This window comes from Pseudomonas sp. W3I7 (assembly GCF_030816095.1).
GTDB lineage: Bacteria > Pseudomonadota > Gammaproteobacteria > Pseudomonadales > Pseudomonadaceae > Aquipseudomonas > Aquipseudomonas salomonii.
In genome coordinates this window covers 2799150-2914492 of record NZ_JAUSXP010000001.1, presented here as the reverse complement: position 1 = coordinate 2914492, position 115343 = coordinate 2799150, and the positions used below count along the sequence as shown (strand labels likewise).

Annotated in this window: 103 protein-coding genes and 2 pseudogenes (2 of these 105 cut by a window edge); 56 read left to right on the top strand and 49 right to left on the bottom strand. The window is 60.1% G+C overall.

Going from position 1 to position 115343, the window contains the following annotated elements; genetic code table 11:
- From QF043_RS13605 to QF043_RS13595, 3 genes are all read right to left on the bottom strand, one after another.
- On the bottom strand, positions 1–207 hold the 5' portion of the coding sequence (locus QF043_RS13605; RefSeq protein ID WP_307418892.1) for a co-chaperone YbbN. The gene continues 54 nt to the left of window position 1, outside the view; only the first 207 of its 261 coding nucleotides appear in the window; its start codon is at positions 205–207; its stop codon lies off the left edge, out of view.
- A 102-nt stretch (positions 208–309) separates the two neighbouring features.
- On the bottom strand, positions 310–1167 hold the full coding sequence (locus QF043_RS13600) for an NmrA family NAD(P)-binding protein (protein WP_307418891.1): 858 nt from the start codon (positions 1165–1167) through the stop codon (positions 310–312).
- Positions 1168–1268: 101 nt separating this feature from the next.
- Complete coding sequence (locus QF043_RS13595) at positions 1269–1709, bottom strand: Lrp/AsnC family transcriptional regulator (protein ID WP_305459839.1); 441 nt, start codon at positions 1707–1709, stop codon at positions 1269–1271.
- A gap of 109 nt (positions 1710–1818) precedes the next feature.
- On the opposite strand from QF043_RS13595, the gene QF043_RS13590 reads away from it, so the two are divergent.
- Both QF043_RS13590 and QF043_RS13585 read left to right on the top strand, forming a co-directional pair.
- Positions 1819–2727 carry a DMT family transporter gene (locus QF043_RS13590; protein ID WP_307418890.1) on the top strand — a complete coding sequence of 303 codons (909 nt, stop codon included), beginning with the start codon at positions 1819–1821 and terminating at the stop codon, positions 2725–2727.
- Between the two features lie 107 nt (positions 2728–2834).
- Positions 2835–5315, top strand: coding sequence for a hypothetical protein (locus QF043_RS13585; protein WP_307418888.1), 2481 nt, complete (start codon positions 2835–2837; stop codon positions 5313–5315).
- Positions 5316–5462: 147 nt separating this feature from the next.
- Here the strand turns inward: QF043_RS13585 and QF043_RS13580 are convergent, their stop codons facing one another.
- The 3 genes from QF043_RS13580 to fabF all read right to left on the bottom strand — a co-directional run bounded on the left by QF043_RS13580 (position 5463) and on the right by fabF (position 9419).
- A complete protein-coding gene (locus QF043_RS13580; RefSeq protein WP_307418887.1) occupies positions 5463–7466 on the bottom strand; it encodes a U32 family peptidase in 2004 nt (667 codons plus the stop codon).
- Positions 7467–7704: 238 nt separating this feature from the next.
- A complete protein-coding gene (locus tag QF043_RS13575) occupies positions 7705–8085 on the bottom strand; it encodes a RidA family protein (RefSeq protein ID WP_017135617.1) in 381 nt (126 codons plus the stop codon).
- A 65-nt stretch (positions 8086–8150) separates the two neighbouring features.
- Positions 8151–9419, bottom strand: coding sequence for a beta-ketoacyl-ACP synthase II (gene fabF / locus QF043_RS13570; RefSeq protein WP_307418885.1), 1269 nt, complete (start codon positions 9417–9419; stop codon positions 8151–8153).
- Between the two features lie 106 nt (positions 9420–9525).
- Here fabF and QF043_RS13565 point away from each other — a divergent pair, with 106 nt between their 5' ends.
- Complete coding sequence (locus tag QF043_RS13565) at positions 9526–10002, top strand: helix-turn-helix domain-containing protein (RefSeq protein WP_307418884.1); 477 nt, start codon at positions 9526–9528, stop codon at positions 10000–10002.
- Here QF043_RS13565 and QF043_RS13560 read toward each other — a convergent pair whose 3' ends face one another.
- Positions 10003–11325, bottom strand: a complete 1323-nt coding sequence (locus QF043_RS13560; protein WP_307418883.1) for an OprD family porin — start codon at positions 11323–11325, stop codon at positions 10003–10005.
- Positions 11326–11787: 462 nt separating this feature from the next.
- Here QF043_RS13560 and QF043_RS13555 point away from each other — a divergent pair, with 462 nt between their 5' ends.
- Positions 11788–12423, top strand: coding sequence for a hypothetical protein (locus QF043_RS13555; protein ID WP_307418882.1), 636 nt, complete (start codon positions 11788–11790; stop codon positions 12421–12423).
- A 58-nt stretch (positions 12424–12481) separates the two neighbouring features.
- Here the strand turns inward: QF043_RS13555 and QF043_RS13550 are convergent, their stop codons facing one another.
- A complete protein-coding gene (locus QF043_RS13550) occupies positions 12482–13351 on the bottom strand; it encodes an oxaloacetate decarboxylase (protein WP_307418881.1) in 870 nt (289 codons plus the stop codon).
- A gap of 280 nt (positions 13352–13631) precedes the next feature.
- Here QF043_RS13550 and QF043_RS13545 point away from each other — a divergent pair, with 280 nt between their 5' ends.
- Entirely contained in the window at positions 13632–14573 is a 942-nt protein-coding gene (locus QF043_RS13545) for a cupin (protein WP_307418880.1), read from the top strand.
- 143 nt (positions 14574–14716) lie between these two features.
- On the opposite strand, the gene QF043_RS13540 is transcribed toward QF043_RS13545, so the two are convergent.
- On the bottom strand, positions 14717–15613 hold the full coding sequence (locus tag QF043_RS13540; RefSeq protein WP_307418878.1) for a LysR family transcriptional regulator: 897 nt from the start codon (positions 15611–15613) through the stop codon (positions 14717–14719).
- Positions 15614–15918: 305 nt separating this feature from the next.
- Between QF043_RS13540 and QF043_RS13535 the strand changes: the two genes are divergently transcribed.
- From QF043_RS13535 to QF043_RS13500, 8 genes and pseudogenes are all read left to right on the top strand, one after another.
- Positions 15919–16890: an ABC transporter substrate-binding protein gene (locus QF043_RS13535; protein WP_307418877.1), complete on the top strand. Its 972-nt coding sequence runs from the start codon at positions 15919–15921 to the stop codon at positions 16888–16890.
- Positions 16887–18200 carry an LLM class flavin-dependent oxidoreductase gene (locus QF043_RS13530; protein WP_307418875.1) on the top strand — a complete coding sequence of 438 codons (1314 nt, stop codon included), beginning with the start codon at positions 16887–16889 and terminating at the stop codon, positions 18198–18200. The genes QF043_RS13535 and QF043_RS13530 overlap by 4 nt, the downstream gene beginning before the upstream one ends.
- Positions 18201–18368: 168 nt before the next feature.
- Positions 18369–18767, top strand: a complete 399-nt coding sequence (locus QF043_RS13525; protein WP_307418874.1) for a cytidine deaminase — start codon at positions 18369–18371, stop codon at positions 18765–18767.
- A 54-nt stretch (positions 18768–18821) separates the two neighbouring features.
- A pseudogene (locus tag QF043_RS13520) lies at positions 18822–20091 on the top strand (NupC/NupG family nucleoside CNT transporter).
- A 10-nt stretch (positions 20092–20101) separates the two neighbouring features.
- Entirely contained in the window at positions 20102–21409 is a 1308-nt protein-coding gene (gene deoA / locus QF043_RS13515; protein ID WP_307418873.1) for a thymidine phosphorylase, read from the top strand.
- Positions 21406–22635 (top strand): phosphopentomutase, encoded by a 1230-nt coding sequence (locus QF043_RS13510; protein ID WP_307418872.1) that lies wholly within the window; start codon positions 21406–21408, stop codon positions 22633–22635. Before deoA ends, QF043_RS13510 begins: the two co-directional genes overlap by 4 nt.
- Before the next feature lie 68 nt (positions 22636–22703).
- The gene (locus QF043_RS13505) at positions 22704–23330 is read left to right on the top strand and encodes a dTMP kinase (protein WP_307418871.1); all 627 of its coding nucleotides are present in this window, start codon (positions 22704–22706) and stop codon (positions 23328–23330) included.
- 143 nt (positions 23331–23473) lie between these two features.
- The gene (locus tag QF043_RS13500; RefSeq protein WP_307418870.1) at positions 23474–25609 is read left to right on the top strand and encodes a TonB-dependent siderophore receptor; all 2136 of its coding nucleotides are present in this window, start codon (positions 23474–23476) and stop codon (positions 25607–25609) included.
- Positions 25610–25808: 199 nt separating this feature from the next.
- On the opposite strand, the gene QF043_RS13495 is transcribed toward QF043_RS13500, so the two are convergent.
- Positions 25809–26195 carry a hypothetical protein gene (locus tag QF043_RS13495; protein ID WP_307418869.1) on the bottom strand — a complete coding sequence of 129 codons (387 nt, stop codon included), beginning with the start codon at positions 26193–26195 and terminating at the stop codon, positions 25809–25811.
- Positions 26196–26502: 307 nt separating this feature from the next.
- Positions 26503–27186, bottom strand: coding sequence for a deoxyribose-phosphate aldolase (deoC, locus tag QF043_RS13490; protein ID WP_307418868.1), 684 nt, complete (start codon positions 27184–27186; stop codon positions 26503–26505).
- Positions 27187–27313: 127 nt separating this feature from the next.
- Between deoC and deoR the strand changes: the two genes are divergently transcribed.
- Positions 27314–28072, top strand: coding sequence for a DNA-binding transcriptional repressor DeoR (gene deoR, locus QF043_RS13485; RefSeq protein WP_307418867.1), 759 nt, complete (start codon positions 27314–27316; stop codon positions 28070–28072).
- Here the strand turns inward: deoR and QF043_RS13480 are convergent.
- From QF043_RS13480 to rbsK, 3 genes are read right to left on the bottom strand one after another with little or no spacing between them, the layout of a single operon-like run.
- Positions 28069–29115, bottom strand: coding sequence for an aldose 1-epimerase family protein (locus QF043_RS13480; RefSeq protein ID WP_307418866.1), 1047 nt, complete (start codon positions 29113–29115; stop codon positions 28069–28071). The two genes, deoR and QF043_RS13480, sit on opposite strands and share 4 nt — an antisense overlap.
- A complete protein-coding gene (fucP, locus tag QF043_RS13475; RefSeq protein ID WP_307418864.1) occupies positions 29112–30440 on the bottom strand; it encodes an L-fucose:H+ symporter permease in 1329 nt (442 codons plus the stop codon). Before fucP ends, QF043_RS13480 begins: the two co-directional genes overlap by 4 nt.
- A gap of 28 nt (positions 30441–30468) precedes the next feature.
- The gene (gene rbsK, locus QF043_RS13470; protein WP_307418862.1) at positions 30469–31389 is read right to left on the bottom strand and encodes a ribokinase; all 921 of its coding nucleotides are present in this window, start codon (positions 31387–31389) and stop codon (positions 30469–30471) included.
- Positions 31390–31596: 207 nt separating this feature from the next.
- Between rbsK and QF043_RS13465 the strand changes: the two genes are divergently transcribed.
- Together QF043_RS13465 and QF043_RS13460 are read left to right on the top strand one after the other, a co-directional pair.
- The gene (locus QF043_RS13465) at positions 31597–32793 is read left to right on the top strand and encodes a multidrug effflux MFS transporter (protein ID WP_017135711.1); all 1197 of its coding nucleotides are present in this window, start codon (positions 31597–31599) and stop codon (positions 32791–32793) included.
- Between the two features lie 95 nt (positions 32794–32888).
- On the top strand, positions 32889–33746 hold the full coding sequence (locus QF043_RS13460; RefSeq protein ID WP_099489155.1) for an SDR family oxidoreductase: 858 nt from the start codon (positions 32889–32891) through the stop codon (positions 33744–33746).
- Positions 33747–33878: 132 nt separating this feature from the next.
- Here QF043_RS13460 and xerC read toward each other — a convergent pair whose 3' ends face one another.
- A complete protein-coding gene (gene xerC / locus QF043_RS13455) occupies positions 33879–34793 on the bottom strand; it encodes a tyrosine recombinase XerC (protein WP_307418861.1) in 915 nt (304 codons plus the stop codon).
- A gap of 108 nt (positions 34794–34901) precedes the next feature.
- Entirely contained in the window at positions 34902–35720 is an 819-nt protein-coding gene (locus QF043_RS13450) for a M949_RS01915 family surface polysaccharide biosynthesis protein (protein WP_307418859.1), read from the bottom strand.
- A gap of 472 nt (positions 35721–36192) precedes the next feature.
- Between QF043_RS13450 and arnC the strand changes: the two genes are divergently transcribed.
- From arnC to QF043_RS13390, 12 genes and pseudogenes are all read left to right on the top strand, one after another.
- Positions 36193–37227, top strand: coding sequence for an undecaprenyl-phosphate 4-deoxy-4-formamido-L-arabinose transferase (gene arnC / locus QF043_RS13445; RefSeq protein WP_056860018.1), 1035 nt, complete (start codon positions 36193–36195; stop codon positions 37225–37227).
- The gene (gene arnA / locus QF043_RS13440; protein WP_307418858.1) at positions 37224–39215 is read left to right on the top strand and encodes a bifunctional UDP-4-amino-4-deoxy-L-arabinose formyltransferase/UDP-glucuronic acid oxidase ArnA; all 1992 of its coding nucleotides are present in this window, start codon (positions 37224–37226) and stop codon (positions 39213–39215) included. Before arnC ends, arnA begins: the two co-directional genes overlap by 4 nt.
- Positions 39215–40099, top strand: a complete 885-nt coding sequence (arnD, locus tag QF043_RS13435) for a 4-deoxy-4-formamido-L-arabinose-phosphoundecaprenol deformylase (protein WP_307418857.1) — start codon at positions 39215–39217, stop codon at positions 40097–40099. The genes arnA and arnD overlap by 1 nt, the downstream gene beginning before the upstream one ends.
- On the top strand, positions 40096–41751 hold the full coding sequence (gene arnT, locus QF043_RS13430) for a lipid IV(A) 4-amino-4-deoxy-L-arabinosyltransferase (RefSeq protein WP_307418856.1): 1656 nt from the start codon (positions 40096–40098) through the stop codon (positions 41749–41751). The genes arnD and arnT overlap by 4 nt, the downstream gene beginning before the upstream one ends.
- A pseudogene (gene arnE / locus QF043_RS13425) lies at positions 41748–42096 on the top strand (4-amino-4-deoxy-L-arabinose-phosphoundecaprenol flippase subunit ArnE). The gene arnT and the pseudogene arnE overlap by 4 nt, the downstream one beginning before the upstream one ends.
- A complete protein-coding gene (gene arnF / locus QF043_RS13420) occupies positions 42093–42506 on the top strand; it encodes a 4-amino-4-deoxy-L-arabinose-phosphoundecaprenol flippase subunit ArnF (protein WP_307418855.1) in 414 nt (137 codons plus the stop codon). The pseudogene arnE and the gene arnF overlap by 4 nt, the downstream one beginning before the upstream one ends.
- Positions 42503–43882 (top strand): UDP-glucose/GDP-mannose dehydrogenase family protein, encoded by a 1380-nt coding sequence (locus QF043_RS13415; RefSeq protein WP_307418854.1) that lies wholly within the window; start codon positions 42503–42505, stop codon positions 43880–43882. Before arnF ends, QF043_RS13415 begins: the two co-directional genes overlap by 4 nt.
- 4 nt (positions 43883–43886) lie before the next feature.
- Positions 43887–45509, top strand: a complete 1623-nt coding sequence (locus QF043_RS13410) for a glycosyltransferase family 39 protein (protein ID WP_307418853.1) — start codon at positions 43887–43889, stop codon at positions 45507–45509.
- A 267-nt stretch (positions 45510–45776) separates the two neighbouring features.
- Positions 45777–45965: a hypothetical protein gene (locus tag QF043_RS13405; RefSeq protein WP_307421383.1), complete on the top strand. Its 189-nt coding sequence runs from the start codon at positions 45777–45779 to the stop codon at positions 45963–45965.
- A 164-nt stretch (positions 45966–46129) separates the two neighbouring features.
- A complete protein-coding gene (locus QF043_RS13400) occupies positions 46130–46843 on the top strand; it encodes an HPP family protein (protein WP_307418852.1) in 714 nt (237 codons plus the stop codon).
- Positions 46844–46960: 117 nt separating this feature from the next.
- Positions 46961–48064: an enoyl-CoA hydratase/isomerase family protein gene (locus tag QF043_RS13395; protein WP_307418851.1), complete on the top strand. Its 1104-nt coding sequence runs from the start codon at positions 46961–46963 to the stop codon at positions 48062–48064.
- Positions 48065–48067: 3 nt separating this feature from the next.
- Positions 48068–49219 (top strand): acyl-CoA dehydrogenase family protein, encoded by a 1152-nt coding sequence (locus tag QF043_RS13390; RefSeq protein ID WP_307418850.1) that lies wholly within the window; start codon positions 48068–48070, stop codon positions 49217–49219.
- A 135-nt stretch (positions 49220–49354) separates the two neighbouring features.
- On the opposite strand, the gene QF043_RS13385 is transcribed toward QF043_RS13390, so the two are convergent.
- From QF043_RS13385 to QF043_RS13365, 5 genes are read right to left on the bottom strand one after another with little or no spacing between them, the layout of a single operon-like run.
- The gene (locus QF043_RS13385) at positions 49355–50128 is read right to left on the bottom strand and encodes an enoyl-CoA hydratase (RefSeq protein ID WP_307418849.1); all 774 of its coding nucleotides are present in this window, start codon (positions 50126–50128) and stop codon (positions 49355–49357) included.
- Positions 50129–50139: 11 nt separating this feature from the next.
- Positions 50140–51267, bottom strand: a complete 1128-nt coding sequence (locus tag QF043_RS13380; protein WP_305459915.1) for an acyl-CoA dehydrogenase — start codon at positions 51265–51267, stop codon at positions 50140–50142.
- 9 nt (positions 51268–51276) lie between these two features.
- On the bottom strand, positions 51277–52461 hold the full coding sequence (locus QF043_RS13375; RefSeq protein WP_307418848.1) for an acetyl-CoA C-acyltransferase: 1185 nt from the start codon (positions 52459–52461) through the stop codon (positions 51277–51279).
- A 12-nt stretch (positions 52462–52473) separates the two neighbouring features.
- Positions 52474–53241 carry an SDR family NAD(P)-dependent oxidoreductase gene (locus QF043_RS13370; protein WP_307418847.1) on the bottom strand — a complete coding sequence of 256 codons (768 nt, stop codon included), beginning with the start codon at positions 53239–53241 and terminating at the stop codon, positions 52474–52476.
- A gap of 21 nt (positions 53242–53262) precedes the next feature.
- Positions 53263–54909: an AMP-binding protein gene (locus QF043_RS13365; RefSeq protein ID WP_307418846.1), complete on the bottom strand. Its 1647-nt coding sequence runs from the start codon at positions 54907–54909 to the stop codon at positions 53263–53265.
- Positions 54910–55135: 226 nt separating this feature from the next.
- Between QF043_RS13365 and QF043_RS13360 the strand changes: the two genes are divergently transcribed.
- The 4 genes from QF043_RS13360 to QF043_RS13345 all read left to right on the top strand — a co-directional run bounded on the left by QF043_RS13360 (position 55136) and on the right by QF043_RS13345 (position 60614).
- Positions 55136–56029 carry a bestrophin family protein gene (locus QF043_RS13360; protein WP_307418845.1) on the top strand — a complete coding sequence of 298 codons (894 nt, stop codon included), beginning with the start codon at positions 55136–55138 and terminating at the stop codon, positions 56027–56029.
- A 78-nt stretch (positions 56030–56107) separates the two neighbouring features.
- Complete coding sequence (locus QF043_RS13355) at positions 56108–57166, top strand: HEAT repeat domain-containing protein (protein WP_307418844.1); 1059 nt, start codon at positions 56108–56110, stop codon at positions 57164–57166.
- 278 nt (positions 57167–57444) lie between these two features.
- A complete protein-coding gene (locus QF043_RS13350; protein WP_307418843.1) occupies positions 57445–58947 on the top strand; it encodes an ATPase domain-containing protein in 1503 nt (500 codons plus the stop codon).
- The gene (locus tag QF043_RS13345) at positions 58944–60614 is read left to right on the top strand and encodes an ATP-binding protein (protein ID WP_307418842.1); all 1671 of its coding nucleotides are present in this window, start codon (positions 58944–58946) and stop codon (positions 60612–60614) included. Before QF043_RS13350 ends, QF043_RS13345 begins: the two co-directional genes overlap by 4 nt.
- Before the next feature lie 26 nt (positions 60615–60640).
- Here the strand turns inward: QF043_RS13345 and QF043_RS13340 are convergent, their stop codons facing one another.
- From QF043_RS13340 to QF043_RS13320, 5 genes are all read right to left on the bottom strand, one after another.
- Positions 60641–61018: a response regulator gene (locus tag QF043_RS13340; RefSeq protein WP_003217591.1), complete on the bottom strand. Its 378-nt coding sequence runs from the start codon at positions 61016–61018 to the stop codon at positions 60641–60643.
- A gap of 78 nt (positions 61019–61096) precedes the next feature.
- On the bottom strand, positions 61097–62290 hold the full coding sequence (locus QF043_RS13335; protein ID WP_017138793.1) for a hybrid sensor histidine kinase/response regulator: 1194 nt from the start codon (positions 62288–62290) through the stop codon (positions 61097–61099).
- Entirely contained in the window at positions 62284–62883 is a 600-nt protein-coding gene (locus QF043_RS13330) for a chemotaxis protein CheB (protein WP_307418841.1), read from the bottom strand. Before QF043_RS13330 ends, QF043_RS13335 begins: the two co-directional genes overlap by 7 nt.
- Positions 62880–63710 (bottom strand): protein-glutamate O-methyltransferase CheR, encoded by an 831-nt coding sequence (locus tag QF043_RS13325; protein WP_370694339.1) that lies wholly within the window; start codon positions 63708–63710, stop codon positions 62880–62882. The genes QF043_RS13330 and QF043_RS13325 overlap by 4 nt, the downstream gene beginning before the upstream one ends.
- Entirely contained in the window at positions 63711–67208 is a 3498-nt protein-coding gene (locus QF043_RS13320; protein ID WP_307418840.1) for a response regulator, read from the bottom strand.
- A 266-nt stretch (positions 67209–67474) separates the two neighbouring features.
- Here QF043_RS13320 and QF043_RS13315 point away from each other — a divergent pair, with 266 nt between their 5' ends.
- From QF043_RS13315 to QF043_RS13305, 3 genes are all read left to right on the top strand, one after another.
- Positions 67475–71059: a hypothetical protein gene (locus QF043_RS13315; protein ID WP_307418839.1), complete on the top strand. Its 3585-nt coding sequence runs from the start codon at positions 67475–67477 to the stop codon at positions 71057–71059.
- Between the two features lie 207 nt (positions 71060–71266).
- A complete protein-coding gene (locus QF043_RS13310; RefSeq protein WP_307418838.1) occupies positions 71267–71632 on the top strand; it encodes a response regulator in 366 nt (121 codons plus the stop codon).
- 318 nt (positions 71633–71950) lie between these two features.
- The gene (locus QF043_RS13305; protein ID WP_307418837.1) at positions 71951–73351 is read left to right on the top strand and encodes a DUF1254 domain-containing protein; all 1401 of its coding nucleotides are present in this window, start codon (positions 71951–71953) and stop codon (positions 73349–73351) included.
- 101 nt (positions 73352–73452) lie between these two features.
- On the opposite strand, the gene QF043_RS13300 is transcribed toward QF043_RS13305, so the two are convergent.
- Both QF043_RS13300 and QF043_RS13295 read right to left on the bottom strand, forming a co-directional pair.
- A complete protein-coding gene (locus QF043_RS13300) occupies positions 73453–74121 on the bottom strand; it encodes a DUF3313 domain-containing protein (RefSeq protein WP_307418835.1) in 669 nt (222 codons plus the stop codon).
- Positions 74122–74275: 154 nt separating this feature from the next.
- Entirely contained in the window at positions 74276–74770 is a 495-nt protein-coding gene (locus QF043_RS13295; protein ID WP_307418834.1) for a hypothetical protein, read from the bottom strand.
- A 171-nt stretch (positions 74771–74941) separates the two neighbouring features.
- Between QF043_RS13295 and QF043_RS13290 the strand changes: the two genes are divergently transcribed.
- Positions 74942–75634: an aspartate/glutamate racemase family protein gene (locus tag QF043_RS13290; RefSeq protein ID WP_307418833.1), complete on the top strand. Its 693-nt coding sequence runs from the start codon at positions 74942–74944 to the stop codon at positions 75632–75634.
- On the opposite strand, the gene QF043_RS13285 is transcribed toward QF043_RS13290, so the two are convergent.
- The 3 genes from QF043_RS13285 to QF043_RS13275 all read right to left on the bottom strand — a co-directional run bounded on the left by QF043_RS13285 (position 75631) and on the right by QF043_RS13275 (position 79683).
- Positions 75631–76143, bottom strand: a complete 513-nt coding sequence (locus QF043_RS13285) for a GNAT family N-acetyltransferase (RefSeq protein ID WP_305459947.1) — start codon at positions 76141–76143, stop codon at positions 75631–75633. The two genes, QF043_RS13290 and QF043_RS13285, sit on opposite strands and share 4 nt — an antisense overlap.
- Positions 76144–77339: 1196 nt before the next feature.
- Positions 77340–78485, bottom strand: a complete 1146-nt coding sequence (locus QF043_RS13280; RefSeq protein WP_307418832.1) for a glycerate kinase — start codon at positions 78483–78485, stop codon at positions 77340–77342.
- 91 nt (positions 78486–78576) lie between these two features.
- Complete coding sequence (locus QF043_RS13275) at positions 78577–79683, bottom strand: sugar diacid recognition domain-containing protein (RefSeq protein WP_307418830.1); 1107 nt, start codon at positions 79681–79683, stop codon at positions 78577–78579.
- A gap of 185 nt (positions 79684–79868) precedes the next feature.
- On the opposite strand from QF043_RS13275, the gene QF043_RS13270 reads away from it, so the two are divergent.
- Entirely contained in the window at positions 79869–81179 is a 1311-nt protein-coding gene (locus QF043_RS13270; RefSeq protein ID WP_138817628.1) for an MFS transporter, read from the top strand.
- Positions 81180–81338: 159 nt separating this feature from the next.
- Here the strand turns inward: QF043_RS13270 and QF043_RS13265 are convergent, their stop codons facing one another.
- Positions 81339–82043 carry an SDR family oxidoreductase gene (locus QF043_RS13265; RefSeq protein WP_307418829.1) on the bottom strand — a complete coding sequence of 235 codons (705 nt, stop codon included), beginning with the start codon at positions 82041–82043 and terminating at the stop codon, positions 81339–81341.
- 101 nt (positions 82044–82144) lie between these two features.
- Between QF043_RS13265 and QF043_RS13260 the strand changes: the two genes are divergently transcribed.
- The 3 genes from QF043_RS13260 to rarD all read left to right on the top strand — a co-directional run bounded on the left by QF043_RS13260 (position 82145) and on the right by rarD (position 85214).
- Complete coding sequence (locus tag QF043_RS13260) at positions 82145–83047, top strand: LysR family transcriptional regulator (RefSeq protein ID WP_236369949.1); 903 nt, start codon at positions 82145–82147, stop codon at positions 83045–83047.
- Between the two features lie 81 nt (positions 83048–83128).
- Positions 83129–84139: an aldo/keto reductase gene (locus QF043_RS13255; RefSeq protein WP_307418828.1), complete on the top strand. Its 1011-nt coding sequence runs from the start codon at positions 83129–83131 to the stop codon at positions 84137–84139.
- Between the two features lie 193 nt (positions 84140–84332).
- Positions 84333–85214: an EamA family transporter RarD gene (gene rarD, locus QF043_RS13250; RefSeq protein WP_307418827.1), complete on the top strand. Its 882-nt coding sequence runs from the start codon at positions 84333–84335 to the stop codon at positions 85212–85214.
- Between the two features lie 64 nt (positions 85215–85278).
- Here rarD and hppD read toward each other — a convergent pair whose 3' ends face one another.
- Positions 85279–86355 (bottom strand): 4-hydroxyphenylpyruvate dioxygenase, encoded by a 1077-nt coding sequence (hppD, locus tag QF043_RS13245; RefSeq protein ID WP_099489136.1) that lies wholly within the window; start codon positions 86353–86355, stop codon positions 85279–85281.
- 245 nt (positions 86356–86600) lie between these two features.
- A complete protein-coding gene (locus QF043_RS13240) occupies positions 86601–87524 on the bottom strand; it encodes a DMT family transporter (RefSeq protein WP_307418826.1) in 924 nt (307 codons plus the stop codon).
- Positions 87525–87601: 77 nt separating this feature from the next.
- Here QF043_RS13240 and QF043_RS13235 point away from each other — a divergent pair, with 77 nt between their 5' ends.
- Positions 87602–88501 (top strand): LysR family transcriptional regulator, encoded by a 900-nt coding sequence (locus QF043_RS13235; protein WP_307418825.1) that lies wholly within the window; start codon positions 87602–87604, stop codon positions 88499–88501.
- Here QF043_RS13235 and QF043_RS13230 read toward each other — a convergent pair.
- Genes QF043_RS13230 through QF043_RS13215 form a run of 4 tightly spaced genes read right to left on the bottom strand, consistent with a single transcriptional unit; the run spans position 88492 to position 93579 of the window.
- A complete protein-coding gene (locus QF043_RS13230; protein WP_307418824.1) occupies positions 88492–89577 on the bottom strand; it encodes a fimbrial protein in 1086 nt (361 codons plus the stop codon). The two genes, QF043_RS13235 and QF043_RS13230, sit on opposite strands and share 10 nt — an antisense overlap.
- The gene (locus QF043_RS13225; protein WP_307418823.1) at positions 89577–92183 is read right to left on the bottom strand and encodes a fimbria/pilus outer membrane usher protein; all 2607 of its coding nucleotides are present in this window, start codon (positions 92181–92183) and stop codon (positions 89577–89579) included. The genes QF043_RS13230 and QF043_RS13225 overlap by 1 nt, the downstream gene beginning before the upstream one ends.
- A 2-nt stretch (positions 92184–92185) precedes the next feature.
- Positions 92186–92959 carry a molecular chaperone gene (locus QF043_RS13220; RefSeq protein WP_307418822.1) on the bottom strand — a complete coding sequence of 258 codons (774 nt, stop codon included), beginning with the start codon at positions 92957–92959 and terminating at the stop codon, positions 92186–92188.
- Between the two features lie 59 nt (positions 92960–93018).
- Positions 93019–93579, bottom strand: a complete 561-nt coding sequence (locus QF043_RS13215) for a fimbrial protein (protein WP_307418821.1) — start codon at positions 93577–93579, stop codon at positions 93019–93021.
- A 297-nt stretch (positions 93580–93876) separates the two neighbouring features.
- Here QF043_RS13215 and QF043_RS13210 point away from each other — a divergent pair, with 297 nt between their 5' ends.
- Together QF043_RS13210 and QF043_RS13205 are read left to right on the top strand one after the other, a co-directional pair.
- Positions 93877–95418 (top strand): EAL domain-containing protein, encoded by a 1542-nt coding sequence (locus tag QF043_RS13210; RefSeq protein ID WP_307418819.1) that lies wholly within the window; start codon positions 93877–93879, stop codon positions 95416–95418.
- Positions 95419–95617: 199 nt separating this feature from the next.
- Positions 95618–95980 (top strand): histone-like nucleoid-structuring protein, MvaT/MvaU family, encoded by a 363-nt coding sequence (locus QF043_RS13205; protein WP_065929983.1) that lies wholly within the window; start codon positions 95618–95620, stop codon positions 95978–95980.
- Positions 95981–96085: 105 nt separating this feature from the next.
- On the opposite strand, the gene QF043_RS13200 is transcribed toward QF043_RS13205, so the two are convergent.
- The gene (locus tag QF043_RS13200; protein WP_307421381.1) at positions 96086–96622 is read right to left on the bottom strand and encodes a DUF4946 domain-containing protein; all 537 of its coding nucleotides are present in this window, start codon (positions 96620–96622) and stop codon (positions 96086–96088) included.
- A gap of 194 nt (positions 96623–96816) precedes the next feature.
- Here QF043_RS13200 and gloA point away from each other — a divergent pair, with 194 nt between their 5' ends.
- On the top strand, positions 96817–97338 hold the full coding sequence (gene gloA / locus QF043_RS13195; RefSeq protein ID WP_078742582.1) for a lactoylglutathione lyase: 522 nt from the start codon (positions 96817–96819) through the stop codon (positions 97336–97338).
- Positions 97339–97445: 107 nt separating this feature from the next.
- Here the strand turns inward: gloA and ahpF are convergent, their stop codons facing one another.
- The 3 genes from ahpF to QF043_RS13180 all read right to left on the bottom strand — a co-directional run bounded on the left by ahpF (position 97446) and on the right by QF043_RS13180 (position 100768).
- Positions 97446–99011 (bottom strand): alkyl hydroperoxide reductase subunit F, encoded by a 1566-nt coding sequence (ahpF, locus tag QF043_RS13190; RefSeq protein ID WP_307418817.1) that lies wholly within the window; start codon positions 99009–99011, stop codon positions 97446–97448.
- Positions 99012–99138: 127 nt separating this feature from the next.
- The gene (ahpC, locus tag QF043_RS13185; protein ID WP_003173835.1) at positions 99139–99702 is read right to left on the bottom strand and encodes an alkyl hydroperoxide reductase subunit C; all 564 of its coding nucleotides are present in this window, start codon (positions 99700–99702) and stop codon (positions 99139–99141) included.
- A 133-nt stretch (positions 99703–99835) separates the two neighbouring features.
- On the bottom strand, positions 99836–100768 hold the full coding sequence (locus tag QF043_RS13180; RefSeq protein ID WP_307418816.1) for a site-specific integrase: 933 nt from the start codon (positions 100766–100768) through the stop codon (positions 99836–99838).
- Between the two features lie 170 nt (positions 100769–100938).
- On the opposite strand from QF043_RS13180, the gene QF043_RS13175 reads away from it, so the two are divergent.
- The gene (locus QF043_RS13175) at positions 100939–101946 is read left to right on the top strand and encodes a DNA-binding protein (protein WP_307418815.1); all 1008 of its coding nucleotides are present in this window, start codon (positions 100939–100941) and stop codon (positions 101944–101946) included.
- Here the strand turns inward: QF043_RS13175 and gorA are convergent, their stop codons facing one another.
- Both gorA and galU read right to left on the bottom strand, forming a co-directional pair.
- Positions 101947–103305 carry a glutathione-disulfide reductase gene (gorA, locus tag QF043_RS13170; protein ID WP_307418813.1) on the bottom strand — a complete coding sequence of 453 codons (1359 nt, stop codon included), beginning with the start codon at positions 103303–103305 and terminating at the stop codon, positions 101947–101949.
- A 97-nt stretch (positions 103306–103402) separates the two neighbouring features.
- Positions 103403–104242: a UTP--glucose-1-phosphate uridylyltransferase GalU gene (galU, locus tag QF043_RS13165; RefSeq protein ID WP_003212579.1), complete on the bottom strand. Its 840-nt coding sequence runs from the start codon at positions 104240–104242 to the stop codon at positions 103403–103405.
- Positions 104243–104550: 308 nt separating this feature from the next.
- Here galU and QF043_RS13160 point away from each other — a divergent pair, with 308 nt between their 5' ends.
- Complete coding sequence (locus tag QF043_RS13160; RefSeq protein ID WP_017135493.1) at positions 104551–104739, top strand: hypothetical protein; 189 nt, start codon at positions 104551–104553, stop codon at positions 104737–104739.
- A gap of 144 nt (positions 104740–104883) precedes the next feature.
- On the top strand, positions 104884–105168 hold the full coding sequence (locus tag QF043_RS13155) for a hypothetical protein (protein ID WP_017135492.1): 285 nt from the start codon (positions 104884–104886) through the stop codon (positions 105166–105168).
- Positions 105169–105177: 9 nt separating this feature from the next.
- On the opposite strand, the gene QF043_RS13150 is transcribed toward QF043_RS13155, so the two are convergent.
- From QF043_RS13150 to QF043_RS13135, 4 genes are all read right to left on the bottom strand, one after another.
- Positions 105178–105408 (bottom strand): hypothetical protein, encoded by a 231-nt coding sequence (locus QF043_RS13150; RefSeq protein ID WP_056860072.1) that lies wholly within the window; start codon positions 105406–105408, stop codon positions 105178–105180.
- A gap of 89 nt (positions 105409–105497) precedes the next feature.
- On the bottom strand, positions 105498–106421 hold the full coding sequence (locus QF043_RS13145) for a c-type cytochrome (protein WP_307418811.1): 924 nt from the start codon (positions 106419–106421) through the stop codon (positions 105498–105500).
- Entirely contained in the window at positions 106418–107065 is a 648-nt protein-coding gene (locus tag QF043_RS13140) for a c-type cytochrome (RefSeq protein ID WP_307418810.1), read from the bottom strand. Before QF043_RS13140 ends, QF043_RS13145 begins: the two co-directional genes overlap by 4 nt.
- Positions 107066–107237: 172 nt before the next feature.
- Positions 107238–107588 carry a hypothetical protein gene (locus QF043_RS13135; RefSeq protein ID WP_056860075.1) on the bottom strand — a complete coding sequence of 117 codons (351 nt, stop codon included), beginning with the start codon at positions 107586–107588 and terminating at the stop codon, positions 107238–107240.
- A 213-nt stretch (positions 107589–107801) separates the two neighbouring features.
- Between QF043_RS13135 and QF043_RS13130 the strand changes: the two genes are divergently transcribed.
- From QF043_RS13130 to ada, 4 genes are all read left to right on the top strand, one after another.
- The gene (locus QF043_RS13130; RefSeq protein ID WP_003173824.1) at positions 107802–108104 is read left to right on the top strand and encodes a DUF1883 domain-containing protein; all 303 of its coding nucleotides are present in this window, start codon (positions 107802–107804) and stop codon (positions 108102–108104) included.
- Positions 108105–108140: 36 nt separating this feature from the next.
- The gene (locus tag QF043_RS13125; protein WP_307418809.1) at positions 108141–108305 is read left to right on the top strand and encodes a hypothetical protein; all 165 of its coding nucleotides are present in this window, start codon (positions 108141–108143) and stop codon (positions 108303–108305) included.
- Positions 108306–108308: 3 nt separating this feature from the next.
- Complete coding sequence (gene alkB / locus QF043_RS13120; RefSeq protein WP_305453569.1) at positions 108309–108974, top strand: DNA oxidative demethylase AlkB; 666 nt, start codon at positions 108309–108311, stop codon at positions 108972–108974.
- A gap of 75 nt (positions 108975–109049) precedes the next feature.
- Complete coding sequence (gene ada, locus QF043_RS13115; RefSeq protein WP_307418808.1) at positions 109050–110102, top strand: bifunctional DNA-binding transcriptional regulator/O6-methylguanine-DNA methyltransferase Ada; 1053 nt, start codon at positions 109050–109052, stop codon at positions 110100–110102.
- Between the two features lie 54 nt (positions 110103–110156).
- Here the strand turns inward: ada and QF043_RS13110 are convergent, their stop codons facing one another.
- Positions 110157–110750 (bottom strand): ABATE domain-containing protein, encoded by a 594-nt coding sequence (locus tag QF043_RS13110; protein ID WP_307418807.1) that lies wholly within the window; start codon positions 110748–110750, stop codon positions 110157–110159.
- Between the two features lie 175 nt (positions 110751–110925).
- Between QF043_RS13110 and QF043_RS13105 the strand changes: the two genes are divergently transcribed.
- The 5 genes from QF043_RS13105 to modC form a co-directional block, all read left to right on the top strand.
- The gene (locus QF043_RS13105; protein WP_307418806.1) at positions 110926–111804 is read left to right on the top strand and encodes an alpha/beta fold hydrolase; all 879 of its coding nucleotides are present in this window, start codon (positions 110926–110928) and stop codon (positions 111802–111804) included.
- 107 nt (positions 111805–111911) lie between these two features.
- Positions 111912–112976: a nitronate monooxygenase family protein gene (locus QF043_RS13100; RefSeq protein ID WP_307418805.1), complete on the top strand. Its 1065-nt coding sequence runs from the start codon at positions 111912–111914 to the stop codon at positions 112974–112976.
- Positions 112977–113088: 112 nt separating this feature from the next.
- Complete coding sequence (gene modA / locus QF043_RS13095) at positions 113089–113847, top strand: molybdate ABC transporter substrate-binding protein (protein WP_307418804.1); 759 nt, start codon at positions 113089–113091, stop codon at positions 113845–113847.
- Positions 113844–114530, top strand: coding sequence for a molybdate ABC transporter permease subunit (gene modB / locus QF043_RS13090; RefSeq protein ID WP_307421379.1), 687 nt, complete (start codon positions 113844–113846; stop codon positions 114528–114530). Before modA ends, modB begins: the two co-directional genes overlap by 4 nt.
- Positions 114531–114535: 5 nt before the next feature.
- On the top strand, positions 114536–115343 hold the 5' portion of the coding sequence (modC, locus tag QF043_RS13085; protein WP_307418803.1) for a molybdenum ABC transporter ATP-binding protein. 272 nt of this gene lie beyond the right edge of the window; the window shows 808 of its 1080 coding nt (coding positions 1–808); the start codon lies at positions 114536–114538; its stop codon lies off the right edge, out of view.

Sequence of the window (115343 nt, the reverse complement as noted above, 5' to 3'; positions counted from 1 at the left end):
CCCATATTTCGCTGCAACGCTGGGGTTTTCATCGATATTCAGCGTCACGATAGTCAATCTGTCGGCGTAGTATTCGACGAACTTTTCAAGGAACGCTGGTGGTTCCTCATCAGCATTTTTGTAGCACACCAGCACAGGCCCGCGGGCGTTGAGTACTTTTGCTTCAAAGCTCGCATCGGTGACTTCTTTAAACGTTGTAGTGAGCATTGGATCCTCTCCAGTGATGCACAACGTTAACCAGCAGTACGCGGGCGGGCACCTGTAAGAATTGACAGTTTTTTATATTCAAAGGCGATAAACGCCGCTGTTTCAGACAGTCATATCGGCTAACTCACGCAGCACCGTCAGCAACGACGTTTGCCCTTTAAGCACCTGCTTATGTTCAAAACAGATCCAGCCTTCGTTGAACCCATCGACCATGCGCATACGTGGCAATGGGTTCTGGGCGCCCTGGGCACGTAACAATGCCTCCCAAGTGTCACGCGCCACCGCTTCAGCGTGCACGTCGCGGTCGAGTACCTGCGACAAGCCCTGGGCGATGTCGTTGGGGCTGACCCACTGGCCTTCCAGTTCAACCACCCGATGGCCGGCCCACTCCTGTTGCAGCAGTTGCGCGGCGAGGGTGCCGATATCCGCCGTGGCGATCATGGGCACCGCCTTGTCCAGAGGTTGCAGAAAGCTGTGGATCACACCGGTTTCACGCGCGGCGATCAGGTCGTACAGCGTATTTTCCATAAACCAGGCAGGGCGCAGGAAGGTGACCGGGATGTCCAGGGCCTTAAGGGCCTGTTCCATCAGGGTGCGTTGGGTCAGCAGGTTGACCTCTGTGGCCTGGGCGCCGATGGTCGACAGGCACAGCACCTTGTTCGGCGCAGCCGCCTGTAGCGCCTGGCTGACGGCGGCAATCACCGCTCGAGCTTCGGGGAAATCAGGCTGCGGATCAAACCCGGGGGGCGGCAGGATAAACACGCCGGTTGCGTCCTTGAACGCCTCGGTTAATGCCTGCGCGTCATCCATCTGCGCAAACACCACGTCGCACCCTTGGTCGGCCCAGTAGGCCGCCTTGCCGGCATCGCGCATCACCGCGCGCACCGGTTGGCCGGCCTTGATGAGGTTGCGCGCCAGGGCGCCGCCGACTTTGCCTGTAATGCCTGTAATCACGTACATAAGCTTTATACCTGTGGGTTCCAATCAGTGGAGCCCAGCATAAAGATCGGCCAGTGATGACAGAATAGCGAATGCGTCACTGCGTTAGTGACGCAAAATCACTAATCCTCCAAGGGCGGCAAACGGCGTTTTACCGGAGTTTTCTTGACGATGGCCGTATTGGTTTCGGCATAAGCGTTGAGGCGGTCGAGCAGGCTGTCGAGCTGGTCCATGGTGCGCACATGCAAGCGCGCGATAAAGCAGTCGTCACCGGTGACCTTGTCGCACTCGGTGAACTCGGGGATCGCCTGGATCTGGCGCTCCACCTCCTGCAACTTGCCGGGCAAGGGGCGGATGCGCACGATGGCTTGCAGCAGGTAGCCAAAATGCCTGGGGTCGATATCAACCGTGTAGTGGGTCAACACGCCGCGTTCTTCAAGGCGCCGCAAGCGTTCGCCGACGCTGGGCGATGACAGCCCGGTAATGCCCGCCAAGGCCTTGAGCGACAGGCGCGAGTCGTCCATCAAGGCGCTGATGAGTTGCTGGTCGATGGTGTCAATCATGCTGTCTGCCTAATAAAAAAAGGTGAATATAGGTTTTTGCCTTTTTTAGTCGCTGGAGCCGCTGACCAGCAGATTGCCATAATTGTGCCTCACTTGAGGAGCTTTCATCGTGGACACATCTATCCGTCGCGGGTCGTGGGAAATGGTCGCCGCCATGCTGATCTCGGGCACCATTGGCTGGTTTGTATTGGTCTCTGGTGTATCGGTGATCGAGGTGGTGTTCTGGCGCTGCGTGATCGGCGCAGTGGCCTTGTTGCTGGTCTGCGCATTGCTGGGTTATCTGCGCCTGGAACTGCTCACCTGGGCCAAGTTCGGCTTGGCAATGCTCAGTGGCGTGGCCATCGTCGGCAATTGGCTGCTGTTGTTCGAATCCTATTCCCACGCCTCAATTGCTATCAGCACGGCGGTGTACAACGTGCAGCCGTTTATGTTGGTGATGCTGGCTGCGGTGTTTCTGGGGGAAAAACTCACCGTACGGAAACTCGCGTGGTTGAGTGTCGCGTTCCTCGGCATGTTGGCGATTGTCACCGCCCATGGCGAGCAGCAAAGCGGTGGCGCCGATTACCTGGCGGGAATCGCCCTGGCCCTGGGCGCGGCATTTTTATATGCGGTTGCCGCGCTGATCATCAAACGCCTGAAGGAAGTGCCGCCACATCTGATGGCGTTGATCCAGGTGACAACCGGCGCATTACTGCTGGCGCCGTTGGTGCCCTGGAACAGCCTGCCGACAGCGCCAACTGCCTGGGCCGCGCTGGTCACGCTGGGCGTGGTGCACACCGGTTTGATGTACGTGTTGTTGTACGGGGCGATCCAGAAACTGCCCACTGCCATCACCGGGGCACTGTCGTTTATCTATCCGATTGCGGCGATTTTCGTCGACTGGATCGCCTTCGGCCATCGCCTGGGCTGGCTGCAATGGCTGGGTGTGGCCGCAATCCTGCTGGCGGCAGCGGGGTTGCAGCGGGGCTGGTGGTGGCGAACCACTCGTGATACAGCGCGTTCGGGAAACGCTGCGTAAAAATAGATGGAACAAATATCTACGTCATTACCACGCAAGGAGAGTAAGCCTGAGACCATCTTTCCCTCAGCCTCAGGTAAAAAAAACCTCCACCTGCAGACGAAATGATGAACACTAATGCTTCCAGTTTTCCGGACATTCGCGCTCCAGTCACCCATTTTCAAGAGCAGAACCCCCAACAACGGGTCCCGCGTTCTGACGGTTCAACCGTGCAGCCAGCTCAACCCAACGCAAGCACTGCGCTCGAAGCTGCCGGCGGCGTCCAAAGTGCGGCTACCAGCATTACACCGGCGTCTTCTGAAACCCATACGGAGCAATCCAAAAGCTCAATGAGTTGGGTGAATTACCAACAGGGTGTCAATTTGGCAGAGGCGGTTGAGCCTGGTTCATCTAAACGGATGACCCGCAATGAGCTAATGGCTTACCCAGGCAAATTGATGTCGGAGGCGGTGACGCCCGAACAAACCCTGCTTATTGCCGGGGCAAGAGTGGGGCCGGCACTGGAGTGGGCAGTGGCCAATGACATCCTTGTGCAAAACACACAGTATTCTCAAAAGGACATAGACACCGCTTTATCAGCCCTTGATCAACAGATGGAGAAAAAGGAAAAGGCAATCAACAGCCTTGCTGCGCCACACCCAATGCGTAAAGACTATTACACCCACTCAGAGATGTATACGGCTCACGATATTGAAAGCAAAAGCGAACAATATATAAAATATCCGGTTGCCGTGTATGACGAGAAAAAATTTGACGATGACTTCAAGGCTGACCTGAAAGATAAGAAATCAGCCTATTCCAGCGTAATAGCAGAGGTACTCTCCACGCTGCCGCTGGAAGATCGCAATACCATAAATAAAGGCCAGGTTAATGTGTATGGCCTGACACCCGCAGGCCCGGAGGCAGAACCAGAGCGTGGCGTTTTTTTGTTGGCAGTAGTCAATGATGGAAAAAAAACCTGCTACGAGGTTAATACGCTGCTCGGCACTGCCAGCCGACGTGACGATTATCAGAGCGTTTTTAGCGGTACGGGCGTTATTGGCAAAAAAAGATTGGCTGATGGCACTGAAGCCAGTGAGTTTACTGCTTGGCACAGGCCCAATATACAAGAGCCAAAGTACCGACCGAAAGTTGATCTACCGAATGGTCAGCCGGTAAACAATGAGCCCTTCCATTCCTCGCTCTATGTACTGAAACCATTGGGGGTGCTTCCGAAGCCAGACGCTAATGAACATGAGCAGACTGCACCCAGCAGGTTAAACTCAAAACGCTTTAATGACATTGGCGATATCGTTGCCGATAAGTTGTTTTATGTAAATGAAGAAGCGCTGTTGGAACAGGCAAAAGACGATCCCGAGCGAGTTACCGCTCAAGAAGCAAAGGATCGGAAATACGTTAAGAAGTTTGACGAGCGCAGAAAGTTCCTGAAAGGTTTTGTGCCTTTCTGGAATGGCATAGAGGCGTTTATTGCCGGGCGCCCGCTGCAAGGCATAGCGCATTTACTGATAGATGTTCTCTCGTTCGTGGCGCCCGTAGCCAAAGTCGCTAGTGGAGTGGTGAAAGGCGTGAGTCGGATTGTTAAGTCAGTATTGCCCAAATTTGCAAAAGCCTCCAAAGAGTTTGCAAGCTATAGTTTCAACCCGGGTGCGACGGGGGTGAAATGGGAGGGAGGCGTTCAAGGCGTAAAGTGGGCGAAGAACACTTCTTCGAACACATCGAAAGCGGTCGAACAATTTAGGGCAAATGCGGCGCCGATAAGTAAAGCTAACTCACCCGTGCGCGAAATTGAATTTGAGGGTGCCAAGTACTTTGTCGCCGAAAAGCCTGATGCCGGCGACGGTGTGCACTATGTATTACGCGAAACTAAACCGGGTGACCCGACGCAGTTAGTCAGCAGCGGAAAAATTGCCAAACCTGACCCGGCAGGTCAGTGGCAGAAATTCGGTAGTGCAACCGAGGACTTGGCGAGCACATCGATTAAACAAATGGGTGGGCCAATGAATGAGCTGTCTGTTCTAGGCGGTGAACTTCATACGTTCACGGACGCTTACAAGGGTGGCACGCGACTTAATGTCGTCGCTCATGGCGTCGAGCGAAGTGCTGCGGAGGTGTCGGCGGGCGCGCCCTCCAAAGTGTTAGTTAACGGTAAAGCTTACACAGCAAAAGAACTGGTTGCGCATTTGAAGGCGCAACATATTGATCCTGCACATGCGAGATACGACAGTGTACGGCTCATGATATGTTATGCCGCAGAGGGCGGCGAAAACTCTTTCGCCAGGGAGTTCCAACGGGCCGTGGGTAAACCTGTCAAGGCCTTTGAGGGGAAAGTGACAACGTCGTATGGCTCTACCAAAATGGAGGTCATTCGAGCCTACTTGGAGCAAGATTTCCGTTCGGTGCATACCACTCTGGATCAAGCGGGTATCGACCTTTTGGTCACTGCCAAAATAGAAACACTCTATAGCGGAAAGGCTGTCTTCATAAACAAAGCCGACGGTACGCTCTTACAAGTCCAGTCGGCGCCTCAGGGAGCGACAATAGGCCAGCATATTTTCAGGATTGAATATAAGCCTGTGCATTTCAATTAGTAATGCCTTCTCATCGGTCGCGTATCATTGACACTCCGGGGAGCGATGGGATCACCCGGACCGAACGCTCCGTCCTGCACAGCCGTTGTTAGCGCTGTCACTTAAACCGCCTGCCTACTTCTAATTGTAGAAGTAGGCAGGTTCGGTTCACTGGACCGCGCGCGGTATCGTCTTAAGCAGGTCGGCCGGGCTGATATGACCCACAACCTGCTGTCGTACTTCACTGCCCGGTTGCGGCAACCCAAGGATATGCCCCTTGATCTTGCCCACCACGTGCATCTCGCACGGCTTGCAGTCGAACTTGAGGGTCAGCACTTCATCGCCGTGAATCAACTGCATCGGCGCCACCTTGGTTTTCACGCCGGTCACACCCTTGGCCTGTTTAGGGCACAGGTTGAACGAGAAACGCAGGCAGTGCTTGGTGATCATCACCGGCACTTCGCCGGTTTCTTCGTGGGCTTCGAAGGCGGCGTCGATCAGCTTGACGCCGTGACGGTGGTAGAAGTCGCGGGCCTTCTGGTTGTAGACGTTGGCCAGGAACGACAGGTGCGCTTCCGGGTACACCGGCGGCGGCGAGGTTTCAGCTTTACGCCCGCCACGCGGGTGCGCGGCAACGCGTGCGGCCGTCAATGCCTCGATCACTTCACGGCGCAAGGCCTTGAGTTGCGAGTTGGGGATGAAGAACGCCTGCGGCGCATCCAACTCGATGTGCGTGGCGTGGTATTCGGTGGTGCCGAGTTGGCCGAGCAGATCGCGCAGGGTGTCGAGCGCCTGTTCCGGCTTGTTGGCCACGCCAAACGGGCCGGGCAGGGTGACGCTGGCGCTGATGCCTTCTTCGCTGGTGGCGGTGACTTCAAGCTGGTCTTCACGCAGGCGTGCCACCCAGGCCAGGCCGATGCGGCGCTCGGCGGAGGTTTTGAGCAGCGCTTGTTGCCAGTTGTGGTCGAGGTTGCGGTTCAGCGGATGATTGGGGCGCAACTGGTGCAAGCCGGCCGGCATTTCATTTGGCTCAACGCGGTAGCGATAGCGCTTCTGGCCGTCTTCCTCAAACTCGCCCTTGGCTTCGGCGATGTTGGCACGGAAACCCACGACCTCGCGCTTGACCAGCACATTGAGGCCATCGCCATTGGACAGCGGCTCATGGGTGACCACCTGCAGGTCACGCTTGCCGGCTTTTTCCACTACACCCACCGGCAGGCCGGTAAAGGTCGGGGTATCGAAAGCGCCGATGTCGACCTTGCGGTCGGTGACGAAATAGTCGGTGCTGCCCCGGTGGAAGGTTTTTTCCGGGTCGGGCAGGAAGAAGTGCGCAGTACGGCCGCTGGAGGCGCGGGCCAGGTCAGGGCGGTCTTCAAGCACGTCGTCAAGGCGCTGGCGGTAATAGGCGGTGATGTTTTTCACATAGCCCATGTCCTTGTAGCGCCCTTCGATCTTGAACGAGCGCACGCCGGCTTCGACCAGGGCGCGGATGTTGGCGCTCTGGTTGTTGTCTTTCATCGACAGCAGGTGCTTTTCAAAGGCCACGACGCGGCCCTGGTCATCTTTCAAGGTGTAGGGCAGGCGGCAGGCCTGGGAGCAGTCGCCACGGTTGGCGCTGCGGCCATTTTGCGCGTGGGAAATATTGCACTGCCCGGAGAACGCCACGCACAGGGCACCGTGGATGAAGAACTCGATGGCGGCATCGGTCTCGTCGGCGATCGCGCGAATTTCCTGCAGGTTCAGCTCACGGGCCAATACCAACTGCGAAAAACCGGCCTGGTCGAGAAACCTGGCGCGGGCCAGGGTGCGGATATCGGTCTGGGTGCTGGCGTGCAGCTCGATGGGCGGAATATCCAGCTCCATCACGCCCAGGTCTTGCACGATCAAGGCATCGACACCGGCGTCGTAGAGCTGATGGATCAGCTTGCGCGCAGGTTCCAGCTCGTTGTCATGCAAAATGGTGTTGATGGTGGTGAACACGCGGGCGTGGTAACGGCGGGCGAATTCGACCAGTTGAGCGATATCGCTCACCTCATTACACGCATTATGGCGTGCGCCGAAGCTTGGGCCGCCGATGTAGATGGCGTCGGCGCCATGCAAGATAGCCTCGCGCGCAATGGCGACATCACGGGCAGGGCTGAGCAATTCCAGGTGGTGCTTGGGCAAGGACATAGTTTTTTTAGTCAGGCTTGTCACGGTCGAGGCGCGCATTGTAGCTGTGAAATGCCTGACCGGCATCTACCGCAGGGCTGCCTTGCTGAGGGAGGGACTATTAAAGCCTCACTGGGCCCAACCTGTGGGAGCGGGCTTGCTCGCGAATGCGGTGTGCCAGTCGCCACATGCATCAACTGACACGCCCTCTTCGCGAGCAAGCCCGCTCCCACAGTGGATGTGTGTGGTGGCTTGGAACTCAGGCTTTGGCGGCCATCGCGGTGACTTCCACACGCATGCCTTCTACCGCCAACGCAGCCACGCCAACGGCTGCACGCACAGGCCAGGGCTTGGCGAAAAAGCGCTTGTAGACTTCGTTGAAGGCCGCGCGGTCAGCCATGTCGGTGAGGTAGATGGTCAGGTGCATCACCCGGTCCATGGAGCTGCCGGCTTTCTCCAGCGCGACCTTCAGCGCTTGCAGGGTGCATTCGCTTTGCAGGGTGATATCGCCCAGTTCCAGGCTGCCGTCGGCGTGAGTAGGGATTTGGGTGGAGACCAGGATGCCATTGAAACCGATGACGTCGCTGGAGATGGAGTCGGCATCCGGGTCGGGGGTGAAGGACAGGTCGTGGTTGGCCATGGGCGCCTCTTGTTGGCGGTTGCAGAAAGGCGCCCATGGTCCCCGAAATCTACGGCAGGGGCAAACTACACCCAGCGCCGGAACAGCACGCTGGCATTCACGCCGCCAAAACCGAAGCCATTGGACAGCGCGTACTCAATCGGCATGGGCCGCGCCTCACCGCGCACCATGTCCAGGCCGTCCGCCAGGGCATCCGGGTTGTCGAGGTTGAGGGTCATCGGGGCAATCTGATCGCGCAGGGCGAGGACGGTGAAGATCGCTTCAATACCGCCGGCGGCGCCCAACAGGTGGCCGGTGGCGGATTTGGTCGAGCTGATGGCCGGGTGGCCACTGGCGCCGAACACGGTCTTGATGGCTGCCAGCTCGCCTTTGTCACCCACGGGTGTCGACGTTGCATGCGCATTCAAATACTGCACCTGGGACGCCTCGATACCGGCCTGACGCAACGCTTGCGTCATTGCCCGCCGCGCGCCATCGCCGTCTTCCGGGCCTGCGGTCATGTGATAGGCATCGGCGCTGGTGCCATAACCGACCAGTTCGGCAATGGGTTGCGCGCCGCGTGCCAGGGCGTGCTCAAGCGCTTCGATGACCAGGATCCCTGCGCCTTCGCCCATTACAAAACCATCACGCGCCTGATCGAACGGCCGCGAAGCGAGCTCCGGCGTGTCATTGAAGTCGCTGGACAACGCCCGTGCGGCAGCAAAGCCGGCAAGGCTGACCCGATGAATCGCCGCTTCCGCGCCACCGCACACCGCCACATCGATTTCCCCGGCGCGGATCATTCGCGCCGCATCACCAATCGCCTGTACACCCGCCGCGCAGGCAGTCACCGGTGCGCCTAATGGGCCTTTCAAACCATAGTTGATCGACACATGCCCGGCCGCCATGTTGCTCAGAAACGATGGAATGGTAAACGGCGACAACCGCCGTGGGCCTTTGCTGTCGGTGGTGCGCACCGCCTCGGCAATCGCCGGGAAGCCACCGACGCCGGAGGCAATGATGGTGGCCGTGCGTTCCTGCTCTTGCGGCGTTTTTGGCGCCCAACCGGCTTGCTTCAGGGCTTCATCCGCAGCGGCCAGGGCGAACAGGATAAAGCGGTCCATCTTGCGCTGTTCCTTGGCGGCCAGCAGTCGATCGGGATCAAACCCGGCTTCGGTGTCTTGCAGCACAGTTTGCACCTGGCCACCGATGCTGACGGCCAGGTCGCCGATCAATTCTTCGGGCAGGCGACGAATGCCCGATTGCCCGTTCAACAAGCGCTGCCAGGTGGATTCCACACTCGACCCCAGCGGCGTCAGCGCGCCCATGCCTGTCACGACGATACGTTTACTCATGATCAATCGACTCCTGTTGCTTGAGGGATACACAGCTGTGGACGTCACTATCATGATGAAAGTAACATGGCGTCACACACTTTTGCACCCGCACACAGGAACGGCCATGCAACGCAAATCCCTTATCAGCGACGAATGCCCCATCGCCCGCAGCCTTGAGCGGGTAGGGGAGTGGTGGAGCATGTTGATCATGCGTGACGCGCTGCACGGCTTGCGGCGTTTTGATGAGTTCTCGCGCAGCCTGGGCATCGCGCCGAACATGCTGACGCGCCGCCTGAATGGTTTGGTGGAGGCCGGCATGCTCGAACGCCGCGCCTACAGCGAGCGGCCGCCACGTTACGAATACGTGCCGACAGCCAAGGGCGAGGACTTTCGCATGGTGCTGATGGCGTTGGTGGCGTGGGGCAATCGGCATTACGCCGAAGAAGGCCGCAGCGTGGAGGTGGTGGAGCGCGAGACCGGGCAGTTGCTGGAGCCGATGATGGCAACCGCCGAAGGTTCGGTGGTGGGGTGGGAGCGCTGCGTGGTACAGGCCGGTCCAGCCGCCAGCGCAGGCATGCGCGAGCGGCTGAGCCGCGACTGATTACAACAGGGTAAACGGATAGTCGACGATCACCCGTAGCTCATTCAACTTGCCGTCGCGTTGGTCGGCGTTGGATGACACCATGGCGTCACGCACGCGAAACGACAGGTTTTTCGCCGGGCCGCTTTGCAGCACGTATTTGGCTTCCACATCGGTCTCGTGGTGGTCGCCGTCGGCGCCATAGTCGCCGGCATAGGCACTGTTGGCGGGTGTGTGCGTACCGTTGATGTCCGAGCCGTTGACGTAGCGGGTCATGAAGCTCAGGCCCGGTACGCCGTAGCTGGCCATGTTCAGGTCGTAACGAATGCCCCACGACTGTTCGCCCGGCCCGTTGAAGTCCCCCCATTGGATCGAGTTGGCGAGGAACACCGAGTCGCCGCCTTCGCCTGCGCCGTTGTTGCCGGTGCCGATGTAGTCGAACGGTGTGTCGCCATGGACTTTCTGGAACGACAGCGTCAGGGTATGCGCCGCCAGGAACGAGTAGGCCGCCGCCACCGAGTAGGTGGTGTTGTTGATGGCCCCGGCCTTGGCGCTGCCGGTGTCGAGGGTACGGTACAGGTTGCCGTCCAGCGCCAGTGACTGGTCATGCCCCAGCGCGATCACGTAGTTGAGGTTGGTGTAGTACTGGCGCCAGATGTCTTCCAGCTCGCCGGCATACAGGGTTGCGCTCAACGACGGCGTGAAGGTGTATTTGCCGCCGACAAAACTTGCGCTGTTGGCCGCCACGTTGGCGTAGGTGGCGTAGATATCGTGGTCATGGTTGCTGGTCATGCCGCTGTTGGTGCTGGTGAAGTGCCCGGCTTCCAGGTCCAGGCCTGCGATTTCGCTGCTGGTCAGGTCAAAGCCGGTGGCGGTCTGCGGCAGAATGCGCGTGCCGCCGGTGGCGAATACCGGCGCGGTGGGTTGCATGTCACCGAATTTGAGCTGGGTCTTGGAGACCTTGATCTTTACCGCAGCGCCCACCGAACCATAGCCATTTTCCGGGTCGCCATTGCGGTTGGTCGGCAATTCACCGGTGCCGGCATCGGCGTGGGTGGCGTCGAGTTTCATCGCGCCGTAGGCGTAGGCATCCACACCAAAACCGATGGTGCCCTGGGTAAAGCCCGAGGCGTAGTTGAGCATCGCGCCTTGGGTCCAGTCGCGGTTGTCGGCCTTGCCACTTTGGCGGTCGCGGTCGAAGTAATAGTTGCGCAACAACCCGGTAATGCTGCTGCCGTCGATAAAACCTTTGGAATCAGCCTGGTCGCTGACCGACTCGGCGAGGGCCGCTTGGCTGATACTGGCGCACACCGCCAGCGTTAACAGGCTCCACTGTTTGATCATGTTGTGACTTCCCCGGAATAATTAACGCGTGCACAGAAACACCGCATGCTTGGAGTGCGTTTAAGGTTGTATGGCAGATGTTTCAGGTGAGCGTAATGCTGTTTTTATTGTGCTCGACGTGGTTGTCGAAGCCGATTTTTATCATATTTTTCGAGGGCTGCAGCGGTGGCGCGGATTAAACTCGATTAATTAAACTTCACCTCTTTTAATGTTCTACGGGTGTAGCGTTGATAAGGTCTTAGCCGCTCTGCTTCGACAAAACCTTTGGTTTGCCGCCGCAGGCTCTGTGGCGGATTTTTTATCCTTATATATAAAAGTTGATACTTGAAACTCGCCATGAATAGTGGCGATATGACTGCGCGCGTCTCATTATTTGTTTGTAACAAGACTGTTGCACTTGCGGCGCAAACCCCATGCCCTATCATGACGCCCATCATCCTCTCTGAAAGGACCAGAGGCCTCATGAAAAAAGCGTCACACATCCTGCTCGCCGCTGTTTTACTGGGGCTTAGCGCCTCCGCGCTGGCAGCCGAAGGTTTTCTTGGCACCGGCATCAACACAGGCAACGGCTATGAGCCGGACGGTCGCGGCGGTCTTAGAGGCACTGGGGGAAACCTGGGCGGTGACTATGAGTTGCAAAAGGATGGTTCGCTCAGAGGCACCGGTAAAAATAGGGGCAAAGGCTATATTCCCGCCGATGACGGAGGCCTCATGGGCATCGGCTACAACAATGGCCGAGGCTTCAGCCCGGACGGCTCGGGCGGCTACAAGGGCACAGGTTTTAACGCCGGTGAGGACTACCGGTCTGACGGCAAAGGCTATTTCCGTGGTGACGACAAGGCCTCAGGCGCCAGTTGGCGCTCCGATGGCAACGGCGGGTATGAAGGCAGCGGTGAGTACCGCAAGCGTGGGTACAAGTCCGATGGTCGCGGCGGCTATATAGGCACCGGTAAGAACGAGGGCCGGGGGCTTGAATCCGATGGTCGCGGTGGTTTTATCGGCACCGGCTTGAATGCGGGCGGCGGCTGGGAGCCAGATGGAGACGGCGGCTACAAAGGCACGGGCAATAATCGCGGGGAACGCTGGAGGATTGACTGAAGCAGCCCGCACCGCGTGTATCCGGTGCTGATTGCAACAATCAGCACCGTTGCGGCTATTACTCTTTAACGTCCATGAACTCTTCAGCCCACGCCACGTAGCTCTCCGGCAACGTGTAGGTATGGGTCAGCTCCGTAGCGCTGAGGTTGGAGGTGCTGCTGGTCAGCTTGCGCTGGGCGCGCAGGCTGTCGTAAGTGGCTTTGATCGACGCAAAGTAGGCGCCGTGGCCGGCCACCACAATGCGCACGCCCAGGGACGCCAGGCGCTCGCTGTCATTGAGCTGCGGGTTGCCGTAGGTCACCAGCATCAACGGCACCGTCAGGTTGGCGGCGATCTGCTCAAGGTGGTCGAAGTCTTTGACACCAACCATGCAGATGCCGTCCGCGCCGGCTTTCTCATAGGCCTTGGTGCGTGCGATGACATCTTCGGTAGGCAACACGCCGGCATTGGTGCGCGCAATGATCGACAGTTCAGGGTCGACACGCGCTTCCAGCGCCGCCTTCACTTTGCCGATGCCTTCCTCGACGGAAATCAAATCGGTGGATTTGCGCCCGAATTGCGCCGGCAACAGCGTGTCTTCAATGGTCAACGCGGCCACACCGGCACGCTCAAGCTCTTCGACCGTGCGCATCACGTTCAGCGCATTGCCGTAACCGTGGTCGGCGTCGGCAATAAACGGCAGTTGGGCGACACGGCCGATGCGGGTGGCCTGTTCAACGAACTCACTCAGTGTGATCAACGCAAAATCGGGGGCTGCCAGTACCTGCAACGAGGCGACCGAACCACCGAGGATGCCGACTTCAAAACCCAGGTCGGCGGCGATACGCGCGGACATGGGGTCGAAGACGGAGGCGGTTTCAACGCAGATGGGTTTGGCAAGCAGTTCACGGAAGTTGCGGCGCAACGCTGAGTGAGAAATCTTTGGCATGTTCTTTCCTGGCTTTGGTCATCGTCATGTGACGATCAATGTCTATTCGTGGTGGCGCCAAGATTACCACGCAGAGGAACCGGGGATTATGACGTTTGAGCATGAGATACACGCCGAGCACATGGATCATCGGTTCACACTCAGGCGCTGGACAGGCCGATTGCACCGTCACAGGGCAGAGCCGCCCCATCCTGCACAACTGCTGTGCCGACGCAGTGCTTAATCCCCGCAGACGCACTGCCTATAGTGGATTCAAACCCGCCCAAGCCTGAGGTGATTGATGAACCGCGAATTCAAACCCGACCTGACCGATGCAGTGCCAAACGAGCAAGTGGACGCCGAGTACTTCGAATACAGCAAGGCGGCCAACCCGATCAGTGCCAACCTGATTACCCGCATTCCCTACCACAGCTTCCCGGCCTCGCTGTACGACAGCGGCGCCTCGCGGGTGGTCGCGCTGGACCTCAGCGACGCGTTGGGCTGTGAAGGCCCGGCGACCGGGCCGGGGTTGTGTGCCAACTTTATTCGCTTGAACGCCGGTGATGCCCTGGACCTGCACCCCAACGCGACCTCACAGGTGTTTTATGTCATCGCAGGCGAGGGCCGGGTGGTGCAGGGCGAGCATGATATCCCATGGTCCAGCGGTTGCTTTATCGCGCTGCCTGGCCTGCAGCCCGCGCGTTTCACTGCGTCACAAGATGCACGCTTGTACTACGTGCATGATGAACCGCTGTTGCGCTACCTGGGCGTGACGCGCAGCAGCGACCGCTTCGTGCCGACGCTGTATCCCGCCGCGCTGGCCAACCAGAAGCTGCGGGAAGCCGCGGATGACCCCCGCGCCCAGGACCGCAGCCGCATCAGCATTTTGCTCGGCAACCGCAACTTCCCCCAGACCCGAACCGTCACGCATGTGCTTTGGGCCATGTACGGCATTCTGCCGCCGGGCTCGATCCAGAAGCCGCACCGGCACCAGTCGATTGCGCTGGACTTCATCATCGACTGCCCCAAGGGCTGTTATTCACTGGTGGGCACGGAGCTGGACGCCGACGGCCAGATCCGCAACCCGGTGCGGGTTGACTGGTCGCCAGGCCTGGCGTTCGTAACGCCACCGGGTTATTGGCATGCGCATTTCAACGAATCGGACACCGAGGCATTCCTGATCCCGATCCAGGACGCCGGGCTGCAAACCTACCTGCGGGCCCTGGATATCCGCTTCAGCTGACAGCAAATGAATATCTGCTTTTCTGTGGGAGCTGGCTTGCCTGCGATTGCATCAACTCGGTATGCCTGATGTGCCGAGCTGCTTGCATCGCAGGCAAGCCAGTTCCACAGGTTTCGCTTTAGCGCCAGCCATTCAGGTCGGCCCTATTTCCAATACGGCGTTTCGCCCAGCTGTTCGACGATAAAGTCGATAAAACAGCGCACCTTGGACGACACGATGCGCTTGGGCGGGTAGACAAACCACACCGCAAACGCCTGTTCAGCCCCCAGGATGTTCCAGTGCGGGAGCCACACCTGTAGCTCGCCCGCCTCAAGGCTTTTGCTCACCAGCCAATCCGGCAGCAAGGCAAAGCCCAGGCCTTGGCGTGCAGCGAGCAGTTGCGCGTCCAGGTCGTTGATACGGATACAGTCGCCGTATACCAGCGGCAACACTTCACCACCGGCCTCGAAGGCAACATCTTGGAGGCTCAGGATGGCCGGCAGGCCGGCCAGGTCTGCCGGTGTCGCCGGGGCCGCGTGCTGCGCACAAAACCCCGGGCTGGCCACCAGCAGGTACTTTCCCGCGCAGATCTTGCGCGCCTTGAGCGTGGAGTCGGGCAGGGCGCCAATCCGAATCGCCAGGTCAACGCCTGAGTGAATCAGGTTGACCTGGGCGTTATCCAGCACCAATTCCAGCTTGATTTGCGGGTAGCGCGCCAGGAACAGGTTCAACACCGGCAGGATATGGTGACGGGCAAACGCCGGCGGCAAATTGAGTTTGAGCACCCCACGGGGTTGCTGGTTGAGCGCCGAGGTGGCGGCCTTGGCTTGCTCAAGCTCATCCAATACACGGCGGGCGTGCAGCAGAAACGTTTGGCCGCCTTCGGTCAGGTGCAGCGTGCGTGTCGAGCGGTTGAACAGGGCGATGCCCAAATCCTGCTCAAGGTCCTTCACGTAGCGCGAGACCGTGGATGCCTTGATGCCCAGTCGCTCAGCCGCCCGGGAAAAATTATTGCCTTCGGCGGCCTCGACAAAGGCGGTTAGCGCAGCGAAATAATCCAAGTGCCGCCTCGGTGGTCAGCGTGGGGGAGCGCTCAGGTTACCGGCTGTGGTCAGGCACCGCCACGGGCACGGGACCCGGTTGTTTGGCGTCGCGAGCCGGTGCATCTGGCGATGGATGGACTCAAGCCAGTGTCGGTGGTGCCGGGCACTACGCAATACCGGCCCCTGAGCTGCGGATGCAATGATGCCTATAAAATGCATATTCCGCATTCTTATAGAATTAGGATATGCATTATAAGTATTTTACACCGCGTGATCGGTCCCTCATCTTCTCCCTCCTTATAAACAGGCATTTGGAGAAAAACGTGCGTTACCTGACAACACTGGCGGCCGGCATGACGGCCGCCTTGCTATGCCTGACTGTGCACGCGCAAACGCTGGTGGTGGGCGATCAAAGCTACAACGCCCAGGCCGTGATGGAAGCGGCGGGGGGGCTCAACGACCTGCCTTACACGCTGGAATGGAAGCAATTCACCGCCGGTTCGCCCGTCGCCGAAGCGCTGAATGCCAACAGCCTGGACATCGGCCTGCTGGGGGATGCGCCGGTGTTGTTCCTGGGCGCACTCGGCGCGCCGATCAAAGTGATTGGCATCAGCCGACAGAACCTCGAGGGCGTGGCGATTCTGGTCAGAAAAGACTCCTCGATCCACAGCCTTGCGGACCTTGCCGGCAAGCGCGCGGCCGTCTGGAAAGGCTCCTGGAGCCAGCAGCTGCTGATGACGGCGCTGGACAAAGCCGGCGTGCCACGTGACTCGCTGGAACTGCGCTACCTCAGCGCGCTGGATGCTTCCCATGCGCTCGAAGGCGGCTCGGTCGATGTGATCGCCACCTGGGAACCCTACGTTACCCAGCAGGAACGCCAGGGCGCACGGGTATTGGCGACAGCTGAAGGACTGATCCCGGCCCAGAGTTTCATCGCCGCCAACGCCAAGGCTATCGAGGCCAAGCGTGCGCCAATCACTGATTTTCTCCAGCGCCTGAAAAAAGCCCGCGACTGGACCCGCCAAAACCCGGCCAATGCCGACGCGTATGCGGATGCCTGGGCCAAACGCACCCGCGCCGATGCCGACATCGCCCGCGCCTGGTTTGCCCGCGCGCGCACCACGGTCGAACCGGTCACGGCTCAGTCGCCGGTGGAAGCGCAAAAGACCGTGGACTTTTTTGCCAGCCAGGGCCTGGTCAAATCCTATTCGGCGGCCAGCCTGTTCGACGACTCATTCGCGGCCGCTTTGCAACCCGCCGTGGCCAAAACGCTTCAAGGAACACTTAATCAATGACTAAAAGACAGCTGAAACTCGGCGCCCTGACGATGGGCTGCGGCGGCCCCGGCCGCCACAACCTGTGGCTTGACCCCGAGTTACCGGCCGATGCCAGCGTCAACGTCGACTGGTACATCGACATCGCCCGCCAGGCCGAGGCCGCGTTGTTCGACTTGATGTTTATCGTCGACAGCCAGTTCATCACGCCCGGCTCGCCGTCCCATTACCTCAATCGCCTGGAACCGCTGACACTGTTGTCGGCATTGGCCGTCAGCACACGGCATATCGGTTTGGTCGGCACACTGACAACGTCCTATAACTCGCCGTACAACGTGGCACGGCGTTTGGCCTCCCTGGACCTGATCAGTAAAGGCCGCGCCGGCTGGAACGTGGTCACCAGCGGCGATGCCGGCACGGCCGGCAATTACAGCCGCGACGAGCATTACGACTACGACACCCGCTACGGTCGCGCCGCCGAACACGTCCAAGTGGTGCAGGGCTTGTGGAATTCCTACGAGGATGACGCCTTCGTGCGTGACCGTGCGACAGGCCAATTCCTCGACCCGAGTAAACTGCACAGCCTGAACCACAAGGGCGAGCACTTTTCGGTGGTCGGCCCGCTGAATATCCAACGCTCGCCCCAGGGCCAGCCGGTGATCTTCCAGGCCGGTGACTCCGAACAAGGCCGCGACCTCGGCGCCGCTACGGCGGATGTGATCTTCACCCACGCCGCCAGCATCGAACAGGGCCAGGCGTTTTACCGGGACATAAAGGGCAGGGCGCTGCAACACGGACGTGATCCGGAGCAATTGCTGGTGATGCCCGGCGCGGAAATCTATGTCGGCGACACTGACGCGCATGCGCGTGAAATCGAGCAGTACTACCACCAGGTCGATCACAGCTTTGAGCTGGCGTTGAAAGAGTTCGGGCGTAATTTTGGCTGGCATGATTTCAGCCAATACGACCTGGATGCGCCGTTTCCGCAGGAGAGCCTGGAAGCTGCACGCAGCAGCTTTTTTACCAATGCCAAGCGCATCGCTGATCAGGCGCGGGAGAAGGGCTTTACCTTGCGTCAGGCGGTTGAATTTGGCCGGCAACTGCGGCCGGGAGCGTTTGTGGGGACGGCGGATACTGTCGCGCGAAAGATGGCCGATTGGCTGGAGGCGCGGGCGGTGGATGGGTTCAATATTTATATTGGGCATCCGGGGCAGTTCACGCGGTTTACCCGGGAAGTCATACCGTTGCTGCAGGAACGCGGTGTGTATCGCGCGGCGTATGAAGGCACGACGTTGCGCGAAAGCCTTGGCCTGGAGATTCCGAGGGCTTAACACAAAGATGAGCGACGTGGACGCCCAGCATGGCGGCACCGTTTCGTGCTTTTGTGTCTGGGCAAAAATAAAGATTGAGTATTCACATCAAATGTTATTTTAATAACACCCATAAGAGCGTCACGACCGTCCTGGACGTGCTCGCAAAAAATGGGATGCACCCTGTAAATGACAATTGAACAGCGTTTGATGGAACAGGCCAAGCGGGCGGCCGAGCGTACGTATTCGCCTTATTCCAAGTTTCCGGTCGGCGCGGCGTTGCTGACCGCCGAAGGTGAGGTCGTATTGGGCTGCAACGTGGAGAACATCTCCTACGGGCTGACCAATTGTGCCGAACGCAGTGCTTTGTTCAGTGCCATCAGCCAGGGCCATGCGCCGGGCAGTTTCAGGGCCATCGCGGTTTACGCACCCAACGTTTCACTGATAAGCCCTTGCGGTGCCTGCCGCCAGGTGATGCTGGAGTTGATGGCCAAGGATGCAGTGGTGATTTGCCAGGGCAGTGACCCGGCAGCCACCCGCACCTGGACCCTGGCGCAATTGCTGCCGGGCGCCTTCGACGCTTTCTAATCCTGGGCAGGCCTGCTGGCCTGCGTCCGCTTGGTCCCTTGTTGAGACGCCTGCATGATCAGTCTTGTCGGAATAGCGACCCTTATTGTCATTGCCATTGCTTTATCCCACCAGCGACGCTCGATCAACTGGCGCACCGTTTCGGTCGCCTTTGTGATCCAGGTGTTGATCGGCGCTTTTGCGCTGTACGTGCCCTGGGGCCAGACGGTGCTCGCCGCGCTATCAGGCGCGGTGGCGTCCCTGCAGCTGTATGCCAACAAAGGCATCGAGTTTCTGTTCGGCGGGTTGAGTTCGCCGCATATGTTTGAAGTGTTCGGCAATGGCGGGTTTGTATTCGCTATCCGGGTGTTGCCGATGATTGTGTTCTTCGGCAGCTTTATCTCGGTGCTGTATTACATCGGCGTGATGGGCTGGATTATCCGGCTGGTGGGCGGCGGCTTGCGCCTGTTGCTGGGTACCAGTCGGGTCGAGTCGATGGTGGTGACGTCGGCGATTTTCATTGGCCAGTCGGAGGTGCCGTTGGTGGTGCGGCCGTTCATTGCCAAGTTGACGCGCTCTGAGTTGTTCGCGGTGATGGTCGGTGGTTTTGCCGCAGTGGCAGGCTCGGTGTTGCTCGGTTATGCCGGGCTCGGGGTGGAACTCAAGTACCTGATCGCCGCGTGTTTCATGTCGGCGCCGGGGGCGTTGCTGATGGCCAAGCTTATGGAGCCGGAAACCGAAGCGGCGCGCACCGACGAGGTGATTGAAGAGCTGGGGCAGGCCGAGAATCGGCCGACCAATATCATCGACGCGGCGGCCGAGGGCGCACAGGTCGGCTTGCGCCTGGCCTTGGCGGTGGGCGCGATGCTGCTTTCGTTTATCGCGTTGATCGCCTTGTTCAACGGGCTGCTCGGCTGGGCAGGCAACTGGTTCGGCTACCCGCAACTGACCTTGCAACTGGTGCTCGGGCACGTGTTGGCGCCCATCGCGTTTCTGCTCGGGGTGCCGTGGCATGAGGCAGTGCTGGCCGGCGGCTTTATCGGGGAAAAACTGGTGCTCAACGAGTTTGTCGCCTATGCCGACCTGGCCAATTACCTGACCGCAGACAAGGCTGCCGCAGCCGGGGTGCCACTGTTGTCGGCACACACCCAAGTGATCGTCACCTTCGCCCTGTGCGGTTTTGCCAACCTGTCCTCGATTGCTATCCAACTGGGCGGCCTTACGGGTATCGCCCCGCAACGGCGTCAAGAACTGGCGCGGCTGGCTGGGCCTGCGGGCCATGATCGGCGGCACGCTTTCCAACCTGATGAGCGCGGCGATCGTCGGCTTTTTCATTTCGCTGTAAGGAGCACAGTATGTGGTTGCCACAAGAAGTGATTCGCCGTAAACGTGACGGGCATGCCCTGGCCGCTATCGACATTCAACGGTTCGTCGCCGGCATTGCCGACGGTAGCCTCAGCGATGGGCAAGTGGCGGCATTCGCCATGGCGGTGTTCATCAAGGGCATGGACGTGAGCGAACGCATCGCCTTGACCGAGGCAATGCGCGACTCCGGCCAGACACTGAAGTGGGAACTGCCGGGGCCGATCGTCGACAAGCATTCCACTGGCGGCGTCGGCGACATGATCAGCCTGTTGCTCGCGCCCTTGCTGGCGGCCTGCGGCTGTTACGTGCCAATGATCTCCGGGCGCGGCCTGGGGCATACCGGCGGCACCCTGGACAAGCTCGAAAGCATCCCCGGCTACGACTGCCACCCCAGCACCGAACGCCTGCGTGCCGTGGTGGCTGAAGTCGGCTGCGCGATCATCGGCCAGACCGCCAACCTCGCGCCGGCGGACAAGCGCTTGTACGTGATCCGTGATGTGACGGGCTCGGTGGAGTCGATAGACCTGATCACCGCGTCGATCCTCGGCAAGAAACTCGCCGCCGGCCTCGATGTATTGATCATGGATGTGAAGACCGGCAACGGCGCCTTTATGGCTGAGCCTGAGCAGGCGCGAGCACTCGCCGCCAGCATCGTCGCAGTGGCCAACGGTGCCGGGGTCAATACCCGTGCACTTATCACCGACATGGACCAGCCGCTGGCCCGCAGTGCCGGCAATGCCCTGGAAGTGGCCGAAGCGGTAGCCCTGCTCAAGGGCGAGGTGCGCAGTGAACGCCTGTGGGCGGTGACGTTGGCGCTGGCCACCCAGGCACTGACGATGGCCGGCCTGGCGAGGGACGAGGCTCAGGCCCGTGATCAATTGCTTCAAGCCTGGCAGAGCGGCGCGGCCTTGCAGCGATTTGAACAGATGGTGGTTGCGCTGGGCGGCCCGCAGGGTTTTACCCTTACCCCCGATGAGTTTTTACCCAAGGCTGTCGTGTCGGTGCCGGTGTGGGCCGAGGAGGAGGGCTGTGTCACCGAGATCGACACCCGAGCGGTGGGGTTGGCGGTGGTGACCTTGGGCGGTGGACGCAGCCATCCGGACGACGTGCTGGACTTGTCCGTGGGTTTCAGCGAGTTGGCCTTTGTCGGCGAACACGTGAGCGCGCAACGACCGCTGGGCTGGGTTCACGCGCATACAAAAGAGCAGGCCGGGCAGGGCGCATCCGCCTTGCGCGCAGCGTATCGGCTAGGCGGTGCACGCCCGGCCGCGCGCGAATTGATCCAGGCAATCCTATGAGCAAGGCCATCGTATTAGTGCTGGACTCATTGGGCATAGGCGCGAGTGCCGACGCCGCGCTGTTTGGCGATACCGGCGCCGACACCTTGCGCCATATCGCCGAAGCCTGTGCCCGTGGTGAGGCCGATGGGCCATTGCGACGTGGACCTTTGAACCTGCCGAATCTGGGCCAGTTGGGACTGGGCGCCGCAGCGGCGGCCAGTGGCAATGGACCGTTGCCAGGCAATTGGGGCGACGCGGCACCGATCGGCGCCTTTGGCCATGCGCGCGAGCAATCATCCGGCAAGGACACGCCTTCCGGGCATTGGGAAATGATGGGCGTGCCGGTGCTGTTTGACTGGGGTTATTTCGAGCGACCGACCGAGTCCTTTCCACCGCAACTGCTGGCCGACCTGATTGAGCAGGCAGGCTTGCCGGGCATCCTGGGCAATTGCCATGCCTCTGGCACCACCGTGCTGGATGATTTGGGTGAATTGCACATCCGCAGCCGGCAGCCGATTTGCTACACCTCGGCCGACAGCGTGATGCAAATCGCCGCCCATGAAAGCCACTTCGGTCTAGAGGCACTGTACCGGGTGTGTGAAATTGCCCGTACTTTATGTGATGAATACACCGTCGGCAGGGTCATTGCCCGACCCTTCACCGGCGAACACGCAGGCCAGTTCCGCCGCACCGGCAATCGCCGCGACTACACCGTGCCGCCACCGTCAGCGACGTTGCTGGACAGCCTCTGCGACGCCGGCGGCAGCGTGCATGCGGTGGGCAAAATCGGCGATATTTTCGCTCACCGAGGCATCAGCCGCTTGTACAAGGCCGATGGCAACGACGCACTGTTCGACGCCACGCTCAAGGCCTACCGGGAAGCACCCGACAACAGCCTGGTGTTTGCCAACTTCGTCGACTTCGACATGCTCTACGGGCACCGCCGAGACCTGGCCGGCTACGCTGCCGCGCTGGAGGCGTTCGACCGCAGGCTGCCGGAGTTACTGGCGTTGATGGACCCGCAAACGTTGCTGATCATCAGCGCCGACCACGGCTGCGACCCCTCGCGTCCGGGCAGCGACCATACCCGCGAGCATGTGCCCGTACTGGCTTATGGTGCAGGCGTGGCGGCGGGCTGGTTGGGCGAGCGAGCCAGCTTTGCCGATATCGGCCAGACGCTGGCGGTGCATTTGGGGTTGGAACCGTTGGCGTGGGGGGCGTCCTTTTTGCTGCGTGAGCCATAACATCGCCAAGCGTCATCGGCTTCAAACTGAGTTAAGGTGCTCATCACTTATCCATCATTACGTGAAGCATGAATCGTCCACTATTTGTCTCCCTGGATGGCCCCAAAGGCACCGGTAAAACCACGCTGTTGGAAGCCGTCACCCAAGCACTGCGGGCAGACAACAAAAAAGTGATCCGTCTTTGCGAACGAAAAAGCGATCCCTACAGGGCTGAGACCATGGCCCTGGTCAACACACACGCCAGAAACCCCACCGATGATTCGGAGTGGAGCGTGTGTGAGCGCTTTGCGGAGAGCCGGCTGTGGATTTCCCGGCACGTGCTGACTAAACAGCCAGCCGACAGCATTATCCTGATAGACCGTTGGTACCCTTCGGACGCAGCGTTTCGCCGCACAGTCCCGTTCGCAGACATACTCCAGTTAAACCTGGGCCGACACGTGCAAGTGCCGGACCTGCATGTGGGCGTTATCACCGACCCCGAGATTTCATGGTCGAGGGCCGCGCAACGACGGCGCGGGTTGGGCAGTACGTTGATCCATACGCTGCAGGAGCATGTCGAATGTACCCAGGCGTTCGTGCGAGCGGCGCAAGAGCAGGGTTGGGTTTTGTGCCGTAATGAAGGGACGATTGAGCAGGCGACGGGGCAGGTGGTTTCCGAGATCTACGACGTGCTTAAGGCAGTCGAAGCAGGTTAGAGAAATTGCCCCTGAGGTACAAAGCCGATACTCGAAAATCTGCAAATGAGAATGAGTGGCAAATGAGATTTGTTGGTATATCATGCCTCCCGAATTCCAGGCAGGTTTACCTCCCGTCCGCTCATCCATTAGGTCCAAAATCCATGCGTCATACCCTGATTTCTCTCTGCGTACTTCAGGCGGTTGCCCCTTTTGCCTGGGCGCAGGTGGCCGGCAGCGAAAATGCCAGCCTTGAGTTGCAAGCCATCAATGTCACGGGAGACGTAGACGCCGAGACGGCTCAGGGGCCTGTCAAAGGGTATCGCGCCACACGCTCTGCCAGTGCCACGCGCACTGACACCTCAATTCATGAGACGCCACAGTCCATCACCGTCGTGCCCAAAGACGTGGTCGAGGACATTGGTGCGACTCGCCTGCAGGAGGCCCTGGACTATGCCGGCGGCGTCGGCCGAGCGAACAATTTCGGTGGCCAGGGGCTTACCAGCTTCACGGTGCGTGGCTTCACAACTGCAGAGTTCTACCGTAACGGCTTTCCGATTAACCGGGGCTACCCGAGCATGCCGGACGCCAACAGCATTGAGCGCCTTGAAGTGCTTCGCGGGCCAGCGACGATGCTCTATGGGCGCGGCGATCCCGGCGGCACTTTCAACGTGGTCTCCAAACAGCCTTTGCCTGAACGTACGGTCACATTGGGTAGCCAGGTGGATGATCAAGGTATGAAGCGCGGCACCCTCGATGCCTCCGGCCCGCTGGATGAGCAAGGGCGCCTGGCCTATCGCCTCAATGTGGTGGGAGAGGGCGGCGACACCTTCCGCGACCATGTCTCAACCGAACGCTATGGGGTCACGCCGGTATTGAGCTGGCAGGTCAGCGACGACACCAAGGTGATTTTCGAAGGCGACTTCATGCGTAACAATCATCCGCTGGATCGCGGCCTGACCCGCTTCGCCAACCAGCGTGGCACGCCGTCCCGTGAGACTTTCTGGGGTGAAAAATACGCCGGTAACCTGCACAACGATAACAACATGGCTCAGTTGCGCTTCGAGCATCTACTCAACGACAACTGGACGTTGGGCGGTGGTGTGCAGTGGTTGGACGGTACGATGAAGGGCAATGGTGTTGAGGCAAACAATGCCACCAGCCTCAACGCCGATGGGCGAACCCTCCAGCGCAACTTCAACTACCGCAAGCTGGACTGGACCGACCAAGACTATCAATTGAACCTGACCGGGCGCTTTTCCACGGGCGGCCTTGATCACACGTTGCTGACCGGCATCGAGTACGAGGACTACGACTACAAGTCGATCATCCAACGCTCCAGCGGCGCGGCGGGAGCTTTCCCAATCGATATCTTCAACCCGGTCTATGGCCAGCCACGTCCGGCGCTGACGCGTACGCCGACCCACGATAAAGAAAACCTCAAGACTTACGCCGCCTTCGTCCAGGACCAAGTGGCGCTGACCGAGCGTTTAAAGGTGCTCGCCGGTGCGCGCTTTGAGCGCTTCGAGCACCAGTACGAATCCTACGTGCCCGGCGTGAGAAGCTGGAACGCCGCCGACAACGCCGTCACGCCGCGCATCGGGGTGATGTATGACCTCACTGACACGGTTGCGATCTACGCGGACGCCGCGCGCTCGTTCAAGCCCAACACGGGTGCCAGTCGTCAAGGTGGCGGATTCGAGCCGGAGAAGGGCAAGTCCTACGAAGTGGGCGTTAAGTGGGAAGCGCTGGACCGTCAGTTGAGCGTTGACGCGGCGATCTATCAGATCGAGAAGAAAAATGTTCAGGGTGTCGACCCGGTTGACTCGGCCTTCAATGTCGCGACAGGGCAAGTGCGCAGCCGCGGCTTCGATCTTAACGTGGCCGGTAACCTGACGCCCGAATGGCGGATGATCGGTGGCTATGGCTATGTGGATGCCGCAGTGACCCGGGACACCACCGTGCGCTCCGGAACACGTCTGGCGAATATTCCGCGCAATAGCTTCAGCCTGCTCAACGTGTACGAGTTTCAGGATGGCGCACTCAAAGGCTTTGGCCTCGGCGCAGGTGGGAAGTACGTAGCCGAGCGTGCCGGGCAGACCGCCAATAACACGTTCTCGATGGGGGCTTACACCGTCGTCGACTTGCTTAGTTATTACAAGGTCAACGAAAAGGTCAGACTCAACCTCGACGTGAAGAACCTGTTTAACCGTGAGTACGAAGAAGGCTCGTTCCTGAACTTCTACGCTTATCCCGGTGAGCCGCGTACGGTGCAAGTGGGCATTTCTTATACGCTGTAACCCAATCGGAGTACGGTTCGTCGTGGGGGATTGGCGAACCGTGGGCCGGCCTTGGATCGGGCCGGGCTGCAAACTGAGGGCGTGGCGGTGCTGACTTACTATCGCCAGTGCCTGATACATAATTTAACATAATATACATTATGCGAACAGTCCTATACGGGCCTGAGGGGCTCTGGGAGGCTGCTTTTCACTCAGCAACCTAGAACCACCGCACGCCAGATTCAAAAACAGCCTCCGTCGTCGTCGCTGACCTGCCTTCGTTTGAGCTTTGGGCCATCGGACGTTTACCGCTAGTCAGCACACCGTTCACCAACATTGTGGTGAAATCGATAACGTTGCCCGTCGTAACGCAGTACTGGGAAACAAAAGCCCGGGCCGCCGACCCGACATCGGGCCAACCATTACTGCCTTTGCTAGCGAGAAACTCAGCGACACCGCTTTCTTTGAGCATGAGTTTCCATCGGCCGTCAGACTGCTGACTGACTAGATAAAATCCAGTGCCCGCTTGTCCATAACAGTCAGTGCTGCCTTCGGTAATCAACGCATCCGGCCGGCCGTCACCGTTCAGGTCCTTGACCAGCTCCATGGGCACCTGTTGTCTCGATTTCGCACTCCGACGTCTGTTGGTTAAATCCAGCAGCGCGGAATGCTTTTAACTGCTCGCTACGCGGGAGCTCATCCGCGAGCGCCGTAGCACTGGTCATGAAACATACCCCCCACAGACCTGACGTAAGCCACCCCCGCATATAGATCGTCCCTTTATGATGCCAAATGTGAAGTAACGCGCATGGACCCACACTAGCGTAAAGGGTCAACCAACTCTGCCCCAAAAATATAACCAATGAGCATAACTCAACTAAATGTATATTTAGTTGAGTTATATAAACAGTACTTCAATAACCACCCACCGCCGCCATTTCCCCACCCACAATCGCAACCCCCGAGCTGCTGCCCAAGCGCGTCGCCCCGGCCTCAATCATCTTCAGCGCCGTCGCATAATCACGTACGCCGCCGGACGCCTTGACCCCAACGCCGGCGCCTACGGTCTTGCGCATCAAGGCCACGTCTTCAACTGTGGCGCCACTGCGGCTGAACCCCGTGGACGTCTTGACGAATGCCACGCCCAAATCCCGGCAGATTTCGCAGGCCTGGACCTTCTGTTCGTCGCTGAGCAGGCAGGTTTCCAGGATCACCTTCAACGGTACGTCGCCGCAGGCTTTATGCACCAAGGCAATGTCATCGCGCACGGCCTCAAGCAGCCCTTCCTTCAGCCAACCGATATTGAGCACCATGTCGATCTCCCCTGCCCCGGCGGCTATCGCCCGTTCGGCTTCGAAGGCCTTGGTGTCGCTCAGGCCGGCGCCCAGCGGGAAGCCCACCACCGCACAGATCACCACGCGATCGTCGCTCAGGCAGGACGCGGCGTAAGGCACCTGCCCCGAGTTCAGGCACACGGAATAAAAGCCGTACGCCTGCGCTTCCTCGCACAAGGTGCGAATCTGTTCACGGGTAGCATCCGGGGCCAGCAAGGTGTGATCGATGTACTTGGCCAATGCTGCGGGTTGAAGCGTATTCATATAACGTGCCCTTGCCTGTATGTTGCCAATGGTGGTGTGCCGCGTGTTGCGGCGCTCACATTAAACGTTACAATAATCACAATTAATGTTACTTAGTTAACACAAACAATCAAGCCCTGGAATGCCCGTGGACAGTAAAAAAGCCGAGCGACTCAAGCTTATCCAGCAAGCCCTGCAGGACCAGAGCGCCATTCACCTGCGGGAAATGGCGGCGCTGCTGGATGTTTCCGAGATGACCCTGCGCCGCGACCTCAGCCACTTCAGCGAGCATTTGCGCCTGCTCGGTGGCTACATCACACGGGTCGGCAGTGAGGCCGGTGATTACCGGGTTGCCGACCAAGGCACGCGTCACGTCGAAGAAAAGCGCCGCATCGGCAAACTCGCTGCGCGGTTGATACAGCCCGGTGACACGGTATTTTTCGACTGCGGCACCACCTCGCCGTTTGTGATTGATTTCATTCCCGACGAGCTGGAATTCACGGCGGTGTGCAGCTCGTTGAACGTGTTGCTCAAGCTGCAGAACAAGCCCAACTGCCATATCGTGCTGTGCGGTGGCACCTTTCACCGCAAGAACCAGGTGTTTGAAAGCAGTGCCGAAAGCAGCATTCTCGACAGCGTGCGTCTCACGTGGGCCTTCGTGACGGCGGCGGGCGTCAGCCAGGAATTTGGTGTGACCTGCTTCAATTTCAATGAAGTCGAGGTCAAGCAAAAGGTCCTGCGCCAAGCCCAGCAGCGCGTGTTGCTGGCGGACTTCAGCAAATTCGACACGGTGCGCACGGCGCACTTCGCCGGCCTCGCAGACTTCCACTACGTGGTCAGCGACAAGAAAATCCCCCAGGCCTACAAAGACGCCATCCAGGCCAGCGGCGCGCAATTGCTGGTTTAACCCAACAACATCTGGCGCTCCCGCGCATTCAAATAGCCGGTGGTCACGCTGAACGAAGCGCTGGCCCCAGCCGCCAGCACCCGCACGTGGCCTTTGGCTTTTTCGGCGGTATAACCTTCGGGTTCACAGGTTGACGGCAGTACGAACGCCGCCACTTGCTGGTCCGGTGAGTGCAGGATCCAGCGTGCGGCGTGCTCGAACTCCTTGGGCCGATAACGGGTGTAAAACGCCGCACCATTGGGGTGGTCCAGCAGAAAATGCGCATGGCCAGTGGCATCTGCACCCACATCGTCGAAGAAAAACACGATTTCAGGGTCGTACAACGCCGGTGTGTCGAGACTCGCCAACTGCGCCGGATGCTCGGCCAGTTGCGCCATGTAGGCGCTCCAGTCCGGCGTTGGCTTGACGTGATCCGGCACGCTGGTGCGCAGGCGCAAGCGCTGCATCCCCAGCGGCTCGACAAACTGCGCGCCGGCCACATAGGCGTAGTTCATATGGGCCATATACATCAGCTCCATGGGCTTGCCGGCCAGGTTGGTGACGTCCATATCGATATCGAACAGCGCCGAATCGGCGCGTAGTGTCACGCTTGGGGTTGCCCTGTAGCGATCGCCAAAGCCCTTGGCATATTGGTAGGTGCCACCCAGGCGCACGACGCCCTCGCCTGTTTCCAGCCAGGCCGTGTCCATGGGCGCGCAGGGCATTTCGCCGTGCAAGGCATGGGTGTCATCCGGCGCCGGGCAGCCGTTGCGCAGCAAACCACTGTGAAACATAAAACAGCCGTAAGTGTCGATTATCGTCGGGCTGGGCCTTGGCTGCTCGAAGAGATGGGTCATGGTCAGGTCGCAGCCGTCGAACACGGCTGACCAGATCATCTGCCCCTGATAAGGCAACACCACCAGGCGTCCACGGCTGTTCTCCAGGCTCACGGCCAACACGCCGGACGGGTAAACCCAGGCACTGACCTTGAAGTCGTCGGATTGCAGCAGGACCTTTTCCTGCTCGCTGAACAGCTCCGGATACAGCGGGATCCGCGCGTTCATGAGGCCACCGCCGCTGCACCCGACGGCACGCTGTTCGACTGGCGCATGCACTTGAGCGCATACATCACGATCACGATAAAGCACAGCAACGGCACGCTGTAGGCCAACTGCATGTTGCCACCGCTGGCGTCGGACAACAGGCCCTGGAAGATCGGAATCACCCCGCCACCAACAATGCTCATCACCAGCAGTGAACCGCCGACACCGGTGTCTTCACCCAGGCCATCGATGGTCAGGCCGTAGATGGTCGGCCAGCACGGGCCGAGAAAAATGCTCACGCCAACCGCCGCATACACCGCGGAAATGTTCGGCACCAGGATGGTGTAGGCCAGCAGCACAATGCACAGCACGCCATAAATCGCCAATACCCGCGCCGGATGCAGGCGGCGCATCAGCAGGTTGGCGATCAGCTTGCCGACAAAGTAGGCGGCAAACGTGGTCAGCAAAAACCATGAAGCGCTGCGCTCATTCATGCCGCCCATTTGCATGGCCAGGCGAATGGTGAAACTCCATACGCCGACCTGTGCACCCACATACAGAAACTGCGCGAGTACACCAAAGGTAAAGCGCGGGTTGCGCCACAGCCGGCCCAGACTTTGACGCAGGCTGCCGGATTTATTGTCGACGGGCTTATTGCCCTTGCAGGCCGGGAACCGGGTTATGGCGATCAGGATAAACATCAGCACCAGTACGGCGATCATCCACTTGTAGGGCAACAGCGTGGACTGGATCATCTGCAACTGCTGCACCGCCGCCTCCGAGGCGCTCATTTGCGTCAGTTGCTCGGTGGTGGCATCGGTGTCCTTGAACATCACAAAGCTGCCCACGTACACCCCGGCCATGGCGCCGAACGGGTGAAAAGTTTGCGAGATGTTCAAGCGCCGCGTCCCGGTTTCCCGTGGGCCCATCAGGGTTGAATAGGTGTTGCACGCGGTTTCCAGGAACGACAGGCCCGCCGCGATCACAAACAGCGCCAGCAGGAACATGCCGTACTTGGCGGTGGACGCGGCTGGGAAGAACAGCAGGCAGCCGAGCATGTACAGCAACAGGCCGATCAGAATCGTGCTTTTGTAGCTCAAACGGCGCACCACCATCGCGGCGGGAATCGCCACGAAAAAGTAGCCCAGGTAAAACGCCGACTGCACAAAGGCGGTCTGGAAATCGCTGAGCAGAAAGGCTTTCTTGAAGTGCGCGATCAACACGTCGTTCATGCTCGCCGCTGCGGCCCACAGCGCAAAGATGCTGCACAGCAGGATAAACGCGAACCAGGGCGTGCGGTTCAGATAGAAGCCATCGGGTGTCTGTTGCAGCGCAGGTTTGTTCATTATTGTTCTCCGGGCTGGGTTGAGGGTCTTAGCGCTGTTGCTGGAAACGGGCGAACGCTTCGGCGTCGGGATAGGAGGTCTGCGTACCCAGCGCTGTAACCGAACAGGCCGAATACGCCACTGCCTGCTCCATGGCCTGGCGAATAGCGCCGCTGCGGCTCCAGTGCTGGATGAAGCAACCGATAAAGGCGTCACCGGCGCCGGTGGTGTCACGGGCAACTACCCGCTGGCCAGGCACCTGGAACTCGCCCTCCGCGCCCACGTACAGCGCGCCGTGCTCGCCGAGGGTGACGATCACGTGGCGAATGCCGCTGGCGACCAGTGAGTGTGCGGCGCTGCGGGCCGAGTCCGGCGAATCCACGACTCGACCGGTGATCAACGCCAGCTCCGATTCGTTGGGGATCAGGAAATCCAGCTGCGCCAGGTGCTCGGCGCTCAAGTCGGCCAGGGCCGGTGCCGGATTAAGCAGCACTGCAATGCCATGGCGACGGGCGAATTCGATGGCGTAGTAGACCGTGTCCAGGTTGATCTCCAGTTGCAGCACGATCAGCGTGCATTCACGCAGGTCGGCAGCCGCTGCCTCGATATCCGCCGGCAGCAAATGCGCATTGGCGCCTTTGACGATCAAAATGCTGTTATGGGAATCGGCGCGCACGAAAATCGGCGCCACGCCACTGGAAACGCCCGGTACCCGCTGCACGTAACGGGTGTCGATACCAAAACGCTGGAAGTTGGCCAGGGTGTTGTCGGCGAACATGTCGTCACCGACTTTACTCAGCATCAGCACATCCGCGCCAAGCTTGGCCGCCGCCACCGCCTGGTTGGCGCCTTTGCCGCCACACCCCAGGGCAAAGCCCGGCGCTTCCAGGGTTTCGCCCTGGTCCGGCATGCGGTCGATGTAAGTAATCAAATCCACCATGTTGCTGCCGATGACTGCGATCTTGCCCATTGCTATCTCACCTTGTTGCGGCACGACCAGGCAGGTCGTAGCGCTCTTGTTTTGTTATTTAAATAACATTAAGTGTGATTATTCAATCTTTATTTTATGAAGATCCTTCAAGCCGCAGGAAAATGTAGCGTCTGTGTAAGCATCACCTTGTGTGCCCAGGTACAGCTCACTAAGCTGGCCGATCTTTTGCTGTGACCCGGAATTCCCATGTCTCGAAGTATTGCCCACCTGGCCTTGTTGCTCGGGTTGATCACCGCCATTGGCCCTTTTGCCATCGACAGCTATCTGCCTGCGCTCCCGACCCTGGGTGCCAGCCTGCAGGCGTCGCCGGCCGCCGTGCAGATGAGCCTCACGGTGTTCTTCATGATCATTGGCGTGTGCCAGTTGTTCTACGGGCCTATCAGTGATGTGTACGGGCGCAAGCCGCCGATCTACGCGGGCCTGGCGATTTTCGCGGTGGCCAGCGTCGGCTGTGCGCTGGCGCCGACGATTGAAGTGCTGATTGGGTTTCGTGCCCTGCAAGCCTTCGGCGCCTGCGCCGGTATGGTGATCCCGCGGGCGGTGGTGCGTGACCTGTACACCGGCCACGAAGCGGCGCGCCTGATGGCCCTGCTGATGCTGGTGATGAGTGTTTCGCCGATCCTCGCGCCCTTGGCCGGCAGCGTGGTGATTTCACTCTGGAGTTGGCGTGAAGTGTTCGTGGTGCTCGCGGTGGTTTCGCTGTTGTGCCTGGTGATGACCTTTGTGCAACTGCCCGAAACCCATCCTGCCGAACGCCGCCTGGGCAAGACCCTGGGCAGTGCGATCGGCAGCTACGGCGCCTTGCTGCGCGACCCGGTATTCACCGGCCTGTCGGTGGTGTGCGGGTTTGGCCTGGCGACGTTCTTTGTGTTTATCGGCAGCGCGCCGTTCGTGTACATCGAGTATTTCGGCCTCACGCCTACGCAATTCAGTCTGTGTTTTGCAGTCAACGCCGCGTCGTTCTTCGCCATGAGCCAGCTGACCGCACGCCTGAGTGCGCGTTTTGGCCTGGCGCCGCTGATTCGCGGGTCGGTGATCGGCGTGGCGGTGGTCATGAGTGCGCTGGCGGTCACCACCTTGTGGAGCGACAACCTCGCCTTGATGATGGCGCTGCTGTTTATCGGTTTCGGTTTCCTCGGCCTGCTGCTGCCGGCCGCCGGGGTGTTGTCCATGGAGGATCACGGCGCAGTCGCGGGTTCTGCGTCGGCGCTGCTGGGGGCTATCCAGATGATCACGGCGGCCGTGTCGATGACGCTGGTTGGCGTGTTTGCCGACCACACGCCCGCGCCCATGCTGGTCGGCATTGCGCTGTGCGCGGTGGCGGCGATGCTGGTGACCTTGTGGACCCTGCGTCGTTTGCCCGCTCACTTGGCGCGTGATTGACACCATTCGTCGGGGCCGTGGCCCATCCATTACAACTATCGCCGGTGGCAAAACAACTAACTCCATAGCACCTTTGACGATCTATGGAGTTAGACATGACCGACTACCCTCGCCCACCCTTCGCGCCTCAAGCCCAATCCGTGCCAGGCACCCAGAAGAAAATGGACCCGTACCCCGACTGCGGTGAGAAGAGCTACAAAGGCTCCGGCCGGCTGGCCAACAAGATCGCCCTGATCACCGGCGCCGACAGCGGTATTGGCCGTGCGGTGGCCATCGCCTTTGCCCGTGAAGGCGCCGACGTGGCCATCGCCTATCTGGATGAGCATGAAGATGCCCGTGAAACCGCGCGCTGGGTCGAAGAAGCCGGGCGTCAATGCCTGTTGTTGCCAGGCGATATCGCGCAAAAAGCCAACTGCCAGGCGCTGGTGGACAAGACTGTCGAGCAGTTTGGTCGCATCGATGTACTGGTCAATAACGCCGCATTTCAGATGACCCACGAAACCTTCGAAGAAATCGAGGATGAAGAATGGGTCAAGACCTTCGATATCAACATCACCGCGATGTTTCGCATCTGCAAGGCAGCCCTGCCGCATATGAAAGCCGGCAGCTCGATCATCAACACCAGTTCGGTCAATTCCGATATGCCCAAGCCAACCCTGCTGGCCTACGCCGCCACCAAAGGCGCGATCGCCAACTTCACCGGTGGCCTGGCGCAGTTGCTGGGTGACAAGGGTATTCGCGTCAACAGTGTGGCGCCTGGGCCGATCTGGACGCCGCTGATTGTAGCGACCATGCCCGACAAGGATGTGCAGAGTTTTGGCAGCGAAACACCGCTCGGCCGGCCAGGCCAGCCTGTGGAGGTGGCACCGATCTATGTGCTGCTGGCCTCGGACGAAGCCAGCTATATCTCCGGTTCACGCTACGCGGTTACCGGCGGCAAACCGATTCTCTAAGCCTCGCATAGCCCTAATGTGGGAGCGGGCTGGCTCGCGAAGGCGGTGTGTCAGTTCCAGATTGACTACCTGACACTCCGCCTTCGCGAGCCAGCCCGCTCCCACATTTTTAATCAGTGTCTGGCCTGAAAACTACAAATCAAACCTGTCCACCGCCCGGCGCCGCTCGTTGTCATCGCGCACGTCATAACTGGCGGTGGTCTGGATATTGGTGTGATGCGCCAGCTTCTGCGCAATCGATAGATCGTGTTCTTCAATCACCCGCGTGATAAATGAGCGCCGAAAGTCATGGGGCATGATCTTCACGCCCACCTGCTCACCGCGTTGACGGGCGATGTAGTAAATCGCGTGCTTGGTGATGCGTTCACGGGTGATATGGCTGCCCCGGCGGATACGGTTGAACAGGAAACTATCGTCCTGCTCGCCGTCCTTGAGTTGCTCGCGACGAAACGCCAGCCAGGCCTGCAGCTTGTCAAACGCCCAGGTTGGAGCGTACTTGATCAGCTCTTTGTTGCCTTTGCCAATCACACGCAAGCTGCGTTCATCGAAATTGACCTGGGCCAGGTCCAGGTTCACCGATTCCGACTTACGCATGCCTGAACCATACAATATGCCGATCACGGCGGCATCCCGCAGGCCTTGTGGGCGTGGGTCGGCGGCACAGACTTCCATCATTTCGCGGATCAGGCTGCGGCGCAGGTTACGCCCCTGGCTGAGGCGCGTGCCGGGAGTGGCCTTGACCGAGCGCATCTTCAACAGATGGTCCTGGCTGATCAGGCTCATCCGCCAGGCCTCGTTCATCACCCCGCGTACCGCATTCACATACAGCGACGAAGTGTTCGGCGCACAACCGTCCTCGCGCAAGGCGCCGACCAGGGCAATCACCTGTTCGGGTTGCAGCAGGTGCCAGTCGATCTCTTCCAGGTTGATGTCTTCATAGCCCAGGCGGTCGGCGGCATCTTGCAGCACGTAGCGCATGGTCAGTTGGCTGGAGGGCGCCAAGCGGGTGAGGTAAAGGGTCAGTGGGTTGCGGATAGACTCAGTCAAGGTAGATCAGCCTTTGGATTAAATACCTTGTTCAAGCCATTGTTTAAACAAGGTATTTAGTGAATTGGCGAAGGCCGAGTCTAACCCAGGACCGGGCCTGGCACAAAATCACGGCACCGATTCGTCGTCCTCGGTCGGGTTTTCAGCCTGAGGCTGCGCCTGGGACTGGCTCCAGTCGGCGTCCTGTTTCTGCATCAGTGCAAACCAGTGCTGACGCATGAACGCCAGGTAGCTGTCCGGCGCCTTGGCAAAGTCGTTTTCATCGCCGTAACAGCCCGGCAGCGGCAGCTCGGTGCCCTGCTCCTTGTACTGGCTGACCAGTGCCTGCTGCGCGGCAACGCTGCAGTCGGTAGGCAGCGGCATTCCCCGCAGGGCACCGGCGTCCTCGTCCCACCAGCTTGCGCCGACGCGATCAACACCGCGCAGGCGGTACTTCTGCGACTTGCCCACATGCATGATCAGCTTGAACTCACGCGGGCTGACATCACTGGTGCAGGTGCGCGAATAGCCCACCGTGGCCTGGGTAATGCCATCGCCGGCCAGGTCAGTGACCTTGGTTGCCGCCATATCAAAGCGCAACCCCGCGTCGAATTCGCAATGCTGCACATCGTCATAAAGCATCCAGACCCGCTTGGGGCGCTCGCCGCCGAGCAAATACTGGGCCGCGTAGACAAATGCCGATTGGGTGCCGTCATCCTCACGTTCGCTGACCTGCTCGGCGAGTACCAGCAAGTTCTTGCCCTGGTGGTCATCCCAGGTATAGGCCGCGACCTGTTTGCCACGCACTTCCACGCCGTCCGGCACCTGCTCGACGCTGGTAAGCGCCACGCCATCGTCGGCTCGAACGGTGGTGACACAGGCCACCGCCATCAACACGCCCATCAATGCAGGCCGCAACTGGCCGCGCAAAATCCGCACACTATTCATCCGACTACCCTGGCAAGAGATGGCTTACTTTACCGGCACTTGAGGGCCAATGCAGAGAAGTTTGTTGAATTACCCTGCGCATCAGCGCAACGGTGCAGAATCCGTCGCGGTTTTGCCCGCAGAACCAATCCCCAGGCGCCTCAGCGGTTTAGCTGAACCCTACCTGTCTACCTGTCAAATAAACGAGTTTTTCATCCGCCTTTCATATTCGTTCAACAATTTTCCGCTTAATCTTGGCCCCAGGACTTGAGAACGAACCGCGCCTTCCCCGACTAACCTGTTGATTACGCTTTACCTTTAATAGTTTTCGTCTTTAATCTGCTAGCCCATGGAAGAAACCGTTGCCCGTCCTCAGGAAAGTCGAATGAATGCCGCAACCCCACGCTACGTTGTTTAATCTTTCGGCGTTGTTTATCGATGGATTACTGCTGTTTTCACGCTCCAATTGTTCTAGCCCCGAGGTCATGAATCTTTGAAACCCTACCCTATTCATTGCGTGTCGATCGTTATCCCGGTCTACAACGAACAAGAGAGCCTGCCTGAATTGCTGCGTCGCACCACCGCAGCTTGCAAGCAACTGGCTTACGAATACGAAATCATCCTGGTGGATGACGGTAGCCGCGACAATTCCGCCCAATTGCTGGAAGACGCCGCCGCAGAAGACGGCAGCAACGTCGTGGCGGTGATCCTCAACCGCAACTACGGCCAGCACGCGGCGATCATGGCCGGCTTCGAGCAATGCCGTGGCGAGGTGATCATTACCCTCGACGCCGACCTGCAGAACCCGCCCGAAGAAATCCCGCGCCTGGTCGAGCAAGCCGCCCTGGGCTACGACGTCGTCGCCACCGTGCGTAACAACCGCCAGGATTCGGCCTTCCGCCGCTGGCCTTCGCGCCTGATCAACCTGGCCGTGCAACGCTCCACCGGCGTGGCCATGACCGACTACGGCTGCATGCTGCGCGCTTACCGCCGCACCATCGTCGACGCGATGCTGGCCTGCCGTGAACGCAGCACCTTCATCCCGATCCTGGCCAACGGCTTCGCACGCCACACCACCGAGATCCTGGTGCACCACGCCGAGCGTGAGCATGGCGAGTCCAAGTACAGCGCCATGCGCCTGATCAGCCTGATGTTCGACCTGCTCACCTGCATGACCACCACTCCGCTGCGCCTGCTGAGCATCGTTGGCTTCAGCCTGGCGGCGCTGGGCATGCTGTTTGCCTTTGCGCTGGTGTTCCTGCGTCTGGTGTTCGGCGCCGAATGGGCCGGTTCAGGCATGTTCGTGCTGTTCGCGGTGCTGTTTGTGTTCACCGGCGGCCAATTCATCGGCATGGGCCTCTTGGGTGAATACCTGGGGCGCATGTACAGTGACGTGCGTGCCCGTCCACGGTTCTTTATTGAAAAGGTGCTGCGCAACCAACCCGCAGAACCGGCTCCGGTCGTCGTCGTCGACGGCCTGGCAACGTCCCACTCTCCTACTTCTCCTTCCGATCAGGTTTCGTCATGAATTCAAGAGCTGTTGTCTTCGCTTATCACGATATTGGCTGCGCAGGTATTGAAGCCCTGCTGACCGCCGGCTACGACATTGCTGCCGTGTTCACCCATGCCGACGACCCCAAGGAAAACAACTTCTACGGTTCCGTCGCCCAACTCTGCGCCCGTAACGGCATCCCGGTGCACGCACCGGAAGACGCCAACCACCCGCTGTGGATCGAGCGTATTGCCAAGCTGAACCCGGATTTCATCTTCTCGTTCTACTACCGCAACCTGCTGAGCGAAGCCCTGCTGGCCACCGCCAAGAAAGGCGCGTTCAACCTGCACGGTTCCTTGCTGCCTAAATACCGTGGCCGCGCTCCGGCCAACTGGGTGCTGGTCAACGGTGAAACCGAAACCGGCGTGACCCTGCACCGCATGGTCAAGCGTGCCGATGCCGGCGCGATCCTGGCCCAGCAAAAAGTCATCATCGACCGCACCGACACCGGCCTGACCCTGCACGCCAAACTGCGTGACGCGGCCACCAACCTGCTGCGTGATGCCCTGCCACAACTGGCTCAAGGCAAACTGGCCGAAACGGCCCAGAACGAAAGCCAGGCCACCTACTTCGGTCGCCGCACTGCCGCTGATGGCAAGCTGGACTGGAAAAAGCCGGCTGAAGAGCTGTTCAACCTGGTTCGTGCCGTGACCCAGCCATACCCGGGCGCATTCTGCGCTGTCGGCGAGCACAAACTCATCGTTTGGCAAGCTGACGTAGTCAAGGGCAACGAAGGCCTGGCCCCAGGCCGTGTGATCAGCGTCAACCCGCTGCGCATCGCCTGCGGTGAAGATTCCCTGGTGGTCAAGTTCGGCCAGCGCAACGAAAACGGCCTGTACCTGGCCGGTCCTTCCGTGGCTGACGAACTGGGCCTGGTCGACGGTTCCGTGCTGCGCGGCGCCGAGTCCGGCCGCAAGCCACGTCGCACCCGTGTACTGATCCTGGGTGTGAACGGCTTTATCGGTAACCACCTGTCCGAGCGCCTGCTGCGTGACGACCGTTACGAAATCTACGGCCTGGACATCGGCTCCGACGCCATCGAGCGCCTGCGCAGCCACCCGAACTTCCACTACGTGGAAGGCGACATCAGCATCCACTCCGAGTGGATCGAGTACCACATCAAGAAGTGCGACGTGGTCCTGCCGCTGGTGGCCATCGCCACGCCGATCGAATACACCCGTAACCCGCTGCGCGTGTTCGAGCTCGACTTCGAAGAAAACCTGAAACTGGTGCGCTACTGCGTCAAGTACAACAAGCGCGTGATCTTCCCGTCGACCTCCGAAGTCTATGGCATGTGCCAGGACCAGTACTTCGACGAAGACACCTCCAACCTGGTGGTCGGCCCGGTCAACAAGCAGCGCTGGATCTACTCGGTCTCCAAGCAACTGCTGGACCGCGTGATCTGGGCTTACGGCGACAAGGGCCTGAACTTCACCCTGTTCCGTCCGTTCAACTGGATGGGCCCGCGCCTCGACCGTCTGGACTCGGCGCGTATCGGCAGCTCCCGTGCCATCACCCAGTTGATCCTCAACCTGGTGGAAGGTACGCCAATCCGCCTGTTCGACGGGGGTGAGCAGAAGCGTTGCTTCACCGATATCGCCGACGGCATCGAAGCCCTGGCCCGCATCATCGATAACGACAACGATATCTGCAACGGCCAGATCATCAACATCGGCAACCCGGAAAACGAAGCCAGCATCCGTCAGCTGGGCGAAGAACTGCTGCGTCAGTTCGAAGCTCACCCGCTGCGCAGCAACTTCCCTCCGTTCGCCGGTTTCCGCGACGTAGAAAGCAAGGCGTTCTACGGCACCGGCTACCAGGACGTGGCACACCGCAAGCCAAGCATCGACAACGCCAAGCGCCTGCTGAACTGGGAGCCGACCGTTGAGATGAGCGAGACCATCGGCAACACCCTGGACTTCTTCCTCAAAGAAGCCATGCTCGAAATCGCGGACAAAAAGTAATGAAGGCAGGCTTGCGCATCGACGTCGACACCTACCGTGGCACCCGTGAAGGTGTGCCGCGGTTGCTGGAAACCCTGGATGAAGCCGGGGTTAAGGCGACGTTCTTCTTCAGTGTCGGGCCGGACAACATGGGGCGCCACTTGTGGCGCCTGATCCGCCCGCAGTTTCTGTGGAAGATGCTGCGTTCCAATGCCGTCGGTTTGTATGGCCTGGATATTCTCCTGGCCGGCACCGCTTGGCCAGGCAAGCCGATCGGCCGTGACCTGGGGCACTTGATGCGCCAGGCCAAGGCCGCCGGCCATGAAGTCGGCCTGCACGCATGGGACCATCACGGCTGGCAAGCCAACACCGGGCGCTGGAGCGACGCACAGCTGGTCGAGCAGATCCGTCGAGGCGTGGACACCCTGAGCGACATCCTGGGTGAACGCATCGACTGTTCAGCCGCCGCCGGCTGGCGTGCCGATGAGCGCGTGGTGCAAGCCAAACAAGGCTTTAACTTTCGCTATAACAGCGATTGCCGGGGCACCAGCCTGTTTCGACCGACCCTGGCCGATGGCAGCGCGGGCACCCCACAAATTCCGGTAGACCTGCCCACCTTCGACGAAGTCGTCGGGCCGGTGGTGGCTGCCAAAGATTTCAACGGCTTCATTCTTGACCGGTTCGCCGAGTCGAAGCTGAACGTCTATACGATCCACGCAGAAGTAGAAGGGATTCTGATGGCTGACGATTTTCGCCAACTGCTCGCCCAGGCCGGGCAGCGCGGCATCGACTTCAAACCCCTGGGCGACCTGTTGCCCGCGGATGTGACCACCCTGCCCCAGCAACAGCTGGTGCGCGGCGCGCTCAGCGGCCGTGAGGGTTGGCTCGGAGTGCAAAAGGCATGATCCGGCGCTGGGCATTGCCCCTGCTCCTGCTGGCGTTTGGCGTGTTCTACCTGTTGCCCCTGGCCTCCCACGGCCTGTGGATTCCCGATGAAACCCGTTACGCGCAAATCAGCCAGGAAATGCTGCTGACCGGCAAGTGGGCCTCGCCCCACTTCATGGGCATCCGCTACTTCGAGAAACCCGCTGCGGGCTACTGGATGATTGCGCTGGGCCAGGCGATTTTCGGGCAGAACCTGTTCGGCGTACGTTTTGCGTCGGCCTTGAGCACCGGACTGAGCATCCTGCTGGTGTATCTGGTTTCGCGAAGGTTGTGGAACGACCCGCAAAAAAGCCTGGTCAGCAGCGTGCTGTACATGAGTTTTGTCAGCGTGGCCTTGCTCGGCGGTTACGCCAACCTGGACCCGCAGTTCACCTTCTGGGTCAACCTGACGGGCGTGGCCTTGTGGTTTTGTTTCGACAGCACCACGCGCAACGGCCGCTTGGGATCTTGGGCCTTGCTCGGTTTTGCCTGCGGTATGGGCTTTATGACCAAAGGGTTTCTGGCCTGGCTGCTGCCGGTGCTGATCGCCCTGCCCTACGCGATCTGGCAGAAACGCTTTCGTGAGTTGCTGGGCTATGGCGTGGTCGCGGTGGTCGTCGCCATTGTCGTCAGCCTGCCCTGGGCACTGGCCGTGCACCTGCAAGAGCCGGACTACTGGAACTTCTTCTTCTGGCACGAGCATATCCAGCGCTTTGCCGGCGATGACGCCCAGCATGCCGAGCCGTTCTGGTTCTACCTGCCGCTGATGGTCGCGTTCTCGTTGCCATGGATCGCCCTGCTGCCGTCCACGGTCAAACAGGCCTGGCTGGAAAAGCGCCTGCCCAAGACCGCGTTCCTGCTGCTGTGGCTGTTGATGCCCCTGGCGTTCTTCAGCCTGGCCAAAGGCAAGCTGCCGTCCTACGTCATGCCGTGCCTGCTGCCCCTGGCGCTGTTGATGGGCTCGACGCTCAGCGACAAGCTGGCCAGGGGGCATGGCCGCGCCTTGCGCATCAATGGCTGGTTGAACCTGGCTATTGGGATCGTGGCGCTGCTGGCCATCAGTTGGTTCCAATTAAAGAAGCCGGTGTATGAGCCGGGTCAGGAAACCTTCAGCCTGGTGCTGGTGTTTACCTTCCTGTTCGGCTGGATCGTGGTCAACCTGCTGCAAGCTGCGCGCCCATTGAAACTGTGGGCTGCGCCGGTCATCGGCAGCTGGTTGCTGGTGGCCCTGGTGCCGGCCGCCCTGCCCCATTCGGTGGTTTATAACAAAACCCCGGACCAATTCATCATCGACCACTTGCCCGAACTGCAACCGACCACCGCCCTGCTCAGCAATGACCTTGGCGCTGCATCGGCGTTGTCATGGCGCCTGGGTCGCCCCGACGTTGCGCTGTACAACACGATCGGTGAGGTGAAATACGGCATTGCCTATCCGGACACCGCCTATCGCAAGGTCGGCACCGCTGACGTTCAACAGTGGATGAGCGAAGCGCGTAAAACAGGCTCGGTTGGCGTAGTCATGCGGGTCAAGGGCGACGATGAAGTGGCCGAAGTGAACCTGCTGCCCCAAGACGGCAAGCGCTATGAGCAAGGCAATATCGTCATCCTGATTTTCCCACAGGCTGCGCAATGACCACTTTGCTTCTCCTGTTGGGCGCCTGTCTGCTCACCTGCATGGGCCAGGTTTCGCAAAAGTTTGCGGTGGAAAGCTGGCGTGACCAGCCCGACGGTTGGGCGCCCAAATTGCGCTCGCCGTGGCTGTGGTCGGCACTGGTGTGCCTGGGCCTTGGCCTGCTGGTATGGCTGCTGGTGTTGCAGCGCCTGGAAGTGGGCATCGCCTACCCCATGCTCAGCCTCAATTTTGTGCTGGTCACGCTGATGGCACGGTTTGTCTTTCCATGAACACATCGATGGCCGTCACTGGCTGGGTGTCGCCCTGGTGATCGGTGGCGTAGTGCTGCTGGGGCGTCACGTATGAGCCGCGCGCAAGGGTTTGCCCTGGCTTTGGGCAGTGTCGGCCTGGTCAGCGCGGCACAGTTGGGCATGCGCTGGAGCATGACGCGCCTGCCATTGCCGGCCGAATGGTTGAATGCGTTCAACAGCAACGCCATTGATCCGGGCGCCCTGGGCGTGGTGGTGCTGGCGATCATCGCTTATGCGCTGTCGATGCTGTGCTGGCTTGGCGCGCTCAAGCACTTGCCCCTGGGCCGCGCCTATTCGCTGCTGAGCATCAGCTACGCGCTGGTGTACCTGCTGGCCGCCAGCCTGCCGGTGTTCAACGAACATTTTTCGCTTTCAAAAACCCTGGGAGTGGCCTTGGTCATTCTCGGTGTTCTGGTTATTAACTCTCGTCGTGCTAGCGTTGCAAGCCCCAGGAATGCCCCATGAAAATCAGTGTATTTGGTAGCGGTTACGTCGGTCTGGTACAGGCCACCGTATTGGCCGAAGTCGGTCACGATGTGATCTGCATGGACGTGGACAAGAGCAAAGTCGAGTCGCTGCAAAAAGGCCACGTGACCATCTTCGAGCCAGGCCTGGCGGCCATGGTCAAGGAAAACCTGGAAAGCGGGCGCCTGCACTTTACCTTTGACGAAAAACTCGCCGTAGAACACGGTGAAGTACTGTTTATTGCCGTGGGCACGCCATCGGACGAAGACGGTTCGGCTGACCTCAAGTACGTGCTCTCGGTGGGCGATGCCGTGTCGCGCCATCGCGTGGAGCCGGTGATCCTGGTGGAAAAATCCACCGTGCCGGTCGGCACTGGCGACACCCTGCGCGCCCATATCGAAAAAAACCTGCACATCGCCGGTCGCCACCTGGAGTTCGATATCGTCTCCAACCCGGAATTTCTCAAGGAAGGCTCGGCCGTTGCCGACTGCCGCCGCCCGGACCGCATCATCATCGGCTGCGAGCGCGAAGAAGTGCGTGAAATCATGCGCGACCTCTACGCGCCGTTCAACCGCAACCATGACCGCATCATCTTCATGGACCTGCGCAGCGCCGAACTGACCAAGTACGCCGCCAACTGCATGCTGGCCACCAAGATCAGTTTCATCAACCAGATCGCCGAGCTGGCCGAACACTTGGGCGCCGACATCGAAGCCGTGCGTTTGGGCATCGGCGCCGATTCACGCATCGGCTACCACTTTATCTACCCAGGCTGTGGCTACGGCGGTTCGTGCTTCCCTAAAGACATGCGCGCCCTGATCCACAGCGCCAAGGAAGCCAACTGCTCCAGCGACCTGCTCGAAGCCGTTGAAGCGATCAATCAGCGCCAGAAGAGCAAGTTGTTCGAACGCATCAACGCTTACTTCAAGGGCGAACTGCAAGGCAAAACCTTCGCCTTATGGGGTCTGGCTTTCAAGCCCAACACCGATGACATGCGCGATGCCCCAAGCCGCGTGCTGATGGAAGCCCTCTGGGCGGCCGGCGCCAATGTCCGTGCGTTCGACCCCGAAGCCATGCAGGAAACCCAGCGCATCTACGGTGACGAGTCGCGCCTGACCCTGCTGGGCACGCCGGAATCGGCCTTGAGCGGCGCCGATGCGTTGATCGTCTGCACCGAATGGCAGCAATTCAAGGCGCCGGACTTCGAACTGATCCACGCCCGCCTGAAAAACCCGGTGATCTTCGACGGTCGCAACCTGTACGACGGCGAGCGTCTGGCGCGCAAAGGCTTCAAGTATTTCCCGATGGGCCGTGGCGACTCCTGCGAGCTGCCAATTCCCCAGCAAAACTGGGTCGCGCCAGCCAAGGAAGACTAAAGACGTGAACAAAGCTCAACCGCCGCTGCTTACAGCAACGCTGCGCAACCAGTCGCTGGGGCTCGGGCTCCTGGCGCTGGTGCTGTTTATTGTTGGCAACTGGCACCAGGCAATCATCGGCTTTGACTCGCGCTTCGTGGTGTTTGCCCAGGAAATGCTGCGCCATGGGCCGAGTTTTTTCCCTACCACCTATGGCCAACCTTACGCTGACTACCTGGCGACCTCGACCCTGCTGACCTGGCTGTTGTCCTTGCCGTTTGGCGAGGTCAGCAGCCTGACGGCGTGGTTGCCCACGGCCATCGCCTCGGCGCTGATCGTGGTGCTGGTGTATCGCCTCACGGCGCCCTACTCCACGCGCTGGGGCCTGCTCAGCATCGCGATGTTGCTGCTCAGCAGCACCTTCATCAGTGAAACCCGCTCGGTGTCGCTGGACCAGATGCTCGCGGCCATCGCCTTGACGGTGTTCTACCTGGGCTATGCCCATGACCATTTCGGGGCGGCCAAACGCTTGCATTGGCTGTTCTTGCTGCTGATCCTGGGCTTTGCGGTGCGTGGGCCAATCGGCCTGGTCATCCCCACCGGCGTGCTGTGCAGCTACTACCTGATCAACCGCCAATGGCGCCAACTGTTCACCTTCGGCTTTATCGCCCTGGCCGTGCTGGCGGCGTGTGTCGGCCTGTTGTTGCTGTTAGCCAAGCTCAGTGGTGGCGAGGACTTCATGCAGGACGTGATCCGCATGCAGTTCCTGGGGCGCATGGACGGCACCGAAGGTTCCAGCGGCGTTTTGTATTACTTCACCAGTTCCATGGGCAACTACGCGCTGGCCTATCCGCTGGCGTTGCTGGTGCTGCTGGCAGTCGCCATCAGTGGTCGTCGGGCACCCGACCCGGCACTGAAACTGGTGCTGTATTGCGCCGCGGCGGGTTTGCTGGTGATGCTTGGCCTGTCGGTCCCTCAGGCCAAGAAGGCACGCTACATCCTGCCGATGCTGCCCATGGCGGCGATCATTGCGGCCTATCCGTTCCAGGTCAGCCAAGGGCGCTTGTTCGCCTGGCTGCGCGGCTTGATGCTGGGCATCTGGACGCTGCTGCCGGCGCTGCTGGTAGTCGGGCTGGTGGTGGCGCGCAAGCGTTACCCGGCACAGTTGGACAGCCTGGGGCTGGTCTTCGGCGTGCTCGGCGTACTGCAAGCCGTGGCGCTGTTGTCACTGCTCAAGTCGCGTCTACGCCCGCTGGGGTCGGCACTGGCGGCGGTACTGGCGCTGTGGTCGACCTACATTGTGGTGGTTGAGCCGTTGGAGCGCACCCTCTACGACACCCGCACATTCAGCCTTGGGGTCAAAGCGCAGATCATGCAGCAGCCGGCACCGGTGGTTCTGCATGGTTTGGGCAAAGATGCGAAAGCCATCAAGTTCATGGTCAACTTCAACTGCGATAAGGTGCCGCTGTTTACCCAGTCGGCGGCGGACCTGGCGCCGCTGCAAGGCCCGGCGTGGCTGGTAATGAGTACCCAGGACTTCGAAAAGCTGCAGGATCCGCGCTTGCGTTCGATCACGCCGACGCTCACCGGGGAATTCGACAAAGACCCGTATGTGTTGCTCCACTTGGAGAAAGTCAGCGCGCCGTAATCACGCTGACAGCAGTCTGACGGAAACAGCGCCCACTCCTTCGAGAGTGGGCGTTTTTCGTTATAACCGCCCGGAAAGCGCCTACACAGCTATGCGTAAACGCTGGCGCACTTTGCCTTCCGATGCCCGGAACCCAAATGTAGACTCCTTTGTCATGTGCGTTAACTATCTACTACCGGGCGCAGTCAGCCTTCCACGCACACCGACCTGCTTGATCATAAGGGCAATGCCGTGCCAGAAGACCTGTTGCTTATCCCTGCGCCGAGGCTGGATCGATTGATGGCGTTGCGCGACGCCTTGGTGGCACTGAAGGGGCCGCTGGCCGACGACCCTGAATTGCAGGAGAACCTGCAAAGACAGCTGTTCAATGAAGAGACGGACACTCGTGTACTCGGACGTATCTGCACACCACTGCCGCAACCGACGCAGCGCATCATCTATAACGAGGGCCATTAACTGCATTATTTTTGCATTTAACCTTCATTAATATGCATTGGCACCCTGGCAGCAAGCTCGGCACACTGCACAGGTTCCTCCCCCAACTGTTGGAACGTTCAAAGGGCTTATCCGGGCAACCAGACGAGCCTTTTTTTTCGCCTGCCGCTTTATGGATCGTGTCGATGCTCGCTCGCTGGTTACCCGCTGCAATCAATACCCGCCCCGCCGAATGGAGCCGCGCCGCCATTGGCATGGCCTTGGGCACGCTATTGAGCGTCTGGGTGTGTGCCCAGGTATTCGGTATGGAAGTCGCCTTGCACCTGCTCGGACCGCTCGGTGCATCGGCGGTTTTGTTGTTTGCCGTGTCGTCCGGTGCGCTGGCTCAGCCCTGGTCGATTATCGGCAGCTACTTGTGTGCCGCCGTCGTCGCGTTGCTGGTGGCGCGGGTACTTGGCCGCACCCTGGGCAGTGCTTGCCTGGCGGCAGGCATGACGGTGGTGCTGATTTGCTGGCTGCGCTGCCTGCACCCGCCCGCCGGTGGCCTGGCCATGACCCTGGTGCTCGCAGACCCGGCCTCCATCGCCCTGGGTTGGCAGGAAGTGGCGCCGGTGATGCTCGGCGCGGGCGCGCTGCTGGCCTGTGCGCTGGCCTATAACAACCTGACACGCACGCGTTACCCCAAGGGCGCAGTCGAGCCGCCCGCCATCGTCCTGGGCAACACCGCGCCGGTGACCGACGCGGCCATCACGGCAGCCGATCTGAAGCTGGCCCTGGCCGACATGGAGCAGTTCTTTGATGTGGAGCCGACCGAGTTGGAGCAATTGATCCACGCAGCGGAAGGCCATGCCCGGCGCCGCAGCATCGCTGAAGTGCTGGGTAGCCGCAGCGCTGCATAAATGCAAAAACGACCTGCATGATTCCGGGTTGTACTGGGCAAATTTGCACTGGTACGATCGCGAGATAGTTCGTACGCGAACATCTTGATAAAGAACAATAAAAGCAGGGAGTTAGTGATGACTGCTCAGGTTTCATCCGAAGCAAGCCAGGCCAGAATTCTTCAAGACGAGGTACTGGCGCAAGTCCGCAACCATATCGGCCACCTCACCCTTAACCGCCCCGCCGGTTTGAATGCCATCACCCTGGACATGGTCCGCAGTCTGACCACGCAGTTGCAGACCTGGGCGGATGACCCGCAGGTGTATGCCGTGGTCCTGCGCGGCGCCGGTGAGAAGGCGTTCTGCGCCGGTGGCGATATTCGCTCCCTCTATGACAGCTTCAAGCAGGGCGACAGCCTGCACCAGGATTTCTTCGTCGAGGAATACGCCCTCGACCTGGCGATTCATCATTACTGCAAACCCGTGCTGGCGCTGATGGACGGGTTTGTTCTCGGCGGCGGCATGGGCCTGGTGCAAGGCGCCGATTTGCGTGTGGTGACCGAGCGCAGCCGCCTGGCGATGCCGGAAGTGGCCATCGGTTATTTCCCGGACGTGGGCGGCAGCTATTTCCTCTCGCGTATCCCTGGCGAGCTGGGGGTTTACCTTGGCGTCACCGGCGTGCAGATCCGCGCTGCCGATGCGCTGTATTGCGGGCTGGCCGACTGGTGTATCGACAGCGCCAAACTCGCCGAACTCGACCAGAAGCTCGACCGCCTGCAATGGCAGGATTCGCCGCTCAAGGACCTGCAAGGTGTACTGGCCAAGCTTGCAGTTCAACAATTGCCCGACGCCCCACTGGCCGCGCTGCGCCCGGCGATCGACCACTTCTTCGCGTTGCCGGATGTGCCAAGCATGGTCGAGCAACTGCAGCAAGTCACCGTTGCCGACAGCCACGAATGGGCGCTCACCACCGCCAGCCTGATGCAGACCCGCTCGCCGCTGGCGATGGCCGTGACCCTGCAGATGCTGCGCCGTGGCCGCCGCCTGCCGCTGGAACAATGCTTCGCGCTGGAGCTTCATCTGGATCGCCAGTGGTTCGAACGCGGCGACCTGATCGAAGGGGTTCGCGCGTTGATTATCGACAAGGATAAAACCCCACACTGGAACCCCGCAACGGTCCATGAGCTGGACGCCAACCATGTCGAGAGCTTCTTCAGCAACTTCACGCAGAGCGAGAAATAAGCCATGCAAGATATTGAATACACTGAAGAACAAGTGATGATTCGCGACATGGCCCGCGACTTTGCCCGTGGCGAAATCGCCCCGCACGCGCAAGCCTGGGAAAAAGCCGGCTGGATCGATGACGCCCTGGTCGCGAAGATGGGCGAACTCGGCCTGCTGGGCATGGTGGTGCCTGAAGAATGGGGCGGCACCTATGTCGATTACGTGGCGTATGCCCTGGCCGTCGAGGAGATTTCCGCCGGTGATGGGGCTACCGGCGCACTCATGAGTATCCATAATTCAGTCGGTTGCGGGCCAATCCTCAACTACGGCACCGATGCGCAAAAACACACCTGGCTGGCCGAACTGGCCAGCGGCCAGGCCATTGGCTGCTTCTGCCTCACCGAGCCCCAGGCCGGTTCCGAAGCCCATAACCTGCGCACCCGCGCCGAATTGCGCGATGGCCAGTGGGTGATCACCGGCGCCAAGCAGTTTGTCAGCAACGGCAAGCGCGCCAGGTTGGCCGTTGTGTTTGCGGTGACGGACCCGGAGCTGGGCAAGAAAGGTATCTCGGCCTTCCTGGTGCCCACCGACACACCGGGCTTTGTGGTCGACCGTACCGAACACAAGATGGGCATTCGGGCTTCGGACACCTGCGCCGTCACGCTCAACCAGTGCACAGTACCCGAAGCCAACCTGTTGGGTGAACGCGGTAAAGGCCTGGCCATCGCCCTGTCCAACCTCGAAGGCGGGCGTATCGGCATCGCCGCGCAAGCGTTGGGCATCGCCCGTGCGGCGTTTGAGGCGGCGCTGGCGTATGCGCGTGATCGCGTGCAATTCAACAAGGCGATTATCGAGCACCAAAGCATTGCCAACCTGCTGGCCGACATGCAGACCCAGCTCAATGCCGCCCGCTTGCTGATCCTGCACGCCGCACGCCTGCGCAGCGCCGGCAAGCCGTGCCTGTCGGAAGCCTCCCAGGCCAAGCTGTTCGCCTCGGAGATGGCCGAAAAGGTCTGCTCCTCGGCGATGCAGATCCATGGCGGGTATGGGTATCTTGAGGATTACCCGGTGGAGCGTTATTACCGGGATGCGCGGATTACGCAGATTTACGAAGGCACCAGCGAGATTCAGCGGATGGTGATTGCCAGGGAGCTGAAGAACTACCAGCTCTAAAAGCCACACAAAACCAATGTGGGAGCGGGCTTGCTCGCGAATGCAGTTCATCAGTCACTGCATCTTTGACTGACCGGCCGCCTTCGCGAGCAAGCCCGCTCCCACATTTTGAACTTCAGTGATTTTGCGGTCGGGTTACTGGTCCTTGAACTCAGGCGCGCGCTTGGCCACAAATGCCGCCATGCCTTCCTTCTGGTCCTGGGTGGCAAACGCGGCATGGAACACTCGGCGCTCAAAGCGCACGCCTTCCGACAGGCTCACCTCAAACGCACGGTTCACGCTTTCCTTGACCATCATGCTGATCGGCACAGACTTGCCGGCAATCAAGGTCGCGGTTTTCAGCGCCTCTTCAAGCAGGTCATCGGCCGGCACGATACGCGCCACAATCCCGCAGCGCTCAGCTTCGACGGCGTCGATAAAGCGCCCGGTCAGGCACATTTCCATGGCCTTGGCCTTGCCCACGGCGCGGGTCAGGCGCTGGGTGCCGCCCATGCCCGGGAGTACGCCGAGGTTGATTTCCGGCTGGCCGAACTTGGCGCCGTCACCGGCCAGGATAAAGTCGCACATCAAGGCCAGTTCACAACCGCCGCCCAGGGCGAAACCGTTGACGGCAGCAATGATCGGCTTGCGGCGGTTGGCCACGCGGTCGCTTTCGCTGAACAGGTCGTCGAGGTAGATCTGCGGGTAGGTCAGCTCGGCCATCTCTTTGATGTCGGCGCCGGCGGCGAAGGCTTTTTTCGAGCCGGTCAGCACGATGCAGCCGATCTGCGGGTCGGCTTCCAGGCCGTCCAGCGCCTGGTTCAACTCGCTGACCAACTGGGCGTTCAAGGCGTTCAGGGCTTGCGGGCGATTGAGGGTAATCAGCCCGACACGGCCCTGGACTTCAAGCAAAAGGGTTTCGTAACTCATGTATCGGCTCCTTAAAGGTTGCGTGAGATGACCATGCGTTGAATATCGCTGGTGCCTTCGTAAATCTGGCAGACCCGCACATCGCGGTAGATCCGCTCCAGTGGAAAGTCGCTCAGGTAACCGTAACCGCCCAGGGTTTGCAAGGCGGCAGAGCAGACTTTCTCGGCCATTTCCGAAGCAAACAGCTTGGCCATCGACGCCTCGACCAAGGCTGGCTTGCCGCTGTCACGCAGGGCCGCGGCGTAATGCACCATTTGCCGGGCCACCGCGATTTGGGTAGCCATGTCGGCCAACCGGAAGGCCACGGCCTGGTGTTCGATCAACGCCTTGCCAAAACTTTCGCGCTCGCGGGCATAGTCACGGGCGGCTTCGAAGGCGGCGCGGGCCATACCCACCGATTGCGAGGCGATACCGACGCGGCCGCCTTCGAGGTTGGCCAGGGCGATCCTGTAGCCTTCACCCTCCTCGCCCAAACGGTTGGCGACCGGCACTTTTACGTCTTCGAAGAGGATCTGGCAGGTGTCGGACGCATGTTGGCCGAGTTTGTCTTCCACTCGCGCCACCGTGTAGCCCGGCGAGTCGGTGGGCACGATGAACGCGCTGATCCCGCGCTTGCCTGCGGCCGGGTCGGTGACCGCAAACACAATCACGATCCCGGCGTTCTGCCCGGAGGTGATGAACTGTTTGCAGCCATTGAGCACGTAATGGTCGCCCTCGAGGCGGGCGCGGGTTTTCAGGCTGCTGGCGTCGGAACCGGCCTGGGGTTCGGTCAACGCGAAGGCGCCGAGCATGGCGCCACTGGCCAGCGGCGTGAGGAACTGGTGTTTCTGCTGGTCGTTGCCGAATGTGAGGATCGGCACACAACCCACCGAGTTGTGCACGCTCATGATGGTCGAGCACGCGCCATCGCCGGCGGCGATTTCTTCCAGGGCCATGGCGTAGGCCAGGTAGCCGGTGTCGCAACCGCCCCACTGTTCCGGCACCAGCATGCCGAAAAAGCCCAGCTCGGCCATTTCGCCGATGGCTTCCTTGGGGAAACGGTGCTCACGGTCCCACTCGGCGGCGAAGGGTTTCAGGCGCTCCTGGGCAAATTGCCGGGCCGCTTCGCTGATTTGCAGTTGTTCGTCATTGGGCAGCATGTTGAGTCCTTAATACAGGCATTCGACGGCCATGGCCGTGGCTTCACCGCCGCCGATGCAGATGGCGGCAACCCCACGCTTGAGGCCTTTCTGGCGCAGGGCCGAAAGCAACGTCACCAGGATACGCGCACCGGAAGCACCAATCGGATGGCCCAGGGCACAGGCGCCGCCGTGAATATTGACCTTGCTGTGGGGGATTTCCAGCTTGCTCATGGTCACCAGGCTGACCACCGCAAAGGCTTCGTTGATTTCAAACAGGTCAACGTCGCCCAGGTTCCAGCCGGTCTTGCTCATCAGCTTGCGAATCGCGCCCACGGGCGCCACCGGGAACAACCCGGGTTCATCGGCAAACGCCGCGTGCCCGTGGATCACCGCCAAGGGCTTGAGGCCACGCTGTTGCGCCTCGGACTGACGCATCAGCAACAACGCCGCCGCCCCATCGGAAATCGAGCTGGAGTTGGCCGCCGTCACCGTGCCGCCCTCGCGGAACGCCGGTTTCAGGCTGGCGATCTTGTCCAGCTTGGCCTTGGGCGGTTGTTCGTCATGCAGGATGGTCTTTTGCTCTTTACCGACGGTGACCTGCACCGGAACGATTTCGGCGGCAAAGCTGCCGTGGGTGATGGCCTCTTGCGCGCGGGTCAGCGAGGCAATGGCGAAGGCGTCTTGGGCTTCACGGGTGAAGCCGTTGTGCTCGGCGCAGTCTTCGGCAAAGGTGCCCATCAGGCGGCCCTTGTCATAGGCGTCTTCGAGGCCGTCGAGGAACATGTGGTCGAGCACTTTGCCGTGGCCCATGCGGTAGCCGCTGCGCGCGCGGTCGAGCAGGTACGGCGCGTTGGACATGCTTTCCATGCCGCCGGCGACCACCACGTCGACACTGCCGGCCAGCAGCGAGTCGTGGGCGAGGATGGTCGCTTCCATGCCCGAGCCGCACATTTTGTTCAAGGTGGTGCAGCGCGTGGCCTTGTCCAGCCCGGCGCCCAAAGCTGCCTGACGCGCAGGCGCCTGGCCAAGGCCTGCGGGCAGCACGCAGCCGAACAGCACTTCGTCCACGGCATCCGGGGCAATCCCGGCCCGTTCGACGGCGGCGCGGATCGCGGCAGCGCCCAGTTGCGGCGCGGTCAGGCCTTTGAGGTCGCCCTGGAAACCGCCCATGGGCGTGCGCGCGGCGCTGACAATGACAATCGGATCGTTCATGGGGTGTTCTCCTTACTTGGCTGCCATGCGCAAGGCGCCGTCGAGACGGATCACCTCGCCGTTGAGCATGCTGTTTTCAATGATGTGGCGTACCAGCGCGGCGTATTCGGACGGTTTGCCCAAACGCGGCGGGAATGGCACGCCTGCGGCCAGGGAATCGCGCACTTCGGCGGTCATGCCGGCCATCATTGGGGTTTCGAAAATGCCCGGAGCAATGGTCATCACGCGAATGCCAAAGCGCGCCAGTTCGCGGGCGGCGGGCAAGGTCAGGCTGGCGATCGCGCCTTTGGAGGCGGCATACGCCGCCTGGCCGATCTGCCCGTCAAACGCGGCCACCGAGGCGGTGTTGATGATCACGCCACGCTCACCGTCGGCGTTCGCCTCGGTTTCAGCGATGGCCGCAGCCGCCAGGCGCAGCAGGTTGAAGCTGCCGATCAGGTTGACGTTGATCACCTGGGCAAAGCTGGCCAACGCGTGCGGGCCGCTCTTGCCGAGGATCTTCTCGCCACGTACCACCCCGGCGCAGTTCACCAGCCCGTGCAGGCCACCAAAGGCTGCAACGGCGGCGTGAACGGCCGCTTCGGCGGCGGCTTCCTGGCTGATATCGGCCACGGCGCTGCGGGCGTTGTCGCCCAGTTGGCTGGCTTTGGCCGCCACGGCGTCAGCGTTCAGGTCGACCAGCATCACTTTGGCACCGGCGCCAATCAACATTTCAGCGGTGGCCGCGCCGAGGCCCGAAGCGCCGCCGCTGACCAGGAATACCTTGTTTTCAATCTGCATCATTGTTTCCTTAAAAGTGGATCAGGCGTTGGCCTGTGCCTTCGCAATTTCCTGATTACGCAAAATAAAGCGTTGCAGCTTGCCGCTCGGGGTCTTGGGCAAGTCGCTGACAAATTCGATTTCCCGTGGGTAGGCGTGGGCCGCCAGGCGCTTGCGCACGTGCAGACGCAGCTCCTCGGCCAGCTCCGGCGTGGCGCGGTACTGTTCGTTGAGCACCACAAAGGCTTTGACCAGTTCGGTGCGCTCCGGGCACGGTTTGCCGACAACGGCGGCTTCGACCACGGCCGGGTGTTCGACCAGTGCGCTTTCGACGTCAAATGGCCCCACGCGGTAGCCGGACGTGGTGATCACATCATCACTGCGCCCGACAAAGCTGATGCTGCCATCGGGATTCAGCTCCACAGTGTCGCCGCTGAGGTAATACTTGCCGACAAAGGCCTTGGTCTTTACCCCGTCGTAACCGGCGAACCAGCACATCGGCGAATGCTCACGGTCAATGGCGAGGATGCCCGGCTGGCCCGCCGGCAGTTCCTGGTACTCATCATCGAGCACCACAATGCGGTGGCCCGGTGAGGCAAAACCCGCCGAGCCGACGTGCACGGGATGCGCGAGGCCATGGTGGTTGCACAGCACCATGCCCAGTTCGGTCTGGCCGTAATGGTCATGGATGACCACGCCCAGGTTGTCGGCAAACCAGCGGATCACTTCCGGGTTCAGCGGCTCGCCGGCACTGCTGACGATACGCAGCTTGCCCTTGATCGAGCGCGCGAACTGTTCGCCGCCGGCGATCAGCAGGCGGTAAGCAGTGGGCGAACCGGTGAGGTTGGTAATCCCGTATTTATTGATCACCCGGCAGGTGCTTTCCAGGGTGAACGGCCCATCGTAGAACGTAATCGGATGGCCCATGGACAATGGCCCGGTCACGCCAAAATAGATGCCATAGGCCCAGCCCGGATCGGCGACGTTCCAGAACGCGTCCTCGGGGCGCAAGTCCACCGCGTCGCGGGTGTAGCTCTGGAACGCGACGATGGCCTTGAGCGGCACCGACAGCGCTTTTGACGGGCCGGTGGTGCCCGAGGTGAACATCAACAGGAACGGGTCTTCTGCGCCCAGTAGCACCGGCTCGCAGGAATTCGAATAATTCGGCAGCTCAGCCCAGAAGCTGTAGTCGCCGCGCACAATGCCTTCGCCCTTGTCCCCGGCCACCGTGACGATGGTCGGGCAGCCCTCGACTTCTGCCAGCTTGGGGCGGTTGACCGCATCGGTGACCACCAACGCGGCGCCGGAGCTGTTGAGCCGATGCTCGATGGCCTTGGGGCCGAAGGCGGTAAACAGCGGCTGATACACCGCGCCGATACGCCACGTGGCGAACACCACCACCAATAATTCTGCCGTGCGTGGCAGCAGCCCCGCCACCTTGTCACCGCGTTGCACGCCTTGGGCCAGAAGGAAATTGGCAAAGCGCGCCGACTGGTCCTGCAATTGGCTGAAGGTCACGCTGGCGCTGCGCCCATCCTTGCCTTCCCAAAACAGCGCAATGCGCCCCGGCAGCGCGTGGCGGTCGCAACACTCCACGCAGGCATTCAAGGCTTGCAGGTTGCCGGACAGGGCGGCGTCAACGGTGTGTTGGTAATCGAATGCGGTGGTGGCAGCCAAATACTCACGCATGGTTCCAAATCCTTGTGTGTTTTTATTTTCAGGACATTTTCACGACGAGAATCGTGGAAATAATCGCCCTGGCGCGCGGTGGCGGCAATGGTCAAAGCCTTCAACTTGGCTGACTGGTTTGGCTAATCATTGATCCGGCCTATCAGCCGGTCAGTCGCAGTGATTGGACGCTCTGGGCGCAAACTCCTATTCTCCAGGCCTGCGCCGCCAAAGAAGCCGTGTCCCGATGATCGTCCGCCCCAAACCCAACCTCATGGGTATCCTGTTTTCCCTTAAAGGTTCGATTGCCAAGCGCATCGCCTTGCGCAGCCTGATGGTCACGTTGCTGGCGTCGGTGATCGTGCTGGTGGAGACCCTGCACCCGGCCTACTTCTCCAAGGTCAATGCCACGCCGTTTACCTTGCTGGGGTTGTCGCTGTCGATCTTCATGAGCTTTCGCAACAACGCCTGCTACGACCGTTGGTGGGAGGGCCGCAAGCAACTGGGGCAGATGGTTATTGAGGTGCGCTCGCTGATTCGCGAAACCCAAGTGCTGGGCGACTCACCTGAACGCGCCAGCCTGCTGCGTGGGCTGTGCGGGTTTGCCCACGGCCTGGTCGCGCACCTGCGCCGTGAAGATCAAGCCCGCGTTATCACGCCCTGGATGGCTGTGGAGCCGACGCATCCCAACCTCCCCGACCAGGTGCTGCAACAACTGGGCGCGCGGTTTTCGCGGCTGGCCGAACAGGGCGTGATCAGTGAATGGCGCTACACCCAGCTGGAAACCCGGCTGGTCAGCCTCAGCCTGGTGCAGGCCGCCTGCGAGCGGATCAAAACCACACCGCTGCCCTTCCCTTACACCTTGCTGTTGCACCGCACCATTTACCTGTTTTGCATTTTGCTGCCGTTCGCCATGGCCGAGCCGTTGGGCTGGTTGACGCCGGTGTTCACCGCCATCGTCAGCTACACGTTCTTTGGTTTGGATGAAATCGGTGATGATCTGGAAGACCCGTTCGGTTTCGATGAAAACGATCTGCCCTGCAATGCGATAGTGCGCACCCTGGAGCGCGAGATTCTCGCCGCCCTGGGCGAGATCGACCTGCCCCCTGCCCTGGAACCGGTGGATTACGTGCTCGGCTGATACGGGTTTGACACTCGTCGTGGTCTGGCCGAAGCTTGTGGCTTTGCGATTAGCTGCCCCCAGCTTTTGGACGCCTGCATGTCAAAGTCACGCCGTTATTCCATCCTCGGCCTGTGCGCCCTGTTGTTGCTTGTGTTGGTCACCTGGTTTTTCTCCCGTTCCACCCCGGTGGCCGTGCCGCCGGCGATTGCCCATGGTTACGCCAAGGCGTTGAAACAGGCGCGCAACGGCGAACCCGGCGCCGCCCGTGTGCTGTATCAGCAGTTGGGTCGCCCGGACCTGTCACCTGAACGCCGCGCGGCGTTACACGCTGAACTGCCCAATTACCCAAGCCCTCAGGCGTTGAAGCTGGCGGATAAAGACCTGGCCGATGAGTCGCCGCTGGTTCGCGAAGCGGCGATTCACAGCATTGTCGGCTTGGTGCCCAGCGGCCAGCGCACCTTGCTGCTTGGCCCGGTGCTGGACGACCCTGAACAAGCCGTGCGCTTTGCCGCCGCCAACGCCCTGCTCGGCCTGTCGCCGGATACCCTGGGCCTGTATTTCGGGCCTCTGCAGCAAGTGCTCGATGAGTTTGTGAAAAAGCTCAAGGCTGAGCCCGAAACCGCCGAGGGCTGGATCCAGCTTGCACGCTTGTACATCCACAGCGCCCTGCTGCCGGACGCGCAACATGCACTGGAGCAGGCCATGCGCCTGCAGCCGGACAACCTGCAAGCCGTGGTAGCGCAGATCGAATTGCTCGATAAGCAGGGCAAAACCGACGAGTCGCGCCAGTTGCTGGCGCGGCAATTGGCGGCGCACCCGGAGTCGGCCTACCTGCAACACGCTCTGGGCATGTGGCTGCTGCACCATGGGGAGCGGCCGTACGCGTTGCTTGGCCTGTCCAAAGCCGTAGAGCTTGAGCCCGACAATCAGGATTACCGCTTCGACCTCGCCACCACCCTGCACGCCCAGGAAGAAGTGGACGCCGCCCAGCGTCAACTGGAAGAAATCGTCCAGCGCCACCCCGCCAATCGCAAGGCGCGTGTGTTGCTGGTCAACTATTGGAAAGAAACCGGGCAGTTGCAGAATGTGCAGGTATTGCTGGCGCAACTGGAACAACAGAACCCGGATGATCCGGCGTTGCAGCAAGGGCTTTAGCCAAGCACACCCCATGCAGCTCTGATCTTCTGTGGGAGCTGGCTTGCCTGCGATAGCATCACCTCTATCTGACAGACACACCGAGGTGCCTCCATCGCAGGCAAGCCAGCTCCCACAGACAAGCCAGCTCCCACACAAAAGCAGCGCTTTGGCGCAGGTCACAAATCCACTACGATTTATACGACAGGTTGAACCGCCACAAACCTCTACGGTCAAGTAAATATGGCGCGCCCAAGGTGGCGCGCCCCCATTACATGTACGTGACCCGAGGGCACTTCTTGTCTACATCCAAAGAGCTGTTCAGTGAAAAGGCGGCCACCGGCATCGAAGGTCTTGATGACATTCTTTCCGGGGGGCTATCACGCAGCCACCTGTTCCTGCTGGAAGGCGAACCCGGCACCGGCAAAACCACCGTAGCGCTGCACTTCCTGCAAGCCGGCGCAAAAAACGGTGAGCGATCCTTGTACATCACCCTGTCGGAAACCGAGCGCGAGTTGCGCCAAGGTGCCAAGTCCCACGGCTGGGACCTGGACGACAACATTCATATCTTTGAGCTGACCCCACCGGAAAGCCTGCTCAACGCCGAGCACCAGCAAAGCCTGCTGTATTCCTCCGACCTGGAACTGGGTGAGGCGACCCGGCAGATTTTTGAAGTGGTGGAACGGATCAAGCCCACCCGCGTGGTGGTCGACAGCCTTTCGGAAATCCGCCTGCTGGCGCAAAGCTCGCTGCGCTATCGACGCCAGATCCTGGCGATCAAACACTATTTTGTGCGCTATGACGCCACCGTGCTGCTGCTTGACGACCTGACCACCGAGTCCCTGGATAAAACCGTGCACAGCGTGGCTCACGGCGTGATTCGTCTGGAAGAGCTGACGCCCACCTACGGCGCTGAACGCCGCCGCATCCGCGTGGTGAAGTACCGTGGCCAGAAATACCGGGGCGGCTTTCACGACTTCACCATCATGCAAGACGGCATCCACGTGTTCCCACGCCTGGTGGCCGCCGAGCATCGTGGTGGTTACGTGCGTCAGACCTTGAGCAGTGGCGTCCGCGAAATGGACGCCTTGATGGGCGGCGGCGTAGAAACTGGCTCCAGCACGCTGATCCTCGGCCCTGCCGGTACCGGCAAATCCTTGATCTCGATGATCTTCGCCGCCGCTGCCGTGTCGCGCGGCGAAAAAGCCGCGCTGTTCATTTTCGATGAAGAGCTGGGCCTGTTGTTCGAGCGCATGAAAAACATGGGCATCGACCTCGCCGCGCTGCAAGACACTGGCAACCTGCTGATCGAGCAGGTGGACGCGGCGGAGCTGTCGCCTGGCGAGTTCTCCCACCGAGTCAGGCGTTGCGTCGATGAACGTGGGATCAAAACCGTGGTGATCGACAGTATCAACGGCTACCAGGCGGCCATGCCTGAGGAAAACTCTCTGATCCTGCATATGCACGAGTTGCTGCTGTACCTGAACCGTCGCGGCGCGGCGACGTTCATGACGGTGGCTCAACATGGGTTGGTGGGCGACATGCAGGCTCCCGTCGACATTACTTACCTGGCTGATACCGTGATCCTGTTGCGTTACTTCGAAGCACTCGGCAAGGTCCGCCGGGCTATTTCGATCATCAAGAAGCGCACCGGCACCCACGAGTCCACTATTCGCGAATACCGTATTGGCAGCACGGGTTTGACGGTGGGCGAGCCCCTGGACAACTTCCAGGGCGTACTGCGCGGTATCCCGACTTATATGGGCTCCGGTTCCCCACTGCTCAAGGAAGAGGGCGTGTGACCGGTCTTTCTCCCGTCTCCGAGCGCGCAATTATCCTCGCGCCACTGGGCCGTGACGGCTCCCTGGCGCTGATGATGCTCAAGGAAGCCGGCTACAGCGGCATGGTTGCCGCCAACCTGACCGCACTCTGCGAAGCACTTGAGCACGGCGTCGGTATGTTGGTGATTGCCGCCGAAGCCCTGCGCGGTGTCGACCTGGAGCCGCTGCTGACCTACCTGCATGAGCAGCCGGCCTGGTCCGACTTGCCCATCGTACTGCTCACCCACCATGGCGGCAGTGAACAGAACGGCTCATCGCACCTGAGCGGTTTGCTGGGCAATGTGACCTTCCTGGAGCGCCCTTTCCACCCAGTAACGCTGATCAGCTTGGTGAGCGCGGCGCTGCGTGGGCGACGCCGCCAGTACGAGGCCCGTGACCGCCTGGTTGATTTGAGCGAGAGCGAGCTGCGCCTGCAACGGACCCTGGAAACCCTTGAGCAGCAGGTTGAAGAGCGCACAGCGCAACTACGCAACAACGAAGAAGCGCTGCGCCAGTCACAGAAAATGGAGGCCGTCGGCCAATTGACCGGCGGCATCGCCCATGACTTCAACAATATGCTCACCGGCATTATCGGCAGCCTGGAGCTGCTGCGCCGGCGGGTGGCCCGCGGCAAACTGGACGACCTCGACAGCTTGATCGACCTGGGCGTGACCTCGGCCAACCGCGCTGCCGGCCTGACCCACCGTTTGCTGGCGTTTTCACGCCGCCAGTCGCTGGACTCCAAGCCTGTGGAGATCAACCAGCTGGTCAGTTCCATGGGCGAATTGCTGCAACGCAGTATCAACGAAAGCATCGCTTTGGACATGCGTCTGAGCGATGAACTGTGGACCGCCGAGGCCGACCCCAATCAGCTGGAAAGCGCCCTGCTCAACCTGGTGATCAATGCGCGCGACGCGATGCCCAGCGGCGGTAGCCTGACTGTAGAGACCACCAACCGCCACCTCGACAACGTGTTCACGGCCGCCTATGGCACCTTGCTGCCAGGCGATTACGTGGAACTGAGCGTCAGCGACACCGGCTGTGGTATCCCGGAAAGCTTGCTGGGTCGTGTCTTCGACCCGTTCTTCACGACCAAACCGATCGGCCAGGGCACCGGCCTGGGCCTGTCGATGATCTATGGGTTTGCCCGGCAATCCCATGGGCATGTAACGATCCACAGTGAGGTTGGCAAGGGCACCACCGTCAGCCTGTTCCTGCCGCGTTTTATGGGTGAACGCATCGCGGACGTTGCCGTCAACCCGGCACTGCTGCCGTTCGCCAATGCAGGCGAGACCGTCTTGATCGTCGAGGATGATCCGGCCGTACGCGTACTGGTCAGCGCAGTGCTCAAGGAGTTGGGCTATGCCTTTGTCGAGGCTGGCGATGCCAATACCGCGGTGCCGATCATCCAATCCGACCAGCGTATTGACCTGTTGATCAGTGATGTGGGCTTGCCCGGCATGAATGGGCGGCAACTGGCCGAGATCGGGCGGCAATTGCGCCCGGAACTCAAGGTATTGTTTATCACTGGCTACGCCGAGCATGCGGCGGTGCGCGGGGGGTTCCTGGATCCGGGGATGCAGTTGATCACCAAGCCGTTTACCTTCGATTTGTTGACGGCGAAGGTGCGGGAGATGATCAAGCAATAGGGCTGCTGCCAGGCAGCCCTGTTGCTTCAGGCCAGCAGGCGCTGGATATGCTCTTGCAAGGTATCCAAATCAAACGGCTTGGCCAGAATCGGCGCATTGCGGGTGATCGGGCTGTTGCAGTCGAGGATCTCCTGCGGGTAACCGCTGATAAAGATCACTTTCAATTCAGGTCGCAGCTTGATCGCAGGCTCAGCGATCTGCACACCGGAAATCCCGCCCGGCAGGCGGTAATCCGTGACCATCAGGTCCAGGTGCGGCTTGGTGGCCAGAATCTCGAAGGCCTGCTCCCCATCGATCGCCTTCAGTACCCGGTAGCCCAGGCCTGCCAGGTATTCACCCAGCACAAACATAATGGATTCGTCGTCTTCGACGATCAGTACGACATCTTGTGCATCTTCACTCATGGGAAGCCTTCGTCCGGTCAGTTGCTGCAAGTACGACCATGGGGTCACGCAGAGGTTGCGTCGAGCTGACGATTGATTTCATTGCGGCTCGCCCAGTGGCAGGCACACCCGGAACAGCGCGCCCTCGCCTATCTGGCTCTCGACCTCGATGGTGCCACCATGGGCCGTCACGATCTGCTCGGAAATAAACAGCCCCAGGCCCAGGCCTGCCGCTACGTGGCTGGCCGAAACGCGTTCGAATTGCTGGAAAATACGCTTCTGGTTGTCTGCGCTGATGCCGATGCCGCGGTCACGCACCTCCACGCGCGCCTCACCGTGTTCGGTGTACACGCGCACATCCACCGGGCTTTTGGCACCGTAGCGCAGGGCGTTGGTCAGCAGGTTGGTGACCACTTGTTCAATACGGAACTCATCCCAGTTGCCCTCCACCGGCTCATCGGCAACCAGGTGCATCGAAGAACCGGCGGATGCCACTTGCGGGGCGAAGTTTTTCACCAGGTTGCGCACCAGTTGCGCCAGGTCGAAGCGCGCCGGACGAATCGACAGTTTGCCGGTGCGGATGCGCGACACGTCGAGCATGTCCTCGATCAGGCGGATAAGACTCTGGATCTGGCGCTCGTCGCGGTCGACCATGGCGTGCATCTTGTCCAGGGTGAACGCGGCGGCGTTATCCCGCGCCAGGTGCATCTTGCGCAACTGGGTCTCGAGGATCAGCCCGTTGAGCGGCGTGCGCACTTCGTGGGCCACGATCGACATGAAGTCGTCACGCATGCGCACGGCCTGCTCAAGCTCCGCCTGGGTGGCCTGCAGGCGCGTCAGCAGCAGCTCCTGCTCTCGGCGGCTGCGCTCCAGTGCTTCGACCTGCTGTTTCATGGCCTTGCTCTGGCGGTACAGGTCGACGAACACGTTGACTTTGCTCTTTACTGCGTGGATATCCAGCGGTTTGTGCAAAAAATCCACTGCACCGCTCTCATAGCCTTTGAAGGCATAGTTGAGTTCGCGGCCGGCGGCGCTGACGAACACAATCGGGATGTTCTTGGTCTTTTCGGTGCCGCGCATCAGTTCGGCCAGCTCGAAACCGTTCATGCCGGGCATCTGCACATCGAGAATCGCCATGGCGAACTCATGCTCCAGCAACAGTGACAAGGCCTCGTCAGCGCTCAATGCCTTGAAGACCTGGCGATCTTCGCGCTTGATCAGCGCTTCAAGGGCCAGCAGGTTTTCCGGCAGATCGTCGACGATCAGCAGTTTGGCCTGGACAGTACTTAACATGGGGAAGATTCCAGGGAAGCCAGCAGTGAACCAATCTGGCTCAAGGTGAGAATATGATCAGGTGTGTGCAAGGCCAGCGCCGCCAAGGGCATCACGGCGATACGCGCTTCTGTGGGCTCTTGGACGATGGTGGTGCCACCCGAGTCTTTGACATGGGCAAGGCCACGCGCGCCATCCTGGTTGGCGCCGGTCAGCAGAATCGCCAACAGGCTGTTGCCGTAAGTGTCGGCAGCCGAGGCAAACAGGTAATCGATGGCCGGCCGCGAATGATGCACGCGGTCTTCCTGGCTCATCGACAGGCTGCGGTCGCTTTCTATCGACAGGTGATAGCCGGGGCCGGCGAAATACAGGGTGCCTGGCACGATCGTTTCCTTGTCGCGTGCTTCTTGCACCGGAATGCTCAGGCGCCGCGCAAAAACTTCGGCCAATTGGCTGCGACGCTCGTCCGGCAGGTGCAGCACGGCAATAATCGGTAAGCCGAAGGTGTCAGGCAACGTACCAAAAATTGTCAGCAACGCCTCAACACCGCCAGCGGAGGCGCCGACGACGATGGCTTCAATCCCGCGTGGCGGGTTAATTGCGGCGTCGCTCATGATTTTCGGTAGATCCGTTCCTGTTTGACCAAGGGTTCGAATTGCTTGCTGTAGGCGGAGAAATCCAGGGTTTCCTTACTGCCCAGCACCAGAAAGCCGCGATGGCACAGCGACTCATGAAACAACCCGAACGCTCGATCCTGTAACTTTTTATTGAAATAAATCAATACGTTGCGACATGAAATTAATTGAGTTTCTGAAAAGACGCTATCGGTTGCCAGGCTGTGATCGGCAAAGGTCACGTTCTCGCGCAGCGTCTTGTCGAAGATCGCGTAATCGTAAGCGGCCGTGTAGTAGTCGGCAAATGAACGTTGGCCACCGGCCTGCTGATAATTGGCGGTGTAGGCACGCACGTTCTCCAGCGAAAAAATCCCTTGCTTGGCTTTGTCCAGGGACGCCGGGTTAATGTCGGTGGCGTAAATGATGGTGCGTTCCAGCAAGCCCTCTTCGCGCAGCAGGATCGCCATGGAGTACACCTCCTCGCCCGTGCTGCACCCGGCGATCCAGATTTTGATCGAGGGGTAGGTCTTGAGCAGCGGCACCACTTCCCGGCGAATCGCCAGAAAATGCGACGGGTCGCGAAACATCTCGCTCACCGGGATCGTCAGAAACTGCAGCAACTGCATGAAGGCCGTCGGATCATGCAACACCCGCTCCTGCAGCGCAGAAATGGTCGCGCAATCGAACTGACGCAGTGCGTGGGCCACGCGGCGCTTGACGGACGCGCCGGAATAGTCGCGAAAGTCGTAGCTGTACTTGAGGTAAATCGCCTCAATCAGCAGGCGCAGCTCAATGTCGCTGCTTTTTTCCAAGAAAACGTGCTCCACTTAAATGCGTTCCATCTTCGGCAGCCATACGCGAATCAGCGAGAACAGCCGGTCCAGGTCGATCGGCTTGGCCAGGTAATCGTTGGAGCCTGCCGCCAGGCAGCGCTCCTGATCGTCTTTCATGGCCTTGGCCGTCACCGCAATAATCGGCAGTTTCTTCCAGCGCGGGTCCTGGCGGATCAAGGCAGTTGCCTCGTAACCGTCCATCTCCGGCATCATCACGTCCATCAGCACCAGGTCGATGTCCTCGACTTCATTGAGTTTGTCGATGGCTTCATGGCCATTACGCCCGATCACCACCACCGCGCCCTTGTGCTCCAGGGCACTGGTCAGGGCGAAGATGTTGCGCACATCGTCGTCGACCAACAGGATCTTGCGCCCCTCGAAGACCTTGTCGCGGCTGCGGGCGGTCTTGAGCATCTTCTGGCGGTCATGGGACAGCTGGGATTCGACTTTGTGCAGAAACAGCGTCACTTCGTCCAGCAAGCGTTCAGGTGAGCGTGCGCCTTTGATGATGATCGAGCGCGAATACTTGCGCAGCTCGGCTTCTTCGTCACGGGTCAGGTTACGCCCGGTGTACACGATCACCGGCGGGAACGAGCAGATATCTTCGGTGGCCATGCGCTTGAGCAGCTCATTGCCGAGCATGTCCGGCAGCTTCAAGTCGATGATCATACAGTCGTAGATGTTGGTGCGCAGCAGGTCCAGTGCCTCTTGGGCGTAGCCGACATCGGTGATTTCGATGTCATCGTCGCCGATCAGGCGGGCAATGCTGTCGCGCTGCAGGTCATCGTCCTCCACCAGCAACACGCGCTTGACCTTCTGGGTCAGCTTGGCTTCCAGGCGCGCAAACACGTCCTTGAGCTCTTCACGGGTGGTCGGCTTCACCGCATAACCGATGGCGCCCATGTGCATGGCGGCTTCGACGCGGTCTTCGACGGAGATCACGTGCACGGGAATGTGGCGGGTATTGGCGTGCTCCTTGAGGCGTTGCAGCACGGTCAACCCGGAATGGTCAGGCAGGCGCATGTCCAGCAGGATCGCGTCCGGGATGTACTCCTCGGCCAGGCTGTAGCCTTCGTCTGCGCCGTGGGCGACCAGGCAGTGGTAGCCCAGTTCGTGGGCCAGGTCGAACAGGATGCGGGCAAAGTTGGGTTCGTCTTCCACCACCAGGATGCAGCGGGTGGCGAACGGCGCCTTGTCGCGGTCGTCGGCAAAGCGCGGAATCTGTTTGGCATCGGCCACCGGCAGCGGTGAGATCGCCATGGGCTTGGGCGCCGGCGCTGCCACCACCTGGCGTGGCGCCTCGATCGGCGCGGCACCTTCCTCGCGCTCTACATAATGCTCCGGCAGTACCAGGGTGAACACGCTGCCCTTGCCTGGCTCGCTGGTCACGCTGATATAACCGCCGAGCAAACTCGCCAGATCACGGGAGATCGACAGGCCCAGGCCAGTGCCGCCGTAACGGCGGTTGGTGGTGCCATCGGCCTGGCGGAAGGCTTCGAAGATGCTTTCCTGCTGGTCCAGCGCGATGCCAATGCCCGAGTCGCGCACGGTAAAGGCTACGCCCTCCCCTGGCGCACGGGACACCGACAGGCTGACATCGCCCTGCTCGGTAAACTTGACCGCGTTGGACAGCAGGTTTTTGAGGATCTGCTCCAGGCGCTGGCGGTCGGTGAACAGCATCAGCGGCGCATCCGCTTGAATGTCCACCTGGAAACCCAGCTTGCGATCGGCGGCCAAGGGTTCGAACATCCCGCGCAGGCCATCGACCAGGCGGGCCACGCTGGAGTTTTCCGGACGCATTTCCAGCTTGCCCGCTTCGACCTTGGAAATATCCAGAATATCGTTGATCAGGTTCAACAGGTCGTTGCCTGCCGAATAGATCGACTCGGCAAACTTGACCTGCTCGGCGCTGAGGTTTTCCTGCGGGTTCTCGGCCAGCAACTTGGCCAGAATCAACGAGCTGTTGAGCGGCGTACGCAGCTCATGGGACATGTTGGCAAGGAACTCGGACTTGTATTTGCTGGAGCGCTGCAGCTCGTCGGCACGGTCTTCGAGCTCCAGTTGGGCCTGGTTTAGCTCGACGTTCTTGCGGTCCATGGCATCGCGCTGATCGGACAGGATTTGCGTCTGTTCGGCGAGTTGCTCGTTGGTCTGTTCAAGCTCCGCCTGCTGGGTTTCCAGGTGGGCCTGGGACTCCTTGAGGATGCGCGACTGCTCTTCGAGTTCTTCGTTGGCGGTTTTGAGTTCTTCCTGCTGCACTTGCAGCTCTTCATTGAGCTGCTGGGTCTCGGCGAGCACTTCCTGCAGGCGCTGGCGATAGCGCGCGGCTTCGATGGAGGTGCCGATATTGCCGGCGATCAGTTCCAGCAACTCAACGTCACGCTCCTCCAGTGGGCGCAGGAACCCCAGCTCGATCACGCCATTGACGCGGTCATCATCACTGGTGGGCATCACCAGTACACTGCGGGTCGAACCTTCGCCCAGGCCGGAGCTGACCTTGAAGTAATCCACCGGCACATCGTCCAGACGGATCAGGCGATCAAGCTGGGCGGCCTGGCCGACAATGCCCTCATCACTGTAGATCGCCTGTTCTTTTTGCTCTTGCTCGCGGGAAAACCCGTAGGTGGCCACGCGCTTGAGGCCGCCGTGTTCTTCGCGCACGTAGAGCGCTGCAACCGCCGACCCCATGTATTGGGCAAAAAACTGCAGGATATTGCGCCCAAGCATGTTCAGTGTCAGTTGGCCGAGCACCTGTTCGGCCAGTTCGGTCTGGCCGTTACGCAGCCAGGCCTGTTGCTCCAGACGCCGGGCGATCTTCTGTTGCGACGCGAGGTTTGCGCTGTAACTCTCTGAAAGTGAAACTAAATTTTTTCTTCCGATATAGGCCAGGAACCCGCTCAACCCGAGCACAAAAACCAGGTACAAGGTCACGCTGATAATCGTGGTGCGGGTCACATCGGCATTGCGGCTGACACGAAAGGCCTGCTCCATCGCGACGGCATCCGCGTATTCATTGCGGATCGCGTCGGTCAGGCTCTTGCCGCGTCCGGCCTTCACCGCCCCGCGGTAATCGCCGCTGTTGCGCTGCAAGTCGATCATCGACTGGGCGTACTTGTTCCACTCGTATTGCATTGACTCCAGGCGCTTGAGGCGATCGACCTGCTGCGGGTTGTCCGCCACCAGCTCCTGCAGGTTGTGCAGGTCACCAATGATGCGCGGTTTGGCCACTTCGTAAGGGTCGAGGAAATGCTCGTCGCCAGTGATCAGGTAGCCGCGCAGGCCGGTTTCCAGGTCCACCGTGAGCTTGGACGACTCATTGAGGTTATTGATAACCCGGTCGGTGTGCTCCACCCACTGGATCACCGACAGCAAATAAGTGATCAGGCAGACGAAAAACACCGCGCTGAGCACGCCGACGCCCAAAGGTAACGCGACGTTTCGGCTCAGCAGGGTACGGAAGCTCTTTTCATCGACGGACGACGCGGGAGTCATGGGCATGCCTTGGCCAAGTGCGGAAAAAGGGGGAGTTTGCCCGAATAGCGGTGGCCAAGGCTATGTTTGTGCGTAGTTTTGAAGTGCTTGCCTACAGGCTGCAGGTGAGTTTCGCGCCAATCCGGGCCGGTTTCGTCAGGCCACATACACACATGCACACAGATGCGGCGGAACGTAGATAAGGGGTGGCGGCACTCAGAACTGCGCCTCGGGAACACGGAAGATCTTTTGGAAGGCGTCTTTTTTGACCCACCAAGGTAACCCCAATGAACATAACCGCCCCTACCCGCACCCTTGCAGACAACCCCAGCGCCTTTGTCGTCGAAGCTCCCGCACCTGCCCCTGCCCCCATTAACAACTTGCCGTCGAACACCCACCCAAGCACTGAAACACTGCCCGCATCAACACACGCGCACGCGCCTGCATCCAACCCGCCGTCAGGCGACCTTAAAACGGAACTTGGGCGCAAACAGAACTTGCAGTCTCTAGGGCAAAAGCTGCGTGACATCGCCGCACGTCTGGGCATCGACGCCAGCGTGCCTGCAATCCTGACGGCATTGCGAACCACACCAATGGATATTCATCCCGATTCAGGCTACCCGTCAGAGGCTGGCAGTACCGTTACCCTGGAGACCTACATTCAGTCGATGGGTTTGTCTGCGCCAAGCACCCATACTGGCCTGATCGGCCTTGCCCTTACGGTCCTTAACCGGGCTCAGGAACACCCTCTAGGCAACTTTGGCGGAGGCCTGTCGTGGCCGCTGCCCCTGAGTGGCACCGAGCAAAGCGCGCTGCAGACCGCCGCCGTTCAGTACGCCAACCGCCATCCAAACCCGCCTCATTTGGGCGCAAGCCAGGGTGTGCTGGAGTATTTGAACAGCAACCAGCCGCTCACGGCTGAGGCATCAGACGATCCAGCCAAAGCCCTGGAAGCCATCGTCAGTTCGCCTCGCGCACAGGCGTTCGGGCTGGCATTGCAGAACGGATTGAACGGAATCGCCACACAGACCAGTGTGAACGACTACACATTGGCCGCGATCAATGTGCTGCTGGACCCGGAATCCGTCACTGCGCCGCATCGAAACAAGGTGGCCGGCTTCGATCTGGCGCAGCGAGCGCATTGGGGTCAACCACTCTCAGTGGTAAAAGACGGGTTGACCCAACACTTGATTGATAGCGGCAAAACCACCCCCGAGATGGCCAAAGCGGGTGCCCACTTGCTATTGGCAAGAAAGGCACCCGCGCTGCTGGTCAAGGACATCCCCGCCAATGTCACCTACGGCAGCGTGGCATGGGTCAACTTGTCGATCGCAGTAGCGACTATTGAAGCCCAGACGCCGGGAAAAGTGTCGAGCATGACGTTTGCCCAGGTCATGCTCGCGGCTGAAAACGCCGGGTTACAGGATGCTTCCGTCACCGCGCAAGCCCAGCAGGCGGCGTTGCTGGATTGGGGCGTAGTTCATAACGTGATCAGCGTTAGAACTGGGGATGATTACACTCTCGACGACATTGAGAAAATCAGAACCGAATTCAACCGGCAATTGACCCTGCGGGTAGAAGGTGCCGAAGAGGTAGGCGCCGAATTACCCAATCGCGAAAAAATAGCCCGAGCCGTGATAAAGGAGGCGTTTGGCGACACGGTGCCTCTTGAAGCAAAAGTCCTGAAGGTCAAGAACTCCAATCAAACGCTCATGCAACCGCTTTACGATCCAAATCGAGCGCCAGCGGGCATGTTCTCGCTGTTGGATATCGTCACGAGCGGGCTACACGCTTACGAATGGGAAACTGAAGACCCGCGCGTTCGCGAGGCCATTAAAGGCAAATCCCTCACCTTCGAGGTGAACAAGACATTCAACACACAATTAACCCAGGCGATCGACTTACGTAAGAAAGGCGTGGACAAGTTGATCAAATCTCTGGTGGCCGACCTTCCGCTGGCTGACAGGCAGAATTTCGAATATGGGAAGCTCGAGTTTTATCAAGATAAAACCTACCAGATACCCACCACGCTAACTAAAAACAAACTGATACACACCAGTAAAACATTGTGGGTAAAAGTCACAGGCGGGACGGACGATAAAGTCTATGAGATCGACCTGAGTAAAGGCGCCATCACCGTGGTGCCCGCTAGCGTATTGACCGAACAGCGTGAGCGCCAAGCCAACAAAATCTTCAGTAAAGAGCAGTTCACGCCGACCAAGGAGCCTAAGCCAGACTTCAGCCAGGACAAGTCCGCCGGCATTCCATTACCCGTTCCTTCGAGTTTCTCAAGCGTTCGGACACAGGCCCTCGCCGATGCCTTTGTCAAACATCTCGATCTTGATAATCAGGATGTTATCAAGCAGGCCAGAGGTTCCACCAGCTTTGACCAGCAAATGGAGAACGACTGGAAAGTCACCAATTTTTTTCTGGATTTCATCCCGCTCAGATCAGCGATCGTTAACTTCAAGAACGGTGACTATCTGGAGGCGGGTATAGACCTGACAATGGATGCCTTCGGTTTCGTGACGCTGGGCGCGTCGACGGCTGCGCGCGTGGCTAACACCAGCATCAAGACAGTGACGGCCGCTTCGAAGGGTTTGCGGGCGGCACGCATCATCGGTGCAGCGGCCATCAGTGCGTTCAACCCACTGGGCGGAATGGACGACTTGGTGAGAGGCATAGGCACAGGGGTCAAGTTTCTGGCCGCTAAAAGCGCTCGGGGCATCAATATGCTCAAGGGCGCTGCCGGCAGTTATGACCTGCTCAAGGCGGCCAGTAAACAGCATGGCGTGGTGGCAACCGGCACCTACAAGATTGCCGGGCAGAGCATTGAAGGCGGTGCGGCCTTTCAAAACGGTAAATGGTATGCCTTTGATCCGATCAAGCAGCAGCCCTACGGTACAGGGCTAATCGACTTCAAACCTGCAACCGTCGCCGCCAACGGTGAAATAAACAACAACTTCATAGATTGGCTGGCCACTTATGTCGCTCCCGTACCCAAGGCAACCGGAGAACAGTTCAGGCTGGCCTTACAGGCAGCGCAACAAAGCGATCCAGCTGCTTACGCTCGAGGCCTTTCCGGGGCTGTAGGCGATATCCCGGGCTATCACTCGAGCATGAGGGTCTCGGAGATAAAAAGCCTGGCCGTCAGCAAGGCCGGGAATCCCGAAGCCATTGGCACGTTGGCCAAAGAGATAGAAAAGCGCATGGCCATTCAGAGTCTTGAGAGCTTCAAGACGTTTGAAACGGAAGTACTGGCACAAGGTGGCAAGGCCACCATGATGCCGCAGAACTTCTACCTCAGCCAAACAGACCTGGCGTCCAATGGTGAGTGTGCAGCCCTGGTGAATATGATGGCGCTGGCCATTCTAAACAACCAGCAGGACACGTTCATCAATAACTTTTTCAAAGCCGCCAGGAATGCTAACGACACCAAGGTTCAGGCCTTTCGTAAAGAGCTGAACCAAATGCATCAGGTGCTCCGTGAACAGTTTCACGGTACTCAACGCGTCAGCCAAGTGCCGTATACCGACATTGCTGAGCGGTTAAGCACCGCAACCCCTCCCATGTCCCTGAAGATCAGCACCCAGAATCATGGGCTTCTGGCGGGCGTCACGCTCGATAAAAACAACCAGAAGGAATGGTTTTTCTTTAATCCAAACTTCGGTATTGCAACCTTTCCTGATGAAGCGTCAATGCGAAAAGGGTTAGAAGTCTCCTTGAACAGCGGGAAGACGGCGCGCACGCTTGATCCAGTTGCCATTACCAAAGGTGTGCCGGAGTACAACATCAGCGAATTCAGCGAAGGAAACTTTATTATGACGGTGCCCTACAACAACCCGTATGCCCTGTTCAACACCCCACTTTGACGTGACGCCCATGGCGTCAATGGCCCGCGTGTAGCCTGTCATTGACGCTTTGCGCGCTCAGCGCGCCGCCGTGCATGCCACGCGACATTTGCATCCATTCCCTTCACAATGCCCCACCAATGGAACTTGCCGAGAGGGCCGTGACTCATTAGAGAACGGCCTTTCACCGCCAGACACCTGCCTTTCCATTTTTCAGGAATTCCCCTTATGAGCGCTGCCCCCTCCACCATCCTTGTAGTCGAAGACGACGCCATCGTGCGCATGCTGATCGTCGATGTACTTGAAGAGTTGGAGTTCTCGGTGATTGAAGCTGCCGACGCCGGAGAGGCCCTCAATTTTGTTAATAATGCCGACCAGCCCATCGACCTGATGATGACCGATGTGGGCCTGCCGGACATGGACGGCAAGCAACTGGCCACTAGCGTGCGCGAGCTTCGCCCCGCGCTGCCGATTCTGTTCGCCAGCGGCTATGCCGAGAACATCGATGTGCCCGCAGGCATGCAAGTGATCGCCAAGCCGTTCTCCATCGACCAACTGCGTGACAAGGTCAAATCGATGTTGCCCGCTGCTTGAGCCCGATACCTGCGGCGTTTTCCCCCCCGCGCAAAACCGTGAACATCCCCACACGCACAAACTGATGCCTTTGGTCAGCCGGCGAGTCTGAACGCCTGCTACCTTCCCATCGGCGTGGGCGCAGGCAAGGCCTGGAAAGCCGGCAGCAGTATCGTCAACACCCTTGTCGAGCCGCAATGGACAGTGGCACGCAAAGGTGATGGATTAGCTCAGTTCACGTTGTTTGCAGGGATTAACGTGACGTTCGGCCAATAAAACAGGAAACTCGGCGCTTTGATCCCACGCCCTCTATAAAGCACTCAGGAAGGACGCAACAACATGATTGGAAAACCGACGCGCCTGCTGTTGGCGAGCCTCTCGATACTCATGAGCACCGGCGCCTGGGCCGACTTCACGGCGACCCCGACCGAAGCCCGGGCCATTGCCAAGGAAGCCTACCTGTACGGCTACCCGGTAGTGGAGATGTACAAGACGCTCTACACCCAAGCCGTCGACAAAGGCGGTGCCAACTTCAAGGCGCCGTTCAACCATATCGGCAATACCGCCCAGGTGTTCACGCCCAGGGACACTGCCTTCGTCACCCCGAACGCCGACACGCCCTACTCCTTCGTATGGATGGACCTGCGCAAAGAGCCGCTGGTACTGACCCTGCCCAAAATCGACGACAACCGTTACTACTCGGTGCAGTTGATCGACCTCTACACGCAGAACATCGCCTACCTGGGCACTCGCAGCACCGGCAACAATGGTGGCCACTACATGATCGCCGGGCCCGACTGGAAAGGTCAGCAGCCTGTCGACGTCGACCGCGTGATCTACAGCGAAAGCAACATCGCCTATGCGCTGTACCGCACGCAGCTGTTTGATGAAAAGGACCTGAACAAGGTCAAGCAGATCCAGAATGGCTACAAAGTGCAGCCGCTGAGTGCCTACGTGAAGCAGCCTGCGCCGGCCAAAGTGGCGAAGATCGAATGGCCCAAACCCATGGCAACCATGACCGAAGGCCCGCAGCTGTTTCGCTACCTGAACTTCATGCTGGCCTTTGCCGCGCCCCAGGACAGCGAAAAAGACCTGATGGCGCGCTTTGCCAAGATTGGTATTGCCCCCGGTGCGCCCTTCAAGGTCAAGGACCTGACCGCTGAACAGCGCAAAGCCCTGGAAGAAGGGATCGCCGACGGCCGTGCCGAGTTTGCCGCGTTCAAGAAAGACAAAGTCGATACCCACCAAGTCACCAGCAGCGACCTGTTCGGCAGCCGTGACCGCCTGAAAAACAACTACCTGTACCGCTACGCCGGCGCCAACCTGGGGATTTTCGGCAACTCCACCGACGAAGCCATCTACATGACCTACTTCGTCGACAGCGAAGGCAAACCGGCCAACGGCGCACGTCACAGCTACACCGTACATTTTGCCAAGGACCAACTGCCACCGGCCGAAGCGTTCTGGTCGCTGACCATGTACGACGCCAAGACCAAACTGTTGGCGCCCAACCTCAAAAAACGCTACCTGATCAACTCAGCGATGCTGCCCAACCTCAAGCGGGACGCCGACGGCGGCCTGACCCTGGCCTTGCAGCACCACGAGCCGCCAAAAACCGAACAGAGCAACTGGTTGCCGGCCCCACCCGGTCCGTTTTACGCCGTGCTGCGGATTTACCTGCCCAAGCCCGAGGTGGGCAATGGTCAATGGAAGCTGCCGCCACTGACACCGCTTAAGTGATGCTCCGGCACGCGCCTCAAGACATCAGGCCGACAAGGGAGCATCACGTGCACGACTGAAACCTGTGGCGAGGGAGCTTGCGCCCTTGCCACAGTCAATGGTCAGGGCTTTTTGAGCTTCACAAAGGACTGATGCAAGTCCGACGCCCAGCCGTCGATCACGCTTTTCACGTCATCGGCCTTCATCACCTGCGAGTCGTTGGACAACGGCTTGCCGGTGCCTTTGCGCACCACCTGGGCAATCACTTTTGCGCTGCCACCGTCGAGGAACTGCGCCTCGGTGCCCAGGGTGGTTTCCTGGTCACGCATGCCGGTGCCGGTGCTCACTGCAGCTGCCACCAGCGCCACAGGCACGTACTCGTAGGGCTTGAGGCTTTCAGTCTTGCTGCTGACGGCGGTAATGGCCGCGCGCACCACGATCACACCTGGGCCCGGCGCGTTGGCCAGCGGCAGCGACTTGGCCAGCTCACGCTTGAGCGCCTGGTTGTAATAGGTGTTGATGCCGTTGAGGGTGCTGTCGGGAATTTTCGCGGTGGCTTGGGGTTTGGGGTAGAACTGCGTCGGTTCAATGAACACTGCCGTGTAGTTATTCAGGTTCAGGTCGGGGTCAACCCAGCGCATCACCTCGACCCCTGAAGGCGACTTCGCCTCTTTGAGGTGGCTGTAGTCCGAGAGAAAGCCTGAATACTCGTCCGGTTGCGTTACCTTGCTGGCACAGCCGACCATTGCGATTGCAACGCACAGCGTGCTGATCATTAGCCTTGATTTCATCATTGAGCTCCCTGGCAGTCATCGTCGAGACACTGAGCTGTAGGTATAGCCAATCCTGGGAAAAACGCGCTAAAGCCAACCTCAACCTGGCCATGCTCTGCCAGCCCAGCGGGCGCGGCTGGCTCCAGCCAGCGCGCTGGTAGACCTTATGCGATCAGCCCCGGTCACGCGGGATCAGGCTCTGCAGCTGCGCGGCCAGGAAGTTGGCATCGAAGGCAAAGGTGTCCGGGTCTTTCAAACCGTTGGTTTTCTTCCACAGCCAATCGTTTTTGTCCGCCGGCAGCACCAGTGACACACTGCCGTGTCGCGCGGCTGTCAGGCCCATTACCGACACGGCTATCGCGCCGCCTGCCCCCATCACTTCCGGCACAAATTCCACGGCCTTGCCAGTGATCTGCACAGTGAGCTTCTCGGTCTTGAAAGTCGAACTCTCGGCCGGCAGGCCAGGGCCGCTGGCGACATAAGCTTCGCGTTGGACTTCAAGCAAACCGACGGTCTTGACCGGCTCCAGCCACTGCTCAATGTGCCCGAACAGCTCACCCAGTTTTTGTGCCCAGCGCGCCGACTGCAGATCAAATTGCTGTTTTTTATGCGCTTCGCTGTCGGCGTAATGACGAAGCATCTCGCCCAGTTGCTGTATATCGTCCATTGCCAGTTTCCTTGGGTGAGCCAGGTTGCGAGGCATGATCATGGCAGATGCGGCGGCCGGCCGTATGATTAACGCCCGCGAAACTGCACCGGTGATTTCGCCGGCAACTGCATATGACTAATGCGTGGCCGATGGGTAAGGTGAAGCAACCTTCCTTGTCCGGAGTATCGCATGCGCACCATCGGCCTTATCGGCGGCATGAGCTGGGAGTCCAGCGCCGAGTATTACCGCATCATCAACCAGCGCGTGCGTGACCAACTCGGGCCGCTGCGCTCGGCGCAACTGTTGATGTACAGCGTGGACTTCGGCCCGGTGGAGCAGGCTCAGCATGCCGGGCGCTGGGACGACACCGCGCTGATCCTTGAAGACGCCGCGCGCCGCCTGCAGGCTGGCGGCGCGGACTGTGTGGTGCTGTGTACCAACACCATGCATTTGGTGGCGCCGCGTATCGAAGCGGCGGTGTCGATTCCATTCCTGCATATTGCCGACGCCGCGGGTGCGGCGGCGGTCGACGCCGGTACGTTGACCGTGGGTTTGCTCGGCACTGCGTTTACCATGGAACAGGACTTTCTCAAATCACGCCTGGCCGCGCAGGGCTTGACCGTGCTGGTGCCAGACACACACGAGCGCCAGGCCGTACACCGCATCATCTATGAGGAATTGTGTGTCGGGGTGATCAGCGAGGCTTCACGCCAGGTCTACCAACGTGTGATCGAATCACTGGCGGCGCGAGGTGCCCAGGCGATTATCCTGGGCTGTACGGAAATCGGCCTGCTGATCAAGCCGCAGCACAGCCACCTGCCGCTGCTGGACACCACCGAGCTGCATGCGCAGGCAGCGGTGGCGTTTGCACTGCAGGATTAAGCCGACTGGCGCAGGCGCGCCATGCTCAAGGTGTCGACAAACTGGCCGTCACGCAGGGCGTAATCGCGCAGCAGGCCTTCAACCTCGAAGCCAAACTTTTTGTACAGGCCTTGCGCGGCTTGATTGTCGGCATACACCGTGAGTTCCACGCGGTGCAGGTTCATCCAGTTGTCGGCCACCTCCAACGCGGCGGTCAAAAGCCGCGAACCCACGCCTTTGCCCTGCCAGGCCGTGGCCACGCCCATGCCGAATGAGCCGACATGGCTGCGCCGCACGCGCAGGGTCTGTTCCAGGCCAAGCTGGCCAATCACCTCGCCGCCATGCACCGCCACCAGCTGTAGCCGCCGCTCATTATCGAGTGCCAGCTTGTTGCGCCAGGCCTCCACCGACTGATAAGGCATTTGCAGCACCTGACGGCACACGGCCGGGTCGTTATAGAGCGCAGCGACGCCTTCAAGGTGGGCTTCGGTAAAGCGCTGGATCACGATATGGGGTTCAGGTGCGTGCATTGCGTTTCATCCTTTGAAAGACAAGTGGCCGGCCAGTGTAGGGGCCGAGGCTGCATGCTGGCTAGGGGCTGACGGTTGTGGCGGTTTGTCGGTGTACATATCCGTTGCTGCGGTAACGGCCGCTTATGGTTCCGCCCTTACGGCGGGTCACTTTTGGCAAACGCCCCAAAAGTAACCAAAAGGTCTGTGCCCCACCACTCGGCACCTCGCTTAGGCTCGGTGTGCCCTCACTCCGGCTTGAATCCGTGGGCCGCCGCGATGGGCCATCCTTGGCCCAGCGCGGCTAACCCGGCGTCCTGCCGGGTTACCCACGGATTCAAGCCTGCGTTTGGCCATCGTGGTTGACGGGGCGCCTCAGATCAAAATCAAGATCAAGATCAAGATCTACAGCACGGCGGCCTGAAAGCCGACCTGAGTGGTTGAAGCAAGAGCCAGATCAAGTGCAAAGCAAAAGCCTATGTACCTGATGCAACACAGTCTAAATGTGGGAGCGGGCTTGCTCGCGAATGCGGTGTGTCAGAGACAGATGAATTGACTGACCCACCGCATTCGCGAGCAAGCCCGCTCCCACAGTTGACCGCATGCAGTTTTGAATATGAGGTCGACTGCGGATTCGCATGCACTGAAGAACTGCTTTTCTGTGGGAGCTGGCTTGCCTGCGATGCAGACACCTCGGTACATCAGGTACACCGAGTTGATGCCATCGCAGCGGTGCGACGATTCGACAAGCCAGCTCCCACCTTTGACCGAGTATGGCTTTGCTGTTGCTGTTGCTGTTGCTCTGGCCCTTACATCCTTTTCGATGACGAAGTCAGCGGTCTTTTGATCTGCGCTTTTGATTTTGATCTTGATCTTGATCTGAAATCGCCCCGTCAAACACGATGGCCGGAATCTGACAGTGATTTGGGGGGTAAACCGGCAGGGATGCCGGTTTAGCCGCCCCGCGCCATGGATGGCGCGTGGCGGCGGCCCCCCCCCCAATCACTGGCGGATTGCGGGCATGCCGAGCCATAGCGAGGCACCGAGTGTTGGGGCGAAGACTTTTTGGTTACTTTTGTCTGGGCCGGCATTCCGGTCTTTACAAAAGTGACCCGCTGTAAGAGCGGAACCCTAGGCAGCCGTTACCGCAGCAACGGATATGTACACTACCAAAAGCCAGCTCCCACACAAGAACAACCAGCTACATGAGGCGCCTGTCAGCCACGCTGGCCGAGCGCTGTGCGCCATACCCGCGCAATGTCCACCGCGCGTTCACGCAGCAAACGCGGCGCCTCGCTGCACGCCTGCTCCAGGCTCATAGGGCCTGAAGGCAAGGCGAATGCGGCGTCCACGCCATGGGCATACATCTGCTCATAGCCTTCGCCCAGGGTGCCGGCGATCACGATGACCGGCACGCCATGACGCTGAGCAATCCGTGCCACACCAAACGGTGTTTTGCCACGCAGGGTCTGGGCATCAAAGCGGCCTTCGCCAGTGATCACCAGGTCCGCGCCACGCACGGCCGCGTCCAGGCCTACCAACTCGGCGACCACCTCCACGCCCGCACGGAACTGCGCCCCGAGAAAGGCCTTGGCGGCAAACCCCAGACCACCGGCCGCGCCGCTGCCCGGCTCATCGCGTACGTCTTTGGGCAGAACCTGGGCACAGTGATCGGCAAAGCGCCCGAGCGCCGCGTCAAGTTGTTCGACTTGCTGTGGGTCAGCGCCTTTTTGCGGGCCAAAAATGGCGGACGCGCCGTGCGGCCCGCACAACGGGTTATTCACGTCGGCCGCGATTTCAAACCGTACCTGGGCCAAACGCGGGTCCAAGTGCTCCAGGCTGATACGCGTCAGCCCGGCCAAGGCCAGGCCGCCCGGTGCAAGGGCCTGATCCTGGGCGTTGAACAACTGCACGCCGAGCGCCTGCATCGCGCCTGCCCCACCGTCGTTGGTGGCGCTGCCGCCAATCGCCAGGATGATGCGCTGCGCACCGGCATCCAGGGCTGCGCGGATCAGCTCGCCAGTGCCGAAAGTGCTGCTGATGCACGCATCGCGCTGGCCAGTCGGTACACGTTGCAAGCCGCTGGCTTCGGCCATTTCGATCATCGCGGTGTGGCTGTCTGCAAGCCAGCCCCAGCGTGCTTCGACGGCCTCACCCAAGGGCCCGCGCACCGTTTCGCGACGCAGTTCGCCGTTGCAGGCGGCGAGTACCGCATCCACCGTGCCCTCACCGCCGTCGGCCATTGGGCACTGGATTAACTGCGCATCCGGCCATACCTGAACGAGCCCGTCGGCAATCGCCTGGGCAACGCCTTCGGCACTCAGGCTGTCCTTGAATGAGTCGGGGGCGATGATGATTTTCATGGGCTTTCTCCGGTTTTTATAACGCCCATGCTGCCAGTTGCCATTGGCAATGACGCCGGTCCGATGCACAAGTGCCGGTGAGGTTTGTTGTTCATTCCGACAAAGCCTGGGGCAATAGCTGTACGCCGAGGTACAGCGCGAGCATGCCGTCGAGGGTCAGCGGGTCGACGCCGCTGAGTTCGGCAATGCGCTCCATGCGGTAACGCAGGCTGTTGCGGTGAATGCCCAGGGCATCGGCACACGCCTGGCTTTGGCCGTCGTGTTCACACCAACTGCGCAACGTAGCCAATAACTGGCCGTTGGCGTCCTTGGCCAGGACTTTGCGCAAGGGGTTGAGCAATTCGTCCAAGGCGTCGTCGTTGCGGTGGCGCCAGAGCATCACCGGCAGGCGATAGCGATTGAGGGTCAACAGCTGCGATTGCGGCAGGATATCGCGACCATAGGCCAGCAAGTCTGTGACGCGGCGGTAACAGCGGCGCAACCCGGCCAGGCCATCAGCCTGCCCGCCAACCGCCACGCGCAAGACCTTCCAGCCCAGGCCCTGAAGTTTTTCCAGCAGTTTTGGGTTATCCACCTGGGCCGCCGCAGGCCTGCACCACAGCAAGGAAAACTGTGCAGAACTGACGCACCAACTGTCCGGGAATCGGCTGCTCAGCCAGGTACTCAAGGCCTCCGCTGATTGGCCTGCACCCAGTTCGAACAGGTAGGGCGTGCGGGCCAGCTGGGGTTTGAGCCCCAACTGCCGGGCTTCATCGACCAGGCGCGGTGAGTCACCGCTGTCGGCCAGCAGCAAGGCCAGCAGGTCATCACAGCGTTGGCGCCGCCACTGTTGCTCGGCTTGTTGATGCCGATGGCTGACCAGCATTTCGGCCGTCATGCGCACCAGTTGCGCGTAGGTGCGCAACAACTCAGGCTCGCCGGTGATGCCCAGTACGCCGATCAGGCGTTGATCGTGCATCAACGGCAAGTTGATGCCGGGCTGCACGCCTTTCAGGTGTTTGGCGGTCTGGCCATCGATTTCCACGACCCTGCCGTTGGCCAACACCAACTGCGCGCCTTCATGCCGGGTGTTGATTCGCCCCGGTTCGCCACTGCCGAGAATCAGGCCCTGACTGTCCATGACATTGACGTTATAGGGCAGGATCGCCATGGTGCGATTGACGATATCCTGCGCCAGGTCATGATCCAGCTCGAACATGGGGCTAAGTTCCTTTAAAGGCGGGGTTGTTCATGCCCTTGTTCATGCCGTTGTTCAGAGGCACAGCGCAAAGCCCGCTTGACAGTGCACAGGCACAAAGACAGCACCCAACAAGGTGGCCGAGACTCTTTGGGCGATCAACGTTACCCTCGCATCGCAAAAAATCATAATAAAGAGAGACTGCCATGTCACAGAGCGCCGCTGCCACACTGGCCACCGATGACGATAAAAACGCCATCTACAAGCGCATTACCCTGCGCCTGATTCCCTTCATTTTTATCTGCTACTTGTTCAACTACCTTGACCGGGTGAACGTTGGCTTTGCCAAGTTGCAGATGCTCGATGCGTTGAAATTCAGCGAGACGGTGTACGGCCTCGGTGCCGGGATCTTCTTTATCGGCTACGTGCTGTGCGGCGTGCCGAGCAACCTGGCGCTGACCAAATTCGGCCCACGGCGCTGGATTGCGCTGATGATGATTGTCTGGGGCACGCTTTCCACGTGCCTGCTGTTCGTCACCACCCCCAGCCACTTCTACGGCTTGCGCCTGCTGACCGGTGCCGCAGAAGCCGGGTTCTTCCCCGGCGTGGTGCTGTACCTCTCGCAGTGGTTCCCGACCTTTCGCCGTGGGCGGATCATGGCGTTGTTCATGTCGGCGATTCCAGTGTCCGGCCTGCTGGGTAGCCCGTTTTCCGGCTGGATCCTCAACCACTTCGCCGCCGGCCAGGGCGGCCTGGCGGGCTGGCAGTGGATGTTCCTGCTGCAAGGCATCCCCACCGTGATACTCGGCGCCCTCGCCTACTTCCTGCTCAGCGACAGCTTTGCCAACGCCAAGTGGCTCACGCCCCACGAGCGTGCGGTGCTGGAAGCCGATCAGGCGACGGATTTGGCCAACAAGCCGAAAACCACCACCGATTCGCTCGGCGAGGTGTTCAAGAACCCGGCCATCTGGGCGTTCGGGCTGATCTACTTCTGCATCCAGAGCGGCGTGTACGCCATCAACTTCTGGCTGCCATCGATCATCAAGAACCTGGGCTTCAGCGATAACCTGGTGATTGGCTGGCTGAGTGCGATCCCTTACCTGCTGGCCGCCGTGTTCATGCTGCTGGTGGGCCGCTCCGCCGATTTGCGCAAGGAACGTCGCTGGCACCTGGTGGTACCGATGTTGATGGGCGCGATTGGCCTGGTGATTGCGGTGAACTTCGCCACCACCCCGGCTATTGCGATTCTCGGCCTGACCATCGCCACCATGGGCGCCCTTACCGGCTTGCCGATGTTCTGGCCGGTGCCAACCGCCCTGCTGAGTGCGGGTGCGGCGGCTGGCGGCTTGGCGCTGATCAACTCCATGGGCCAGATGGCCGGGTTCTTGAGCCCGTATATCGTCGGCTTTGTGAAGGATGCCACCGGGTCCACAGACATGGCGTTGTACCTGCTGGCGGCGGTGATTGTGGCCGGCAGCGTGTTGGCGTTGCGCATGACGCGTACCTTGAAGGTATAGCGCGGCCTCTGTGGGAGCTGGCCTCTTCTGTGGGAGCTGGCTTGTCGAATCGTCGCACCGCTGCGATGGCATCAACTCGGTGTACCTGATAAACCGAGGTGTCTGCATCGCAGGCAAGCCAGCTCCCACACAAGCAGGTCCCACATTTCTATTCTGTGTTTACAACAGGCCGCCGCCGTCGATATCCAACACGGCGCCGGTTATAAAGCCATTTTCCATCGCCAGCACATACCCAGCCGCCACTTCCTCTGCCTGCCCGACTCGGCCCACCGGTAATGCCGTACCGGCCTTGGCGAACATCGCCTGGCGTTGCTCTTCTGCCAAACCGGCATAAGCCGGTGTATCAATCACGCCCGGGCTGATCACATTGACCCGACGTGGCGCCAACTCTTTGGCAAGCTGCTTGCCGAGCGCTTCGGTCGCAGCATTGATACCCGTCTTGATGAACTGACCCGCCATCAACTTACGCCCCAGTTGGCCCGAGGTCAGGCTGATACTGCCATGCTCTGCCAAAAACGGCAGCGCTTGCTGAATCGCGCGCAATGCGCCCCAGAGTTTCACGTTGAAATTGTCCTGGGCCTCGTCCAGGTCGGTCTCGATCAGCGGTTTGGCCCGCACCGACGGGCCAGAGGTGTACACCAAATGGTCAAAGCGCCCGACCGTTTCGAACAACCGCTGCAGCGAAGCACTGTCTGTTACGTCGACCGGTTCGCTGCGTACGCCATTGTCCGCCCCGGAGGCCAAACGGCGCCCGGCCAGCACCACGTGTGCGCCACGGGCGGTGGCGGCCTTGGCCACGGCGGCTCCAATGCCGCTGCTGCCGCCGATCACGATGACGGTTTTACCGCTGAGGGAAGATGTCATGGGGTTGCTACCTGGCTAAGAAAGTGAGCGTTGATCTTCTCAGCTTGGCAATCGGCGAAAAATCCCGGTAAAACGACAAGATCTTTAAAGGATTTTTACAAATGAGCTCGACCCTGGACCTTGAAGTGTTCGTGCGTACCGCCGACACCGGCAGCCTGTCGGCGGCGGCGCGCAGCCTCAACCTCACCCCGGCAGCGGCAAGTATTGCGCTCAAGCGCCTGGAAACCCGGCTGGGCATCCGCTTGCTCGCCCGCTCGACGCGCAGCATGCGCCTGACCGAAGAAGGCCGACGCTACCTGGACAGCGTGCGGGTGGCCCTCGAAGCGCTGGCCGAAGGTGAACAGGCGATCAAGCAACAAGGCCAGAGCTTGAGCGGGTTATTGCAACTGGCGGCACCTTCGGACTTTGGCCGTAACGTACTGCTGGGTTGGCTGGATGAGTTCAAGCTCGAACACCCGACTATCCGCTTGCAGTTGCTGCTCAACGACAGCAACGCGGATTTGTTTCGTGACACCGTCGATATCGCCCTGCGCTTTGGTGTGCCAAGGGATTCCAGCCTGGTGGCGTTGCCTGTGGTGCCTGGCCACCATCGCATCCCCTGCGCCAGCCCCGACTACCTGGCGCGCCATGGCACACCGCGCACGCCAGCCGATCTGGCGCAGCACAGTACGCTGCGCTACATGCGCCGTGGGCAGGCGAATAACACCTGGTACTTTCGCCAAGGCGCCTTGCTGCAAGAGGTCGAGGTGTCGGGCGACTACCTGAGCGATGACGGTGAAATCGTGCGGCGCTGGGCGCTGGCAGGCCACGGCATCGCGTATAAGGCCAACCTCGATATTGCCGGCGATATCAAGGCCGGGCGGCTGGTGCCGTTGCTGCCCGACTGGCAAGGCGAGCCCACGCCGTTCAACCTGATGTGCCCACACCGCCTGCAAGTGTCGGAACGGGTGAAAGTGCTGCATGGCTTTTTACAGCAGCGTTGCCAGGCCTTGCTGAATCCATGAAGAAACACGCGCAGGGCTTGTCCCAGAGCTGCCGAGTCTGGTATTGCATGGGCAACGTTTCCCTGCCATGAGGAGCTTTGCATGATTTACCGCACATTGGGCCAGTCCGGGTTGAAGGTCAGCGCACTGACCCTGGGCACCATGATGTTTGGCGAGCAGACCAACACGGAAGACTCGCTGCGCATCATCGACAAGGCCTGGGACCAGGGCATCAATTTTATCGACACGGCCGACGTCTACACCGGCGGGCGCTCCGAGGAAATCGTCGGCGAAGCGATCACCCGTAATCGGGCGGACTGGGTGGTGGCGTCCAAAGTCGGTTTCGGCCCGGCAGACGGTTTGCCCAACCGCAGTGGCTTGAGCCGCAAGCGCATGTTCAATGCGCTGGAAGCCAGCCTGACACGCCTGGATACCGATTACCTGGACATCTACTACCTGCACCGTGAAGACCACGACACGCCGCTGGAAGTCACCGTGTCGGCGATTGGTGACCTGATCCGCCAAGGCAAGATCCGCTACTGGGGCCTGTCCAACTACCGGGGCTGGCGTATCGCCGAAGTGATGCGCGTGGCCGAGCGTCTGGGTGTGGACCAACCCATCATCAGCCAGCCGCTGTACAACATCGTCAACCGTCAGGCTGAGGTCGAGCAGATCACCGCAGCCGCCGCCTATGGCTTGGGCGTGGTGCCTTACAGCCCACTGGCCCGTGGCGTACTCAGCGGCAAGTACGCGCCCGACGTGACGCCGCAGGCCGGCAGCCGTGCGGCGCGCCAGGACAAACGCATCCTGGAAACCGAATGGCGGGTGGAGTCGCTGCGCATCGCTCAGCAGATTCAGCAGTACACCCAAGGGCGTGGCGTGGGGATTGTCGAGTTTGCGATTGCCTGGGTGCTGAATAACTCGGCGGTGAGTTCGGCGATTGTCGGGCCGCGTACCGAAGCGCAGTGGGATGCGTACACCGGGGCTTTGGAGGTGAAAATCACGGCTGAAGATGAGGCGTTCATTGACTCGCTGGTGACGCCGGGGCATTCGTCTACGCCAGGGTTTAATGACGTGGGCCATTTTGTCTCGGGGCGCGTTGCCCGCTCGTAGCAGATAAAAACCGCTCACCCTGCCCTTGTGGCGAGCAGGTAAACCTGCTCGCCACCGTTTCAAGCGAAGCCCTGCTCGTGAGTAAATTTCTGCAAAACGCCCCTAAACAGCGCAACCGCCTCTCGCTAAAAGCACCATAATCACCCTCTGAAATTCCCCTTCTTTTTATATCAGACAGTTTCGCGAGGACAGTGTGTCTAAAGGTGTTGTTTTATCGGTCTTGGCCTCGGTGTTGTTTGCCGTGATGTATTACTTCACCTCGCTGCTCACGCCCTTGAGCGGCCTGGAGATTTTTGGTTGGCGCATGCTGCTGACTGTGCCGTGCATGACGGTGTTCATGATCGTCAGCGGTGAATGGCGGCGTGTGTGGGAGTTGCTGCGAATGCTGGCGGCCAAACCGCGATTGATCGGCGGCGTGGTGCTGTCGTCGGCCCTGCTGGGCGTGCAATTGTGGTTGTTTATGTGGGCGCCGCTGAATGGGCGCAGCTTGGATGTGTCGGTGGGGTATTTCCTGTTGCCGCTGACCATGGTGTTGACCGGGCGCCTGGTCTACGGCGAACGCTTGTCGCGCTTGCAGCAGATCGCGGTATTTTTTGCCGCGCTCGGGGTGCTCAATGAGCTGTACCAGGCCGGTGGTTTTTCCTGGGCCACCCTGGTGGTGATCATCGGTTATCCGGTTTACTTCGTGGTGCGCAAATACCTGAGCACCGATCACCTGGGTGGCTTGTGGCTGGACATGGCGCTGATGTTGCCGGTGGCCTGGTGGTTTGTGCAGCATGGCGAACAAGGTTTTGCCGTGCTGGATGTGCATCCCAAGCTCTATGCCTTGATCCCGATGCTGGGTTTGATCAGTGCTTCGGCGCTGGTGAGCTACATCATCGCCAGCCGTTTATTGGCCTTTAGCCTGTTCGGGTTGCTCAGCTATGTGGAGCCGGTGTTACTGCTCTTTGTCGCCTTGTTGTTGGGCGAAGGCATCAAGGGCGGGCAGTGGCTGACGTATATCCCGATCTGGCTGGCCGTGATGGTGCTGGTGTATGAAGGCTTCAAACATTTGGTGCGTCAGCGCAAAGCTTAAAATGTGCAGGCACTAAAAAGCCCGGCTGAGAACCTTCTCGGCCGGGCTTTTTTGTTGCTGACGCTTAGTCGGTGGTCAGTACACCGCGACGTACCTGGTCACGCTCGATCGACTCGAACAGTGCCTTGAAGTTGCCCTCGCCAAACCCATCGTCGCCTTTGCGCTGGATGAATTCGAAGAACACCGGGCCCATCAGGGTTTCCGAGAAGATCTGCAGCAGCAGGCGCTTGTCGCCCTCGATCGAGGAGCCGTCCAGCAAAATACCGCGCGCCTGCAGTTGGTCCACCGGCTCGCCGTGGTTTGGCAGGCGGCCTTCGAGCATTTCGTAGTAGGTGTCCGGCGGCGCGGTCATGAAGCGCATGCCAATCTTCTTCAACGCATCCCAGGTCTTGACCAGGTCTTCGGTGAGGAACGCCACGTGCTGGATGCCCTCGCCGTTGAACTGCATCAGGAACTCTTCGATCTGGCCGGCGCCCTTGGACGACTCCTCGTTCAGCGGGATGCGGATCATGCCGTCCGGGGCACTCATGGCCTTGGACGTAAGGCCAGTGTATTCGCCCTTGATATCGAAGTAGCGTGCTTCACGGAAGTTGAACAGTTTTTCGTAGAAGTTGGCCCAGTAGGCCATGCGGCCGCGGTACACGTTGTGGGTCAAGTGGTCGATGACCTTGAGGCCCGCGCCTACGGGGTTGCGGTCGACACCTTCGAGGTACACGAAGTCGATGTCATAAATCGAGCTGCCTTCACCGAAGCGATCGATCAGGTACAGCGGCGCACCGCCGATGCCCTTGATGGCCGGCAGGTTGAGTTCCATCGGGCCGGTTTCGATATGAATCGGCTGGGCGCCCAGTTCCAACGCGCGGTTGTAAGCCTGCTGCGAGTCTTTGACCCGGAACGCCATGCCGCACACCGACGGGCCGTGTTCGGCGGCAAAGTACGAGGCCAGGCTGTCGGGCTGGTTGTTGAGGATCAGGTTGATCTCGCCCTGGCGGTACAGGTGCACATTCTTGGAGCGGTGGGTCGCGACTTTGGTGAAGCCCATGATCTCGAAGATCGGCTCCAGGGTGCCCGGAGTCGGCGATGCGAATTCAATAAATTCAAAGCCCATCAGGCCCATTGGGTTTTCGTATTGGTCGGCCATTTCGGCACCTCATCATTCTTGTAAGTAGCAAGCAGTCAATTACAGGCAAGGATGAGGTTGCAGGGTGGCGCGCACGACAGGCCCCGCACGCTGCGGGCGAGGAAGTCACCAAAGATCAGGGGGGAGCCGAGTAGCTTCATGATTACATCAGTCTCTGACGGCCGAGGCTTGCGTGAGCGCAAGTCCATATTCTTGTATGCGTAAATCGATTCTACACAGCGTAACAGTATTTGTCCGAACTCTCATCAAATCCCTATTGCGCTGGGCGGCGCAAGGGGTTTGTTGCACAGATAGATGCCCAACAGGATCACCGCGCCGCCGAGCGCCATGGGTAACGTGAGTTGTTCGCCGAGCAGCAGCGCGCCGCAGATCACCGCCGTCAGCGGGTTCAGCGCGATGAACACGCCGGCGCGGGTCGCGCCGATACGCCGGATGCCATCGTAATAGCCGATGTACGCCAGCGCAGAGCCGAGCACGCCCAAATACACCAGGCTCACAACCTGCGGCAGGTGCAGGCTGCCAAGCCCGGCCAGCGTGAAGCGCCCGGCGAGCGCGGTGGCAACCGTCAGCATCAGGGTGCCCAGCAGCACTGACCAGCTGACCGTTTGCAACGGCCCCAGGCTTTGATTCAACGCGCGGGAAAACAACGAGTAAATCCCCCACCCCAGCACACAGCCAAACACCAGCACGTCGCCCGGCCAGGTACTCGATGCACCTTGCAGCAACTGCGGGTTGCGACTGACGATCACCGCCGCAGCGCCGGCCAGGCACAACGCGATACCCAGTACCCTGGCAGCGCCGAGGCGCTCTTTGAACAACCACCAGGAAGCCAGGCCGATCACCGCCGGATTCAACGCAACGATCAACGAAGCGCGCGAGGCGTTGATGTAATGCAGGCCGTAGAAAAAACACAGGTTGTAGAAAAAGATCCCGAAAAACCCCAGCACCGCCAGATGCAGCAGTTGCCGGGGACGTGGCCGCGCCAGCGGGATGCGTGCACACAGCATAAACAGCAGCAGCGCCAGGCTGGCCAGGATAAACCGCAGGCTGGCGGCCAGCAGCGGGTCGACTTGATTGGCCAGGTAACGCCCGGCGACAAAAGTGCCGCCCCAGATCATGGTCACGGCGGCGAGCTTCAGGTAGGTGAGGCGATCAGACGGAGGTTGCATTAGCAGTTGCTCGACAGGCGACAGGATGGGCATATTCTTCGACTAATGATCAGTAATCGTAAAATGAGCCTTTACTCATGACCTTGACCCAACTGGAAATTTTTTCGCTGGTGGCCGAGCTGCAAGGCTTCACCAGTGCGGCGCACCGCCTGGGCATCAGCCAGTCGGCGGTGTCCCATGCCGTCAAGGCCCTGGAACAGGAGCTGGGCGTGGAATTGTTTCGGCGCCACCAGACGCGGGTGGAGCTGAGCGACATCGGCGCGCAATTACTCGGGCGCGCCCGTGCCATGCTCGGCCTGGCCGCGACCTTACAGCAGGAAGCCGCCGACGCCCGTGGCATGAAACGCGGCACCTTGCGCATCGGCTCCTTCGGCCCCACTGCGTCGGTGCGCTTGTTACCGACAATCCTCAGCCATTTTCGGCAGGCCTACCCGGGCATTGAAGTGCATGTGGACGAAGGGCCAGATCGGCAAGTCATCCAGTGGCTGGACGAGCGACGCGTCGACGTGGGTTTTGTGGTGCTCGCCGACACGCCAACAGACAGTGAACGTTTCGACACTGTGGCGTTGTTCGAGGATCAGCTGGTCGCGTTGTTGCCGGCCACCCATGCGCTGGTTGCCAGCACATCAATACCTTTGCAAGCGCTGTGTGACGATCCGTTCATTCTCACCGAAGCCGGCTCATCGGAGCTGGTGATGCGCTTGTTCAGCGACGCGCGTTTGCGGCCCAACGTGCGGTATCGCTGTGCCCAATTGCTCAGTACGCTGGAAGCCGTCAGCCGTGGCGACGGGCTGAGCATCGTGGCGCAGGCATCGTTGCCCGAGCGAGTCGACAGTCGTTATGTGGCACGGCCGTTATCGCCGCCCGTGCCGCGCCGGATCGGCCTGGCGGTGTTGGACCGGCGCCAGGCCTCACCTGCAGCCCTCGCGTTCCTCACGCTCGCGCAAGGGCTGCAACACACCGGCATTCACCGATAACTCATGGTGAACGAAGCCAACCCGTTGGCCGTACCGGGCTGGATCATTTTTTCGGTTTGCACATAACGAGCAGTCAAAGGGATCGTGATGGTGCCGTTGCTCGTACTGGTCACCCGCCATTGGTTCAGGTTGTCGACGGCCGAAGAATCGGCGCCATAGTTCAGCACTGAGGGGCCACTCAACAGCTGTATTGCCACACCCTTGGCTGTCGAAGTACGCGTCAGCGACAACTGGTTGCCGCGATTTGCGGGGTTAGTCTGGTCGGTCACCGTGACCCAGATATCCAGGCTGCCACCGGTTCCCCCGGCACAGTCCAGCCGGATGTTTTGGCTCACGCTTGCGGCGTAGCTGCCTACGCCCGTGAAATCACGGCTGGTCACAGGCCCCATCGGCATGACAACCGAAGGTGTCGAAACATGGCAGGTAGGCCGCAGCGGCGGCGCTATGACCGCGTTGCTGAGGCTTACCGAGGCGTAGCCCGGGCCTGAGGTCGTGACATTGGTCAGCGTGTAGTTGGCAAACGTGCCCGCCGTGATCGTGCCGGCCGAGACAGGACCGGTGACCACCAGGTAGATCCGCCCCTGGAGCCCCCACCCACTGGGCTTGTTGTGTTTGACGGTTAATAACGCCGTGGCGCCGTGATGGAGTGGCTGAAAAGGTTGGCCGGGATCCCTGGCCATCACCGCGAACCCCACTCCGGGCAGGTTGGTGGCGTAGACCGGCATCGAGAGGCCGGACGCACTGAACGTGATCCCTGTAGCCGGCGAATTGACGGTGCTTATGTTCGCTGTCACGGGTTGTTCGATAGGCCAATCCTTGTATTGACAGCGCATTACGTAGCCATTGCCACTATCGAAGTTGTAGCCGTTTACCTCGCCCAGGGCCTGCCCGATCTGTACGTTGCCCTGCAGGGTGATGGGCGCAATCGAGACATTCAGGTTTGCCTGGGGCGAACAATCGCCAGCGTTACCAAAGTGCGCGTGGGCAGGCGTTGCGAAAGCCCAGCCGCTCAGCAGTGCGACGATGCCTGAAAATCTGATCGTGAAGAGTTGAACACCGTTTTTAGTGTGATTCATCAGGTGCTCTCCTCGTAGCGACACTGGCTGACCAATTGATCTGTATTTTCTTGGCGGCGACCGGGTTCACGGGCAGGTAGATGGTAACGAATGAAACACCGCTCGCCCGCCGCCTCGGCCCACTGCACGGTCAGCCTGCCGTGGTCGGCAACCCCGCGTACGAAAGCCTTGCCCGCCTGGCCAACCACCCCGACTTCGTTGCCCTGCTCGTCAAATACCTGGGCTGCGAACGGCAGGGGCTTGCCGTTCGGGTGGGTGGCCTTTATCACCACCGCCCGGCCGCTGACGGTCTCGAACTTGACCAGCGATATTGCGCCCAGGGTCGGCACCACGGAACGGTTCGACTCCTTTAATTCCACGTCCATGGGCATGCCTTGCGGGTCGATGTCCACGGCGTTGGGCTGGTACGCCCGCAAAGAAGACATGACCCCGTAACCCTGCTTGTTGATACGCACCCCGGAGCCGCCGAGCTGCGCACCCTGGGCGCCTGGCGCATGCACCAGCGCCGACGCTTCACCGAGGTTTTGCGCCAGGGTGACGCCACCGCTGTGGGCGATCAGGCCGCCGTCGGCGCTCATGGACACTTGTGCATTGCGCTGGCTCTGACCATAGCCGCCGCGCAGGTTGGCGGCGTGACTGCGATAGCCTGCGTAAGCGTTGAAACTTGAACCGCCGTGATCGCCGCTGCCGCGACTGCCGACCAAGCCGTAATGGGTGTGCGCCGTCTCCCCCAGCAAGCCATTGATGCCGAGTTGTTGCTGACTGCCGCGCGAATCCCCCGCATCCCGTGACAGTGAACTGCTCAGGGTCGGTGCGCGCGTGCCCTCGCCCAATGGCATGGAGAGGCTCAGTACCCAGTGATTCTCCACGCGTTCGGTGCGCGCCGAGCGGCCGAAGAAAACATCCTCGGCGCGTTCACGATCGCTCGCCCGATACAGCTCGCTGATCCTCGAACGCTGCGCCGAAAGGTTCCAGCTCAGTGACTTCCAGCTGGCCCCATAACTGGCGGTGAACGACGTCTGGCGCCCTTGCTGCCCGGCCCAGTAGTCAGTAGAGCTGCCATACACACTCAGGGTGCCCTCCCCCAACCGTTGGCTGATCGTCAGGTCCAGGCGGCTTTTTTGCCGCGCATAGCTGTCCAGGTTCCCGCCGTGACGGCCCAGATCGCGCACATTCAAGGCGTCCGGCAGGTTCAGGTAGCCAGCGGTCGAGAAGCGATAGGCGCCGAGCGCAAAATGCGTTCCCGAAAACGGCAGGTTCTTGTTATAGGCCAGGCCAAGGCTTTGTCCGCGCGCTACCGCCTGCCCCTGCACCTGTGTGCGCGAGTGGGTGGTGTCCAGGGCGAACGCGCCAACGGCTGTACTGATCGCCAGGCCCGCCTTGCCTTGGCTATAACCCTGGGAAAGGGTGGCGCCCCCGTAAACGGTGAGGCTATCGATCAGCCCATGTTGCAGCGTGCCTTGAAACACCGAGGCGTTGGCATCGCTGACGCCATGCTGCTGCACCTGCCCCACCGTTGCGCTGTAGTGCGTGGCGCCGTAACGCAAGAGCTGCGGGGCCACCGAATAAGGCACGACAAAGGTGCTGCGCCGCCCGTCTACCTCGGTGACACTGACGTCGAGGTCGCCACCGTAGCCCGTGGGGTAGAGATCATCGATCACAAAAGGCCCGGGCGCCACCGTGGTTTCGTAAAGGGTGTAGCCGTTCTGGCGCACCGTCACAGTGGCATTGCTGTCGGCAACGCCGCGCACCTGGGGCGCATAACCTTGTTGCGACGGCGCCAGCATCCGGTTATCAGTGGCCAGGGTAATGCCGCGCACGCGCACGCCGTCGAGGATCTGGCCGCTGCTGAAACTGTCGCCCACGGTCAGTTGCGACTGCCAAGCGGCAACGGCGCGTTGCAGGTAAGTGGCCGTGGCTTGATAAGGCAAATGACCGCTTCGCGAAGCCCAGGCTTGCCCGCCCTGGTGGCGCAGCCGCCAGTCACCCAGGTTGACCCCGCCGTCCAGGCCCAGGTAACCGCGATCTTCACCCGCACCCGAGGTCACCGCTGCGGCGCTGAAGGTGTAATTGAGCAGCGCGGCATCAATGCCTGCGTCCCATTGGGCGGGGTCAACGTAGTCGCGAGCAGAGCGATTGATGTAGACCTGCGGGATACTCACGTCCAGGGTCAGGGACTCGACATCGACATGGCTGCTGGCCATGGGAATCCATGCGGCGAACTCGCGACAATCCTCCTCGGCAACGGCTTCGGCGTTGCGCAGTACCACCCCGAGTTCGGCCAATTGTTGCGCGCTCACACAGGGTTGCGCCGCGTCCTGTTTGCCCACGTTTACGAAGGTGATCGGGCGACGGCCCAGTGATTGCCCGTTGAGTATCACGTCAACGCGATAAACCCCAGGCGTCAACACGTTGCCGGTATTGAAGCGCGAGAGATCCGCCGGGCTGGACATGCCGCTGGTAAAAGCCTCCAGATCAAACAACAACGGGGCCGCCTCGGCCGATAACACAAGCGTGCTCAGCAAGCCGAACAGCAACAGCAGTCGAGGGTGGGACAGCAGCCAGGCAGCGCCTTGGCAGAATGTGAATGGCAACAAGGCAGGCATAGTCAGAACTTCAGAGGAGCACGCTGCGGCGCGGAAAACGTGCCGTAGTCATTGATGAATTTGAAATGCACTTGCGCATCGGCGGGGATGGCCTGTACGGCCTCGCGCACCGTCAGGGTCAGGTTGCCGCCAGGCGGCACCATGCCCTCTTGCGCCTGCAGCAGCGGCGCGTCTTTTTGCGGGCCCATGGCCAACGCCACCTCGTTGAATGTCACGTGATAGGCCGAGGGGTTGTGTACCTCCAGCAGCGCCCCCTGGGCACTGCGGCGCAAGGTCCAGCGTAATTGCGTGGGCGCGTCGTTCGGGCTGCCCGGCAGATCGGCGGGGCGAAAAAACACTTTGGTACGGATACGAAAGGCGAACTGCAGGTGGTTGGCGGGGGCATCATCGGCCTCGGTGTTGAGCTTGGGCGGGATCTCCAGCGCATTCAGCCAAAACAACGATTCCCGATCCGCCGGCAGTGGCTCTTGGGTGTAGACCAGGCGCACGGCCTGGCTTTTCTGCGGGTTCAGGCGAAACACCGGCGGCGAAAGGCTGAAAGGCACCTCGCTGTTAGAGGGGTCTGACGCGGGGTCTCCCTGGTCCAGCCACACCTGAACCAGGCGCGGAGCGCGTTCGTCGTCGTTGGTCAGGCGCAAGGTGATTTCGCGACGCTGTTGCGGGTAAATGTGCCGCGTACCGTCGATCACTACGCCGGCATGGGCAATGGATGGCCATCCGCTGCACACCGAAATGGCAAGCAGCAAGGCAATGGCGAACAGGAGTCGGGAAACCATGGGGCGGTCCTCCAAGGCGCTGTCCAGTGCCTGGCGAACCGCCAGACTCCAGGCCCTGATCAGGGGAACGTGACGGAGTACAGCACCTGCGTGCTTACCGGGCCTGGGGTTGCGGCGCCGGTGGCGAAGTACTGCGCGGCAAACGGCAGCGACACTTCACCTTTGTCGGGGACTTTTGCGCTGCTCGAATTGAGCGCCAGGCGCAGGTCCATAGGCTTTTGGGTGGTGCCGTCGACAATCTGCACCTCAACGAGGCTGGCAGGCACGGGTTTGGCCGGCGCCTGATTCTTCAAGTTGCCGGTAGCCGGGTTGATCGCCGGGCTGCTGCTCTCGAACAACACCGCCACCGTCGTATCCTTGGGGCACGCACCCACACGTACAACAAAAGGGGTGGTGCCGGCCGTCTGGCCTTTTGCATTGAGCGCGCTGGCCTGGACCTTGTTGAGCACCACGGCGAAGTTCGGGCTGGCGCCAGGCGCCGAGCCTGCCCCGCCACTGATACTGCAGGTGGTGCCGGTGATTTCACCGGTCAGGCTGATGGTACCGTCTGCGGCAAAAGCAGGCAGCGCGGCGACGCCGGTAGCGGCCAGGAAGGCAGCGGCCAGTCGGAGGTTATTCATTGCAGGTAGTTCCTTATCAAGTCGCGTTAACGGGTTACGAAACGAATTTCAACAATTGAAAGACGTGGGTCGACCGTCCCGCCAGAAGTGGGCTGAAACGGCTGAGAGAGAGGCTGGAAGGGTCGCTGCTGCGAACTCCCTTACTTTTTGCAACGATGTTTATCTTGCCAAGCTGAGACAATCGCAACAACTGACCGAACGGCTAGGTCAAGTCGCGCCAAACAAGTGAGCGGCACTGCGCAATGCCAACTATCATCGGCACACACCCGTCTTTTTATTCCGTTATTGGCTGCCTCTATGCCCCTCACCGCCAAAGGCCCCCGAAGCCGAACCGCACGCGCGCTCATCACCAGTGCCTGCGGCCTGATTCCCGTTTTATTGGGGGTGGTGATTCTTCATTGGCAAGCCGAGCGCACCCTTGAGCAAAGCACCGCCCAAACTGCGCAGGAGGCTGTGCGCCAGTTCGATTTAATGCTCGACAACACCGCCCTCGCCGCCCAGAGATTGCTGCCGCTGGCCGGCCAACCGTGCGACAACGGCGCGCAACTGGCACTGCGCGAGCAGGTCACGCGGCGCCCTTTTGTGCGGGCAACGACCTTGTCCTGGCAAAAAAACATCTATTGCAGCTCGTTGTTCGGCGACAGCTACCAGTCACCAGTCAACCCGGACGACTACGTAGCGGGCACGCTGTGGTTGATGAACGGCAACCCGGTAACGCCCGATACCGCGTTATTGGTTTACCGCCTGGTCGATGGCGATAAAGCCGCGTTCGCCTCGGTTGACGGCTACCACCTGACCAACGCCTTGCGCCTGATCAGCCGCTACGCGCACCTGATCCTGCGCGTGGGGCCCAACTGGCTGGACGCTGACGGCAAGGTGCACACCACTGCAATGCCGCAGTTTGCGGTGGCCCATCAGCACCTGGCCTCTGAACGTTACTCGTACAGTGTCGATGCCGGCATGCCCGTCGGTGAGGTGTGGAGGTACATGGAGGCGCGTTACCCGGCGCTGTTCAGTCTGTTGGTGTTCTTTGGGGTGCTGGCGGGCGTGTTGGCCCACTGGCTGCAAAAGCGCTCGTCGGCGCCGACCCATGAGTTGCAGCGGGCACTGGGGGCCAATGAATTCATTCCGTATTTCCAGCCAGTGGTGCGTGGCGACACCCGCGAATGGGCCGGCTGTGAAGTGTTGATGCGCTGGCGGCACCCGAAGGAAGGCCTGGTTCGCCCTGACCTGTTTGTCCCGCTGGCCGAACATTCGGGCCTGATCGTGCCGATGACCCGCTCGTTGCTCCGCCAGACCGCTGCGCAACTGGCCCCGCATGCCGGACGCTTCAGCCCGGGCTTCCATATCGGCGTGAACATCACCGCCAGTCACTGCCAGGACCTGGATCTGGTGCAGGACTGTCGGGAGTTTCTCGCTGCCTTCGCCCCCGGCCAGGTGACGCTGGTACTGGAGTTGACCGAGCGTGAGCTGATTCAGCCGACCGACACCACCGCCCGCCTGTTCGACGCCCTGCATCAACTGGGGGTGATGATCGCGATTGATGACTTCGGCACCGGCCATTCCAGCCTGGGTTACTTGCGCAACTTCAATGTCGATTACTTGAAAATCGATCAAAGCTTTGTCGCCATGATCGGCGCCGATGCACTCTCACGGCATATTCTGGACAGCATCATAGAACTCAGCGGCAAGCTGGACCTGGGTACTGTGGCCGAGGGCGTGGAAACAGCAGAGCAATGCGAATACCTCGCGGCCCAAGGTGTGGATTTCCTGCAGGGCTACCTGTTCGGTCGGCCGTTACCCTGTGAAGAGTTCATTAAGTCGCTGGCCAGCCATTGAATAGCCATCTAGTGCGCCGGATGAAATAATCTTATTCAGGTAACGCCGTGATTTACTCGTGCGGCATTAACTACTACAATTTTTCCTGCCTGTGCTGAACTCGCAGAAAGGCCTCTTTCTTTGAGTTACCTTAAAGCTCTTGGCTTACACGCTTTATCTGCAGTTGATATCAGCCAACTACACTATTGGAGTACAGATTTTGTCCAGACTCGCCGAATTTCGCGCAGCAGAAAAAGCCCTTCAAGAGCAGCTGGCTCAGCTGGAATCCTTGAAGAACGACGCCGGCCTGAAAAAAGAAATCGAATTCGAAGAAAAGCTGCAAGGCCTGATGAAGCACTACGGCAAAGGCCTGCGCGACATCATCTCGATCCTTGATCCTAACCCTGGCAAAGCCAGCGCTGCCGCCGCCGCACCAAAACAGCGCCGCGCACGTGTGGTCAAGGTTTACCACAACCCGCACACCGGCGAACTGATCGAAACCAAAGGCGGCAATCACCGCGGCCTGAAAGCCTGGAAAGAACAGTATGGCGCTGCCACTGTAGACTCCTGGTTGCGCGGCTGATCGAAAGACGCGTACAAAAAACCCCGCGGATGCGGGGTTTTTTTTGCTTCGAAAACGAACTTGATTAACGGCTCACGTTGTTCAAAAACGAGCAAGATAACCCGTTCAAAGTTTAAGGCTATCACGCACCGAATTGACTTCGTCCTTACTGGCTTCATAGGCTTCGGCCTGGCCGGCAAAGGAAAAGACATAGGCTTTATCGGTATCAACTGCGCCGACCAATGTTTGTGACAATATGTGCCGGCCGTTCTCGGTAATCACGCAAGTAGTTTCCAGCGCGTCAAGACGGCTCAATGTGCTGGTGTGCATCTTTGTGCACACGCTTTGATAACCGCTGCCGGCAAAATCCTTCTGGATGGATTTGCGCATTTCCAGCAGTACACCTTCAAGATTAACTTTGTGACCTGCCTCAATCGGTGTGCCGGTCAACTCCATGACCATCAAGGTGTTACCGTTTTCATCATTCTTGATGGCGCGCTGACGGGACACCGCCTGAGGTTTTACCGGCGCGTCGTCGTCGGGCACGACTTCCTCGACTTGCCAGCCACTGGGCCAATGAATTTCCGGATCGGCCGCCAACACAAAGGGGCTGCCCAGCAACATACAGACAGCGCTCAACAGCGGTTTACGAAATTCAATCATCAAGACAAACACCCAAGGTTCAAGCATCGAAGTTTGAGCCTGGCACCCTTGACTCGCAAGGGCTGAGTGACCTTTTTCATTTGGCTCGGCCGGCCACGCTTGCGTATCATGACGGTGCGGCATGGATGCCGGCCGCAAGCCAAGGGACCACTCAAGTCACGAGTCGCGTTTGCCCCATTTTTTCTGGAGGGCCCATGAGCCTGCACGATCTGAACACTTTCCCGGGCGTCACTGCCCAACCTGACACCGCCACCGCGAACTTCGTGTTCAACCACACCATGCTGCGGGTCAAGGACATCACCAAGTCGCTGGACTTCTACACCCGCGTCCTGGGCTTTTCCCTGGTTGAAAAACGCGACTTCCCTGAAGCCGAATTCAGCCTGTATTTCCTCGCCCTGGTGGACAAGGCCCAGATCCCGGCCGACGCCGCTGCGCGCACGCAGTGGATGAAGTCGATCCCGGGCATCCTGGAACTGACCCACAACCACGGCACCGAAAACGATGCCGACTTCGCTTACCACAACGGCAATACCGACCCGCGTGGCTTTGGCCATATCTGCATCTCGGTGCCGGATATCGTCGCGGCCTGTGAGCGTTTTGAAGCACTGGGCTGCGATTTCCAGAAGCGCCTGAGCGATGGCCGCATGAAAAGCCTGGCGTTCATCAAAGACCCGGATGCTTACTGGGTAGAGATTATTCAGCCAGCGCCGCTGTAAGCGTTCTGCGTGACGCAAAGCGTCACCGGATGCATTCCCACGTAGAACGTGGGAATGAAAAAAACCCCATGATCACTCATGGGGTTTTTTATGTGCGGTACCTGAATTTATGCCGGTGCCGACGTGCGGATCAAGTGATCAAAAGCACTGAGCGAAGCCTTCGCGCCCTCACCTACCGCAATCACGATCTGCTTGTAGGGCACGGTCGTCACGTCACCGGCAGCAAACACGCCAGGCAGTGAAGTTTCGCCACGCGCATCGACGATGATCTCGCCGCGCGGGGTCAATTCCACCGTGCCCTTGAGCCAGTCGGTGTTGGGCAGCAAGCCGATCTGAACAAAAATGCCTTCCAGGTCGATGGTCTTGAACTCGCCGCTGTCGCGATCCTTGTACGCCAGGCCAGTGACCTTCTGGCCGTCGCCTTTGACTTCACTGGTCAGCGCACTGGTGATCACGTCCACGTTCGGCAGGCTGTAGAGCTTGCGCTGCAACACGGCATCGGCGCGCAATTTGCTGTCGAACTCGAGCAAGGTCACGTGGCTGACGATACCGGCCAGGTCAATGGCCGCTTCAACGCCGGAGTTGCCACCGCCGATCACTGCCACACGCTTGCCCTTGAACAACGGGCCGTCGCAATGCGGGCAGAAGCACACGCCGCGGGCCTTGTATTCCTGCTCGCCCGGCACACCCATTTCGCGCCAGCGGGCCCCGGTGGCCAGAATCACGGTTTTGGACTTGAGGGTGGCACCGCTTTCAAAGCGAATTTCGTGCAAGTCACCGGCGTTTTTGGCCGGCACCAGGCTGCTGGCACGTTGCAGGTTCATGATGTCCACGTCGTACTGACGCACATGCGCTTCCAACGCACTGGCCAGCTTCGGCCCTTCGGTCTCCTGCACGGAGATGAAGTTTTCGATGGACATGGTGTCCAGCACCTGGCCGCCGAAGCGCTCAGCCGCAACACCGGTGCGAATGCCTTTACGTGCAGCGTAAATCGCAGCAGCAGAACCGGCCGGGCCACCCCCAACAACCAGTACATCAAAGGCGTCTTTGGCGCTGATTTTCTCGGCGGCCTTTTCGATACCGCTGGTGTCGAGCTTGGCGAGGATTTCTTCCAGGCCCATACGGCCCTGGCCGAAGTTCACGCCATTGAGGTACACGCTGGGCACTGCCATGACCTGGCGCTCATCGACTTCAGCCTGGAACAGCGCGCCGTCGATGGCGACGTGGCGGATGTTCGGGTTAAGCACGGCCATCAGGTTCAGCGCCTGAACCACGTCAGGGCAGTTCTGGCACGACAGCGAAAAGTAGGTCTCGAAGCTGAACTCGCCTTTCAAGGCACGAATCTGTTCAATCACTTCGACACTGGCCTTCGACGGGTGGCCACCGACTTGCAGCAAGGCCAACACCAGCGAAGTGAATTCATGGCCCATGGGGATGCCGGCAAAACGCAGGCTGATATCGGCACCCGGGCGGTTGATGGAGAACGACGGCTTGCGCGCATCATTGCCATCGGTGTTGAGGGTAATCAGCGTGGTGAGGCTGGTTACGTCCTGCAAAAGGGCAAGCATTTCCTGGGATTTCGCACCGTCGTCGAGGGAGGCGACGATCTCGATCGGCTGGGTGACCCGTTCCAGGTATGACTTCAACTGAGCTTTAAGATTGGCGTCCAACATACGGGCGATTTCCTGTTAATTCGGTTTATTGCAGACAAAAAAACGCCCGAGCGACTCTCGCCCGGGCGTTTTGAGGGCGGTGCAGCTTACTTAAGGTGCGGCAATCCGCCCTTGATGTTTCACAGACTTAGATCTTGCCGACCAGGTCCAGGGACGGAGCCAGAGTAGCCTCGCCTTCTTTCCACTTGGCTGGGCAGACTTCGCCTGGGTGAGCAGCGACGTACTGAGCGGCCTTGATTTTGCGCAGCAGCTCGGAAGCATCACGGCCAACACCGCCGTCGTTCAGCTCAACGATCTTGATCTGACCTTCCGGGTTGATCACGAAAGTACCGCGGTCTGCCAGGCCGGCTTCTTCGATCAGTACGTCGAAGTTGCGCGAGATGGTCAGGGTTGGGTCGCCGATCATGGTGTACTGGATTTTGCCGATGGCTGGCGAAGTGTTGTGCCAGGCAGCGTGGGCAAAGTGGGTGTCGGTGGAAACGCTGTAGATCTCGACGCCCAGTTTCTGGAATTCGGCGTAGTTGTCAGCCAGGTCTTCCAGTTCGGTTGGGCAAACGAAGGTGAAGTCGGCTGGGTAGAAGAAAACGACCGACCATTTGCCTTTCAGGTCAGCGTCAGTCACATCTACGAAGTTGCCGTTTTTGTAGGCGGTCGCTTTGAACGGTTTTACTTGGCTGTTGATGATAGGCATCGGTGACTCTCCGTCAGTGGTTGAACAGTTGATGAGATGAATCCTACTCACTCTTTGTGTCGATGGCTCATTGGCAAACCTGATGCTGACGATTGGTTTTCCCTATCAGGTCTCTGTATTAATAGAAGAAATCTCAAAGCAGCGGTTGGGTAGCCAAGGTCATGCCCAAAAAGGGTGTCGCTTCAACATAGCGCATGGCGGATTTCATGTCGCTCCAGCCGACGTAACTCATCAGCGACTTCAAATCCCAGCCGCTGCCGTGGGCCCACGTGGCAAAGCCACGGCGCAGTGAGTGGCTGGTGTATTGATCCGCAGGGATGCCCGCGCGCTCCAGGGCCTGGCGCAGCAGCGGGATCACGCTGTTGGGGTGCAAGCCCTCCTCGCCCAGGTTGCCCCAGCGGTCTACGCCCCGGAACACCGGGCCGCGCACCAAGGCCGAAACGCTCAGCCATTCGCTGTAGGCTTGCACGGGGCATAGCCGCAGCAGTGCCGGGGTCTGGTAGGTCTTGCCGAGGTTGTCGCGGTCACTTTTGCTGCGCGGCAGGTACAGGCTGATGCCGGCGCCGGGCACTGCTTGTACGTGTTCGATGCTCAGGCGGCACAACTCGTCGCTGCGAAAGCCGCGCCAGAAGCCCAGCAGGATCAGCGCAGTGTCGCGCTTGGCGCGCAGCAATCGCGGCTGATCCTGCGCCTCAATCGCCTGCCTGGCTTCAACCTCAAGGGAGGCCACCACCTGTTCAAGGTGCTTGAGCTGCAAAGGCTCGGCCTGCTTCTCCTGCGCCGGGTGCACCGCCCGGATGCCCTTGAGCACCTTGCGCACCACGGGCGCCTTGGTCGGGTCCGGGAAACCCTGGCTGGTGTGCCACTGCGCCAGCGCCGAGAGCCGCAGCTTCAAGGTGTTGACCGCCAGCACCCCGGCATGGGCCACCAGGTAGCGCGCCACGCTGTCGCTGGTGGCCGGCAGGAACCCGCCCCAACTCACTTCAAAATGCTCGATGGCCGCGCGATAGCTGCGCCGTGTGTTGTCACGGGTGGCGGCGTTGAGGTAACGGTCCAGGTCGCTCATAAAAGGCCTATTCGTACTGCTGGCGGGTGTATTAACGGTTAAAAACGTTATGACACGGGATAATACGCCAATATCCCATCTGTTAATTCATGAATTTAAACGGTATTTTATTCGTGATACAGTATGTATCTACATACCATGTACCACAGTACTAAATCGACGGAGACCCCATGGCGCGCGGCGGCATAAACAAAGCAGTGGTTCAAACGGCACGCCTGGCGATCCTGGCCCGTGGCGAAAACCCCAGCATCGATGCGGTACGCATCGAGATGGGCAATACCGGCTCAAAAACTACAATTCACCGCTATTTGAAGGAGCTGGATGACAGCGAAACCCGGCTGACGATCACCCAGGCGCCCATCGACGACGAGCTGGGCGAGTTGGTAGCGCGGCTGGCCCAACGCCTTAAAGACAAGGCCCAGGAGCCGATTGACTTGGCGCAGGCGCAATTCGAACAGCAAAAAGCCGCCCTGCTCGCCCAGGTGCAAGCGCTTGAAGAAGCCCACGGCCAGCTCAAGCAGCAATTTGATATCCAGGCCGCCGCACTCGCCGAAGAAAGCGCCGCCTTGCAGACCGCCAGCACCAGCCTGCAAACCGAACAAACGCGCAATGCGGGGCTTAGCCAGGCGTGCAGCGATTACGAGTTGCGCATCAAAGACAAGGACGAACAGATTCGCTCGCTGGAAGACAAGCACCTGCACGCCCGCGACGCGCTTGAGCACTATCGCAATGCGGTCAAGGAGCAACGCGAGCAGGAACAACGGCGCCATGAAGGCCAGTTGCAGCAGGTGCAGGCCGAGCTGCGCCAGGCGCAACAGAGCGCCATGGTGCGTCAGGATGAGATCACTCAGCTGCATCGCGACAATGAGCGACTGCTGATCGAGCACCGCGTGACCAGCAAGGAATTGACCGCCCTGCAGGAGCAATCACGCAAGGAGCACGCGCAACAGCAAACGCTCAGCGAACAGCTTGGGCGGATAGACAGCGAACGCACCCTGCTTCAGGAGCGTTTGCGGGTTGCGGTAGAGGAAAGTCAAGCGCGCCAGGCGGCGCTGAGCGAGCAACAGCAGCTCAGCAAAACCCTGGAGCTGGACCTGATCAAGGCCCAGGCCAGTATCGAGGCATTGCGCCTGGCGGCCGTCGTTGCAACGCCGCCAGAGGCAACCGCCGAGGCCTGATCAGCCCGCCACAGGCGTGCGCATGGTGACGAACTCTTCCGCCGCTGTGGGGTGCACGCCGATGGTTTCATCGAAATGCTGCTTGGTCGCGCCCGCCTTGAGCGCGATCGCCAGGCCCTGAACGATCTCACCTGCATCCGGCCCGACCATGTGGCAACCCAGGACTTTGTCGGTGTCAGCGTCGACCACCAGCTTCATCAAGGTTTTTTCCTGGCAATCGGTCAACGTCAGCTTCATCGGCCGGAAGCGGCTTTCGAAGATCTGCACCTTATGGCCGTTTTTCTTCGCGTCTTCTTCGCTCAGGCCCACGGTGCCGATATTCGGCAGGCTGAACACCGCGGTCGGGATCATCGCGTAATCCACCGCACGGTATTGCTCAGGCTTGAACAGCCGACGCGCAACCGCCATACCCTCGGCCAGCGCGACGGGCGTCAATTGCACCCGCCCGATCACATCGCCAATCGCCAGGATCGAGGCTTCGGCGGTCTGGTACAGGTCGTCGACTTCGACAAAGCCACGCTCATCCAATTTGACGCCGGTGTTTTCCAGCCCCAGGTTGTCGAGCATCGGGCGGCGACCGGTGGCGTAGAACACGCAGTCGGCTTCGAGCACGCGACCGTCTTTGAGGGTGGCCTTGAGGCTGCCGTCGGCCTGCTTGTCGATGCGCTCGATATCGGCATTGAATTGCAGGTCGAGGCCGCGCTTGGTCAGCTCTTCCTTCAGGTGCGTGCGCACCGCGCCGTCAAACCCGCGCAGGAACAGGTCGCCGCGATACAGCAAGGTTGTCTGTGCGCCCAGGCCATGGAAGATGCCCGCAAACTCGACGGCGATGTAGCCACCGCCAACTACCAGCACGCGCTTGGGCAGCTCTTTGAGGAAGAACGCCTCGTTGGAGCCGATGGCGTGCTCACGCCCCGGGATTTCAGGGATCTGCGGCCAGCCGCCGGTCGCGATCAGGATGTGTTTGGCCGTAAAGCGCTCGCCATTGATCTCCACCTGGTGCGGATCAACCAAACGCGCGTGCCCTTCGTGCAGGGTCACGCCGCTGTTAACCAGCAGGTTGCGGTAGATGCCATTGAGGCGGTTGATTTCTCGGTCTTTGTTGGCGATCAGGGTCGCCCAGTCAAAGTTCGCTTCACCCAGTGACCAGCCGAAACCGCTGGCCTGCTCAAAGTCTTCGGCGAAATGCGCGCCGTACACCAGCAGCTTTTTCGGCACGCAGCCTACGTTCACGCAGGTACCGCCCAGGTAACGGCTTTCAGCTACCGCCACTTTTGCGCCAAAGCCTGCGGCAAAGCGCGCTGCGCGAACACCGCCGGAACCGGCGCCAATTACATACAGATCAAAATCGTAGGCCATTTCACTCTCCTCGGCAGCTCATCAGCATACCGACTTACATGGGGCTGAAAAACGAAAAAGCCACCCGAAGGTGGCTTTTTGGGCGGGCTACTGTGAATCAGTAAGCCTTACCGGTCTTGTAGAAGTGCTCGTAGCAGAAGTTGGTGGCCTCAATGTAGCCTTCAGCGCCACCGCAGTCGAAGCGACGGCCTTTGAATTTGTAGGCAATCACGCAGCCATCTTTGGCTTGCTTCAACAGGGCGTCAGTGATTTGAATCTCGCCGCCTTTGCCTGGCTCGGTTTCTTCGATCAGCTTGAAGATGTCCGGCGTCAGGATGTAACGACCGATGATCGCCAGGTTCGAAGGCGCATCTTCCGGTGCGGGTTTTTCAACCATGTCGCGCACACGAATCAGGCCATCACCGATGTCGTCGCCGGCGATCACGCCGTATTTGTTGGTTTCCTGAGGGTCGACCTCTTGAACCGCAACGATGGTGCAACGGTATTTCTGGTACAGCTTGACCATCTGGGTCAGTACGCCGTCGCCTTCCAGGTTGACGCACAGGTCGTCCGCCAGGACCACGGCGAACGGTTCGTCACCGATCAGCGGGCGGCCGGTGAGGATGGCGTGGCCAAGGCCTTTCATCTGGGTTTGACGGGTGTAGGAGAACGAGCACTCGTCGAGCAGTTTACGGATGCCGACCAGGTACTTTTCCTTGTCGGTGCCCTTGATCTGGTTTTCCAGCTCGTAGCTGATGTCGAAGTGGTCTTCCAGCGCGCGCTTACCACGACCGGTAACGATGGAGATTTCGTTCAGGCCGGCATCCAGTGCCTCTTCGACGCCGTACTGAATCAGTGGCTTGTTCACCACCGGCAGCATCTCTTTGGGCATGGCTTTGGTCGCTGGCAAGAAGCGAGTGCCGTAACCGGCTGCTGGGAACAAGCATTTCTTGATCATATAAGTCCTTACAAAGGGCTGTGCGTACGGAATTCGGCGCAGTCTAATCAGGCCGCAGTCACCTTACAATGGCTCCTGCTGGCGTTGCGATGTCAACATAGAGAAAAAATGTGCGCGTAAGTTCCGCTGATCCTACGAAGAGCATTTACTCAGGACGCGACATAACCCGTCATCGCCCCTTTGCTTACGAGCGCCTCAATGGTTTTAGCACGCTTTTCGCTGCACGGCACTGACCTGCAACAACTTGCGCGCCTCGTGGCCAATTGGCGCTATCATTGCTCGCCTGAACCACACCACGAGATTGATAGATGTCAGAACCAAAAGGCGTAAACGGCTACCTGATCACCAAGCGAGCGGACGGCTGGCACCTGATCAACTTCCACGGCGACAGCGTCGCCGGGGTATTCGCGAGCGAAAGCATGGCCGTTGCGGTGGCTGAAGTGTTTGTGGACGAAGCCGGCCACGCGTCGAGCAAGCGCCCAAAAGATAAAAAGTAAGCGTCATTGCTTGCGCACAAAGCCCCGGTCGACGGGGCTTTTTTGTGTTTGTCTGTACCTTGATGGCCGTTCGCTATAATCTTGCTGAAAACGCCCCACGACAGTGTCTGCGCCCCACCTACACCCTCAACGACGACCCAACTCATGAACAAGATTCTGGCATTGACTGCGGCCCTGGCGCTGATGACCGGCTGCACCACCACGTCCGACACCTACCTGAAAAACGGCGAGCAAGGCCTGACCATCGACTGCTCGGGCGAGGCCAATTCGTGGGCCAGTTGCTACGAAAAAGCTGACGCTTCGTGTGCAGGCACCGGCTACCGCATCGTCGGCACCGAAGGCACGCCGGCACTCAAGGAAAGCGACAAGACCCTGGGTAAAGACGTGGGCAACTTCAAAAGCCGCAGCGTCGTGGTGGTGTGCAAGTAACCCTGCGCGCTACAGATGAACTTCGGCGAATTTGATCCCCAGGCCGCGCAAGGTCTCGATCAGGTCGTCCAGGCGCGGGAATGACTCAACCTCGTCCTGATCGTCAACCAGGAAGTAACTACGACCGCCGCTCTTCTTGAAAAATACGATCCACTCGCCCAGGTCGGCGGGGTTCTGGATAACATGGGTGGCCGAAATATGGCCTTCGGCATGTCGGGCTTTGACGTGTTCTCGTTTCATGACGGGCTTTCCAGGAAGGACAAATGCCGCGCAAACCCAGGGTTTGAGCGGCATCTTTGCATTGAATGGCGCATTGAATGGCCGACAGTTTAACGGATGCCCTGCCCGATCAGCACGCCCTCTACCGTCTGACCGTAAAGATTGACCCCGTCATTGGCGTGAAACTTGACCCGGGTCTTCTCTATGGAGCCTGCAACCAGGCGTGGATCCTGCGGCCGTTCGTGGCTGTTGACGTAGGCCGCCACATCCCACGCCTGCTGATCACTCAGGCTGCCACCCTTGCCCAGCGGCATGTTGTGCTTGATGAACGAGGCAGCCGTGTTGATTCGGTGCATGCCGGCGCCCCAGTTGTAGGCATCCTTGCCCCACAGCGGCGGCATCACATAGCTGTCACCGACTTTTTGCCCCTGCCCTTCGCCGCCGTGGCACACCGCACACTGGCCCTTGTACACCTCGGCGCCCTGGGCCAGGTTGTAACCCTTGGCCGGTTGCGCCACGTCGGGGTAGCCACGCCCCGCAAGTTCCACGCCCAGCGGCGCCTTGCTGGCCAGCCAGTAGGAATAGACTGACAGCGCGGTAATCTCCGGGCTGTCGGCGGCCGGTGGCGTGCCGCCATTCATGCTGAACTGGAAGCAGCCCTGCAAGCGTTCGGCGAAGGTGTTGACCTTGTCGTTCTTCTTTCGATACGCCGGGTACATCGGGTACGCGCCCCACAGCGGCGCCGAGTTGGCCAGGCGGCCTTGATCCAGGTGGCAATTGCTGCAGTTGAGCCCATTGCCGACAAATTGTGGCGCCAGGCGTTTGGTGTCGACGAACAAGGCGTAGCCCTGGCGCACCAGCTTGCCGTAGGCATTGTCGGGCAGCTCGCTTTCCTGTGGCGGCTGGAAGAGGTCGGCCGCCGCGAGCTTGGCCGATGGCTGCAATTGGGACTGGTCTTCCATGGCAATCGGTGCCGCGTGGGCGGGCAGTGCAACCAGCAAGCCAAGTACAGCCGCTAACGTGAAGGGCTTCATGGCTTGGCCTCCTGTTTCAACCCTGCGAAATACTGGGCCACGCCCTGCACTTCTTCTGCCGTCAGGGACTTGGCGATATGGCCCATCAAGTCGTTGGGGTCATTGTGACGGCTGCCGTTCTGCCAGGCCATCAACTGCGCCGCCAGGTACGCGGCAGGCTGGCCCGCCAGCGGTGGAAACGCATCACCTACACCAACACCGGCAGGCCCATGGCAGCTGACGCACGCGGGGATCTGACGTTCCCAGGCGCCCTGCAATGCAAGCTTTTGCGCGGCACCCACAGGCATATCGCTGCGATACGCCGTTGCCACGCCCGGAAACGGCATCGCCGCCACCGCCTCGCTGACCGCCGTCACTTCCTCATCAGTCAGCGCCTTGGCCAACGGTTGCATCACCGGATTACTGCGCGCCCCGCTGCTGAAGTCAGCCAACTGTTTGCGCACATACTCGGCCGGCAAGCCTGCCAGCCTGGGGAAACCGGCGGCAGCCAGGCCCAGCCCATCGGCACCGTGGCACGCCACACAGGGCATGGCGCCAGGCTGTGAGCCGCCTTCGGTAAAGACCTTTTTTCCCTCCAGCGCGTGGGCATTGCCCACTAGCACTAGCAGCGCGCTGCCTATCAACAGTCGTTCCAGAAACATCATCACGGCTCCTTCCTTATAGTTATATGCTTAGACTACAAACGCATAAGCCTACAAATAGTAGGGCAATGATCCTCAGGCGACAACACTCGAATAGACGCAAAAAAAAAGCCTGACGCTGCAACGGCAGGGTCAGGCTTTTTTATCGGGTTCAGTACACGGATAAACCAGAGGCTCAGCCGGAGATGCAATCCTCCCCGGCTTTCTTGATGTCGCCTGGGCGAATCGGCACATTTGACATGCTTTCATAGAGCTTGATACTGCTGCCGCTGGAGCGATCTTCGATCTCGAAGATCGCCGAAGGGTCGGCCGAGAATTTCTGCGGCACAATCACTTGTACACCGTCCTTATGCGGCTCAATCTGCGGCGGCCGGCGCGTCGCTTCCAGTTTTCGGACCACACACGCGGCATATTCAGGCGGTTTTTTGCCTGAAATAACCACTAAGGTTGGCGGGGTCTGCTTGATATCTGCAACCGAAGCACATCCACCTAACGCCAAGGCCAGAACCAACACACTCCACTTCATACTTAAACCTCCGATAAAGACCCTACGACAGCGTAGAGAGAAAATTTCTCCCGCATATGTAGGATTTATCTCTGAAAACTCGGGAAATAACTGTTTTAAATTGTCGAAGTCGTCGACGACGACCCGATAATAATCGCGTCAGGGCTGATAAACTCTATCTTAACCTACGTATCATTCTGATTTTTCAGAAAAAGCCCTTCTGGAGACACCCCCATGAAATTCATCCACCAGCGCGAGCACCTCAACGAGGGCGACATCGTTGTCATCGAATGCTCGCAGACCTGCAACATTCGCCTGATGAGCGATGCCAATTTCCGCAGTTTCAAGAACGGTGGCCGCCACACCTACCATGGCGGCGCGTTTGACAAATTCCCGGCGAAAATCACCGCACCCAGCACCGGATTCTGGAACATTACCCTGGATGTGGTCACGCGCCGCGCCATCAGCGTGACCCGCAAACCTGCGTTGTCCCACAAGATTCGCATTGTTCGCCGCACCAGCACCAAACTAAGCTGAGCTGAGCTGAGCTGAACCCTCGACAGGAAAACCGCTGTGACTAAGACCAAATACGTTATCAAGTACAAGCTCAACGGCGAGCGTCGCTTTGAGTTCGCCCAACTACAGACCAACAGTGTTGAAGAAGCCAAGGAAGCCCTGGCAGAAATCCACGATGCCACCGATGAAATCACCGACATCACCGTGAGCAAGGCGCTGTAAACCATGCCAGGCCCGACGGCTGATCTGTTCGCTGAGGATGCCTTACAGCAACCGGCGGGGCGCGAGCAGATTGGCGAAGAGTCCTACGTGCTAAAGGGCTTCGCCTTGCCCTGGATTGACCGCCTGCTGCCTGAGTTGCGACGGGTGTTGGCCCAATCGCCGTTCCGGCAAATGGTCACGCCCGGCGGCTTCACCATGTCGGCAGCACTGAGCAGTTGCGGCGCATTGGGCTGGACCACCGACAGCGCCGGCTACCGTTACAGCCCGGTTGACCCACGCAATCAGCAGCCCTGGCCGGCCATGCCCGAGACGTTGCGTGAATTGGCCACGCTTGCCGCCGCCGAAGCTGGCTTCAGCGCGTTTGCCCCGGACGCCTGCCTGATCAACCGCTATGTGCCGGGCGCCAAGATGTCCTTGCATCAGGATAAAAACGAACGCGCGTATAACGCCCCTGTGGTTTCAGTCTCCCTGGGCCTGCCGGCGATCTTTCTGTTTGGCGGCCATGAGCGCAGCAGCAAAACCCAAAAAATCTCACTGTTCCACGGCGACGTGGTGGTCTGGGGCGGCGTCGATCGCTTGCGTTTTCATGGGGTGATGCCCATCAAGGAAGGCGTGCATGCGGTCATGGGCCCGCAGCGCATCAACCTGACCTTTCGCACCGCCGGCTAATTTGACCGCAAGCTTCAGAGTGTCGGCCATCAGCAACGCGGTTAATCTGCCCGTGATCCGTCAAGAGTGCAGGCCATGACCACCGAACAAGACCCTCGCTGGGCCGCTATCGTCGCCCGTGATGCCAAAGCCGACGCCCTGTTTGTCTACGGCGTTAAAACCACCGGCGTGTATTGCCGCCCCAGCAGCGCCTCGCGGTTGCCACGCCCGGAAAACATCGAGTTCTTCGACACCCCGGCACAAGCTGAAGCGGCGGGTTATCGCCCGAGCAAACGTGCGGCCGGCGACCAGACGCAATTGGCGGCCCACCACGCCCAGCTGGTGGCCGACGCGTGCCGGCAGATCGAGCAAGCCGAAACCGCGCCCAGCCTGGAAGCACTCGCCCATGGCGCCGGGCTAAGCGCGTTCCATTTTCATCGCGTATTCAAAGCCGTCACCGGCCTGACACCCAAGGCCTACGCCAGCGCCTTGCGTTCGCGCAAAGTCCGCCACAGCCTCAAGGGCGAGCATTCGGTGACGGATGCGTTGTATGACGCGGGCTTTAATTCCAACAGCCGCTTTTATGAGTCAGCCAATCAACTGCTCGGCATGAAGCCCAGCGACTACAAAGCCGGCGGCACCAACAGCACGATTTTGTTTGCCGTGGGCCAATGCTCACTGGGGGCGATTCTGGTGGCGCAAAGCCAACGCGGCGTGTGTGCGATTTTATTGGGCGATGACCCGGACGCCCTGCTGCGCGACTTGCAAGACCAGTTCCCCAAAGCCGAACTGGTCGGCGCAGATCATGAATTCGAGCAGTTGATCGCCCAGGTCGTGGGTTTTATCGAAGCCCCTGCCCTGGGTTTGAATTTGCCCCTGGATTTGCGCGGCACCGCCTTTCAGGAACGGGTGTGGCAAGCACTGCGCGACATCCCGGTGGGCAGCACCGCCAGCTACGCGCAGATAGCTGCGCAGATCGGCGCGCCCAAGTCATTTCGCGCGGTGGCCCAGGCCTGTGGCGCCAACAGCCTGGCGGTGGCGATTCCCTGCCACCGCGTGGTGCGCAGTGATGGAGAGCTGTCGGGCTACCGCTGGGGCGTAGAGCGCAAACGGCAACTGTTGGAGCGCGAACAGTCGGTGAAACGCTAGGGAATACCGATATATACACCGGCGGTTATTTGCTCGCTTGCAGCGCCCTCGCCTTCAAAGCCCCAGTTTTCGTTTACGGAATTCGGCCACCTTATGCCGGTTGCCACACAACGCCATGCTGCACCAGCGGCGCTTGTGAGCCTTGGTCCGATCATAAAACCACAGGATGCATTCCGGATGCTCGCAGCGGCGAATCAGGTTGAAGTCGCCAGTCACCAATAAATTAGCCGCGGCTTCGGCAATCGGCGACAAAAATTGCTCGGCGCTCTGCACCTTGCGTTGGCGCTCCAATTGCGGCGCGCCGGATGCCGGCCAAAGCAGCTGCGGGTGGCTCACCGCCTTGCGCAAAAAGCCATTGAGGGCCGCCGGGTTGCCCGCCAGGCCCTGCTTGCGTGCGGCGACCAATTCACGAATCACCTCACGCAGCTCCCGCGCGGCGCGCAGCAACGCGCCGTCATCAAATACCGGAATACCGCCCGCCTCGGCCCACTGCAAACGCACCAGCCAACGCTGCACATCCGCGTCCGCCTGCCAGAAATCCCATGGCACGCCGTCGATAGTCGCCAGGGTATTGAGCATGTCCAGCACTGGCTCATCGGCCAGGACATAAGGTTCGAGCGGTGCAGCTGAGGGCGTAGAGATGTCCATGGTGAATCCTCTTGATCACGGCGCAATCGTAACCGTTATTTCCATTTCTGTGTAGTTACACCAGCAAAATTTATAACCGGTATAAATCATTTGACAGGTTACTTTTTTGAGCGCAGTTTTTTAGAAGATGTAACCACTAAACCAAATCAATCAAGTTACAAAAGGCGTACTGATCATGTCTATCCAAGCCCCTGTCGTCCGCTACCACCACGTCGATGCCGACGGCGTGCGCATGTTCTACCGTGAAGCCGGCGACCCGGCAGCCCCGGTGATTTTGCTGCTGCACGGCTTCCCGAGTTCGTCGCACATGTACCGCGACCTGATCCCGCTGCTGGCCACGCGGTTTCGGGTGATCGCGCCGGACTTACCAGGTTTCGGCTTTACCGAAGTGCCCGCAGAACGCGACTACCACTACAGCTTCGACAACCTGGCAACCACCGTGGGGCATTTTGTCGATGCACTGAAACTCACGCGCTACGCCCTGTACGTCTTCGATTACGGCGCACCGGTTGGCCTGAGGCTGGCGGTGGCGCACCCACAACGGGTCAGCGCGCTGGTCTCGCAAAATGGCAACGCTTACCTGGAAGGCCTCGGCGATGCCTGGGCACCGATTCGTGCCTATTGGGCCGAGCCCAGCCAGGCCAACCGCGAGGTGATCCGCAACGCTGTGATCAGCCTGGAGGGTACGCGCTACCAGTACCTGCACGGCGTGAGTACACCTGAGTTGATCGCGCCGGAATCCTACATGCTGGATGTGCTGTTGATGCAGCGCCCCGGCAATGACGAGATCCAGTTGGACCTGTTTCTCGACTACCGCAACAACCTCACCCTGTACCCGCAATTCCAGGCGTTTTTCAAGGCCACGCAGGTGCCAACGCTAGTGATCTGGGGCGAGCACGACCCGTTCTTCATTCCACCCGGCGCCCACGCCTACAAGGGCGACAATGCCAATGCCGTGGTCGAGTTGCTGGACACCGGCCACTTCGCCCTGGAAACCCACGCCGCGCATATCGCCGAGCGCATTCATACGGTGTTGGGGCATGCCATCGACTGACGCAAAAGCACGAAACCGCTACATCGTCCAGTGAATAAAACAGACTGGCCGGGTGCCAATGGCCCTGCTAAAACAGCGCAAAGTCTTACTCACGCTGGAGACGCCCCATGAGCACCTGGCCAGACACCCGCATTCTCGACCTGCTGGGCATCGACGTGCCCATCATCCAGGCGCCGATGGCCGGCGCCACCACCACCGCGATGGTCATCGCCGCCAATCAGGCCGGCGCCTTGGGCTCAATGCCCGCCGCCGCGCTGAGCATCGAGCAACTACGCGAAGCCTTGAGCACCATTCGCCAAGCCAGCAAAGGCCCGATCAACGTCAATTTCTTCTGCCATCAACCGCCAGCGGCTGATCAAGCGCGTGACCAGCGCTGGAAGGCGTTGCTGGAACCCTACTACCGCGAGCTGGGCGCCGATTTTGATGCACCCACCCCGGTGTCCAACCGCGCGCCGTTCAACGAAGCGGCCTGCAAAGTCGTCGAAGAATTTCGCCCTGAGGTGGTGAGCTTTCACTTTGGGCTACCGGAACAAACCTTGCTCGATCGGGTTAAAGCCACCGGTGCCAAGGTGCTGTCCTCGGCGACCACCGTTGAAGAAGCCGTTTGGCTCGAACAGCATGGCTGCGATGCAATCATTGCGATGGGCATTGAAGCCGGTGGCCACCGAGGAATTTTCCTCAGTGACGACCTCAACACCCAAATTGGCTTGATGGCGCTGGTGCCGCAAATGGTCGACGCGGTGAAGGTGCCGGTGATCGCCGCAGGCGGCATTGGCGATGCACGCGGCATCGTCGCGGCATTGGCCCTGGGTGCCTCGGCGGTGCAAATCGGCACCGCGTACCTGTTTACTCCCGAAGCCAATGTCAGCGCGTCCCATCACCATGCACTGCGCCATGCCCAGGCCAGTGAAACCGCGCTGACCAACCTGTTCACCGGCCGCCCGGCGCGCGGCATCGTCAATCGCGTAATGCGTGAACTGGGCGCGATCAGCTCATCGGCACCGGCATTCCCCACCTCTGGCGGCGCCCTGATGCCGCTCAAGGCCAAGGATGAAGCCGGCTTCAGCAACCTGTGGGCAGGCCAGGCACTGCGTCTGGGTAAAGATATTTCCACGTATGACCTGACCCGTCAGTTGGCCGAACAGGCGCTGGCCAAGCTCAAGCGCGACTGACACTTGGGGCAACTTTGCACTGTACCGGCAATGGCCAACCGCTATATATTCTCATACATAGCGGTAAAGCCTTCTGCCTAGAGCATGCCGTACATTCCCAAGGAGCTGCTTCATGATGATCCGCGCTTCACGCCTGGCCCCCCTTATTGCCGCCTTTGCCTTCGGCTCAGCCCACGCCGATGAAGTCCAGGTGGCTGTCGCGGCCAACTTCACCGCGCCGATCCAGGCGATTGCCGCCGATTTCGAAACAGACACTGGCCATAAACTGGTCGCCGCCTACGGCGCTACCGGCCAGTTCTATACCCAGATCAAGAACGGTGCGCCGTTCGAAGTGTTCCTCAGTGCCGATGACACCACCCCGCAAAAGCTTGAAAGCGAAGGCGACACGGTCAAAGGTTCACGCTTCACTTACGCGGTCGGCACCCTGGCGCTGTGGTCGGCCAAAGAAGGTTATGTGGATGCCAAGGGCGATGTGCTGAAGAAAAACGACTTCAAACACCTGTCCATCGCCAACCCGAAAGCGGCACCTTATGGCCTGGCCGCCACTCAAGTGCTGGCTAAAGAAGGCTTGAGCGAGAAGGTCAAGGACAAGCTGGTCGAAGGCCAGAACATCACCCAGGCTTACCAGTTCGTGTCCACCGGCAACGCCGAGCTGGGCTTTGTCGCGCTGTCGCAGATTTACAAGGACGGCAAGGTCACCAGCGGTTCGGCGTGGATCGTGCCGGCGGCCATGCATGACCCGATCAAACAAGACGCGGTGATCCTCAATAAAGGCAAGGACAGCGCGGCGGCCAAAGCCTTGGTTGAATACCTCAAGGGGCCAAAAGCCGCTGCGGTGATCAAGTCCTACGGTTACGAATTGGCCAACTGAATATGCCGCTGTCGAGTGCCGATTTTTCCGCCATCTGGTTGACCATCAAACTGGCGTCATTGACGACTGTGATCCTGCTGATCATCGGCACCCCGATCGCCCTGTGGCTGTCGCGCACCCGCTCCTGGTGGCGCGGCCCCATAGGCGCGATTGTCGCGCTGCCGTTGGTGTTGCCACCGACGGTGATCGGTTTTTACCTGCTGTTGACCATGGGCCCCAACGGCTATTTCGGCCAGTTCACCCAATGGCTGGGCCTGGGCACCCTGACGTTCAGTTTCGCCGGGCTGGTGATCGGCTCGGTGATCTACTCCATGCCGTTTGTGGTGCAGCCGCTGCAGAACGCCTTCGCCGCCATTGGCACACGCCCACTGGAAGTGGCCGCGACGCTGCGCGCCAACCCTTGGGACACGTTTTTCACGGTGATCCTGCCCCTGGCCCGCCCCGGTTTTATCACCGCCTCGATTCTGGGCTTCGCCCACACCGTCGGTGAGTTCGGCGTGGTGTTGATGATCGGCGGCAACATCCCCGACAAGACCCGCGTGGTCTCAGTGCAGATCTACGACCACGTCGAGGCCATGGAATATGCCCGGGCCCACTGGCTGGCCGGCTCCATGGTGGTGTTCGCTTTTCTCGTATTGCTGGCGCTCTATTCCAGCCGTAAAACCAGGATGGGTTGGAGCTGACCGCCATGATTGATGTTCGCCTGAACGTGAAGTACCCAGGTTTTGCGCTGGACGTAGACCTGCACCTGCCCGGCCGTGGCGTGACCGCACTGTACGGGCATTCCGGCTCCGGCAAGACCACATGCCTGCGCTGTATCGCCGGGCTTGAGCGGGCTGAAGACGGGTTTATCCAGATCAACGATGAGGTCTGGCAAGACAGCCGCAACGGCGTGTTTGTACCGCCGCATAAGCGCGCATTGGGTTATGTGTTCCAGGAGGCGAGCCTGTTTGCGCATTTGTCGGTGCGCGCCAATCTGGAATTCGGCCTCAAGCGTATTGCTCGTTCGCTTCGCCGCGTGCACCTGGCCCAGGCCGCCGAGCTGCTGGGCATCGGCCACTTGCTTGAACGCCACCCGCAGCACTTGTCCGGCGGCGAACGTCAGCGTGTCGGCATCGCCCGCGCCCTGCTCACCAGCCCGCAGCTGTTGTTGATGGATGAACCCCTGGCAGCCCTGGACAGCAAGCGCAAAGGCGAGATTCTGCCCTACCTCGAACGCCTGCACGATGAGTTGGATATTCCGGTGCTGTACGTCAGCCATGCCCAGGACGAAGTCGCGCGCCTGGCCGATCACATCGTGCTATTAAGCGACGGCAAAGCGCTGGCCAGCGGCCCCATCGGCGAAACCCTGGCACGCCTGGACTTGCCGATGGCGCTGGGCGATGACGCCGGGGTGGTCATCAATGGCAGCGTGATTGCCTACGATGAGCACTATCAACTGCTCACCCTGCAATTGCCCGACAGCCCGTTGCAAATGCGCGTGGCTCATGCACCGC

Bases quoted from the DNA above. Each gene is read 5' to 3' on its own strand.
- QF043_RS13600 (WP_307418891.1), bottom strand. From the start codon at position 1,167: ATGTACGTGATTACAGGCATTACAGGCAAAGTCGGCGGCGCCCTGGCG.
- QF043_RS13595 (WP_305459839.1), bottom strand. From the start codon at position 1,709: ATGATTGACACCATCGACCAGCAACTCATCAGCGCCTTGATGGACGAC.
- QF043_RS13585 (WP_307418888.1), top strand. From the start codon at position 2,835: ATGAACACTAATGCTTCCAGTTTTCCGGACATTCGCGCTCCAGTCACC.
- QF043_RS13580 (WP_307418887.1), bottom strand. From the start codon at position 7,466: ATGTCCTTGCCCAAGCACCACCTGGAATTGCTCAGCCCTGCCCGTGAT.
- QF043_RS13575 (WP_017135617.1), bottom strand. From the start codon at position 8,085: ATGGCCAACCACGACCTGTCCTTCACCCCCGACCCGGATGCCGACTCC.
- fabF (WP_307418885.1), bottom strand. From the start codon at position 9,419: ATGAGTAAACGTATCGTCGTGACAGGCATGGGCGCGCTGACGCCGCTG.
- QF043_RS13565 (WP_307418884.1), top strand. From the start codon at position 9,526: ATGCAACGCAAATCCCTTATCAGCGACGAATGCCCCATCGCCCGCAGC.
- QF043_RS13560 (WP_307418883.1), bottom strand. From the start codon at position 11,325: ATGATCAAACAGTGGAGCCTGTTAACGCTGGCGGTGTGCGCCAGTATC.
- QF043_RS13555 (WP_307418882.1), top strand. From the start codon at position 11,788: ATGAAAAAAGCGTCACACATCCTGCTCGCCGCTGTTTTACTGGGGCTT.
- QF043_RS13550 (WP_307418881.1), bottom strand. From the start codon at position 13,351: ATGCCAAAGATTTCTCACTCAGCGTTGCGCCGCAACTTCCGTGAACTG.
- QF043_RS13545 (WP_307418880.1), top strand. From the start codon at position 13,632: ATGAACCGCGAATTCAAACCCGACCTGACCGATGCAGTGCCAAACGAG.
- QF043_RS13530 (WP_307418875.1), top strand. From the start codon at position 16,887: ATGACTAAAAGACAGCTGAAACTCGGCGCCCTGACGATGGGCTGCGGC.
- QF043_RS13525 (WP_307418874.1), top strand. From the start codon at position 18,369: ATGACAATTGAACAGCGTTTGATGGAACAGGCCAAGCGGGCGGCCGAG.
- deoA (WP_307418873.1), top strand. From the start codon at position 20,102: ATGTGGTTGCCACAAGAAGTGATTCGCCGTAAACGTGACGGGCATGCC.
- QF043_RS13510 (WP_307418872.1), top strand. From the start codon at position 21,406: ATGAGCAAGGCCATCGTATTAGTGCTGGACTCATTGGGCATAGGCGCG.
- QF043_RS13505 (WP_307418871.1), top strand. From the start codon at position 22,704: ATGAATCGTCCACTATTTGTCTCCCTGGATGGCCCCAAAGGCACCGGT.
- QF043_RS13500 (WP_307418870.1), top strand. From the start codon at position 23,474: ATGCGTCATACCCTGATTTCTCTCTGCGTACTTCAGGCGGTTGCCCCT.
- QF043_RS13495 (WP_307418869.1), bottom strand. From the start codon at position 26,195: ATGGAGCTGGTCAAGGACCTGAACGGTGACGGCCGGCCGGATGCGTTG.
- deoC (WP_307418868.1), bottom strand. From the start codon at position 27,186: ATGAATACGCTTCAACCCGCAGCATTGGCCAAGTACATCGATCACACC.
- QF043_RS13480 (WP_307418866.1), bottom strand. From the start codon at position 29,115: ATGAACGCGCGGATCCCGCTGTATCCGGAGCTGTTCAGCGAGCAGGAA.
- fucP (WP_307418864.1), bottom strand. From the start codon at position 30,440: ATGAACAAACCTGCGCTGCAACAGACACCCGATGGCTTCTATCTGAAC.
- rbsK (WP_307418862.1), bottom strand. From the start codon at position 31,389: ATGGGCAAGATCGCAGTCATCGGCAGCAACATGGTGGATTTGATTACT.
- QF043_RS13465 (WP_017135711.1), top strand. From the start codon at position 31,597: ATGTCTCGAAGTATTGCCCACCTGGCCTTGTTGCTCGGGTTGATCACC.
- QF043_RS13460 (WP_099489155.1), top strand. From the start codon at position 32,889: ATGACCGACTACCCTCGCCCACCCTTCGCGCCTCAAGCCCAATCCGTG.
- QF043_RS13450 (WP_307418859.1), bottom strand. From the start codon at position 35,720: ATGAATAGTGTGCGGATTTTGCGCGGCCAGTTGCGGCCTGCATTGATG.
- arnA (WP_307418858.1), top strand. From the start codon at position 37,224: ATGAATTCAAGAGCTGTTGTCTTCGCTTATCACGATATTGGCTGCGCA.
- arnD (WP_307418857.1), top strand. From the start codon at position 39,215: ATGAAGGCAGGCTTGCGCATCGACGTCGACACCTACCGTGGCACCCGT.
- arnT (WP_307418856.1), top strand. From the start codon at position 40,096: ATGATCCGGCGCTGGGCATTGCCCCTGCTCCTGCTGGCGTTTGGCGTG.
- arnF (WP_307418855.1), top strand. From the start codon at position 42,093: ATGAGCCGCGCGCAAGGGTTTGCCCTGGCTTTGGGCAGTGTCGGCCTG.
- QF043_RS13415 (WP_307418854.1), top strand. From the start codon at position 42,503: ATGAAAATCAGTGTATTTGGTAGCGGTTACGTCGGTCTGGTACAGGCC.
- QF043_RS13400 (WP_307418852.1), top strand. From the start codon at position 46,130: ATGCTCGCTCGCTGGTTACCCGCTGCAATCAATACCCGCCCCGCCGAA.
- QF043_RS13395 (WP_307418851.1), top strand. From the start codon at position 46,961: ATGACTGCTCAGGTTTCATCCGAAGCAAGCCAGGCCAGAATTCTTCAA.
- QF043_RS13390 (WP_307418850.1), top strand. From the start codon at position 48,068: ATGCAAGATATTGAATACACTGAAGAACAAGTGATGATTCGCGACATG.
- QF043_RS13385 (WP_307418849.1), bottom strand. From the start codon at position 50,128: ATGAGTTACGAAACCCTTTTGCTTGAAGTCCAGGGCCGTGTCGGGCTG.
- QF043_RS13380 (WP_305459915.1), bottom strand. From the start codon at position 51,267: ATGCTGCCCAATGACGAACAACTGCAAATCAGCGAAGCGGCCCGGCAA.
- QF043_RS13375 (WP_307418848.1), bottom strand. From the start codon at position 52,461: ATGAACGATCCGATTGTCATTGTCAGCGCCGCGCGCACGCCCATGGGC.
- QF043_RS13370 (WP_307418847.1), bottom strand. From the start codon at position 53,241: ATGCAGATTGAAAACAAGGTATTCCTGGTCAGCGGCGGCGCTTCGGGC.
- QF043_RS13365 (WP_307418846.1), bottom strand. From the start codon at position 54,909: ATGCGTGAGTATTTGGCTGCCACCACCGCATTCGATTACCAACACACC.
- QF043_RS13360 (WP_307418845.1), top strand. From the start codon at position 55,136: ATGATCGTCCGCCCCAAACCCAACCTCATGGGTATCCTGTTTTCCCTT.
- QF043_RS13355 (WP_307418844.1), top strand. From the start codon at position 56,108: ATGTCAAAGTCACGCCGTTATTCCATCCTCGGCCTGTGCGCCCTGTTG.
- QF043_RS13340 (WP_003217591.1), bottom strand. From the start codon at position 61,018: ATGAGTGAAGATGCACAAGATGTCGTACTGATCGTCGAAGACGACGAA.
- QF043_RS13335 (WP_017138793.1), bottom strand. From the start codon at position 62,290: ATGTTAAGTACTGTCCAGGCCAAACTGCTGATCGTCGACGATCTGCCG.
- QF043_RS13330 (WP_307418841.1), bottom strand. From the start codon at position 62,883: ATGAGCGACGCCGCAATTAACCCGCCACGCGGGATTGAAGCCATCGTC.
- QF043_RS13320 (WP_307418840.1), bottom strand. From the start codon at position 67,208: ATGACTCCCGCGTCGTCCGTCGATGAAAAGAGCTTCCGTACCCTGCTG.
- QF043_RS13315 (WP_307418839.1), top strand. From the start codon at position 67,475: ATGAACATAACCGCCCCTACCCGCACCCTTGCAGACAACCCCAGCGCC.
- QF043_RS13310 (WP_307418838.1), top strand. From the start codon at position 71,267: ATGAGCGCTGCCCCCTCCACCATCCTTGTAGTCGAAGACGACGCCATC.
- QF043_RS13305 (WP_307418837.1), top strand. From the start codon at position 71,951: ATGATTGGAAAACCGACGCGCCTGCTGTTGGCGAGCCTCTCGATACTC.
- QF043_RS13300 (WP_307418835.1), bottom strand. From the start codon at position 74,121: ATGAAATCAAGGCTAATGATCAGCACGCTGTGCGTTGCAATCGCAATG.
- QF043_RS13295 (WP_307418834.1), bottom strand. From the start codon at position 74,770: ATGGACGATATACAGCAACTGGGCGAGATGCTTCGTCATTACGCCGAC.
- QF043_RS13290 (WP_307418833.1), top strand. From the start codon at position 74,942: ATGCGCACCATCGGCCTTATCGGCGGCATGAGCTGGGAGTCCAGCGCC.
- QF043_RS13285 (WP_305459947.1), bottom strand. From the start codon at position 76,143: ATGCACGCACCTGAACCCCATATCGTGATCCAGCGCTTTACCGAAGCC.
- QF043_RS13280 (WP_307418832.1), bottom strand. From the start codon at position 78,485: ATGAAAATCATCATCGCCCCCGACTCATTCAAGGACAGCCTGAGTGCC.
- QF043_RS13275 (WP_307418830.1), bottom strand. From the start codon at position 79,683: ATGTTCGAGCTGGATCATGACCTGGCGCAGGATATCGTCAATCGCACC.
- QF043_RS13270 (WP_138817628.1), top strand. From the start codon at position 79,869: ATGTCACAGAGCGCCGCTGCCACACTGGCCACCGATGACGATAAAAAC.
- QF043_RS13265 (WP_307418829.1), bottom strand. From the start codon at position 82,043: ATGACATCTTCCCTCAGCGGTAAAACCGTCATCGTGATCGGCGGCAGC.
- QF043_RS13260 (WP_236369949.1), top strand. From the start codon at position 82,145: ATGAGCTCGACCCTGGACCTTGAAGTGTTCGTGCGTACCGCCGACACC.
- QF043_RS13255 (WP_307418828.1), top strand. From the start codon at position 83,129: ATGATTTACCGCACATTGGGCCAGTCCGGGTTGAAGGTCAGCGCACTG.
- hppD (WP_099489136.1), bottom strand. From the start codon at position 86,355: ATGGCCGACCAATACGAAAACCCAATGGGCCTGATGGGCTTTGAATTT.
- QF043_RS13240 (WP_307418826.1), bottom strand. From the start codon at position 87,524: ATGCAACCTCCGTCTGATCGCCTCACCTACCTGAAGCTCGCCGCCGTG.
- QF043_RS13235 (WP_307418825.1), top strand. From the start codon at position 87,602: ATGACCTTGACCCAACTGGAAATTTTTTCGCTGGTGGCCGAGCTGCAA.
- QF043_RS13230 (WP_307418824.1), bottom strand. From the start codon at position 89,577: ATGAATCACACTAAAAACGGTGTTCAACTCTTCACGATCAGATTTTCA.
- QF043_RS13225 (WP_307418823.1), bottom strand. From the start codon at position 92,183: ATGCCTGCCTTGTTGCCATTCACATTCTGCCAAGGCGCTGCCTGGCTG.
- QF043_RS13220 (WP_307418822.1), bottom strand. From the start codon at position 92,959: ATGGTTTCCCGACTCCTGTTCGCCATTGCCTTGCTGCTTGCCATTTCG.
- QF043_RS13215 (WP_307418821.1), bottom strand. From the start codon at position 93,579: ATGAATAACCTCCGACTGGCCGCTGCCTTCCTGGCCGCTACCGGCGTC.
- QF043_RS13210 (WP_307418819.1), top strand. From the start codon at position 93,877: ATGCCCCTCACCGCCAAAGGCCCCCGAAGCCGAACCGCACGCGCGCTC.
- QF043_RS13200 (WP_307421381.1), bottom strand. From the start codon at position 96,622: ATGATTGAATTTCGTAAACCGCTGTTGAGCGCTGTCTGTATGTTGCTG.
- gloA (WP_078742582.1), top strand. From the start codon at position 96,817: ATGAGCCTGCACGATCTGAACACTTTCCCGGGCGTCACTGCCCAACCT.
- ahpF (WP_307418817.1), bottom strand. From the start codon at position 99,011: ATGTTGGACGCCAATCTTAAAGCTCAGTTGAAGTCATACCTGGAACGG.
- ahpC (WP_003173835.1), bottom strand. From the start codon at position 99,702: ATGCCTATCATCAACAGCCAAGTAAAACCGTTCAAAGCGACCGCCTAC.
- QF043_RS13180 (WP_307418816.1), bottom strand. From the start codon at position 100,768: ATGAGCGACCTGGACCGTTACCTCAACGCCGCCACCCGTGACAACACA.
- QF043_RS13175 (WP_307418815.1), top strand. From the start codon at position 100,939: ATGGCGCGCGGCGGCATAAACAAAGCAGTGGTTCAAACGGCACGCCTG.
- gorA (WP_307418813.1), bottom strand. From the start codon at position 103,305: ATGGCCTACGATTTTGATCTGTATGTAATTGGCGCCGGTTCCGGCGGT.
- galU (WP_003212579.1), bottom strand. From the start codon at position 104,242: ATGATCAAGAAATGCTTGTTCCCAGCAGCCGGTTACGGCACTCGCTTC.
- QF043_RS13160 (WP_017135493.1), top strand. From the start codon at position 104,551: ATGTCAGAACCAAAAGGCGTAAACGGCTACCTGATCACCAAGCGAGCG.
- QF043_RS13155 (WP_017135492.1), top strand. From the start codon at position 104,884: ATGAACAAGATTCTGGCATTGACTGCGGCCCTGGCGCTGATGACCGGC.
- QF043_RS13150 (WP_056860072.1), bottom strand. From the start codon at position 105,408: ATGAAACGAGAACACGTCAAAGCCCGACATGCCGAAGGCCATATTTCG.
- QF043_RS13145 (WP_307418811.1), bottom strand. From the start codon at position 106,421: ATGAAGCCCTTCACGTTAGCGGCTGTACTTGGCTTGCTGGTTGCACTG.
- QF043_RS13140 (WP_307418810.1), bottom strand. From the start codon at position 107,065: ATGATGTTTCTGGAACGACTGTTGATAGGCAGCGCGCTGCTAGTGCTA.
- QF043_RS13135 (WP_056860075.1), bottom strand. From the start codon at position 107,588: ATGAAGTGGAGTGTGTTGGTTCTGGCCTTGGCGTTAGGTGGATGTGCT.
- QF043_RS13130 (WP_003173824.1), top strand. From the start codon at position 107,802: ATGAAATTCATCCACCAGCGCGAGCACCTCAACGAGGGCGACATCGTT.
- alkB (WP_305453569.1), top strand. From the start codon at position 108,309: ATGCCAGGCCCGACGGCTGATCTGTTCGCTGAGGATGCCTTACAGCAA.
- ada (WP_307418808.1), top strand. From the start codon at position 109,050: ATGACCACCGAACAAGACCCTCGCTGGGCCGCTATCGTCGCCCGTGAT.
- QF043_RS13110 (WP_307418807.1), bottom strand. From the start codon at position 110,750: ATGGACATCTCTACGCCCTCAGCTGCACCGCTCGAACCTTATGTCCTG.
- QF043_RS13105 (WP_307418806.1), top strand. From the start codon at position 110,926: ATGTCTATCCAAGCCCCTGTCGTCCGCTACCACCACGTCGATGCCGAC.
- QF043_RS13100 (WP_307418805.1), top strand. From the start codon at position 111,912: ATGAGCACCTGGCCAGACACCCGCATTCTCGACCTGCTGGGCATCGAC.
- modA (WP_307418804.1), top strand. From the start codon at position 113,089: ATGATGATCCGCGCTTCACGCCTGGCCCCCCTTATTGCCGCCTTTGCC.